At 69.5% G+C, this 115,343-nt stretch carries 103 protein-coding genes, 1 pseudogene and 1 riboswitch (1 of these 105 running past the window's edge); of the genes and pseudogenes, 62 read left to right on the top strand and 42 right to left on the bottom strand.

Translation table 11 applies throughout. The features are described 5' to 3' along the window. Nucleotides 1–952: the beginning of a Stk1 family PASTA domain-containing Ser/Thr kinase gene (gene pknB / locus ACFYTS_RS25395; RefSeq protein ID WP_387307612.1), read on the bottom strand. It extends 1,076 nt beyond the left edge of the window; only the first 952 of its 2,028 coding nucleotides appear in the window; its start codon is at nt 950–952; the stop codon falls past the left edge of the window. 108 nt (nt 953–1,060) lie between these two features. On the opposite strand from pknB, the gene ACFYTS_RS25390 reads away from it, so the two are divergent. Beyond that, the gene (locus ACFYTS_RS25390; RefSeq protein WP_357286669.1) at nt 1,061–1,429 is read left to right on the top strand and encodes an Rv2175c family DNA-binding protein; all 369 of its coding nucleotides are present in this window, start codon (nt 1,061–1,063) and stop codon (nt 1,427–1,429) included. 137 nt (nt 1,430–1,566) lie between these two features. Here the strand turns inward: ACFYTS_RS25390 and ACFYTS_RS25385 are convergent, their stop codons facing one another. The 4 genes from ACFYTS_RS25385 to ACFYTS_RS25370 all read right to left on the bottom strand — a co-directional run bounded on the left by ACFYTS_RS25385 (nt 1,567) and on the right by ACFYTS_RS25370 (nt 7,057). After that, nucleotides 1,567–2,508, bottom strand: coding sequence for a phytoene/squalene synthase family protein (locus tag ACFYTS_RS25385; protein WP_357286672.1), 942 nt, complete (start codon nt 2,506–2,508; stop codon nt 1,567–1,569). After that, nucleotides 2,508–4,070 carry an alpha-(1->6)-mannopyranosyltransferase A gene (locus tag ACFYTS_RS25380; RefSeq protein WP_357286721.1) on the bottom strand — a complete coding sequence of 521 codons (1,563 nt, stop codon included), beginning with the start codon at nt 4,068–4,070 and terminating at the stop codon, nt 2,508–2,510. Before ACFYTS_RS25380 ends, ACFYTS_RS25385 begins: the two co-directional genes overlap by 1 nt. A gap of 183 nt (nt 4,071–4,253) precedes the next feature. Then, nucleotides 4,254–5,867, bottom strand: a complete 1,614-nt coding sequence (gene crtI / locus ACFYTS_RS25375; protein ID WP_387307609.1) for a phytoene desaturase family protein — start codon at nt 5,865–5,867, stop codon at nt 4,254–4,256. A gap of 38 nt (nt 5,868–5,905) precedes the next feature. Continuing rightward, entirely contained in the window at nt 5,906–7,057 is a 1,152-nt protein-coding gene (locus tag ACFYTS_RS25370; protein WP_387307789.1) for a polyprenyl synthetase family protein, read from the bottom strand. Between the two features lie 217 nt (nt 7,058–7,274). On the opposite strand from ACFYTS_RS25370, the gene ACFYTS_RS25365 reads away from it, so the two are divergent. Continuing rightward, nucleotides 7,275–8,273, top strand: coding sequence for a methylenetetrahydrofolate reductase (locus ACFYTS_RS25365; protein WP_387307607.1), 999 nt, complete (start codon nt 7,275–7,277; stop codon nt 8,271–8,273). A 113-nt stretch (nt 8,274–8,386) separates the two neighbouring features. After that, nucleotides 8,387–9,220, top strand: coding sequence for a hypothetical protein (locus ACFYTS_RS25360; protein ID WP_387307605.1), 834 nt, complete (start codon nt 8,387–8,389; stop codon nt 9,218–9,220). A gap of 7 nt (nt 9,221–9,227) precedes the next feature. Here the strand turns inward: ACFYTS_RS25360 and ACFYTS_RS25355 are convergent, their stop codons facing one another. The 5 genes from ACFYTS_RS25355 to ACFYTS_RS25335 all read right to left on the bottom strand — a co-directional run bounded on the left by ACFYTS_RS25355 (nt 9,228) and on the right by ACFYTS_RS25335 (nt 14,528). Next, nucleotides 9,228–10,370: a glycosyltransferase gene (locus ACFYTS_RS25355; RefSeq protein ID WP_387307604.1), complete on the bottom strand. Its 1,143-nt coding sequence runs from the start codon at nt 10,368–10,370 to the stop codon at nt 9,228–9,230. 10 nt (nt 10,371–10,380) lie between these two features. Further along, nucleotides 10,381–11,130, bottom strand: coding sequence for an LppM family (lipo)protein (locus ACFYTS_RS25350; RefSeq protein WP_357286687.1), 750 nt, complete (start codon nt 11,128–11,130; stop codon nt 10,381–10,383). A gap of 21 nt (nt 11,131–11,151) precedes the next feature. After that, nucleotides 11,152–11,976, bottom strand: a complete 825-nt coding sequence (locus ACFYTS_RS25345) for a carotenoid biosynthesis protein (RefSeq protein WP_357286690.1) — start codon at nt 11,974–11,976, stop codon at nt 11,152–11,154. A 327-nt stretch (nt 11,977–12,303) separates the two neighbouring features. Further along, nucleotides 12,304–13,920 carry a phytoene desaturase family protein gene (locus ACFYTS_RS25340; RefSeq protein WP_387307601.1) on the bottom strand — a complete coding sequence of 539 codons (1,617 nt, stop codon included), beginning with the start codon at nt 13,918–13,920 and terminating at the stop codon, nt 12,304–12,306. Beyond that, nucleotides 13,917–14,528 carry a GNAT family N-acetyltransferase gene (locus tag ACFYTS_RS25335; protein WP_357286695.1) on the bottom strand — a complete coding sequence of 204 codons (612 nt, stop codon included), beginning with the start codon at nt 14,526–14,528 and terminating at the stop codon, nt 13,917–13,919. Before ACFYTS_RS25335 ends, ACFYTS_RS25340 begins: the two co-directional genes overlap by 4 nt. A gap of 208 nt (nt 14,529–14,736) precedes the next feature. Here ACFYTS_RS25335 and ACFYTS_RS25330 point away from each other — a divergent pair, with 208 nt between their 5' ends. From ACFYTS_RS25330 to ileS, 21 genes are all read left to right on the top strand, one after another. After that, nucleotides 14,737–15,177, top strand: a complete 441-nt coding sequence (locus ACFYTS_RS25330; RefSeq protein WP_379106485.1) for an SAV_6107 family HEPN domain-containing protein — start codon at nt 14,737–14,739, stop codon at nt 15,175–15,177. A 125-nt stretch (nt 15,178–15,302) separates the two neighbouring features. Continuing rightward, nucleotides 15,303–15,728, top strand: coding sequence for a DUF3040 domain-containing protein (locus ACFYTS_RS25325; RefSeq protein ID WP_357286701.1), 426 nt, complete (start codon nt 15,303–15,305; stop codon nt 15,726–15,728). A gap of 458 nt (nt 15,729–16,186) precedes the next feature. Beyond that, complete coding sequence (gene mraZ / locus ACFYTS_RS25320; RefSeq protein WP_213560465.1) at nt 16,187–16,618, top strand: division/cell wall cluster transcriptional repressor MraZ; 432 nt, start codon at nt 16,187–16,189, stop codon at nt 16,616–16,618. A 200-nt stretch (nt 16,619–16,818) separates the two neighbouring features. Continuing rightward, a complete protein-coding gene (rsmH, locus tag ACFYTS_RS25315) occupies nt 16,819–17,799 on the top strand; it encodes a 16S rRNA (cytosine(1402)-N(4))-methyltransferase RsmH (RefSeq protein ID WP_387307599.1) in 981 nt (326 codons plus the stop codon). 154 nt (nt 17,800–17,953) lie between these two features. Further along, nucleotides 17,954–18,646, top strand: a complete 693-nt coding sequence (locus tag ACFYTS_RS25310; RefSeq protein ID WP_387307597.1) for a hypothetical protein — start codon at nt 17,954–17,956, stop codon at nt 18,644–18,646. A 151-nt stretch (nt 18,647–18,797) separates the two neighbouring features. Then, nucleotides 18,798–20,753 carry a peptidoglycan D,D-transpeptidase FtsI family protein gene (locus ACFYTS_RS25305; RefSeq protein WP_387307787.1) on the top strand — a complete coding sequence of 652 codons (1,956 nt, stop codon included), beginning with the start codon at nt 18,798–18,800 and terminating at the stop codon, nt 20,751–20,753. 140 nt (nt 20,754–20,893) lie between these two features. After that, nucleotides 20,894–22,579, top strand: coding sequence for a UDP-N-acetylmuramoyl-L-alanyl-D-glutamate--2,6-diaminopimelate ligase (locus tag ACFYTS_RS25300; protein WP_387307595.1), 1,686 nt, complete (start codon nt 20,894–20,896; stop codon nt 22,577–22,579). Further along, nucleotides 22,576–24,060, top strand: coding sequence for a UDP-N-acetylmuramoyl-tripeptide--D-alanyl-D-alanine ligase (gene murF, locus ACFYTS_RS25295; RefSeq protein ID WP_387307593.1), 1,485 nt, complete (start codon nt 22,576–22,578; stop codon nt 24,058–24,060). The genes ACFYTS_RS25300 and murF overlap by 4 nt, the downstream gene beginning before the upstream one ends. Beyond that, a complete protein-coding gene (gene mraY / locus ACFYTS_RS25290) occupies nt 24,057–25,133 on the top strand; it encodes a phospho-N-acetylmuramoyl-pentapeptide-transferase (protein ID WP_357287437.1) in 1,077 nt (358 codons plus the stop codon). The genes murF and mraY overlap by 4 nt, the downstream gene beginning before the upstream one ends. Before the next feature lie 49 nt (nt 25,134–25,182). Continuing rightward, on the top strand, nt 25,183–26,625 hold the full coding sequence (gene murD / locus ACFYTS_RS25285; RefSeq protein ID WP_357287470.1) for a UDP-N-acetylmuramoyl-L-alanine--D-glutamate ligase: 1,443 nt from the start codon (nt 25,183–25,185) through the stop codon (nt 26,623–26,625). Then, nucleotides 26,622–28,193, top strand: coding sequence for a putative lipid II flippase FtsW (ftsW, locus tag ACFYTS_RS25280; protein WP_387307590.1), 1,572 nt, complete (start codon nt 26,622–26,624; stop codon nt 28,191–28,193). Before murD ends, ftsW begins: the two co-directional genes overlap by 4 nt. 77 nt (nt 28,194–28,270) lie before the next feature. Further along, nucleotides 28,271–29,716, top strand: a complete 1,446-nt coding sequence (gene murC, locus ACFYTS_RS25275) for a UDP-N-acetylmuramate--L-alanine ligase (RefSeq protein WP_357287464.1) — start codon at nt 28,271–28,273, stop codon at nt 29,714–29,716. 6 nt (nt 29,717–29,722) lie between these two features. Next, nucleotides 29,723–30,595 carry a cell division protein FtsQ/DivIB gene (locus ACFYTS_RS25270; protein WP_387307588.1) on the top strand — a complete coding sequence of 291 codons (873 nt, stop codon included), beginning with the start codon at nt 29,723–29,725 and terminating at the stop codon, nt 30,593–30,595. Nucleotides 30,596–30,917: 322 nt separating this feature from the next. Then, nucleotides 30,918–32,177, top strand: coding sequence for a cell division protein FtsZ (ftsZ, locus tag ACFYTS_RS25265; RefSeq protein WP_357287431.1), 1,260 nt, complete (start codon nt 30,918–30,920; stop codon nt 32,175–32,177). Between the two features lie 125 nt (nt 32,178–32,302). After that, the gene (gene pgeF, locus ACFYTS_RS25260) at nt 32,303–33,043 is read left to right on the top strand and encodes a peptidoglycan editing factor PgeF (protein ID WP_357287428.1); all 741 of its coding nucleotides are present in this window, start codon (nt 32,303–32,305) and stop codon (nt 33,041–33,043) included. Further along, a complete protein-coding gene (locus ACFYTS_RS25255) occupies nt 33,040–33,813 on the top strand; it encodes a YggS family pyridoxal phosphate-dependent enzyme (RefSeq protein WP_387307785.1) in 774 nt (257 codons plus the stop codon). Before pgeF ends, ACFYTS_RS25255 begins: the two co-directional genes overlap by 4 nt. Nucleotides 33,814–33,917: 104 nt before the next feature. Further along, the gene (locus ACFYTS_RS25250; RefSeq protein WP_357287422.1) at nt 33,918–34,712 is read left to right on the top strand and encodes a cell division protein SepF; all 795 of its coding nucleotides are present in this window, start codon (nt 33,918–33,920) and stop codon (nt 34,710–34,712) included. Between the two features lie 227 nt (nt 34,713–34,939). Continuing rightward, the gene (locus ACFYTS_RS25245) at nt 34,940–35,242 is read left to right on the top strand and encodes a YggT family protein (RefSeq protein ID WP_213560475.1); all 303 of its coding nucleotides are present in this window, start codon (nt 34,940–34,942) and stop codon (nt 35,240–35,242) included. Nucleotides 35,243–35,314: 72 nt separating this feature from the next. Further along, nucleotides 35,315–36,145 (top strand): DivIVA domain-containing protein, encoded by an 831-nt coding sequence (locus ACFYTS_RS25240; protein ID WP_357287420.1) that lies wholly within the window; start codon nt 35,315–35,317, stop codon nt 36,143–36,145. A 126-nt stretch (nt 36,146–36,271) separates the two neighbouring features. Next, the gene (locus ACFYTS_RS25235; RefSeq protein ID WP_357287461.1) at nt 36,272–36,478 is read left to right on the top strand and encodes a hypothetical protein; all 207 of its coding nucleotides are present in this window, start codon (nt 36,272–36,274) and stop codon (nt 36,476–36,478) included. Nucleotides 36,479–36,800: 322 nt separating this feature from the next. Continuing rightward, complete coding sequence (gene ileS / locus ACFYTS_RS25230) at nt 36,801–39,956, top strand: isoleucine--tRNA ligase (RefSeq protein ID WP_387307585.1); 3,156 nt, start codon at nt 36,801–36,803, stop codon at nt 39,954–39,956. A 294-nt stretch (nt 39,957–40,250) separates the two neighbouring features. On the opposite strand, the gene ACFYTS_RS25225 is transcribed toward ileS, so the two are convergent. Then, nucleotides 40,251–40,847 (bottom strand): TetR/AcrR family transcriptional regulator, encoded by a 597-nt coding sequence (locus tag ACFYTS_RS25225; RefSeq protein WP_387307583.1) that lies wholly within the window; start codon nt 40,845–40,847, stop codon nt 40,251–40,253. Nucleotides 40,848–40,961: 114 nt separating this feature from the next. Between ACFYTS_RS25225 and ACFYTS_RS25220 the strand changes: the two genes are divergently transcribed. Further along, on the top strand, nt 40,962–41,225 hold the full coding sequence (locus ACFYTS_RS25220) for a hypothetical protein (RefSeq protein ID WP_357287411.1): 264 nt from the start codon (nt 40,962–40,964) through the stop codon (nt 41,223–41,225). Nucleotides 41,226–41,470: 245 nt separating this feature from the next. Further along, a complete protein-coding gene (locus tag ACFYTS_RS25215) occupies nt 41,471–42,022 on the top strand; it encodes an NlpC/P60 family protein (RefSeq protein ID WP_379106447.1) in 552 nt (183 codons plus the stop codon). 6 nt (nt 42,023–42,028) lie between these two features. Here ACFYTS_RS25215 and ACFYTS_RS25210 read toward each other — a convergent pair whose 3' ends face one another. Further along, nucleotides 42,029–42,442: an organic hydroperoxide resistance protein gene (locus ACFYTS_RS25210; RefSeq protein ID WP_387307581.1), complete on the bottom strand. Its 414-nt coding sequence runs from the start codon at nt 42,440–42,442 to the stop codon at nt 42,029–42,031. 112 nt (nt 42,443–42,554) lie between these two features. On the opposite strand from ACFYTS_RS25210, the gene ACFYTS_RS25205 reads away from it, so the two are divergent. Next, complete coding sequence (locus tag ACFYTS_RS25205; protein ID WP_357287405.1) at nt 42,555–43,094, top strand: TetR/AcrR family transcriptional regulator; 540 nt, start codon at nt 42,555–42,557, stop codon at nt 43,092–43,094. Here the strand turns inward: ACFYTS_RS25205 and ACFYTS_RS25200 are convergent. Next, nucleotides 43,091–44,125 carry a hypothetical protein gene (locus ACFYTS_RS25200; RefSeq protein WP_387307579.1) on the bottom strand — a complete coding sequence of 345 codons (1,035 nt, stop codon included), beginning with the start codon at nt 44,123–44,125 and terminating at the stop codon, nt 43,091–43,093. The two genes, ACFYTS_RS25205 and ACFYTS_RS25200, sit on opposite strands and share 4 nt — an antisense overlap. A gap of 55 nt (nt 44,126–44,180) precedes the next feature. Between ACFYTS_RS25200 and ACFYTS_RS25195 the strand changes: the two genes are divergently transcribed. Further along, the gene (locus ACFYTS_RS25195) at nt 44,181–44,627 is read left to right on the top strand and encodes a MarR family winged helix-turn-helix transcriptional regulator (protein ID WP_387307577.1); all 447 of its coding nucleotides are present in this window, start codon (nt 44,181–44,183) and stop codon (nt 44,625–44,627) included. Between the two features lie 18 nt (nt 44,628–44,645). Here ACFYTS_RS25195 and ACFYTS_RS25190 read toward each other — a convergent pair whose 3' ends face one another. After that, on the bottom strand, nt 44,646–45,761 hold the full coding sequence (locus tag ACFYTS_RS25190) for an alpha/beta hydrolase (RefSeq protein WP_387307575.1): 1,116 nt from the start codon (nt 45,759–45,761) through the stop codon (nt 44,646–44,648). 166 nt (nt 45,762–45,927) lie between these two features. Then, nucleotides 45,928–46,806, bottom strand: coding sequence for a UTP--glucose-1-phosphate uridylyltransferase (locus tag ACFYTS_RS25185; protein WP_357287395.1), 879 nt, complete (start codon nt 46,804–46,806; stop codon nt 45,928–45,930). Nucleotides 46,807–47,036: 230 nt separating this feature from the next. Here ACFYTS_RS25185 and ACFYTS_RS25180 point away from each other — a divergent pair, with 230 nt between their 5' ends. From ACFYTS_RS25180 to ACFYTS_RS25170, 3 genes are all read left to right on the top strand, one after another. Then, nucleotides 47,037–48,359, top strand: a complete 1,323-nt coding sequence (locus ACFYTS_RS25180) for a DNA polymerase IV (protein WP_387307783.1) — start codon at nt 47,037–47,039, stop codon at nt 48,357–48,359. Between the two features lie 175 nt (nt 48,360–48,534). Beyond that, nucleotides 48,535–49,035 (top strand): hypothetical protein, encoded by a 501-nt coding sequence (locus ACFYTS_RS25175; RefSeq protein WP_357287392.1) that lies wholly within the window; start codon nt 48,535–48,537, stop codon nt 49,033–49,035. Nucleotides 49,036–49,127: 92 nt separating this feature from the next. Continuing rightward, complete coding sequence (locus ACFYTS_RS25170) at nt 49,128–52,430, top strand: arabinosyltransferase domain-containing protein (RefSeq protein WP_387307573.1); 3,303 nt, start codon at nt 49,128–49,130, stop codon at nt 52,428–52,430. Nucleotides 52,431–52,526: 96 nt separating this feature from the next. On the opposite strand, the gene ACFYTS_RS25165 is transcribed toward ACFYTS_RS25170, so the two are convergent. The 3 genes and pseudogenes from ACFYTS_RS25165 to ACFYTS_RS25155 form a co-directional block, all read right to left on the bottom strand. Next, the gene (locus tag ACFYTS_RS25165) at nt 52,527–52,988 is read right to left on the bottom strand and encodes a VOC family protein (RefSeq protein WP_387307571.1); all 462 of its coding nucleotides are present in this window, start codon (nt 52,986–52,988) and stop codon (nt 52,527–52,529) included. A gap of 64 nt (nt 52,989–53,052) precedes the next feature. Then, entirely contained in the window at nt 53,053–53,766 is a 714-nt protein-coding gene (locus ACFYTS_RS25160) for a hypothetical protein (RefSeq protein ID WP_357287383.1), read from the bottom strand. 139 nt (nt 53,767–53,905) lie between these two features. Next, nucleotides 53,906–53,962: pseudogene (locus ACFYTS_RS25155) on the bottom strand (hypothetical protein); the annotation flags it as partial. Nucleotides 53,963–54,919: 957 nt separating this feature from the next. On the opposite strand from ACFYTS_RS25155, the gene lspA reads away from it, so the two are divergent. The 3 genes from lspA to ACFYTS_RS25140 are packed head-to-tail and all read left to right on the top strand — an operon-like array spanning nt 54,920 to nt 57,201. Beyond that, on the top strand, nt 54,920–55,579 hold the full coding sequence (gene lspA, locus ACFYTS_RS25150) for a signal peptidase II (protein ID WP_387307569.1): 660 nt from the start codon (nt 54,920–54,922) through the stop codon (nt 55,577–55,579). After that, nucleotides 55,576–56,502, top strand: coding sequence for an RluA family pseudouridine synthase (locus ACFYTS_RS25145; RefSeq protein ID WP_357095098.1), 927 nt, complete (start codon nt 55,576–55,578; stop codon nt 56,500–56,502). The genes lspA and ACFYTS_RS25145 overlap by 4 nt, the downstream gene beginning before the upstream one ends. Before the next feature lie 12 nt (nt 56,503–56,514). Further along, a complete protein-coding gene (locus tag ACFYTS_RS25140; protein WP_387307567.1) occupies nt 56,515–57,201 on the top strand; it encodes a hypothetical protein in 687 nt (228 codons plus the stop codon). 305 nt (nt 57,202–57,506) lie between these two features. On the opposite strand, the gene ACFYTS_RS25135 is transcribed toward ACFYTS_RS25140, so the two are convergent. From ACFYTS_RS25135 to ACFYTS_RS25125, 3 genes are read right to left on the bottom strand one after another with little or no spacing between them, the layout of a single operon-like run. Then, nucleotides 57,507–57,698 (bottom strand): hypothetical protein, encoded by a 192-nt coding sequence (locus ACFYTS_RS25135; protein WP_357287371.1) that lies wholly within the window; start codon nt 57,696–57,698, stop codon nt 57,507–57,509. Further along, nucleotides 57,679–58,272: a pyridoxamine 5'-phosphate oxidase family protein gene (locus ACFYTS_RS25130; protein ID WP_387307565.1), complete on the bottom strand. Its 594-nt coding sequence runs from the start codon at nt 58,270–58,272 to the stop codon at nt 57,679–57,681. Before ACFYTS_RS25130 ends, ACFYTS_RS25135 begins: the two co-directional genes overlap by 20 nt. Beyond that, complete coding sequence (locus tag ACFYTS_RS25125) at nt 58,272–59,066, bottom strand: acyl-ACP thioesterase domain-containing protein (RefSeq protein WP_357287366.1); 795 nt, start codon at nt 59,064–59,066, stop codon at nt 58,272–58,274. Before ACFYTS_RS25125 ends, ACFYTS_RS25130 begins: the two co-directional genes overlap by 1 nt. A 215-nt stretch (nt 59,067–59,281) precedes the next feature. Between ACFYTS_RS25125 and ACFYTS_RS25120 the strand changes: the two genes are divergently transcribed. Beyond that, nucleotides 59,282–60,193: an ADP-ribosylglycohydrolase family protein gene (locus ACFYTS_RS25120; RefSeq protein WP_357287363.1), complete on the top strand. Its 912-nt coding sequence runs from the start codon at nt 59,282–59,284 to the stop codon at nt 60,191–60,193. A 151-nt stretch (nt 60,194–60,344) separates the two neighbouring features. On the opposite strand, the gene ACFYTS_RS25115 is transcribed toward ACFYTS_RS25120, so the two are convergent. Further along, a complete protein-coding gene (locus ACFYTS_RS25115) occupies nt 60,345–61,172 on the bottom strand; it encodes a PhzF family phenazine biosynthesis protein (RefSeq protein ID WP_387307563.1) in 828 nt (275 codons plus the stop codon). 138 nt (nt 61,173–61,310) lie between these two features. Beyond that, nucleotides 61,311–63,782 (bottom strand): HAD-IC family P-type ATPase, encoded by a 2,472-nt coding sequence (locus ACFYTS_RS25110; RefSeq protein WP_387307561.1) that lies wholly within the window; start codon nt 63,780–63,782, stop codon nt 61,311–61,313. A gap of 330 nt (nt 63,783–64,112) precedes the next feature. Here ACFYTS_RS25110 and rarD point away from each other — a divergent pair, with 330 nt between their 5' ends. Next, nucleotides 64,113–65,039, top strand: coding sequence for an EamA family transporter RarD (gene rarD, locus ACFYTS_RS25105; RefSeq protein WP_357287453.1), 927 nt, complete (start codon nt 64,113–64,115; stop codon nt 65,037–65,039). A gap of 48 nt (nt 65,040–65,087) precedes the next feature. On the opposite strand, the gene ACFYTS_RS25100 is transcribed toward rarD, so the two are convergent. Genes ACFYTS_RS25100 through ACFYTS_RS25090 form a run of 3 tightly spaced genes read right to left on the bottom strand, consistent with a single transcriptional unit; the run spans nt 65,088 to nt 67,899 of the window. After that, entirely contained in the window at nt 65,088–66,140 is a 1,053-nt protein-coding gene (locus tag ACFYTS_RS25100) for an ABC transporter substrate-binding protein (protein ID WP_387307559.1), read from the bottom strand. Nucleotides 66,141–66,143: 3 nt separating this feature from the next. Next, complete coding sequence (locus ACFYTS_RS25095) at nt 66,144–67,031, bottom strand: ABC transporter permease (protein WP_357287352.1); 888 nt, start codon at nt 67,029–67,031, stop codon at nt 66,144–66,146. Beyond that, on the bottom strand, nt 67,021–67,899 hold the full coding sequence (locus ACFYTS_RS25090) for an ABC transporter ATP-binding protein (protein WP_387307556.1): 879 nt from the start codon (nt 67,897–67,899) through the stop codon (nt 67,021–67,023). Before ACFYTS_RS25090 ends, ACFYTS_RS25095 begins: the two co-directional genes overlap by 11 nt. Before the next feature lie 158 nt (nt 67,900–68,057). Here ACFYTS_RS25090 and ACFYTS_RS25085 point away from each other — a divergent pair, with 158 nt between their 5' ends. The 3 genes from ACFYTS_RS25085 (at nt 68,058) to ACFYTS_RS25075 (ending at nt 71,013) form a co-directional block, all read left to right on the top strand. Then, on the top strand, nt 68,058–69,791 hold the full coding sequence (locus ACFYTS_RS25085) for an ATP-binding protein (RefSeq protein ID WP_387307554.1): 1,734 nt from the start codon (nt 68,058–68,060) through the stop codon (nt 69,789–69,791). Beyond that, on the top strand, nt 69,773–70,456 hold the full coding sequence (locus tag ACFYTS_RS25080; RefSeq protein WP_387307552.1) for a response regulator: 684 nt from the start codon (nt 69,773–69,775) through the stop codon (nt 70,454–70,456). The genes ACFYTS_RS25085 and ACFYTS_RS25080 overlap by 19 nt, the downstream gene beginning before the upstream one ends. Before the next feature lie 152 nt (nt 70,457–70,608). Beyond that, nucleotides 70,609–71,013 carry a VOC family protein gene (locus ACFYTS_RS25075; RefSeq protein ID WP_357287451.1) on the top strand — a complete coding sequence of 135 codons (405 nt, stop codon included), beginning with the start codon at nt 70,609–70,611 and terminating at the stop codon, nt 71,011–71,013. 3 nt (nt 71,014–71,016) lie between these two features. On the opposite strand, the gene ACFYTS_RS25070 is transcribed toward ACFYTS_RS25075, so the two are convergent. Together ACFYTS_RS25070 and ACFYTS_RS25065 are read right to left on the bottom strand one after the other, a co-directional pair. Further along, nucleotides 71,017–71,631, bottom strand: a complete 615-nt coding sequence (locus ACFYTS_RS25070; RefSeq protein ID WP_357287340.1) for a class I SAM-dependent methyltransferase — start codon at nt 71,629–71,631, stop codon at nt 71,017–71,019. 71 nt (nt 71,632–71,702) lie between these two features. Further along, on the bottom strand, nt 71,703–73,097 hold the full coding sequence (locus tag ACFYTS_RS25065) for an alpha/beta hydrolase family protein (RefSeq protein WP_387307550.1): 1,395 nt from the start codon (nt 73,095–73,097) through the stop codon (nt 71,703–71,705). Nucleotides 73,098–73,266: 169 nt separating this feature from the next. Here ACFYTS_RS25065 and ACFYTS_RS25060 point away from each other — a divergent pair, with 169 nt between their 5' ends. Beyond that, nucleotides 73,267–74,511: a serine hydrolase domain-containing protein gene (locus ACFYTS_RS25060; RefSeq protein WP_357287335.1), complete on the top strand. Its 1,245-nt coding sequence runs from the start codon at nt 73,267–73,269 to the stop codon at nt 74,509–74,511. A 124-nt stretch (nt 74,512–74,635) separates the two neighbouring features. Further along, entirely contained in the window at nt 74,636–78,187 is a 3,552-nt protein-coding gene (gene dnaE / locus ACFYTS_RS25055; protein ID WP_387307547.1) for a DNA polymerase III subunit alpha, read from the top strand. A 72-nt stretch (nt 78,188–78,259) separates the two neighbouring features. Here dnaE and ACFYTS_RS25050 read toward each other — a convergent pair whose 3' ends face one another. Next, nucleotides 78,260–78,484 (bottom strand): MspA family porin, encoded by a 225-nt coding sequence (locus tag ACFYTS_RS25050; protein ID WP_387307545.1) that lies wholly within the window; start codon nt 78,482–78,484, stop codon nt 78,260–78,262. Nucleotides 78,485–78,645: 161 nt separating this feature from the next. Continuing rightward, the gene (locus ACFYTS_RS25045; protein ID WP_357287327.1) at nt 78,646–78,867 is read right to left on the bottom strand and encodes a hypothetical protein; all 222 of its coding nucleotides are present in this window, start codon (nt 78,865–78,867) and stop codon (nt 78,646–78,648) included. Nucleotides 78,868–78,954: 87 nt separating this feature from the next. Here ACFYTS_RS25045 and ACFYTS_RS25040 point away from each other — a divergent pair, with 87 nt between their 5' ends. Beyond that, nucleotides 78,955–79,392, top strand: a complete 438-nt coding sequence (locus ACFYTS_RS25040; protein WP_357287324.1) for a nitroreductase family deazaflavin-dependent oxidoreductase — start codon at nt 78,955–78,957, stop codon at nt 79,390–79,392. 110 nt (nt 79,393–79,502) lie between these two features. Further along, entirely contained in the window at nt 79,503–80,828 is a 1,326-nt protein-coding gene (ilvA, locus tag ACFYTS_RS25035; RefSeq protein WP_387307780.1) for a threonine ammonia-lyase IlvA, read from the top strand. 66 nt (nt 80,829–80,894) lie between these two features. On the opposite strand, the gene ACFYTS_RS25030 is transcribed toward ilvA, so the two are convergent. Further along, a complete protein-coding gene (locus ACFYTS_RS25030) occupies nt 80,895–81,200 on the bottom strand; it encodes a hypothetical protein (protein ID WP_387307543.1) in 306 nt (101 codons plus the stop codon). A 188-nt stretch (nt 81,201–81,388) separates the two neighbouring features. Between ACFYTS_RS25030 and ACFYTS_RS25025 the strand changes: the two genes are divergently transcribed. Then, the gene (locus ACFYTS_RS25025) at nt 81,389–82,573 is read left to right on the top strand and encodes a DUF2235 domain-containing protein (protein WP_387307541.1); all 1,185 of its coding nucleotides are present in this window, start codon (nt 81,389–81,391) and stop codon (nt 82,571–82,573) included. A gap of 102 nt (nt 82,574–82,675) precedes the next feature. Beyond that, nucleotides 82,676–83,059 carry a protein kinase gene (locus ACFYTS_RS25020; protein ID WP_387307778.1) on the top strand — a complete coding sequence of 128 codons (384 nt, stop codon included), beginning with the start codon at nt 82,676–82,678 and terminating at the stop codon, nt 83,057–83,059. 201 nt (nt 83,060–83,260) lie between these two features. Here ACFYTS_RS25020 and treY read toward each other — a convergent pair whose 3' ends face one another. Both treY and glgX read right to left on the bottom strand, forming a co-directional pair. Beyond that, nucleotides 83,261–85,624 (bottom strand): malto-oligosyltrehalose synthase, encoded by a 2,364-nt coding sequence (gene treY / locus ACFYTS_RS25015; protein WP_357287445.1) that lies wholly within the window; start codon nt 85,622–85,624, stop codon nt 83,261–83,263. 56 nt (nt 85,625–85,680) lie between these two features. Next, nucleotides 85,681–87,792: a glycogen debranching protein GlgX gene (gene glgX / locus ACFYTS_RS25010; protein WP_387307539.1), complete on the bottom strand. Its 2,112-nt coding sequence runs from the start codon at nt 87,790–87,792 to the stop codon at nt 85,681–85,683. A 97-nt stretch (nt 87,793–87,889) separates the two neighbouring features. On the opposite strand from glgX, the gene ACFYTS_RS25005 reads away from it, so the two are divergent. Then, nucleotides 87,890–89,182, top strand: coding sequence for an adenosylmethionine--8-amino-7-oxononanoate transaminase (locus tag ACFYTS_RS25005; RefSeq protein WP_387307776.1), 1,293 nt, complete (start codon nt 87,890–87,892; stop codon nt 89,180–89,182). Nucleotides 89,183–89,211: 29 nt separating this feature from the next. Here the strand turns inward: ACFYTS_RS25005 and ACFYTS_RS25000 are convergent, their stop codons facing one another. Continuing rightward, on the bottom strand, nt 89,212–89,505 hold the full coding sequence (locus ACFYTS_RS25000) for a hypothetical protein (RefSeq protein WP_357095160.1): 294 nt from the start codon (nt 89,503–89,505) through the stop codon (nt 89,212–89,214). Nucleotides 89,506–89,610: 105 nt separating this feature from the next. Here ACFYTS_RS25000 and ACFYTS_RS24995 point away from each other — a divergent pair, with 105 nt between their 5' ends. The 6 genes from ACFYTS_RS24995 to ACFYTS_RS24970 all read left to right on the top strand — a co-directional run bounded on the left by ACFYTS_RS24995 (nt 89,611) and on the right by ACFYTS_RS24970 (nt 95,651). Next, complete coding sequence (locus ACFYTS_RS24995; RefSeq protein ID WP_387307536.1) at nt 89,611–90,765, top strand: 8-amino-7-oxononanoate synthase; 1,155 nt, start codon at nt 89,611–89,613, stop codon at nt 90,763–90,765. Beyond that, nucleotides 90,762–91,451, top strand: a complete 690-nt coding sequence (bioD, locus tag ACFYTS_RS24990) for a dethiobiotin synthase (RefSeq protein WP_387307534.1) — start codon at nt 90,762–90,764, stop codon at nt 91,449–91,451. Before ACFYTS_RS24995 ends, bioD begins: the two co-directional genes overlap by 4 nt. Nucleotides 91,452–91,773: 322 nt before the next feature. Beyond that, the gene (locus ACFYTS_RS24985; protein WP_387307532.1) at nt 91,774–92,454 is read left to right on the top strand and encodes a response regulator transcription factor; all 681 of its coding nucleotides are present in this window, start codon (nt 91,774–91,776) and stop codon (nt 92,452–92,454) included. Continuing rightward, on the top strand, nt 92,451–93,905 hold the full coding sequence (locus tag ACFYTS_RS24980) for a sensor histidine kinase (protein WP_387307530.1): 1,455 nt from the start codon (nt 92,451–92,453) through the stop codon (nt 93,903–93,905). Before ACFYTS_RS24985 ends, ACFYTS_RS24980 begins: the two co-directional genes overlap by 4 nt. A gap of 31 nt (nt 93,906–93,936) precedes the next feature. Beyond that, the gene (locus ACFYTS_RS24975) at nt 93,937–94,404 is read left to right on the top strand and encodes an SRPBCC family protein (protein ID WP_357287296.1); all 468 of its coding nucleotides are present in this window, start codon (nt 93,937–93,939) and stop codon (nt 94,402–94,404) included. Between the two features lie 95 nt (nt 94,405–94,499). Beyond that, nucleotides 94,500–95,651 carry an alpha/beta fold hydrolase gene (locus ACFYTS_RS24970; protein ID WP_387307528.1) on the top strand — a complete coding sequence of 384 codons (1,152 nt, stop codon included), beginning with the start codon at nt 94,500–94,502 and terminating at the stop codon, nt 95,649–95,651. A gap of 77 nt (nt 95,652–95,728) precedes the next feature. Here ACFYTS_RS24970 and ACFYTS_RS24965 read toward each other — a convergent pair whose 3' ends face one another. The 4 genes from ACFYTS_RS24965 to ACFYTS_RS24950 all read right to left on the bottom strand — a co-directional run bounded on the left by ACFYTS_RS24965 (nt 95,729) and on the right by ACFYTS_RS24950 (nt 99,692). Beyond that, nucleotides 95,729–96,721 (bottom strand): ABC transporter substrate-binding protein, encoded by a 993-nt coding sequence (locus tag ACFYTS_RS24965; RefSeq protein ID WP_387307774.1) that lies wholly within the window; start codon nt 96,719–96,721, stop codon nt 95,729–95,731. Nucleotides 96,722–96,855: 134 nt separating this feature from the next. Then, the gene (locus tag ACFYTS_RS24960; protein WP_387307526.1) at nt 96,856–97,665 is read right to left on the bottom strand and encodes an ABC transporter ATP-binding protein; all 810 of its coding nucleotides are present in this window, start codon (nt 97,663–97,665) and stop codon (nt 96,856–96,858) included. Between the two features lie 161 nt (nt 97,666–97,826). Next, complete coding sequence (locus ACFYTS_RS24955) at nt 97,827–98,858, bottom strand: FecCD family ABC transporter permease (RefSeq protein ID WP_387307524.1); 1,032 nt, start codon at nt 98,856–98,858, stop codon at nt 97,827–97,829. 33 nt (nt 98,859–98,891) lie between these two features. After that, nucleotides 98,892–99,024: riboswitch (cobalamin riboswitch) on the bottom strand. An 83-nt stretch (nt 99,025–99,107) separates the two neighbouring features. Then, a complete protein-coding gene (locus tag ACFYTS_RS24950) occupies nt 99,108–99,692 on the bottom strand; it encodes a TetR/AcrR family transcriptional regulator C-terminal domain-containing protein (RefSeq protein ID WP_357095181.1) in 585 nt (194 codons plus the stop codon). A gap of 110 nt (nt 99,693–99,802) precedes the next feature. Between ACFYTS_RS24950 and bioB the strand changes: the two genes are divergently transcribed. The 3 genes from bioB to ACFYTS_RS24935 all read left to right on the top strand — a co-directional run bounded on the left by bioB (nt 99,803) and on the right by ACFYTS_RS24935 (nt 101,907). Beyond that, nucleotides 99,803–100,840, top strand: a complete 1,038-nt coding sequence (bioB, locus tag ACFYTS_RS24945) for a biotin synthase BioB (RefSeq protein WP_357095183.1) — start codon at nt 99,803–99,805, stop codon at nt 100,838–100,840. Nucleotides 100,841–100,981: 141 nt separating this feature from the next. Continuing rightward, complete coding sequence (locus tag ACFYTS_RS24940) at nt 100,982–101,197, top strand: hypothetical protein (protein WP_213561023.1); 216 nt, start codon at nt 100,982–100,984, stop codon at nt 101,195–101,197. After that, nucleotides 101,197–101,907 (top strand): DUF2567 domain-containing protein, encoded by a 711-nt coding sequence (locus tag ACFYTS_RS24935; RefSeq protein ID WP_357287279.1) that lies wholly within the window; start codon nt 101,197–101,199, stop codon nt 101,905–101,907. The genes ACFYTS_RS24940 and ACFYTS_RS24935 overlap by 1 nt, the downstream gene beginning before the upstream one ends. 21 nt (nt 101,908–101,928) lie before the next feature. Here ACFYTS_RS24935 and hypF read toward each other — a convergent pair whose 3' ends face one another. From hypF to ACFYTS_RS24915, 4 genes are read right to left on the bottom strand one after another with little or no spacing between them, the layout of a single operon-like run. After that, complete coding sequence (gene hypF / locus ACFYTS_RS24930) at nt 101,929–104,250, bottom strand: carbamoyltransferase HypF (RefSeq protein ID WP_387307521.1); 2,322 nt, start codon at nt 104,248–104,250, stop codon at nt 101,929–101,931. A gap of 6 nt (nt 104,251–104,256) precedes the next feature. Continuing rightward, nucleotides 104,257–105,273 carry a hydrogenase expression/formation protein HypE gene (gene hypE, locus ACFYTS_RS24925; protein WP_387307519.1) on the bottom strand — a complete coding sequence of 339 codons (1,017 nt, stop codon included), beginning with the start codon at nt 105,271–105,273 and terminating at the stop codon, nt 104,257–104,259. Beyond that, complete coding sequence (locus ACFYTS_RS24920; protein WP_387307517.1) at nt 105,270–105,929, bottom strand: cysteine hydrolase; 660 nt, start codon at nt 105,927–105,929, stop codon at nt 105,270–105,272. The genes hypE and ACFYTS_RS24920 overlap by 4 nt, the downstream gene beginning before the upstream one ends. Next, entirely contained in the window at nt 105,860–106,843 is a 984-nt protein-coding gene (locus tag ACFYTS_RS24915; RefSeq protein ID WP_357287267.1) for a ParB/RepB/Spo0J family partition protein, read from the bottom strand. The genes ACFYTS_RS24920 and ACFYTS_RS24915 overlap by 70 nt, the downstream gene beginning before the upstream one ends. 467 nt (nt 106,844–107,310) lie before the next feature. Between ACFYTS_RS24915 and ACFYTS_RS24910 the strand changes: the two genes are divergently transcribed. The 7 genes from ACFYTS_RS24910 to ACFYTS_RS24880 all read left to right on the top strand — a co-directional run. Next, a complete protein-coding gene (locus tag ACFYTS_RS24910) occupies nt 107,311–108,354 on the top strand; it encodes a hydroxymethylglutaryl-CoA reductase (protein ID WP_357287264.1) in 1,044 nt (347 codons plus the stop codon). Nucleotide 108,355: 1 nt separating this feature from the next. Continuing rightward, a complete protein-coding gene (locus tag ACFYTS_RS24905; protein ID WP_387307515.1) occupies nt 108,356–109,540 on the top strand; it encodes a hydroxymethylglutaryl-CoA synthase in 1,185 nt (394 codons plus the stop codon). 2 nt (nt 109,541–109,542) lie between these two features. Further along, nucleotides 109,543–110,469, top strand: a complete 927-nt coding sequence (gene mvk / locus ACFYTS_RS24900) for a mevalonate kinase (protein WP_387307513.1) — start codon at nt 109,543–109,545, stop codon at nt 110,467–110,469. Beyond that, the gene (mvaD, locus tag ACFYTS_RS24895) at nt 110,466–111,467 is read left to right on the top strand and encodes a diphosphomevalonate decarboxylase (protein WP_357287257.1); all 1,002 of its coding nucleotides are present in this window, start codon (nt 110,466–110,468) and stop codon (nt 111,465–111,467) included. The genes mvk and mvaD overlap by 4 nt, the downstream gene beginning before the upstream one ends. Continuing rightward, nucleotides 111,464–112,576: a phosphomevalonate kinase gene (locus ACFYTS_RS24890; RefSeq protein WP_387307511.1), complete on the top strand. Its 1,113-nt coding sequence runs from the start codon at nt 111,464–111,466 to the stop codon at nt 112,574–112,576. The genes mvaD and ACFYTS_RS24890 overlap by 4 nt, the downstream gene beginning before the upstream one ends. Then, entirely contained in the window at nt 112,573–113,661 is a 1,089-nt protein-coding gene (gene fni / locus ACFYTS_RS24885) for a type 2 isopentenyl-diphosphate Delta-isomerase (RefSeq protein WP_387307509.1), read from the top strand. Before ACFYTS_RS24890 ends, fni begins: the two co-directional genes overlap by 4 nt. Before the next feature lie 99 nt (nt 113,662–113,760). Further along, on the top strand, nt 113,761–115,343 hold a 1,583-nt coding region (locus ACFYTS_RS24880), incomplete at its 3' end, for a (Fe-S)-binding protein (protein WP_387307507.1).

Below are 115,343 nucleotides of genomic sequence, written 5' to 3'. Positions count from 1 at the left end.
CGGCCGCGCCCGGAATCGGCCGCGACGGGGGATGCGCGGGGCCGCGCGGGGCGGGCGTGGGCCCGACCCGGTACTTGGCGCTGAGGTGTTCGGCGGATTCGGTCGGCGCGGGCACCCGGTAGTCCGGCAGTTGCAGTTCGCGGGCGACGCGGCGCAGTTCGTCGGCCATCTCGGTGGCGTTGGAGAACCGGTGCATGGGTTCGCGGGCGGTGGCGTGCGCGACCAGCTCGTCGATCTCGGTGGGCACGCCGCCGATCAGGCGGCCGGGCGCGGGCACGTCCTTCTCGACCCGCTGCAGGGCGATCGAGAGCGAGTTGTCGCCGGTGAACGGGGTTCGGCCGGTGAGCATTTCGAAGATCAGGACGCCCGCGGAGTAGACGTCGCTGCGGGCGTCGGCGCTGCCGCTGGTGACTTGCTCGGGGGAGAGGTAGGCGGCGGTGCCGAGAATGACGCTGTCGGAGGTGATCTTGGCCTCGGCGACGGCGCGCACCAGACCGAAGTCGGCGATCTTCACCTCGCCGGAGTCGGAGATGAGCACGTTCTCCGGCTTGATGTCGCGGTGCACCAGTCCGGCCGCGTGGGCCACGCCGATGGCGTAGAGCACGGGTTCGGCGACGGCGCGCACCGCGTGCGGGGGCATGGGGCCGCGTTCGCGCAGCAGTTCGCGCAGGGTGCCGCCCTCGACCAGTTCCATGATGAGGAACGGGTGGTCACCGTCCACGCCCTGGTCGTAGACCGCCACCAGGGAGGGGTGTTTGAGTTTGGCCACCGCTCTCGCCTCGAGTTCGAAGCGAGTGAGGAATTGCGGGTCGGAGGCGAACTTCGGGTCCATCACCTTGATGGCGACCGGTCGGTCCAACCGGGTGTCCACCCCTCGGAACACCATGGACATACCGCCACGCGCGATCGGCGCGTCGATGCGGTAGCGCCCTTCCAGCATCTGGCCGATCAACTGCGACCCTTCCGATTTTCGTCGATGCCGCCCAGCGCGGCTCACCCGATGGTAGCCGCGTCGGGGTGTGATGCGACTGTGGCGACGCGAGAGACTACCGTGGTCGGCGTGAGTGCCTTTCCTTGCAGCGAAGACGTCCTGCCGGATTCGGTGACCCTGATCCCGCTGCCCGACGTGGCCGAGCAGCTGGGCATGGTGGTGACCCGGGTCCATCAGATGCTGCGTGACCATCAGATCATCGCGGTCCGCCGCGACGGTATCGCCGGAGTCCCGAAGGAGTTCTTCGACTCCACCGGCGCCGTCGCCAAGCACCTGACCGGTCTGATCACGGTCATGCGTGACGGCAAGTACACCGACGAGGAAATCCTCGAGTGGATCTACACCGAGGACGAGACCCTGCCCGGCCGTCCCATCGACGCCATCCACGGGCCGCTGGCCCGCGAAGTGATCCGCCGCGCCGCCGCGGATCCCTTCTGACATAGCGCCACTCCGCGCGCGGTGCTCGAGGCACCGCGCGCGGTCCGATGCCCACGGCGCCAACTGATTCAGCGCCGGATGGATAACTCCTCGGGAACGTCCGAAAGCCGACCATCATCTACCGCCGGTCCGGCCGGTTACCGGTGGGGCTCGCCCAAGGTCGGCAAGAGCCGCGAAGAGGCGGACAAGCATTCGCGTGCCGCGACCCGGAGCCGGCGGTGCTGGGGGACGACCGCGCGGCTCGTGAAGACCGCGTAGTCGGCGCGCTCGATCTCGTCGAGGATGCCGCCGTAGAGCGTGGCCGCCGTCCGGATGGCCGGGCGCACGCGCGGGGCCAGCAGCTCGATACCCGGGGTGGCGCGACGGTAGACACCCCTGTTGATCGCGATCAGATGCGCGAGCGCACGCCGCACCCGCGGCTCGGTCCGGCCCGATTCGCGGCAGTGGAACAGCAATTCGTCGTCCACGCCGAAGGCCGCCAGTTCGTCGGCGGGCAGATACACCCGGCCGCGGCCCAGGTCCTCGCCGACGTCGCGCAGGAAGTTGGTGAGCTGGAAGGCTTCCCCGAGCGCGGCCGCGGCCGGTTCGGCCTCGGCGACCGGGACGACGGTGCCCAGCACCGGCAGCAGTTGCAGCCCGATGGCGGCCGCCGAGCCGCGCATGTAGTCCTCGAGTTCGCCCATGGTGGGGTAGCGGTCTCGGTATTGGGGCGCGCCCGGAATGTCCATGCGCATGGAGTCGAGGAACACCCAGAAGTGTTCGGCGGCAATCGAATACCGGCGGATGGTATCGGAGACCGCGAGCAGCACCCGCTGTTCGCGGCTGTCACCCGGTTCGGTGGGCGCGTCGGCCAGGCGGGCCCGCAGTTCGTGTTCGATCCGGTCGAGCCGGGCCGCGGATTCGGCGGCGCGGCTGGGCGCGTCGCTCGCGTCGACGATGTCGTCGACCAGGCGGGCGAAGGCGTACAGCGCGTGCACGGCCGGTCTTCGCTCGGGTTCCAGCAGCCGGGTCGCGAGGAAGTAGGTGCGTCCGTGGGCGGCGGCGATGCGGCGGCAGTCGCGGTAGGCGCGGTCCAGCATCACGCGGGGCTGGGCGCGGGCGCGCCGCCGAACTGATCGGAATGCGGGCGTCCGGCACGCAGTTTCAGCGGATCCACCTTGCACAGCGAGACCGCCGCCACCACGGCGGCGACGATCGCGAGGGTGCCGTGCACGTAGTCGGACACGGGTGCGCCGTCGGGTTGGAAGATCAGCATGAGCCAGGTACACAGCCCGACCAGGACCTGCAATGTCCGGGTGGAGAGCGCGAAGCCCGCGGCCAGGGCCAACGGCCACGAGTAGTACCAGGGCAGCGCGGCGGGGGACAGGATCACGATGGCCACGAACGCGACCAGAATGCCGAGCACGGCCTCCTTCTCGCTGTTCTTGAACCGCCACCACGCCCACACCAGGATGGCGACCATGGCGATCGCGCACAGCATGCGCGTCCACGGCAGCACCTTGTCCATCGGCAGCGGCGTCACCCAGGTGACGACGTGGGCCATGATGGTCGGCAGCGAGAGCCAGTTGATGATCTTCTTGGAGCCCGACAGCGCGGTGAGCCAGCCGATCTGGTGATCGCGCAGCCCGGTCGCGAAGGTGGCGACGGCGAACACGGCCGCGAACACCGCCACGCCCAGCGCGCCGATCTTGGCGAAGGTGCGCAGTGGATGCGGCAGTTCGCCCTCGTGCTGGGCGGCGCGGCGTTCGCGTTCGTGAATCATCCAGATCCACACCAGGAATGGCAGCGCCACGCCCGCGGTCGCCTTCACGGCGACGCCGATGGCGACCACCACGATGCCCGCGGCGTGATGGTGTTCGAGCACCAGCGCGATGCCGGCGGCCATCAGGCCGACCATGAGCATCTCGTTGTGCACGCCGCCGATGAGGTGGATCAGCACCAGCGGGTTGAGCACGGCCAGCCACAGCGCGGTGGTGGGCTTGCCGCCCAGATGCTTGGTCAGGTGCGGGACCGCCCACACCATGAGCGCCAGCCCGGGCAGCATGACCAGCCGCAGCGCGATGGTTCCGGCCACCACGTTGTCACCGGTGATGGTGGTGATGGCGCGCCCGATGAGCAGGAAGACCGGCCCGTAGGGCGCGGTGGTGGTGGTCCAGACGGGGCTGACATTGTCGAGCAGGACCGCGGCGTTGGCCTTCAACTCCACGGGCCCGTACAGGTACGGGTTGATGTTGTCGCGCAGCATCGCGCCCTGCGCCAGATACGAGTAGGCGTCGCGGCTGAACATGGGGACCGCGAACAGCAGCGGGAAGGTCCAGACGCCGACGATGCCGCGCAATTCGTTGAGCGTGACCGAGGCGCCGGGCTGGCCGCCGATCACGATGCGCCCCAGCCGGACCCACGCGGTGATCATGGCGATCACGCCGAGCCATACGAACATCGACGACAGCACCAGGCCGTGCCCGAACCGCAGCCACGAGAGGTGCATGGCCTCGAGCAATGGATCGCTGCGCCGCACGCCGCCCGCGCCGAAGCCGCCGAAGGTGATCAGCAGGGCGCCGAAGAAGCCGAGCGTGGCCGCGTGTCCCTCGGGGGTGCGGGCGAAGTCGGCCGCGTGGCGCACCCGGTTTTGCCAGCTCATCCGGGCGCTCGGAGACGGAACGTCCGGATCTGCGGCATCGGCGGTGCTCGGGGCGCCGGCGGGACGCGTGGCGACAGCGCCGGTGTCGGGGGTGGCTGCGTCCACATCGGGGGTCGGCATAGGCGGTCGTTCCCCCCGGAAAGGTCAGCGGCGGCAGCCGCGTTGGTTCAGGACGCGGTCAGTCTAGTGCGTGTGCGCGGACGCCACCGCCCCGGTGTCGGCGGATCCGATACCGGCATGTCGTACGTCACCCGTGATGCGTGCCGCCGCCAGTCTGCCCGAAAGCAGCACGGTCGGCACGCCGACGCCGGGTACGGTGCCCGAGCCCGCGAGAACGACATTCGCGCGACCGGCCACCAGGTTCCGGGTCCGGAACGGCCCGGTCTGCCGGAACAGGTGCGCGGCCGAGAACGGGGTGCCCGCGAGCATGCCCTTGGCCCGCCAGGTGCGCGGGGTGTCGAGGTGGTCGACCCGGAAGTACCGCGAAATGCCTTGGTAGCCGCGCGCTTCCAGGATCTGGAGCAGTTCGCGCAGGTAGTGCGGGCCGAGTTCGTCCCAGGCCAGCGGCGCGGCATCCAGGTTCGGGCAGGGAGCGAGCAGCGAGAGCGGTTCGTAGCGGACCGTGTCGCGCAGGTGGCCGGCAGCGTCGATGTGCTGTTCGGGGCGGTCGATGTAGAGCGTCGGATCGGTGAGGGCGGGGCGGGTGAGCAGCAGCGACGGGTCGCTCATCAGCGCGCCGCGGCCGCGCCGGGCGGCGATCTCGGCGAAGGTCCGGTCCCATTCCGCGCCGAAGTCGATGGTGTGATGCGCCTGCACCGGCCAGGCGGCCGCCACCTCCGCGGGAATGGTGCCGTGCGCGACCACCGCGGACGGGGAGGCCCGCAGTCCGCGGCGGTGCCGCAGCCCGAACCTGGTCAGCGACCCGATGTCGGCGGTCACCACCAGGGCGTCGCAGTCGAAGACGCGGCCGTCGGCGGTGTGCGCGGCGGTGGCGCGGCGGCCCGTGTAGTCGACGCCGATCACCTCGGCGTTCAGTTCCAAGGTCCCGCCGGCGGCGGTGAACGCGCGGCTCAGCGCCGCGGCGATGGCCCGCATGCCGCCCTCGGGGTAGGTGACGCCCAGGCAGGTGTCCATGTACGGGATCGCGCCGTAGACGCCGAGCGCCTTGTTCGGAGCCATGCCCGCGAAGAGGGCTTGGAAGCTGAACAGCCGGGCGATGTCCGGGTCCCGGATCACGCGACCGACCTTGGGGCCGAGTCGCCCGAAGGCGCCGAGCCGCACGAGCCGCGCCAGCGCGGTCCGCTTCTCCGGAATCCGCACCATGTCCAGGGGCGACTCGAAGTTGGTGTCCATGAACTGCCGGAACTCGGCCTCGTACACGCCTCGCAGCCAGCCGCGCAGCCGCCGGTAGCGGCGGGCGGTGGCGGGTCCGCGCACTCGCGCGACTTCTTCGGCCATGCGCTCCTCGTCGGAGTAGACGCCGATCCGGGTGCCGTCGGCGAATCGCGCCCGATAGGCCGGGGCCATGTCGAGGATCGTCAGGTCGACCGATTCCCGGGTGTGCCCGACCACGCCGAGCGCCTCGTCGATGAGTTCGGGCAGCGTGAGAATCGTTGCCCCGGAGTCGATCTCGTAGTCCGGCCCGCGGTAGGACCCGACCCGGCCGCCGGGGCGGTCATCGCGTTCCAGCACGGTCACCTGTCGCCCGGCCGCCAGCAGGTGCAGCGCCGCGGCCAGCCCGGACAGTCCCGCGCCGATCACGACCACCCGATCGGTCGGTCCCGCAACCGTTTTCATGCCACCCTCCTGCGGCGTGCTGTCTGTCGGATCCGGCGTCAGTAGTGCCGCGCGGTGGCCGAGAGAGCCATGCCCCGCAGCTGCCGGGCCGCCTCCGGTGTCACGGTGCTGGCGTCCAGCGCGGTCAGGGCCTGCTCGGTGAGCGAGGCGATGCGCTGCTCGACGGCGTCGACAGCGCCGAGTTCGGTGAGGGCCGTGCGCAATTGGGCGACCTGCTCGGCGCTGAGGTCGGTGCCGAGGCTGGTGCGGATGAGCGCGGCGGTGGCGGGCGCGGTGGCGTCGGCGCGTCGCAGGGCCTCGGCGATGAGCACGGTGTGCTTGCCCTCGCGCAGGTCGTCGCCGGACGGCTTACCGGTGACGGCCGGATCGCCGAACACCCCGAGCAGGTCGTCGCGCAGCTGGAAGGCGATGCCGATATCGGTGCCGAATTCGCGGTAGGCGGCGATCACGTCGGGGGAGGCCCCGGCCAGCGCCGCGCCCATGTGCAGCGGGCGTTCGATGGTGTAGGCGGCGGTCTTGAACCGGTTGATCCGCAGCGCGGCCTCCACCGACTCGTCGCCGGCGGACTCGCCGTGGATGTCGAGCAGCTGGCCGCCCAGCACTTCGGTGCGCATGGCCGCCCAGACCGGAGCGAAGCGGGCGGCGGCGTCGGCGGGCAGCCCGGCGTCACGGGTCATGTCGTCGGCCCAGGCCAGGGCCAGGTCACCGATGAGGACGGCGACGCTGACGCCGTAGTGGTCGGCGTCACCGGTCCAGTGCTGGTCGCGGTGCCGCTGTTCGTAATCCACGTGCACGGTCGGGAAGCCGCGCCGGGTGCGCGAGGAGTCGATGATGTCGTCGTGGATGAGCGCGCACGCCTGCACCAGTTCCAGCGCCGAGCAGGCGGTGAGCACCGCGTCGGCGTCCGGGTCCTCGGGGCTGCGGCCCGCGCCCAGCCAGCCGGTCCAGGCGAAGGCGGGGCGGGTGCGCTTGCCGCCGCGAATGACGAAGTCCTCCAGGGCCGCGGCCGCGTCCACGAAGACGGGGCCGAGGGGTTCGACGATCGGTTCCCGGGTGCGGAAGAAGGCGGTGAGACGGTCCTCCACGGCGGCGACGAGTGATCCCGCGCCGACCGGGTGGCGGGTCGGGGTACCGGGTCCGGCGGACAGGGGAGCCTCCTTGGTGAGTGCGCGGCGCGGCGCGAGCGCGATTCCCCGGTGATCGGTCCCGGTGTGCGTGCGACGATGGCGAACGCCCCTATTGACCGGCCCGATCGCGCGGGCGTCAGGTCCGCGCGCGGGGTTCGCCCCCGACTCTACCGACCACCGGGTCGCGGCCGGGAATCGGTCGGGCCCGGTCCGGTCCCACCTGCTGGGATAGGCACAGGTCGGGGTCCGGGGCTCGGGTGCGGGCCCGTAAAATACTGGCGTGAGTTTCGACAATGTACGGGGATATTCGACCCCTGGCCGAGTTTCCCGCACACCTCATGTGTCCGGAACTCGCTCCGTGGTGCAGCAGCTGGGCCCACGTCCCGATGGGTCGGTTCCGTTCTCGGTCGAGTTCAATCCGCCGCGTGACGCAGCCGGCGAGGCGCGCCTGTGGCGGGCCGCCCGCGAGTTCGAGCGGCTGCATCCGGCGTTCGTGTCCATGACCTACGGCGCGGGCGGCTCCACCCGCGACCGCACCATCCGGGTCACCGGCGAGCTGGCGCGCGAGACCACGCTGCTGACCGTCGCCCACCTGACCGCGGTGGACCACTCGGTCGCCGAACTGCGCTCCATCGTCGGCGCCTACGCCGACTCGGGCATCCGCAATCTGCTGGTGCTGCGCGGCGATCCGCCGGGCGACGTGCTGGGCGAGTGGCTCAAGCACCCCGAGGGCGTCGAGTACGCCGAAGAGCTGGTGCGCATCGTGCGCGACCTGGGCGACTTCCACGTGGGCGTCGCCTCGTTCCCGCAGGGCCACCCGCGCTCCACCGACCTCGAGGACGACACCCGCTTCCTGGTGTCGAAGCTGCGCGCGGGCGCGGAGTATTCGATCACTCAGATGTTCTTCGACGTGGATCACTATCTGCGCCTGCGGGATCGGGCCATCGCGGCCGATCCGATCGAGGGCGCCAAGCCGATCATTCCCGAGCTCATGCCGGTCACCTCCCTGCGCACGGTCGAGCGCGCGGAGGAGCTGTCGGGGCGTCCGCTCCCGGCGAAGGTGATCGAGCGGCTGCGCAAGGCCGCGGGCACCGGGCCGGAGGAGGATCGCGCGGCGGTCCGGGCCGAGGGCATCCAGATCGCCACGGAGATGGCGCAACGCCTGATCTCCGAGGGCGCGCCCTGCCTGCATTTCATCACCCTGAATTTCGCCAAGGCCACCAGCGAAGTGCTGGCGAACCTGGGCTATTCGGTCTCGGCCGCTCCGGCCAACGCCTGAACCGACCGGTTCGCCTCGCGAATCTGGTCCGGCATGCCGGAGCAAATGACCGGAATGCGCTGGTCAGCGGAGTACCTTCCCCTCACGACTCGTGACCTCGAGGGGAGCCCTTCATGTCCGTGTTCCACCACATCGTCCGGGCGGCCGGCGCTGTCAGCGCCTGCGCCGTGCTCGCCGCCGCCGGACCGGCAACCCTGGCGGGACCTGCCGCCGCGGCCCCGGCGCAGGCCGATACCGGCGCCGCCACCGTCGCCGCGGTGAGCCCCGAGGCCGCCGCCGCGCTGGCCGCCATCACCGCGGTGAAGGAGACCACCGGCCGCGCCGACGCCACCGCCCGCCCCGACACCACCGGCCGGTCCGATACCGCCGGGCCGGCGGCCGCTCCGACGGACTGGCTGTCGGCCTACGGTCAGGCCGTCGAAGGACTCCAGACCTTGGGCATCAAGCCCTTCCTGTACCCGACCGCCGCGCCGTTCTGCCTCGGCGGCACCACGCTGGGCCTGGCTCCCGCCATGGCGGGCAGCATCCCGGGCCCGTGGCCGCACTACGCGATCTCCATTCCCGGCCTGGATCTTTCGGCCGTCAAGGCGGGCCAGGCCATGTTCGCGTTCGTGCCCTACGGCATCGCCCCCGACGGCGCGGACACCTCCGGCATGCAGGTCGCCTGGTTCAACACCACCACCGGCCGCGGCGGCCTGGTGCCGATGGGCCCGCTGAACCAGGTGCTCAATGCCATGATCCCGCCGCAGGTCCCGGCCGAGCTGCGGCCCATGGTCGAACAGGCCGTGCACGACTACTTCACCGCGGCCCTGCCGGTCGGCGGCGTCCGCGCGGTTCCGGTGAACACCGGGTCGGGCACGGTGCTGGCGGCCATGTTCGGCACGGTCCGCAATGGCGACGCCACCTGCTTCTTCCTGCCGACCATCGGGATGACGCCGGTTCCCTGATCGGGACTCAGCCGACGGTCCGGCCCTTCCAGCGCAGCGCGCGGGTGCGATGTGCGCGGTGGGACCGGGCCGACAGGGCCAGGTAGGCGGCGACCGAGAACGGGTGTGCCAGTGCCGCAAGGGCATCCGTGGCGTCGACCGGGCCGCCGTTCTCGGTGGAGCGGGCCAGCAGGCGGGCGGCGACCGCGGCGGTATAGCCGAGCAGTCCGATCCGGCGCACGCGTCCGCGCCCGCACACCGCCGCGATGGGTGGAACCCAGAAGGCCAGCGCCGCAATCGAACCGACCGCGAGACTGCCCGCGGGCCCGCCGTAGGCCGACCACAGCCAGCGGGTGTAGCCCTCGCTCACCTCGGCGGCGTCGCGGTACATGCGGGTCTCGGCGAGGGGCCCGGCCGCGACCAGTGCGGTGGGCCGGCCCGCGCGCCGCAGCTCGCGGGTGATGGCCAGATCCTCGGTGACGCTGTCCGCGACCGCGGCGTGCCCGCCGACGGCCCGGTAGGCGGCGGCGTCGAAGACCAGGAACTGCCCGCACGCCACGGCCATCGACGGCCGCCGGGTCCGATTCGCCGGCGCGACCGGCAGCGTCGAGGCCCACGACCAGCACAGCAGCGGCTGGACGAGGCGTTCGGCGGGGGAGACCGCGAGCTGACGGGGCCACGGGCAGAGCAGATCGGTTCGGGCCGACCGCAGTTCGCGGACCGCGGCCGACAGCGCGCCGGGCGCGAGCCGCACGTCGGCGTCGAGGAAGATCAGCACGCCGTCGGCGGTGTCGGCGAGTTCGGCCAGCCGGGCGCAGGCCGCGGTCTTGCCGGTCCAGCCGGGCGCCGGCTCGGTGTCGTTGCGGGAGAGCAGGAATCGGTGGTCGCCGCGGATGGCCGCGCGCGCCGCCTCGAGGGTGTCGTCGGTGGAGCCGTCGTCGAGCACGAGGACCCGCAGGCGCGGCAGATCGGGCTGGGCGCGCAGATCCGCGATGAGCTCGGGCAGCCGGTCGGCCTCGTCGCGGGCCGGGACGCAGACGGTGACCGGTTCGATGACGGTGGGCCCGCCGCGCCGCAGCCGGGGGAGGGTGAGGAGATTGGCGAGGGCCACCGATGCGCCGAAGGCGGCGACGGCGCTCGCGGCCGTCACCGCCTTCGGGGCAAGAGTCATGGGGTGAGTGCTATCGCGTGTTGGTGCGGTCCGGGCGCAGCCAGCGCGCGGCACGCACGTAGGCCGGCGGATCGGGGTTGCGGGTCATGTACGCCAGCACCGCGACCACCGCCGCCACCGCGAGGGTGATGCCGCCGACGATGCCCGCCCAGCCGGCGAAGGACCGCGTATTCGGGTCCGCGTAGCCGACTTCGGCGCGCAGCGTGCTGACATCGCCGGGCGGCAGCTTCCAGGTGACCACCGAGTCGCCCTCGCGGGTGCCGTTGGTGGTGGCGACGCGCGCCGGGAAGGCGACGGTCAGCTGCACATCGGAACCCTGCGGCGGCAGCGACTTCAGGTCCACCCGGCCGGTCAGGGTGACCAGGTCGCCGGTGCGGGCGAAGACCAGGTTGAACATGCCGGAGGTCTGGTCGGACAGGCCGCCGAGCTGCTGCACCTCACCGAAGGTGAGATCGTCGAAGTACACCTGGCTGCCGACGTAGCCGTCCTGCGCGTAGGAGTCCACCCGCACCTTGCCGGACAGGCCGTCGGGGGCCTTGAGCTGCGGGCCCTTGTCCTTCTCGTGCTGCGGCACGGCCGCGGCGACGATGCGCCCGGACACCCGGTCGTTGGAGGACACGCCCATCGATACCTGTACCCGCAGGCATCCGGTCAGCAGGACCGCCAACCCCGCGAACAGGACGACGGCCACGGTCCGTACCCATCGCCGCGATCGCCGCCGGGGTGGGGCGGATTCGAGTGTTCCCTCGGCTGTCGACATGTTCGGACTCGGCTGCACGGCTCACATCGTGCCATGCGTCCCGGGCCACAGGGTGATTCGACGGGCCCTCAGCCCCCGAACCAGCGGAATCCCCAGCACCCCGAGCCCGCAGCACCCGTACACCGCCGACACCGGCAGCCCCAGGAACACCGCGTGCGCCAGCGTCGACCCCAGCCACGTCCACCCGAACACCGCCACCGGAACCACCCGAGCCGCACCCGAACCCGGCGCGGTCCGATCCCATCCCGCCAGCAGCCCGGCCATCACCGCCGCCACCGCGAACCAGCCGAGATAGTTGCTGAGCGGAATCTCCGCCAGCCCCGGCAGCCCGGGAATCGGCGAACGCCACGTCCACTGCCCATCGGCCACCATCTGCGGATCCAGGAATAGATCCCACCCCACCGCTCCCGCCGCGGTCAGCGAAATCCGCCCGGCCGCGTTTCTTGCCAGCATCCCGGCGACTACCCACACCGGATACAGCCCGCCGGTCCACGCCAGCGGCACCACCACAGGCACCCCGAGTACCTCGGGCCCCAGCCGCCCGCTCGCATAGTCGTAACCGCCGAACGGAATCCCGGTGGCCGTCCCCACCACCTCGGCAACCAGCCCGATCCCGGACACGATGACCAGCAACCCGGACGCCCACCGCACACCCCGGGTCACCGCCGCATGCGTCAAAGCCGCACCGGCCGAGAGCAATACGACGGCCACCGTCACCCGATCCCGCCCGACACCGTGCGTCAGCGGATACGAGATCTGCACCAGCACCAGCAAGACCGCGGGCACCGCCGAGATCGCCACGGCCCGCCGCTCGGCCGAGACCGCTGACAACCTCGTCACGGTCATCGGGCGGCTCGCAGTCCGTGTCTGGCCGCGGGCCCGCCGCCCGCCGCGCCCAGACCCGGTGGAGTTCCCATCACCGGCGACAGCCCAACTTCGGGCTGCTCTCTGCGGCGGAGCGCGGTCGCGGACCGTCCCGGCGCGTCGGTCTCGGCGGCGCGGCGACGGGTTGCGTCGTGTGGCCCGGCCGAGCGGGGACGCGCATCGCGGATCGGGCGGAGGGTGCGGTCACACCGAGGGTCACCGGGGAGCACGATGGCGGTCCGTCCCGGCGGGCAGTCTCGGCTGACTCGCAAGGGGTTTCGTCGTGGCGGCCCGATAGGGCGGGGTCGGTCATCGGCGGCGCGGGAAGCGGAGGCGGGGGCGGAGGTCGCGCTCGACGAGGCGGGCCGCGCTGCGGCCGCTGGCGCCGGAGACGCCGCCGCCCGGGTGCGTGGAGGCGCCGGTGAGGTAGAGGCCGGGGGCGCCGGGAACGCGCTGTTCGGCGAGCTCGGGCAGGGGGCGCCACATGAACATCTGGTCGATGGACATCTCGACGTGCATGACGTTGCCGCCGAGCAGGCCCATCTCGCGTTCCAGGTCGGCGGGGGTCTGGATGTAGCGCCGGGTGATGGAGCCGGCGAATCCCGGTGCGAGGGCGTCGACTTCGGCGATGATGCGGTCGGCCTCGGTCTCGGCGTGCGCGGACCAGTCGCTGCCGTCGGCGAGATCGTAGGGATGCCACTGCGACCACAGGGTGACCTGGTGTTCGCCCGCGGGGGCGATGCTCGGGTCCAGGGCGCTGAAGGTCATGGCCAGGACGACCGGGCGCGGCGGCAGGTCGCCCGCCAGGGCCGCGCCGTGGGCGCGCCGCAGTTCGCGGCGGTCGGTGACGAGGAGTTGCAACCCGTGCGCCGATTCGCCGGGCTCGGCCCCGGGATAGTGGGGAAGTTCGCTGATCGCGGCGCGCACCACCATGCCGATGCCCGGGCCCACGCGGATGCGGCGTCGCCAGTCGGCGATCGTCGCGGCGTCGAATCCGCCCTGTTCCAGCAGGTTCAGGGTGGTGAGGATGTGGCTGCCCGCGATCACGGTGTCCGCGGACAGGTTCCGCCCGCTCGCGGTGCGCACCTCCCACCGGTCGCCGCGGCGGGTCAGGGCGGTCACCGCGTCGCCGGGGGAGACGACGCCGCCGTCGGATTCCAGCCGCGCGACCAGTGCCGCGCTCAGCGCGCCGCTGCCGCCGATCGCGCGCCCGGGCGGCACGGTGTGCATGAGCGCCGCGAACCCCACCATGGGCGCCGAGCCGGGCTCGGACATGGGCGGCCCGGACTGCGCGCCGAACCAGGCCAGCGCCGCCTTCAGCCGTTCGCTGTCGAACAGGCTGTCCAGCAGCGCGTCTCCGGTCTGCATCATTTCCCGGGACAGGGCCCCGCCGCTGGCGCGCCCGGTGGCCCCGGCCGCCTCGCGGGGATCCATGCCCCAGAACGACTTCAGCAGATGCCCGCCGGTCGGGGTGCCGGAGAAGGCCCGCATCACCCGTGCGCTGCGCGGACCCCACACGGTCGCGAACCGCCGGTACGCGTCGGCGTCGCGGCGCCCGCACGCGGCGGCGATGGACGCGCAGGTCAGGTCCAGATCACGGTGGAACACGATGGGCGCCAGCCCGCTCCCGGCGGGCGCGGGCGCGAAAGCCCAGGGGTCGCAGTCGATATAGCGCAGCCCGAACCGGGCCAGCTCCAGCTCCTCGATGATCCCGGTGTGCCGGATCATGATGTGCGCCGAGGACCCCCGATCGACCAGATGCCCGGGGAACCGTTCGACAGTGGAGACGGCCCCGCCGAGCACGGTGTCGCGTTCGAGCACCTCGACCCGATGCCCGGCCTTGGCCAGGTAGCAGGCCGCGACCAGCGCGTTGTGCCCCGATCCGACGACTACGACTGTGCGGGAACCGTTGTCGCGCCCGCTCACAGGGGCAGCCGCCGCCCGAGCACCGCGAACCGCCGGGTGTCGCCGGAGAAGATGAAGTGCCGCACCACATCCCCGAACCCCTGCCGCCGGTACAGCCGCCAGGCCCGGTTGGACTCGCGGTCCACCTCGGGGGTGGACAGCAGCACGGTGCGCTCGGGCCGGTTCTGCAGCAGCCGGGTGAGCAGGATCTCGCCGAGTCCGCGGCCCTGCGCGGCGGGGTGCACGTGGAGTTCGGTGAGCTCGAAGTAGTCCGAAAGCAGTTCCCGCGCGCCGGATTCGGGCCAGCCGGTGCGCCGCATGCCGCTGTACACCTGCTGATGCCACCACTGGTGCGGCGCGCCGTGATAGCCGTAGGCGATGGCCACGATGGGCGCGGTGCGCAGGTCCAGGCGCCCGTCGTCGTCGGGCAGCACCGCGGCCACGGCCTGCCATCCGGGGCGGGTGGTGTGCTCGGTCCACATGGGTGCGCGCTGGTGTTCGGTGCCGCGCGGATAGTCCATCGCCGCGACGTAGACCGCCAGGGCGTCGTGCAGCCGGTGCCGCAGGGTCGCGGCCGACAGGTCGACCACGACGGGTGCCGGCGTCGGTTTGGGGGTGACTGCGGTCATCGGCTGGACGCAACTCTCGTTGGCGCGGACGGATGGATCGACAGTAGCGCCACGGCGGGCGTCTCAACTTGTCGGTGGGTCTCTCTATATTCAAACCCAACAGAAACCTTCGAATGCCTGTTCGATCATCGAGTTGGGTGAAATGCCTGATCGGGACTCGTTGTCCTCATAGATGTGATTCGGGTGTGCGAGTGGGGAGGTACGCGAAATGACCGGGAAAACTGAACGTCCGGGCCACCCGGGCCGCGCCGGCGACCTGCTGCGCAAGGCCGACGGGCTGCTGTCGGAGGCACGGGGAGAACGCGATCCGGCGGAGCGTTTCCGCATCGCCTACCTGGCCGCGCTACGCGGGGCGGGCGCGGTGCTGGCGCTGACGGGGGCCGACCGGGCGCCCCGGGCCCGCTCGCGCAACGCCTGGGTCCTGATGCAGCGCGCGGCACCGGAATTCGTCATGTGGACGGACTATTTCACCGGCCAGTCCGAGACCCGCGCGGCGCTCGAGGCGGGCCTGTCCCGGCCCATCGACGACCATCGCGCCGACGAGTTCGCTTCGCGGGTAGGCGCATTCCTGCACGACGTGGCGGATCTGCTGGCCGCCGCGTCGCGACTTCGGCCCAGTTCAGGGTGGGTGAACGGAATGCTGGCGTGAGTATCGGCGAGTAGGTGGTCCGGTTCTGATCGAACTCGTATTATTGGTGGCAGATAGCCGCCAAGGTCGGCTACCCGTCGTCTACCCGGAGGCGACAGCCACCATCTAGTGCCGGGGGAGGTACCGTGCCACTCTCCGAGCACGAGCAGCGCATGCTCGAACAGATCGAGAGCGCGCTCTATGCTGAGGATCCGAAGTTCGCCTCGACTGTTCGGGGCGGACGGTTACGTTCTGCCACCGGTCGGCGCAGACTCCAGGCGGCGGCCTTGTTCGTCCTCGGCCTGTTTCTATTGGTGGCCGGCATCGCCGCTCCGTTCAAGCCCGGCGGCTTCCCGATCATCAGTCTCGTCGGCTTCATCGTCATGTTCGGCGCGGGTGTGCTGTTGCTGATCGGTGGCCCCCGCATGGGCGGTTCGGCCGGTCGGGCCTCGGACGCTCATCCCAGCCAGGGCGGCGCTCCCGGCGCCGGCCGCGGCAAGCCCCGCAAGCAGGGCGGGTTCTCCGCGCGGATGGAGGACCGGTTCCGCAAGAGGTTCGAACAGGACAGTTGACCGGGCTGCCGTGCGGCCGAGGGCTTTCGGACCCGCACGGTAGCGGACCGCGATCGACCAACTGAAGATTCACGACACGCCGTGACGCGACACCGATTTGAGGTGTGGCGTCACGGCGTTTCTGGTTGGTCGGGTATCGGCGTGTCGGGTGTCGGCCACGATTCCCCACACCTCCCCACGGGGGTGCCCCACCCCGCCCCGCAAGTGCCGGATATGCACGCTATCTGCGGGTTTGCTGGCGGTTGTCGGGTACCCGCCGGCGCGCGTCGCGCGTGTCGGGGGAACTGCGCGAAATCTTCCCCACCATCGTGATAGCTGGTGTGACCTGCGAAGTTCGCCAAGCGGGGACCGAGATCACCGGCGCTTTCGATTGAAAGTGGGGGAAAGTGGGGTAATGTGGAGCCCGCACTACAGGAGGCCGACAGTCGAGAGGGTGATCCGGCAGGAGGTGTCGAGACGTGTTTCTCGGTACCTATACCCCTCGATTGGACGACAAAGGGCGACTGACGTTGCCTGCGAAGTTCCGGGACGAGCTGGCGGGAGGGTTGATGGTCACGAAGGGACAGGACCACAGCCTTGCCGTTTATCCCAAGGACGAGTTCACCGCGCTCGCGCGGAGAGCTGCGGCCGCGTCCCGATCGAACCCGCAGGCCCGAGCATTCGTCCGGGCCTTGGCGGCTTCCAGCGATGAGCAACGTCCGGACGCACAGGGCCGGATCATGCTGTCGGCAGAGCATCGCCGCTACGCGAATCTCTCCAAGGATTGCGTGGTGATCGGCTCGGTCGACTTCCTCGAGATATGGGACAAGACGGCGTGGGATTCCTACCTCGCCGAGCATGAGGAGGACTACTCGCAGGCCAGAGACGAGTCGCTGGGCGAGATCTTCTAGCCCGAGCGTGGCGAGTGCCCTGCGGCCTCTGCCCGACACCGACCCTGACGTACTTCCCCAACGCCAGGTGCGGTGCTTCGGTCAGAGACCACGGGGCATTCGCCCTAATTCGAAGGTCGTTGTGAAGAGGCCCGCCGTCGCTCGCTATCCGATGTGGCCGTGCGAATGAACGTGAGGCAGTGAATTCCGGGAGGTCCTAGGTGAACCAGAGCAATGACGGCCCCCGCCATGTTCCGGTTCTCCTGCATCGTGCCGACGAAATCCTCGGTCCCGCACTGCATTCCGAGGGCGCCGTCTACCTGGACTGCACGCTCGGTCTCGGCGGTCACGCCGAGCACTTCCTGCGCACCTACCCGAACATCAGACTCGTCGGCCTGGATCGAGACACCGCCGCGCTACGGCTGGCGGGGGAGCGACTGGCGCCGTTCCGGGACCGGATCACCCTGGTGCACACCAGATATGACGGGATCCCCGCCGCGCTCGAACAGGCCGGTCTGCCCGAAAAGGGTTCGGTCAGCGCCATTCTCATGGATCTGGGCGTGTCCTCCATGCAGCTGGACGAGGCCGATCGCGGTTTCGCCTACTCGGTGGACGCGCCGCTGGACATGCGGATGGACTCCAGCACCGGCCCCACCGCGGCCGACGTGCTCAATACCTACAGTCACGGCGAACTGGCCCGGGTGCTGAAAACCTATGGCGAGGAACGGTTCGCGGGCAAGATCGCCTCGGAGATCCTGCGGCGGCGCCAGCGCACCCCGTTCACCACGAGCGCCCAGCTGGTGGAGCTGCTCTACGACACCATCCCGGCCGCGGCCCGGCGCACCGGCGGGCATCCCGCCAAGCGCACCTTCCAGGCCTTGCGGGTGGAGGTGAACCGCGAGCTGGAGTCGCTCGAGGCGGCGCTGCCCGCCGCGCTGGACGCGCTGGCCCCGGGCGGCCGCATCGTGGTGATGAGCTATCAGTCCCTCGAGGACCGGGTGGTGAAGGTGGAGCTGGCCAAGCGGTCGGCCTCGCGCACCCCCCTGGACCTGCCGGTCGAATTGCCCGGCATGGGACCGGAATTCAAGATCCTGACCCGCGGTGCGGAGAAGGCGACCGAGCAGGAGATCGAGGAGAACCCGCGAGCCGCTCCGGTGCGCATGCGGGCGGCGGAACGTATCGCAGGGGAGAACAGGGCATGAGTGGTCAGGCGCGGAGGCGGCAGCGGAGCGTAACCATGGAGCGCTCCGCTCATGCCCCGGAATGGCAGAGCATGAACCGAGCACCTGACGGGGCGCGGCAGCGCCGGGGCGGCGGGCGGTTCCGGGCCGCGACCCGAGAGATCGGAGCCGCGCTATGACGATCAAGACGCAGGTGAGCCGGGGGGCCCGTCGGGTGCAGGCCGCCGAGCGGGTCAAATCGGGTGCGGCGCAACGGGCCTACGCCCGGCGCCGCAATCGCGAGGGCGGTGTGGAGCTGCCCGGGATGCGCCGCGGCCGGCGTAGTGAATCCATCTCGCGCGGGCGGATGTCCTTCGTGGCCACCATCATCGCGCTGCTGGGCTGTGGTCTGGCCTTGACGCTGTTGCTCACCACCCGCGCCACCGAGGACAGCTACCAGCTCGGCGATCAGCGCCGCGCCAATCAGAAGCTGTCCGACGAGCGGGACGCGCTGCAGCGCGAGGTGGCCGCGGCCGATTCGGCGCCCGAATTGGCCCAGCGCGCCGCCGAACTCGGCATGATCCCGGCCAGGGATCCCGCCCGCCTCATCATCGGCCCCGACGGTCAGGTGACGGTGGTCGGCAATCCGCAGCCCGCGCAGGGGGCTCCGGCGCCGCCGCTGAACACCACCCCGCGCGCGGCCGCGCCGCCGAACGCGGCCCAGGGGCAGGGCGAGCGCGTGGTTCCGGCGACCACCCCCCCGGCGCAGCCCCCGAGGCCGTCCGCCACCCCGGCTCCGCCGACCACCACCGCCGCGAATCCGGTTCCGGCGGCGCCACTTACAACACCGCCGAACCCGGCAGTCCAGGCCAACGGGGCACCCCGGTGACGGGTGCGTGCCGCCCGGCCGCGGAACGACTCCGGTCGAGTCGGTCCGCGGCGCGGCCGTGTCCGAGTCCGGCCCCGACGGGTACCGGGCCGGTGTGGCCCTGCCCGGAGGCCGCTGGGAGTCGGGTGACGCGAACGATCGGGGCTGGTCGATGAGCCCTACCCGCGCGGGGCGCGGGCGTGATTCCGGCCGGGGGCGTTCCGATTCCGGCCGGGGGCGCGCCGCCGTCGCACGGGCGAAGTCCGGGTCGGGCCGCGCGGGCTCGGGGCCGGGCCGGCAGTTCAGACCGCGGCCGGCTCCGGGACTGGATTCGAGTACGCGGTTCCGGTTCGGAGTGGGCCGGCTGGTTATGCTGGTGGCGATCGTCGTGGCCGCCATCCAATTGCTGTGGGTACAGAGCATTTCCGCGCCGAAGCTCTCCGCGGAGGCGGCCAGTCAGCGGACCGTGAAGCTGGCCGATCCCGCCACCCGGGGGCCGATCACCGACCGCTACGGGAAGTCGCTGGCGTTCACCATCGCCGCCAAGGCGTTGACCTTCCAGCCGGTGCGGGTCCGCAAGGATCTGGCCGACGAGCGCGAGAAGCAGCCGAAGACCGCTCCGGATCCGGACGACCGGCTCGCCGCCATCGCCAAATACCTGCACGAGAAGCTGGGTAAGGAAGCTCCCCAGAAGGACATCCTGGCCAAGCTGAAGAGCGACGAGCCATTCGTCTATCTGGTGCGCAATGTGGATCCGCGGATCGCCGCCGACATCACGCTGAAGTTCCCGGAGGTCGGGCTCGAACGCCAGGACATGCGTGAGTACCCGGGTGGCGCGCTGGCTGCCAATGTGATCGGCGCGACCGGCTGGGACGGGCACGGGCAGATCGGTTTGGAGTCCTCGATGGACGCCCTGCTGGCCGGTTCGGACGGCTCGATGACCTACGACCGCGGCTCCGACGGCGCGGTGATCCCTGGGTCCTGGCGTGACCGCCAGCCCGCGGTGAACGGTTTCGGCGTGGAGTTGACCCTGGACTCGGATCTGCAGTACTACGTGCAGCAGCAGGTGCAGCAGGCCAAGGAGTTGTCGGGCGCGGGCGCGGCCTCGGCGGTGGTGCTGGACGTGCACACCGGCCAGGTGCTGGCCATGGCCAATGACAACACCTTCAATCCCGCGATGGGACCGCGCTTCTGGTCCACCACCGATCTGGGCAATCCGTCGGTGCAGGAGGTGTTCGAGCCCGGCTCGGTGAACAAGATCGTCACCGCGGCCTCGGCCATCGAGTACGGCCTCACCAACCCCGATGAGGTGCTCCAGGTTCCGGGCAGCATCTTCATGGGCGGGGTCACCGTGCACGACGCCTGGGAGCACGGCGTCGCCCCCTATACGACCACCGGCGTCTTCGGGAAGTCCTCGAACGTGGGCACGCTGATGCTGGCGCAGCGGGTCGGTGAGGACCGCTACTTCGACATGCTCAAGAAGTTCGGCCTGGGTCAGCGCACCGGCGTCGGTCTGCCCGGCGAGAGCAGCGGCGTGGTGCCCGCGCGCGACCAGTGGTCGGGCTCCACCTTCGCCAACCTGCCCATCGGCCAGGGTCTTTCGATGACGACCCTGCAGATGACCGGCATGTACCAGGCCATCGCCAACAACGGCGTGCGGATTCCGCCGCGCATCGTGAAGGCCAAGATCGCCCCGGACGGCGCGCGCACCGAGGAGGAGCCGCCGGAGGGCGTGAAGGTGGTGAGCCCGCAGACCGCCAAGACCCTGCAGCAGATGTTCCAGGCCGTGGTGCAGAAGGATCCGCGCGGCATCCAGTCCGGCACCGGCGGCCCGGCCTCGATCGAGGGCTATCAGATCGCCGGCAAGACCGGCACCGCGCAGCAGATCGATCCCAAGTGCCGCTGCTACTCCAGCGACCGCTACTGGATCACCTTCGCGGGCATGGCCCCCGCCGACAATCCCCGCTACGTGATCGGCATGATGCTCGACGCGCCCATGCGCAGCTCGGACGGCAGCGGCGGCGGGTCGGCCGCGCCCCTGTTCCACAGCATCGCGTCGTGGCTGCTGCAGCGGGACCGGATCCCGCCGTCACCGCCCGCCAAACAGCTGATTCTGCAGGCGAGTTAGAGCAGGGAACGGATGGTCCTGACGCACGCCGCCGCCGATACCACTACCGGCGGGTGACCGAACTGCGCCGTGCCGATCGCACGGCAATCGAACACAGGTAACCTGACACGTCGATCCGGTCGTCCGGATCTTTTCTACATATGAAACCCGCCCGTGAGAGGAGCTTCGTGCCCGCGCAGTCCAGCCCGCAGGTGTTCCGGCCCGCCGCACCGGCGGCGACCAGCTTGCGCACGGTCTCGGAGCTGACGGGCGCGACGCCCGCCGGGTCCGCGGCAGGCTTGCAGGACATCCAGGTCACGGGTATCGAGCAGCGGTCGAACGCGGTGCTGCCGGGAGATCTGTTCGCCGGTCTGGCCGGTGGGCATTCCCATGGCGCGCGCTACGCCGCCGACGCGGTGGCGCGCGGCGCGGTCGCGGTCCTCACCGATCCGGCGGGCGCGGAGCTGGTCGGCGAGATCGCCGTCCCCGTGCTGGTGCACGACGCGCCGCGCACGACTCTCGGCGAGTTGTCCTCGGCCCTTTACGGTGATCCGTCTCGCAAACTGCGCATCATCGGTATCACCGGCACCTCCGGCAAGACCACCACCTCCTATCTGGTGGAGGCCGGGCTCGCCGCGTCGGGGCTGCGCACCGCGCTGATCGGCACCATCGAGACCCGCATCGGCGGGGTCCGGGTGCCCTCGGCGCTCACCACCCCCGAGGCCCCGCAGCTGCACGCCATGTTCGCGGTCATGGTCGAGCAGGGCGTGGACGCCGTGGTGATGGAGGTGTCGAGCCACGCGCTGGCGCTGGGCCGGGTGGACGGGGTGAGCTTCGCGGTCGGCGCGTTCACCAACCTGTCCCAGGACCATCTCGACTTCCACGCCGACTTCGAGGACTACTTCGCGGCCAAGCGCCGCCTGTTCCTTCCCGACGGCCCGGACACCGCCGCCGCGTCGCGCCCCTCGGTGGCCGCGCGCACCGCGGTGATCTGCGTGGACGACGAGTGGGGGCAGCGCCTGGCGGGCGACGTATCGGACTGCCTGGCAGCCGAATCCGGTGATACCACCGGCCGCTTGCGCACGGTGGCGACCCGCGCGGGCGCGCCCGCCGACTGGACCGCGGGCGCGGCGACCGCCGGGACCGGCGGCACCCAGGAATTCACCGCGTCGGGGCCGGGCGTCGATGTGGATGTGCGGCTGCGGCTTCCGGGCGCGTACAACATCGCCAACGGGCTGCTGGCGGTCGCGGTCTGCGCGGCGGCGGGCGCCGATATCGAGACTTCCGCAGCGGCGCTCGGCGAGGTCGACGTGCCGGGCCGCATGCAGCGGGTGGATAGGGGTCAGGAGTTTCTGGCCGTGGTGGACTACGCGCACAAGCCCGCCGCGATCGAATCGGTCGTGGCCACCCTGCGCACGTGGTTGGCCGACCGCCCCCGCCTCCCCGGGGCTGGGACGGGACGTCTGGCCGTAGTGGTGGGCGCGGGCGGTGATCGCGATGCCGGCAAGCGGCCCCTCATGGGCGCGGCGGCGGCGCGCGGCAGCGACCTGGCCATCATTACCGACGACAATCCGCGCAGCGAGGACCCGGCCGCCATCCGCGCCGCGGTGCTCGCCGGGGCCGAACAGGTGCCGGACGCGGAACGCGGTGAGGTCCGGGAGGTCGGGGACCGGGCGGCCGCGATCCAAGCCGCCGTGAACTGGGCGCGGCCCGGGGACGCGGTGCTGGTCGCGGGCAAGGGACATGAGACAGGGCAGGAGATTGCAGGCGTGAAGCAGCCGTTCGACGACCGTGAGGTACTCGCGGCCGCCCTGTCGGAAAAGACGAGGGACCTGACGCATTCATGATCGAGATGACTTTGCGGGAGATCGCGGAGGTCGTGGGCGGCACGCTGCACGACGTCGCGGATCCCGAGGCGAAGGTCACCGGATCGGCCGAATTCGACTCGCGCCGAATCGGTTCCGGTGACCTGTTCCTGGCGCTGCCGGGTGAGCGCGCCGACGGCCACGACTTCGCGGCGCGGGCCGTCGCGCAGGGCGCGGTCGCGGTGCTGGCCGCCCGGCCGGTCGGGGTGCCCGCCATCGTGGTGGAGCCCCGCCCCGGGAACACCCGCGCCATCGCACTGGCCCACGACACCGACGGCTCCGGCGCGGCGGTGCTGGACGCGCTGGCCGCGCTGGCCCGCGCCAGCGTGGACCGGCTGGTGCAGGCCGGGAGCCTGACCGTGGTCGGGGTGACCGGCTCGTCCGGCAAGACCTCCACCAAGGATCTGATCGCGGCCGTGCTCGCGCCGCTGGGATCCGTTGTGGCCCCGCCCGGTTCGTTCAACAACGAGCTCGGCCACCCGTGGACGGCGCTGCGCGCCGACGCGCGGACCCGGTTCCTGGTGCTGGAGCTGTCGGCTCGCGGCCCGGGACACATCAAGGCGCTCACCGAGATCGCTCCGCCCGGTGTCGGCGTGGTGCTGAATGTCGGCACCGCGCACCTGGGTGAGTTCGGCAGCCGAGAGATGATCGCGCAGACCAAGGGCGAACTGGTCGAGGCGCTTCCGGCCTCCGGGCTGGCGGTGCTGAACGCCGACGACCACCTGGTCGCGAAGATGGCCGGCCGCACCGCCGCCCGGGTGGTGACCGTGGGCCTGGCGTCCTCGGCCGACGTGCGCGCCGCCGACGTCGTGCTCGACGAGCAGGCGCGCGCCCGATTCACGCTGCACGCCAACGGCGAATCGGTCGATGTTCAGCTGGCCGTGTCCGGCGAGCACCAGGTCGGCAACGCCCTGTCCGCCGCCGCGGTCGCCCTCGACCAGGGCGCGGATCTCGCGACCGTCGCGGCGGCGCTGGCCGGCGCGGCCGCCGTCTCGGCCCGCCGCATGGACGTGCGCACCCGCGCCGACGGCGTCACCGTCGTCAACGACTCCTACAACGCCAACCCGGATTCGGTCCGTGCCGCGCTCAAGGCGCTGGTCACCATGTCCCGTGCCGGGGCCGAGCCGCGGCCCAGCTGGGCGGTGCTCGGCGAAATGGGTGAACTGGGCGAGGAATCCGTTCTCGAACACGACAAGATCGGCCGCCTGGTGGTGCGCCTGGACGTGGACCGGCTGATCGTGGTCGGTCAGGGTCGTCCGGTGCGCGCCATGTTCCAGGGCGCCGTGCAGGAGGGCTCGTGGGGTGAGGAAGCCATCCACGTGCCCGATATCGACTCGGCCATCGCGCTGCTCGACGAAGAACTCGAGCCGGGCGCGGTGGTGCTGGTGAAGGCATCCAAGTCCGTCGGTCTGTGGACCGTCGCCGAACACCTGATCGGTGCGGAGCAGGAGGCCGCTCGATGACCCAGATTCTCTTGTCGGCCGCGATCGCGCTGGCCGTTTCGATTCTGCTCACCCCCGTGGTGATCCGCTATTTCGCCAAACAGGGCTTCGGCCAGGAGATCCGGGTCGACGGCCCGGAGAGCCACAAGGCCAAGCGCGGCACCCCGACCATGGGTGGCGTCGCCATCATCATCGGCATGTGGGCCGGTTACCTGGGCTCGCACCTGATCTCCATGACCTACGGCGAGCCGGGCCCTTCGGCCTCGGGCCTGCTGGTCATGGGCCTGGCCACCGCGCTGGGTTTCGTCGGCTTCACCGACGACCTGATCAAGCTGCGCAAGCAGCGCAACCTGGGTCTGACCGCCGCCGGGAAGTACATCGGCCAGCTCACCTCGGCGGTGGTGTTCGGTGTCCTGGCCTTGCAGTTCAAGAACATTCACGGCCTGACCCCCGGTGACAAGCGGCTGTCCTACACCCGCGACATCAACACGCTGTCGATGAGCGTGGTGGTGTTCCTGGCGTTCGTCTGCCTCATCGTGGTGGCCTGGTCCAACGCGGTGAACCTGACCGACGGCCTGGACGGTCTGGCCGCGGGCTCGATGAGCCTGGTGCTGGGCGCGTACATGATCATCACCTTCTGGCAGTGGCGTAACTCCTGCTCCGCGCACGCGGTGGCGGGCTGCTACCAGGTGCGTGATCCGCTCGACCTGGCGCTGGTGTGCGCGGCGGGCGGTGCGGCGTGTATCGGCTTCCTGTGGTGGAACGCCGCGCCCGCCAAGATCTTCATGGGCGACACCGGTTCGCTGATGCTGGGCGGCCTGCTCGCGGGCCTGTCCATCACCACCCGCACCGAGCTGCTGATGGTCGTCATCGGCGCGCTGTTCGTGGCCGAGACCACCTCGGTGGTGCTGCAGGTGGCGGTGTTCCGCGCGACCCGCAATCGCCTGTTCAAGATGGCACCGTTCCATCACCATTTCGAGCTGAGCGGGTGGGCCGAGACCTCGGTGATCATCCGGTTCTGGTTGCTGGCCGGTATGGCCTCGGCGATCGGACTGGGCCTGTTCTACAGCGAATACCTCTCTGCGGCAGGGTGAGACAGCAATGGCCGAACATTCTCCGAGGGTCCTGCGGTCGCCGGGGCCCATGCTCGAATTCCTGCGTGGCCGTGAGGTTCTGGTCGCCGGGTGGGGTGTCTCCGGGCGGTCGCTGATCGAACCGCTGCGCGATATCGGTGCGCGGCCCGTGGTCACCGACAGCGGCGCCAAGGCGCTGGCCGAGGCCGCCGAACTGGGTCTGGGCACCGCCACCAGCGCGGATCTGCTGGAACCGGATGCGCTGCGCCGCTTCGCGCTGGTCATCACCAGCCCGGGCTGGCGGCCGGATTCGCCGGTGCTGGCGTCCGCGGTGACCGAGGGCATCCCGGTGTGGGGTGACGTCGAGTTCGCCTGGTGGGTGGATCAGGCCCGGATCTACGGTCCGGTCCGCAAATGGCTGGTGATCACCGGCACCAACGGCAAGACCACCACCACCCAGATGACGCACTCGATCCTGCGCGCCGCCGGCATCCCGTCGGTGGCCTGCGGCAATATCGGGCTGCCCATCCTGGACGCGCTGCGCCGCAATCCCGGCCCGCAGATCCTGGCCGTGGAACTGTCCTCGTTCCAGCTGCACTGGGCTCCGTCGGTCCGCCCCGAGGCCGGGGTGGTGCTGAATGTGGCCGAGGATCACCTGGATTGGCACGGCGGCCTGGACGCCTACGCCGCCGCCAAGGCGCGCGCGCTGACCGGCCGGGTCGGCGTGGTCGGCCTCGACGATCAGGTGGCCGCGGCGCTGGCCCGGAAGTCCAAGGCGCGCCGCACCGTCGGCTTCCGCATCGGCGTGCCCGCCGACGGCGAGCTGGGCGTGGTGGACGGCAAACTGCTCGACCGCGCCTTCACCAAGGCCGCCATCCTGGCCGAGACCGGCGACATCAGCCCGCAGGGTCCGGCGGGCGTGGCCGACGCGCTGGCCGCGGCCGCGCTCACCCGGTCCATCGACGTGGCCCCGCAGTTCGTCAAGGAGGGCCTGCAGGAGCATCGGGTCGGCCCGCACCGGGCGGCCTTCGTGCGCGAGTTGTCGGGCGTGGAGTTCGTCGACGACTCCAAGGCCACCAACCCGCATGCCGCGCGTTCGTCGATCCTGGCCCACCCCAACGTGATCTGGGTGGCCGGCGGTCAGCTGAAGGGCGCGGGCGTGGAGGACCTCATCGAGGAGTGCCGCGAACACCTGGTCGCGGCCGTGCTGTTCGGGCAGGACGCGGCCGTGATCGCGGCCGCACTCGCGCGACACGCCCCCGATGTCCCGGTGGTGGAGCTGAATTCGGGGGACGATGCTCGAATGGGTGACCCCTTCACCGAGATCGAGCCCGAAGCGGTGATGGCGCGCGCGGTCCGTGTGGCGGCCGGTTTCGCCCATCGCGGCGATACCGTGCTGCTGGCTCCGGCCGCGGCATCCCTGGACATGTTCGCCGACTATACGCACCGCGGTCGCAGTTTCGCGGCCGCCGTGCAGGCCCTGGACGAGAAGGACATCGGGAGAACAGAGTGACAGCGGCGACACCGCGGCGGGCCGCGCCAGGAGGTGAGCGGCGGGTCGGGAACAAGGGCCCACAGCGTCTGCGAACCGGATGGTTCGTTGCGTGGCTGGCCCGCCCGCTGGCGTCGTTCCACCTGGTGGTGGCGATCGCGGTACTGCTCACCGTGCTCGGCCTGGTCATGGTGCTCTCGGCTTCCAGCGTGGAGTCCTACGCCGGTGGCGGCTCGGCCTATTCGCTGTTCTTCACCCAGGCGGTGCTGGCCGCGGTCGGCGCGGTGCTGTTCTATATCGCGCTGCGCATCCCCATGCGGGTGATGCGGCAGCTGTCGTTCCCGGTGTTCGCGCTGTCGGTGGTGATGCTGGTGCTGGTGCTGATTCCCGGCGTCGGAACCAAGGTGCAGGGCTCGCAGCGCTGGTTCGACCTGGGCGTGGTGTCGGTGCAGCCCTCGGAGATCGCGAAAGTGACGCTGGTGGTGTGGGGTTCGCACCTGCTGGCGTCGCGGCAGTCCGAGAAGGCCGGGTACAAGGACATTCTCATGCCGCTGGTGCCGGCCGGACTGCTGGTCTGTCTGCTGGTGGTGCTCGAACCGAACCTGTCCACCACCATCGCGCTCGGCATCGTGCTGACCTCGCTGCTGTGGTTCGGCGGGCTGCCGCTGCGCATGTTCGTCACCATCGCGGTGTCGGGTGTGGTGGCGGCCTCCATCCTCGCGCTGTCGGCCGGGTATCGCTCGGACCGCATGCGCGCCTTCTTCAATCCGGGCGACGATCCGCAGGGCATCGGCTACCAGGCCCGCCAGGCCATGTATTCCCTTGCCGATGGCGGCATCTGGGGTCGCGGCCTGGGCCAGTCGCGCGCCAAGTGGAGCTATCTGCCCAACGCGCACAACGACTTCATCTTCGCCATCATCGGCGAGGAACTCGGCTTCCTCGGCTGCGCGCTGGTGCTCGGGCTGTTCGCGCTGTTCGTGTACACGGGCCTGCGGATCGCCTCGCGGTCGGTGGATCCGTTCATCCGGCTGCTGACCGCCTCGGCCACCACCTGGATCACCGGGCAGGCGCTGATCAATGTCGGCTACGTGGTGGGTTTGCTGCCGGTGACCGGTCTGCAGCTGCCGCTGGTCTCCGCGGGCGGCTCCTCGCTGGCGATCACCCTGTTCATGTTCGGCATCATCGCCAATGCCGCCCGGCACGAGCCGGAGGCGGTGGCGGCGCTGCACGCCGGGCAGGACGGCCGGTTCAGCCGTCTGCTGCGGCTGCCCAAACCCGATATCTACTCGCCCGCCCGGGCCGCGCGCGCCCGCGCCAAGTCCAAGGCGACCGGTAAATCCAAGGCGACCGGTAAGCCCAAAGCGACCGGTAAGCCCAAAGCGAACGCGAAGGTGAAGTCCGCGCCGCAGAAACGCGCGCTACCCTCGGGGCGGGGCCGGGGCGGCTCGGCGGAATCATCCTCGCGGCGGTCGGTAGATTCGGATTCGGCCCGGCGCACCAGCCGCTCCACGGAATCGTGGCGCAGCACCCGGGCCTGGGAGCCCAACTATCCGATGAAACACGCCAGGGAACGGGGTAATTCGAGGTGACAGTGGAGCGGCCGGACAGTGATGTGGGTACCGCGGAAGCTCACACCGATCTACCCGAGCATCTGCGGCGCGTGCACATGATCGGCATCGGTGGTGCCGGTATGTCCGGTATCGCCCGAATTCTCCTGTCGCGCGGCGGCATGGTGTCCGGTTCCGACGCCAAGGAGAGCCGCGGCGTGCTGGCCCTGCGGGCGCGCGGCGCGCAGGTGCGCATCGGCCACGACGCCTCGGCGCTGGACCTGCTCCCCGGCGGGCCCACCGCGGTGGTGACCACCTACGCCGCCATCCCCAAGACCAATCCCGAGCTGGTGGAAGCCCATAAGCGCGGGGTGCCGGTGCTGCTGCGCCCGGCGGTGCTGGCCTCGCTCATGCAGGGGCACAAGACGCTGCTGGTGTCGGGCACCCACGGCAAGACCTCCACCACCTCCATGCTGGTGGTGGCATTGCAGCACTGCGGACTCGACCCGTCCTTCGCGGTCGGCGGCGAGCTCAACGAGGCGGGCACCAACGCCCACCACGGCACCGGCGGCATCTTCGTGGCCGAGGCCGACGAGAGCGACGGCTCGCTGCTGCAGTACGCCCCCGACGTCGCGGTGGTCACCAATATCGAATCCGACCACCTGGACTACTTCGGCACCGACGAGGCCTACGTGCAGGTCTTCGACGACTTCGTGGACCGGCTCGAACCGGGCGGCCGCCTGGTGGTGTGCCTGGACGATCCGGGTTCGCTGGGCTTGGCGCAGCGCTCGGCGGCCCGGCTGGCCGAGGACCCGCGCGGGATTCAGGTGATCGGTTACGGCTCCGGCGATTTCGCCGAGCTCGGGCTGACGGTCGGCGCGCGGTTGCTCTCGTGGGAGCCGCGCGACGTCGGCGGCGTCGTGGTGTTCCAGCTCTCCGACGAGTCCGCGCCGCGCACCCTGCGGCTGTCGGTGCCGGGCCGGCACATGGCGCTCAACGCGCTCGGCGCGCTGCTGGCCGCCCGTGCCACCGGCGCCGATCTGGGCGAAATCATCCAGGGGCTGGAGGGTTTCGGCGGTGTGCACCGCCGCTTCCAGCTCACCGGGCGCGAGAACGGCGTGCGCGTCTTCGACGACTACGCCCACCACCCGACCGAGGTGCGCGCGGTGCTCTCCGCGGCGGCCGAACTGGTCGCGCAGGAGGCGCGCGACGGCGCGCGGTCGCGGCCGGGGAGGGTGATCGTGGTGTTCCAGCCCCACTTGTACAGCCGCACCGCCACTTTCGCGACCGAGTTCGGGGCGGCGCTGTCGCTGGCCGACGAGGTCGTGGTGCTCGACGTGTACGGCGCGCGGGAGGAGCCGCTGCCGGGTGTGAACGGCGCGCTGGTCGCGAGCGCGGTCACCAAACCCGTGCACTATCAGCCGGATATGTCGCGGGTCGGCAAGCAGGTGGGCGCGCTGGCGCGGCCCGGCGACGTGGTGATCACCATGGGCGCGGGTGATGTGACCATGCTGGGCAGCCAGATTCTGGACGGGCTGCGCGCACGACCCTCGCACGGGCGGTGAGCGCCGATGGGCTCGGGTGGGGGAGAGCTGGAGCGGCCGGTTCCGGCCGTGGACGACGCCTACGACACGGCCGCGGCCGATAGCGGCACGCGCGGTACCGATTCCGCCGAACCGGCCACCGACGACCCCGGGTCCGCCGAACGCGCGGCGGCCCGCCGGGCCCGGCTCAGACGCGGCCGGGAGCCGCGGGAGTCGCGGATCGCCATCGCCTGGCGGTCGCGTGGGGTACGGATCGGGTTGCTCGCGGGTGTGGTGGCCCTGATCGCGCTCGGACTGGTCGCCTGGTTCACTCCCATGCTGTCGGTGCGCACGGTCGAGGTCGACGGACTGGCCGCGGTGCCGGAAGAGCAGGTGCGGCAAGCCTTGCAGGTGCCCGACGGCCTGTCCATCCTGCGGCTCGACACCGACACCCTGGCCGAACAGGTGTCCCGGCTGCCCAAGGTCCGCTCGGTCCGGGTGCAGCGGGTATTCCCGTCCACGGTCCGGGTGACGGTCACCGAGCGAACCCCGGTGTTGTATTTCGACAGTCCCGACGGCGCCCATCTGCTCGATTGCGACAGCGTGGAATTCGCCATCGAGCCGCCGGGCCTCGGGGTGCCCAAACTGGTGACCGAGCATCCGGGCGGAACGGACCCGGTGACCAAGGCGGCGGTGGCCGTGATGGCCGCCATTCCGATTCCGCTGCGCGATCAGGTCGGCGTGGGAGCGGTTGTGGCCCGCTCGGTTTCGGATATTGCCCTGGAGTTGCGTGACGGTCGCACGGTGCTGTGGGGCGGAACCGTGGATTCCTCGCGCAAGGCCGCGGTGGTCGGACCCCTGCTTTCCCAGCCGGGCAAGGTATTCGATGTTTCGAGTCCGAATCTGGTCACGGTAAAGTGAGCGATACCCATTGGGCCGCCGAAATTTTCGGTGGTTTGCCGGAAGGGCACCGTCGGTTCCGATCCAGGACCGAAGGGCAACCGTCCACGATACGATGCTCGGGTGGGTCGGACGAGGCGAATCACACAAGATTCTGACTCTCGTTTCGGCGCGCCTGCGCCCGTAACGCGGTGGCTGCGAATACCGTTCGGCACCAGTCGGATACTTGACATAACGCTGAAGCTATGGTTGAGGGTTTATCGGACCGAGACCATTGCGTCGTTATATGTCGAGTAACCGAAGACGACACAAGCTGTTTCAGATCGAAGGAAGGCGAGAGCCCATGACGCCCCCGCACAACTACCTTGCTGTGATCAAGGTCGTCGGTATCGGCGGCGGCGGCGTGAACGCCGTCAACCGGATGATCGAGCAGGGACTCAAGGGAGTCGAGTTCATCGCGGTCAACACCGACGCGCAGGCGTTGTTGATGTCGGACGCCGATGTGAAACTCGATGTCGGCCGTGAACTCACCCGCGGTCTCGGCGCCGGCGCCGATCCGGAGGTCGGCCGCAAGGCCGCCGAGGACCACAAGGACGAGATCGAGGAAGTCCTCAAGGGCGCCGACATGGTCTTCGTGACCGCCGGCGAGGGCGGCGGCACGGGCACCGGCGGCGCGCCCGTGGTGGCCTCCATCGCCCGCAAGCTCGGCGCGCTCACCATCGGTGTCGTCACCCGGCCGTTCTCGTTCGAGGGCAAGCGCCGCAGCAACCAGGCCGAGGCGGGCATCCAGGCCCTGCGCGAGTCCTGCGACACCCTCATCGTCATCCCCAACGACCGCCTGCTGCAGCTCGGCGACGCCGCGGTGAGCCTGATGGACGCGTTCCGCTCCGCGGACGAGGTGCTGCTCAACGGTGTTCAGGGCATCACCGACCTGATCACCACCCCGGGTCTGATCAATGTCGACTTCGCCGACGTCAAGTCGGTCATGTCCGGCGCGGGCTCGGCGCTCATGGGCATCGGCTCCGCGCGCGGCGAGGGCCGCTCGGTGAAGGCGGCCGAGGCGGCGATCAACTCGCCGCTGCTGGAAGCCAGCATGGACGGCGCGCACGGCGTGCTGCTCTCCATCGCGGGCGGTTCGGATCTGGGCCTGTTCGAGATCAACGAGGCGGCCTCGCTGGTACAGGAGGCCGCGCACATCGAGGCCAACATCATCTTCGGAACGGTGATCGACGACTCGCTCGGCGACGAGGTCCGGGTTACGGTGATCGCCGCGGGCTTCGACGGCAGCGGGCCCGCGCGCCGCATCGAACCCGCGGTCAGCCGGTTCCCCGGCACCCAGTCGAGCACCGCGAGCGCGAGCGCCGGAAGCGTGAGCCGCAGTTCCGAATACACCCCGGCCCGCGCGGTCGAGCCCGCCCCGGCCGCGCGCCCGGAGCCCGCGCCCGTCGCGCAGCCGATCGCCGAACGCGGTCCGGCCCCGTCCTACAGCGCGCCCCGGCCCGTGGTGGACCCGACGGTGGCGAGCAACAACCGCGGCCACATCCAGCCGCCGGACACCGACGAGTACGAGGTCGACGTGCCGGACTTCATGCGCCGCGGCTGACCCCGGCCGCTGTCACGGAACGCGATTCGAACGCGCCCGCCCGAGAGGGTGGGCGCGTTCGTGTTTCCGGCCGCGATAGCTGTCTGATTCCGGGTTGCCCCGCAGTGGCTACTACCCTCGGTGGCATGACTTCAGCGGCACCTGTTTTCCGGACCAGACGGGTTGTGACGACGCGGGCGGGCGGATTCTCGCAAGCGCCCTACGACTCGTTCAATCTGGGCGACCACGTCGGTGATGATCCGGAGGCGGTGCGGCGCAATCGGGTTCGGCTCGCGGAGAGCATCGGGCTGACGCCGGACCGGCTGGTGTGGATGGAGCAGATCCACGGCCGCACTGTCGAGATCGTGGACGGTCCGCGCACCGAGCCGGTGCCCGCCACGGACGCTCTGGTCACCACCCAGCGAAACCTGGCGCTGGTGGTGCTCACCGCCGACTGCGTGCCGATCCTGTTGTCCGACGACGAGGCCGGGGTGATCGCGGCCGTGCACGCGGGCCGGATCGGCGCACGCATCGGGATCGTGCCGCGGGTGCTCGAGGCCATGGTGTCGGTCGGCGCGAAGCCGGAGCGGATCGGGGCCTTCCTCGGCCCGGCCGCCAGCGGCCGCCAGTACGAGGTGCCCGCGGCCATGCGCGCCGATGTCGAGGCGCATCTGCCGGGCAGCGCGACCACCACCGTCAAGGGCACGCCCGGCCTGGACCTGCGCGCCGGCATCCGGCGGCAGCTCGAGGCCGCCGGCGTCGGCGCCGTCGCGATGGACCCGCGGTGCACCATCGAGGACAAGACCTTGTTCTCCCACCGCCGCGGCGCGCCGACGGGCCGACTCGCCGGTGTGATTTGGATGTCACCCGAGGGGGTTTCAGAATGACCGAAAGTTTCACCGCCGCAGCGGGATCCGATGCGGCGCACGTCACGTCCGGCGGAGGTCGCGTCGCCGAGCTCGAAACGGCTCTGTCGGCACTCATCGAGCGAATCGACGCAGCGTGCGCGGCCGCGGGCCGCGAACCCGGGTCGGTGCGGCTGCTACCGGTGACCAAGTTCTTCCCCGCCTCGGATATCGAGATCCTCTATGACCTGGGCCGCCGGGAGTTCGGGGAATCCCGCGAACAGGAGGCCGCGGGCAAGGTGGCGCGGCTCGGACACCTGTCGCAGATACGTTGGGAGTTCATCGGACGGCTCCAGCGCAACAAGGCGAAAGCCGTTGCACGCTGGGCGGATACGGTCTACTCGGTGGACAGCGAGCGGCTCGCGAGCGCACTCGGGGCCGGTGCGCGGGCCGCGCTGGACGAGGGCGCGCGTTCGGCCCCCTTGCGCGTGCTGTTGCAGGTGTCCCTGGACGCCGATCCGGCCCGCGGCGGCGTTCGCGACGACACGCTGCGCGCGCTCGCCGATCAGGTCGCGGCGTCGGAATCGCTGCAGCTCGCGGGCCTGATGGCGATCCCGCCGCTGGATGTGGAGCCCGACGCGGCCTTCGAGCAACTGGCCCGCATCCACTCTGTACTAACGATTGTTCATCCCGATGCGACAGAACTGTCGGCGGGCATGTCCGGCGACTTGGAGTCGGCCATCCGCCATGGCAGTACGTGCGTGCGTGTCGGTACTGCGCTTATGGGCGCGCGACCGATAACCTCGGCGTAGCAAAGAAACCTCACCAGTCACATTTGAAACATATGCTTGGTGACAGACGAGGACTGAGCAGGACAACACCCCAGGCCAACCGGGGCCGAAGGAAGGTCGACCAGATGAGCACGCTGCACAAGTTCAAGGCGTACTTCGGGATGGTTCCGCTCGAGGATTACGAAGACGATTACGTCGACGACCGCGGAGCCGCCCGGAGCGCCGATGAGCGTGGCCAGCGTCGTCCCCGGCCCTACGCCGAACGCGAGCGTGACTACGACCGATACGGCGAGGACCGTTACGACGACGAGCCGGCTTACGAGCCGTCGTACAAGGCCCCCTACAAGCCGGCCTACAGCACCTCCCGTCGCGACGACTACGCCGACGAGCTGCGTGAGCGCGAGCGCGATCACCGCGAGCGGGACCGCTACGACGCCGACGCCCGCTACGACGCCCCGCGTCGCCCCACCCGCATCGACACCGCGCCGTCCAGCCGCACCCGGTCCATGGGCGGCGGTGCGAGCACCCGCGGCGCGCTGGCGATGGACACCGACGCCGAGCGGCGCATCGAGGAGCTGCGGGAGCAGGAGCGCCGCATCGAGGCGGCCCGCCGTCCCCAGATCTTCGAGGACGGAGGCACCTTGTCCAAGATCACCACGCTGCGCCCGCGCACCTACGCCGAGGCCGCCATCATCGGTGAGCGCTTCCGGGACGGCACCCCGGTGATCATGGACCTGGTCGAGATGAGCAACTCCGATGCCCGCCGCCTGGTGGACTTCGCCGCCGGTCTGGCCTTCGCCCTGCGTGGCTCGTTCGACAAGGTGGCCACCAAGGTGTTCCTGCTCTCGCCCGCCGACGTCGACGTCTCCGCCGAGGAACGCCGCCGCATCGCCGAGAACGGCTTCTACAACCAGAAGTAGCCAGCTGCCGCTGCCGTGGGGAACGGCGGCGTCAGCAGGTGCCGGCGCACACCGCGCCGAACACGCACGGCGGCAGCGCAACGCGCCGCGTCCAGGGGGATGCGACCTAGGGTCGCGGGGGAATCATGGGGGAGAGTCTTGCGGCCATGCCGTGTCAGCGCCGGATGTGACCGGCACGATCCGTGTTTCTGTTTTGCCGATGACGGTTTGTCGGGCAGAGTGGTGCGGTGGCCTTGTTCCAGGTGTTGAACCTCCTGCTGTTCCTCTTCTGGCTGCTGCTGATCAGCCGAGTCATCGTCGAGTTCATCCGCAGCTTCGCGCGCGACTGGCGGCCGACCGGCTTCGTCGTGGTCATCCTCGAGGTGATCTTCACGATCACCGACCCCCCGGTGAAACTTCTGAGGCGTTTGATACCCCCAGTGAATCTTGGGGGAATTCGGCTCGATCTGTCGATTATGGTCTTGCTGTTTATCGTGTTCATCCTCATGTCGATCACGGGCCAGATAGGGCAGTCGGTAGCTCAGGTGTGACAGAATGAGCCGAAAGAATGCTTGCCCAGATCTACCGCTAGATCTCCATACGAAGCGTGAAGGGATCGTTCCATGCCGCTGACCCCCGCCGATGTTCATAACGTCGCGTTCAGCAAACCGCCGATCGGGAAGCGCGGCTACAACGAGGATGAAGTCGACGCCTTCCTCGACCTGGTCGAGCAGGAGCTCTCACGCCTCATCGAGGAGAACGCGGATCTTCGCCAGCGCGTTGCCGAGCTGGACGCGGAACTGTCCGACGCCAAGAAGAACCGCGGCCCCGCGGTCCAGCCGGTGAAGGCCCCGGTCGCGCCGGAGCCCATCAAGGCCGCCCCGCCGGTGCCCCCGGCCCCGATGCCGGCCCCGGTCCCGGTCGCCGCCGTCAAGGCCGAGGCTCCCTCCGCGGACGCGAATCTGCAGGCCGCCAAGGTGCTTTCGCTGGCCCAGGAGATGGCCGACCGCCTCACCTCGGACGCCAAGACCGAGGCCGAGTCGCTGCTGGCCAACGCCCGGGGTAACTCCGAGCGCCTGGTCAGCGACGCTCGCACCCGCTCGGAGGCGATGATCGCCGACGCGCGCCAGAAGGCCGAGGCCATGCTGTCCGACGCGCAGACCCGCTCGGATTCCCAGCTGCGCCAGGCCAAGGAGAAGGCCGACGCCCTGCAGGCCGACGCCGAGCGCAAGCACACCGAGATCATGGCCACCATCACCCAGCAGCGCAGCGTGCTGGAGAGCCGCATCGAGCAGCTCAAGACCTTCGAGCGCGAGTACCGCGTGCGCCTGAAGTCCTACCTGGAATCGCAGCTGGAGGAGCTGGAGAACCGTGGTTCGGCGGTCCCGGTCGACGGTGGCGAATTCGGTCAGGATGCCTCCGGCAACGGCGCACTCCTCAAGGGCAGCAAGTAAAGTCGTAACTACGGCCAGCGTGGCCGGGCCGCTCCGGGTGACCGTCCGGGCGATCCGGCCCCGCCGCCAACCTTTCGAGTCCTCCGATGGCCATCGCCATCGAAGCCCAACGAGGGGGTGGTGCACTTGCTCGCAGTGACGCTCGGGCTAGCCGCTGTCGGTTTCGGCCTGCTGGTGACCGCACTGACCACCGGTTCGGTGATCTGGGCATGGGGCTGCATCATCGTGTGCGTGATCGGCGCGGTGCTGCTGCTCGTCAGTGCGTTGTCCCTGCGGTCCGATGACGAGGACGCGTCCTCGCCGCCACCGGGCGGACGGCACGCCAGGCATTAGCGGCTCACACGAATCGTTTCGGGGCGGGTCCGGGGAATAACCCCTGGACCCGCCCCGCTAGTATGTAGACAGCAGTACGGCGTCGATCCGGCCATCACCGGGGAGCCTTCGGAAGAACGGCGGGACCTGCTCCGAGAGCGGGTATCGCTCACTAGAACCGAACGGGTGAGCCCGTCACAGCTCGCAACGAGAGGCTCGGTCTCGCAAGGGTTTTCGCAGACCCGCGGTCCGGGCAAGCGGGGTGGTACCGCGGTTACGGCGCGCCGAGCGCCGGGATCGTCCCCGTGCCCACGACGCAGGCACGAGGAGACGAGAGGCCGCCATGGCGGACGACAGCAGCACCCGAAGCGCATACCCCCGCGCGGACCTGAGCCGAACCACCGGGCAGGTCTCCTTCCCCGAGCTGGAGCAGCGGGTCCTGGACTACTGGGCCGCCGACGACACCTTCCGTGCCAGCATCGAGAACCGTTCCGAGGCAGAGGAATTCGTCTTCTACGACGGGCCACCCTTCGCCAATGGGTTGCCGCACTACGGTCATCTGCTGACCGGATACGTGAAGGATTTGATCCCGCGTTTCCAAACCATGCGCGGTAAGAAGGTCGAACGGCGTTTCGGCTGGGATACTCACGGCCTGCCCGCGGAAATCGAAGCGGAGAAGCAGCTCGGTATCACGGACAAATCACAGATCGATGCCATGGGCCTCGCGGAATTCAATGCCGCGTGTAAATCCTCGGTCTTGCGCTACACGAACGAATGGCGTAACTACGTGACCCGCCAGGCGCGCTGGGTCGACTTCGACAACGACTACAAAACCCTCGACCTCGACTTCATGGAGTCGGTCATGTGGGCGTTCAAGTCGCTGTACGACAAGGGCCTGGTCTATCAGGGCTTCCGGGTGCTGCCCTACAGCTGGTACGAGCAGACCCCGCTGTCCAACCAGGAGGCGCGCCTCGACGACTCCTACCGGATGCGCCAGGACCCGGCGGTCACCGTCGACATGGTGCTGCGGGTTCCGGCCGACCATCCGCTGCACGGCCTGGACGGCGCCAACGCGCTGATCTGGACCACCACGCCGTGGACGCTGCCGTCCAACCTCGCCATCGCCGTGCATCCGGACGTCACCTACGCGCACGTGCAGGGCAAGGACGGCAAGCGGTATGTGGTTGCCGCCGAGCGGGTGTCGCACTACACCCGTGAGTTCGGTGAGGAGCCGCAGGTGCTGTCCGAGCACTCGGGCGCCGCGCTCGAGGGCCTGAACTACCTGCCGCCCTTCGACTTCTTCCTCGGCCACCCGCGCGCGCACCGCGTGCTCAACGCCGACTACGTCACCACCGACTCCGGCACCGGCATCGTGCACCTGGCTCCCGCCTTCGGTGAGGAGGACATGGATGTCGCCTCCGCCAACGGGATCGACATCGTGCAGCCGCTCGACGCGGGCGGCAAGTTCACCTCCATGGTGCCGCCGTACGAGGGCCTGATGGTCTTCGACGCCAACCCGGTCATCATCAAGGACCTCAAGGCTGCCGGAAAGCTGTTGCGGCACGAGACCATCGAGCACTCCTACCCGCACAGCTGGCGCTCGGGCCAGCCGCTGATCTACATGGCGGTGCCGTCCTGGTTCGTGGCGGTCACCAAGTTCCGCGACCGCATGGTGGAGCTCAACAAGGAGATCACCTGGGTCCCGGAGCACATCCGCGACGGCCAGTTCGGCAAGTGGCTGGAGAACGCGCGCGACTGGAACATCAGCCGTAACCGCTACTGGGGCGCGCCGATCCCGGTGTGGATCTCCGACGACCCGGCGTACCCGCGCGTGGACGTGTACGGCTCGCTCGACGCGCTCGAGCGGGACTTCGGCGTGCGCCCGGACGACCTGCACCGGCCCATGATCGACGAGTTGGTGCGGCCGAATCCCGATGACCCGACCGGGAAGTCGATGATGCGGCGCACCCCCGAGGTCCTCGACTGCTGGTTCGAGTCCGGGTCCATGCCCTACGCCCAGGTGCACTACCCGTTCGAGAACAAGGAGTGGTTCGAGGGCACCTCCGAGGCCTCCCCGCACAGCCCCGGCGACTTCATCGTCGAGTACAACGGCCAGACCCGCGGCTGGTTCTACAACCTGCACGTGCTCTCGACCGCGCTGTTCGACCGCCCCGCGTTCAAGTCGGTTGTGGCGCACGGCATCGTGCTCGGCGACGACGGCCTCAAGATGTCGAAGTCCAAGGGCAACTACCCCGACGTCAACGAGGTCTTCGACCGCGACGGCTCCGACGCCATGCGCTGGTTCCTCATGGCGTCCCCGGTGCTGCGCGGCGGCAACCTGATCGTCACCGAGCGCGGCATCCGCGAGGGCGTCAGCCAGGCGCTGCGCCCGCTGTGGAACGCGTGGACCTTCCTGCAGCTGTACGCCTCGCAGCCCGGCACCTGGCGCACCGACTCGGAGAACGTGCTCGACCGGTACATCCTGGCCAAGCTGGCGGCGACCCGCGACGTCATGACCGACGCGCTCGAGGTCTACGACATCGCCACCGCCTGCGACGAGCTGCGCACCTTCGCCGACGCGCTCACCAATTGGTATGTGCGCCGGTCGCGTTCGCGCTTCTGGGAGGAGGACCGCGACGCCATCGACACCCTGCACACCGTGCTCGAGGTGACGACCCGGCTCGGGGCCCCGCTGCTGCCGCTCATCTCCGAGGTGATCTACCGCGGTCTCACCGGGGAGCGTTCGGTGCACCTGGCCGACTGGCCCGCGGCCGACGTCCTGCCGCACGACGCCGAACTGGTGTCGGCCATGGACGAGGTCCGCACCGCCTGCTCCACGGTGCTGAGCCTGCGCAAGGCCCAGAACCTGCGGGTGCGCCTGCCGCTCTCGGAGGTCACCGTGGCCGCCGCCGACGCGGAACGCCTGCGCCCCTTCGTGGATCTGATCGCCGACGAGGTCAATGTCAAGAAGGTCGACCTCACCGCCGACGTGGCCGCCCACGGCCGCTTCGAACTGGTCGTCAACGCCCGCGCCGCCGGTCCGCGCATCGGCAAGGACGTCCAGACGGTGATCAAGGCCGTCAAGGCGGGGGAGTGGACCGAGGCCGCCGACGGCACCGTGACCGCCGCCGGAATCGCCCTGCTCCCCGAGGAATACACCCAGCGCCTGGTCGCCGCCGAGCCCGAATCCACCGCCGCCCTGCCCGGCAATGCCGGTCTGGTGGTGCTGAATTCGGTGGTCACCGAGGAGCTCGAGGCCGAGGGCTGGGCCCGCGACCTCATCCGCGACCTCCAGGAAACCCGCAAGTCCCTCGGCTTGGACGTCTCCGACCGCATCACCGTGGTCCTCGACGTCCCGGCGGACCGCCTCGCCTGGGCCGAAACCCACCGCGACCTGATCGCGGGCGAGATCCTCGCCACCACACTGACTTTCGGCGCGGCCCCCGCGGACGCGTCCGAGATCGTCGGCGGCGTCAAGGTCTCGATCACCAAGGCCTGACCGAGTTCACCCGATCGCGGCGCGGACCTTCGGGTCCGCGCCGCTGTCGTATCGGTGCGCTGTCGTGTCGCGCCGATCCGCGTCCCGGCGGCGCCCGAATGACCAAACATGGAGGGCGCGAACAGATACCGTCTCGACGATCCGCGGAACCGGCTCGAGGTGATCGTGCGCGCTGTGGCAGCCTCCGGTGAAGAAGCGGTCATCACTGACGGCGGCAGCGCGACGTCGGTCATCATCACGGTCGCCGATGACGGGCGACCGCACGAGCATGCCGACAGGGTTGATGCCCTGCGCCTAATCTCGGGGACGCAGGCCCTCGAGGACGGGCTCGACCAGGGTCGGGACGTCGAGTAGCTCGCCCGCGCCGAGGAGGAAGCGCAGATACACCGGGCCGTAGAGCATGTTGGTCATGGTCAGCAGCGGGAGATCGTCGCGAATCTGCCCGGCGCGCATGGCGGTTTCGAGTCGGCGGCCGGCCATGCGGGCGCGGGGCTCGATGAAGGTCTCACGGACCATCTGGAGGAGCTTCGGGTCGTTCTGGGCCTCGGCGATGACACCGCGGTAGACGCAGCCGGCGTCGCCGGCGAGCATGCGTGACAGGGCGGTGATCTGGGTGGTCAGGTCGGCGGCGATGTCGCCGGTGTCGGGAAAGTCGGTGGCGGAACCGACCTGGTCGTTGATGGCCTCGAGAGCGATCGCGCCCTTGGAGGGCCACCAGCGGTAGATGGTCTGTTTGCCGACGCCCGCGTGGGAGGCGATGGCCTCGATGGTGAGCTTGCCGTAGCCGTTGCGCACGGCGAGTTCGAAGGTGGCGTCGAGGATCGCCTGATGGGACTTGGCACTGCGCAGTTCGGGGTTGGGCGGCGGGGGCATGGGTCCAGCATACGCCACGAACGAGACGGTACGTCTCGTCTTGACAGGGTCCGGGCGGCGGATTACCTTGCTGAATGAGACGAGACGGACCGTCTCGCCTGAGAATGGGAACACGGTCGTTAGGAGCGAACAATGACCACCATCACCACCCCCGCCGCTGTCACCGCCACCCCCGCCGCCATGCCGTCGGTGCACCGGCGCGCGCTGATCACCTGGCTGGCCGTGTACCCGACCATCACCCTCGCGCTGGCCCTGCTCGGCCCCGAGATGGGCGGGCTGCCGGTCTTCGTGAAGACGCTGATCCTGACCGTGATCGTGGTTCCGGTCTCGGCGTACCTGCTGGTTCCGCTGCTGATGAAGGCCAACCAGCGGCTGACGGTGTGGGCGCGGCGCTGACTCGGCCGTGTCGCGGGACTTCAGCAAACATGGAGCGCCTCCCCGATCGGGGAGGCGCTCTTTTGTTATGTGGGGTCTGAATCGGTTGACCAGGAGTTTCTTCGGGAAGAGTGCCTACGGCTCGAGACACGCCAGCCGTGGTTCCCTTGTGGCTGCTGTGGCGGGTGCGATAGAACGGCTATCAGCTAGCTAACCGATCGTCTTCACAGCTGTTCCCGCGGAACCACCGATGAAGGGGCGCCCCTATGGCTCGCAAGCGGCTCGGCAGGCTCAGAACCTTGGCCACGACGGTGGCCGCGATGGCGATGACAGGGGCGATGTGGGCGGGCGCCGCGCACGCCGACACCGGGTCGGGGGGCTCGGGCTCCGCGTCCGGATCCTCCTCCGGCAGCGGGACCGGATCGTTCTCCGGAAGTGCCAGCGGCTCGGCGCAATTGCCGATCGCGAGTCCGCGGGCCATGGCCGCGCTCGCGCTGGCCGGCACCCAGACCGGCAAGCCCTACGAGTGGGGCGGTACCGGTCCGGACGCCTGGGACTGCTCGGGATTGGTGCAGTGGGCCTTCCGCAGCGTCGGCATCAATCTGCCGCGCACCACCTGGCAGCAGGCCGAGGTCGGCCTCGAGGTGCCGTTCGGGGCGCTGCAGCCCGGGGATGTGCTGATTCTCAACGATGACGCCTCCCACGAAGGGATCTACGCGGGCGGCGGCAACGTCTTGAACGCGTACAACTGGGGTGTGCCCGTCGGATTGACGCCCTTGAGCGAGTTCGACATCTACACCATTCGCCGATTCTTCTGAATCGCCTTACTCGACAACCAGTTCCACGGGGATGTTGCCCCGGGTGGCCTTGGAGTACGGGCACACCTGGTGAGCGGCCTCGACCAGTGCGTGGCCCTGCTCGTTCTGGAGGTCCTCGGGCAGTTCCACGTGCAGCACCACGGAGATGCCGAAGCCGGTCTCGTCGTCCTTGTTCAGGGTGACGTCGGCGGTCACCGAGGTGTCGCCGAGCTTCACGCCCTGGGTCCGGGCCACCGCCTGCAGCGCGCCGGCGAAGCAGGCCGAGTAGCCCATGGCGAAGAGCTGCTCGGGGTTGGTGCCGTCACCGCTGCCGCCCGCCTCCTTGGGCTGGGCGAGCTTGAGGTCGAGGTAGCCGTCGGAGCTGACCGAGCGGCCCTCGCGGCCGACGGAGGTGGCGGATGAGGTGAAGAGTGCGGGCATTGATATCTCCTAGACAGACTTGTCTGTTCACGTCCGGGTCCCAGGGTAGACAGATCTGTCTGCTATCGTCAATACATAGCCCCGATCAGGGAGAAGGAGAGCAGGTCAAGCCATGAGCGAAGCCCGCGAGCGCCTGCTGGACACCGCGACCCGGCTGTTCTACGCCGAGGGGATCCACACGGTCGGCATCGACCGGATCATCGCCGAGGCCGGGATCGCGAAGGCCACCTTCTACCGGCACTTCAAGACCAAGGAAGATCTGGTCGTCGCCTATCTGGTCCGCGAATACGGCCGCCAGCGCGAGACCTTGGAGGCCATCCCCGGTTCGGGCGCGGAGTCCATCGTCGGGATCTTCGAGCGGCTCGGCGAGCTCAGCCGCGGCCCGGGGTTCCGGGGCTGCCCGTTTCTCAACGCCGCCGTGGAGTTCCCGAACTCCGACCACGCCGTGCGCAAGATCGTCGACGAATACCGTGCCTGGTTCCGCGACCTGATGGCCCAGCGCCTGCGCGCCGCCGGTCACCCGCAGGTCGAGGACGCCGCCCGCGCCCTGCTGCTGACCCGCGACGGAGTGACCATCAGCGGGGGAGTGGGCGACGCGGAGACGGTCCGGGTGGGCATCCGGACCGCCTTGTCGCAGTGGGGTATTCGCTAGACCCCGACCGCCTCCTCCATCTCCTCCTCGGCGGCTTCCGCCACGGCGGTCTCGGGCGCGGCGTGCTTCGGCGCGGCCTGCCGCTTCTCGGCGAGGCCCGCGACCGCCATGAGCGCCACGCCCGCGGCCAGCCACAGCGCCAGGCTCGCCATCCGGCTGCCCAGTCCGATGCCGTCGAAGTAGAGCAGACTGCGCGCGCCCTCCACGAATCCCGCGCCGTTCCAGAACCGGTGCAGCGTGCCGAAGAAGTCGTTCTGCAGCCACGGGCTGTAGACGCCGCCGGAGCTGGTGAAGTTCAGCATCACGAACAGCACCATCATGGCCAGGGTGGTCCAGCGCCTCAGGAAGGTGTGCAGACCGATGCCGATGCTCAGGATGCCCGCCGCGTACAGCCACGACATGCCCCAGATCGCGCCCAGGTCATGGTCGACGATGTGGAAGACCGGGCCCGCGAGCGCCAGGCCGATCAGGCTCACCAGCAGCGAGGTGATCAGGCCGATGATCCCGCGCTGCCACAGCGGCAGGCCCGCGCCCGCGGCGCTGATGGCGGCCACGCTGCCGTAGGAGCCGATGCTCAGCGCGACCAGCAGGAAGAAGATGCCCTGCGCGGTGGGGTCGCCGGAGCTGGGGGTGGTGACGTCGGTGACCGTGAGCGGCGTGTTCTGCAGGCCGGCGACCTGCCCGAACACGGCCTCGGCGGCCATGGCGGTGGTGTCGGATCCGGCCTTGGCGACGAGCAGTTCGGGCTTCTCCCGGTCGGGCACGTACGCCCCGGCCAGATCGCGGTGGCGCAACTTGTCGATGGCGTCGTCGCGGGTGGGCACGGTGATCACGTCGAGGGCGTTGCCGCCCTTGTCCTTCAGTGATTGGGCCAGCACCTTGACCTGCGCGTTGTCGCCGACCACGGCCACCGCGAGGTGGTTGGGCTCGGGCTGGTGGAACGCGCCCAGGTAGGCCAGGCCCATGCCGAGGCACATGAGCAGCGGGGTGAGCAGGTGGACGGCGACGTGCCGGATCTGTCGGGTGGCCATGAAATCTTCTCCAATAGTTGGTAAATACAACCAATCGAGGTTGTAGTCTACAACTATGAAGAGCGAATCCGCATTCCCCGGCCGCGCCGATGCGATCGAGGTCATACAGCGCGAGCTCACCGCCTTCGCCCGCCGCGCCCGCGGCCGGGCCGGTGAACTGCACCCGGAGCTGTCGCTGGTGGCCTCGAGCATCCTGGACCTGGTGATCGAGCGGAGCGGCTGCCTGGCCGCCGATCTCGCCGGTCACTTCCACCTCGACAAATCCACGGTCAGCCGCCAGGTGGCCGCCCTCGAACGCGACGGCTACCTGGAACGCGAAGTGGATCCGACGAACCGCCGCAACCTGGTCCTGCACGCCACCGCCGAGGGCCGCCGGGCGGCGGGCGCGGCGGCCCGCAGTCGCGCCGCCGCCTTCACCGAACGCTTCCAGGACTGGGACGACGCCGATGTGGAGCGGCTGGCGGAATACCTGGTGCGCTACAACGCCGCCGACGCGGGCTAGGCCCGGATCCGGCCCGGCTCAGTTGGTTCCGTCGGAGCGCTCGGTCTCGGGCGCCCATTCCTCGTCAGGCAGGTCCATGCCCTTGGCGAGCACCGGCCACGAGGAGCGCAGCGCGTCCTGCCAATAACCCCAGGAGTGCGTGCCCGCCTGGGTGATGTCGAAGGTCGCGGGAATGCTCATGTCCCGCAGCCGCGCCCGCAGGTTTCGCGCGCACCAGTCGCTGGCCGCCTCCAGGATGCCGCCCACCAGGATCTGCTGCGGCAGACCGCCGTCGGCCGGGCCCAGGCTGCGCACATCGGCCACATTGTCGTGCTTGCCGGGCAGGCCGCTGCCGTTGGAGACGTAGATCTCCATGCCGCGCAGGGCCTCCGCGTGCACATACGGGTCGTTGGCGGCCCACTCCGGATCGTCCATCGGTCCGTACATGTTCACCGGATTGCCGCCGCCGATGCTGATCACCAGGTTCGCGAACTTCTGCCCGACCGGATCGGAGATCTGCGCGCACCCGCTGTAGGCGGCGACCGCGCGGTACAGGCCCGGCGCGGCGATGGCCAGCTGCAGCACCGAGGTGCCCGACATGGACATGCCCGCGATGGCGTGGGTGCCGTCGGTGTCGAGCGCCGCGTCCACCAGCGGCGGCAGTTCCTCGGTGAGGAAGGTCTTCCACATGGGCTGTCCCAGTTTGGGATCAGCGTTGCGCCAGTCCGTGTAGTAGGTGAACGCGCCGCCGATGGGCATCACCACGTTCACGTTCTTGTCCATGAAGAACTGGGTGGCGTCGGTATTGCGCTTCCAGGTCGCGGTGTCCTGGCCGCCGCCCGCGCCGTTGAGCATGTACAGCACCGGCCGCGGCCGCGAGGGATCGGCGGGCCGCTGCACCTCCACGGTGATGTCGGCGTCCATGGCGGCCGAATGCACCAGCAGGGTGAGGTTGCGCGCGTCGTGGATCTCGAAGCTCTCGATCGTCGATCCGTCCTCGGACACCGTTGTCGCCGCGAGTGCGGCGCCGCTGGTTATCGGGTCGGGAGGGGCGGCGAAGGCCGGGCCCGTGGGCACGACCGTGGTGAACGTAGTGACAAGGGAACAACTTGCCGCCGCGAGCAGTGCTGCCCGAGTGCCCAATCCGCCTAGCAAAACCGACCTTCGATCCACAGGGTGTCCCGACCCATGCGCATGATCGCCGACTCGTGCCCCAATGTTTCAGGTTTCGACAATATCGGGGTCGGCGTGCTTGTGGCACACGGCACTTGTGCGCCGGGCTATGCGGATCCGCTGTGGTTCAGCGCGTGTCGCGGTTCTCCTACTCGGCGACCAGGCCGCGCAGCAGTGGACCGTACTCCGGGTGCGCCAGCGCGGAGGCGAATTGTGCTGTCAGGTAGTCGGCCGGGTTGCCGGTGTCGTACCAGCGACCCCGGATCACCTGGCCGTACACCGGGTTCTCGGCGGCGAAGATATTGATGGCGTCGGTCAGGTACACCTCGCCGGTGCGGTGGGTGTACCAGTGGTCGACCTGGCGGCGCAGCTCGGCGATGATGCCGGGCGTGACCACGTAGCCGCCGATCGCGGCGAACTCGGACGGTGCGTCGGCCGGCTTGGGCTTCTCCTTGAGGCCGCTGATCCGCATCAGGCCGTTGCCCTCGGTCTCCTCGACCACCGGCACGCCGTAGCGCGAGGATTCGGCCGGGTCCATCGGCATCAGGGCCAGCACCGGCGCGTCGGTCTTGGCGTAGGCGTCGACGAGCTGCTGGGCGCGTGGCACCTCGGCGACGAAGACGTCGTCGGGCCACAACACCAGCATGGGCTCGTCGCCCAGGTGGCGGGCGGCGTTCAGCACCGGCGTGCCGTTGCCGTACGGGCCGTGCTGGTCCAGGTAGGTGATGTGGCCGGCCCGGGCCAGCTCGCCGACCTCCTCGACCGCGTCGGCGTAGGCGGTCTTGCCGTCGGCGCGCAGCTGAGCGACCAGCGCCGGATTGGGGCGGAAGTGGTCCTGGATCAACGACTTTCCACCGCTGACCACGATGGTGATGTCGGTGACACCGGAGGCCACGAGTTCGCGGACGGTGTGCTCGATGACCGGCTTGTCGCCCACCGGGAGCATTTCCTTCGGGATCGCCTTGGTCAACGGCAGCAGGCGCGAGCCGATGCCCGCAGCGGGAATCACGGCCTTGCGAATCGTCATGGACGAATTCTCACACAGGTTCCTGCTCGTACCTGTCGGTAGCCGCTTGTAGATTTCCCTCTGTGACCACCTCCGCCGGCCCCGCGAACCCGGGCATCGTGCCTGGTGAGGCCGGTTGTGCTGGGGCGGCTGCGCCGGGCGGCGGGCCGGGGCGGGCCGTGGCGGATTCACGGCAACCCCTCAGCCCCGCCGGAGGCCGGGGCCAGCGGCGCTGGGTGCTGCACATCGATATGGACGCCTTCTTCGCCTCGGTCGAACAGCTCACCCGGCCGACCCTGCGCGGGCGTCCGGTGCTGGTCGGCGGCATGGGCGGGCGCGGCGTGGTGGCCGGGGCCAGTTACGAGGCGCGGGTGTTCGGCGCGCGGTCGGCCATGCCCATGCATCAGGCGCGTCGGCTGGTCGGTGCGTCGGCGGTGGTGATACCACCGCGCGGGGCGGTGTACGGGGAACTCAGCGGGCAGGTGTTCGAGGCATTGCGGTCGCGGATCCCGGTGCTGGAGACGCTGTCGTTCGACGAGGCGTTCGGGGAACCGGCGGAGCTGACGGGGGCGACGCCGGAGCGGGTGCTCGAATTCTGTGAGGAGCTGCGGACGGCGGTACGCGAGCGCACCGGACTGGTGGCCTCGGTCGGGGCGGGCAGCGGCAAGCAGCTCGCCAAGATCGCCTCCGGCCTGGCCAAACCCGATGGGGTGCGGGTGATTCCGGCGGTCGAGCAGGACGGCTTCCTGTCCGCGCTGCCGGTGCGCAAACTGTGGGGGATCGGACCGGTGGCCGAGAGTCGTTTGCGCTCCTTGGGAATCGAGACGGTGGGGGCGCTGGCGGCGCTGCCGGAATCGGAGGCGGCCTCGATCCTGGGCGGCAGCATCGGGGTGGCGCTGCACCGGCTGGCACGCGGGATCGACGACCGTCCGGTGGCCGAGCGGGCCGAGGCGAAGCAGATCAGCGCCGAAACCACCTACGAGACCGACATTCTCACCCTCGCCCAGCTGCGCCCGGCCATCGACGCCATGGCGGCCTCGGCGCACCGGCGGCTGAGCGTGGACGGGCGCGCGGCGCGCACGGTGGTGCTCAAACTGAAGAAGACCGATATGAGCATCGTGACCCGATCCTCCACGCTGCCCTACGCCACCGAGGACCTGGTCACGCTGACCGCGGCCGCGCAGCGCTCGGCCCTGGACCCGGCCGAGATCGGTCCGATTCGTTTGGTGGGCGTGGGTTTCGCCGGGCTGTCGGAGATCCGGCAGGAATCGCTGTTCCCGGAACTGGATCAGACGGTGGACGCTGACGTGGTCGCCGAGGAGCCCACACTGGCCGTGCCCGGCGGCCCGGATCCGCTGGTACCAACCGCAACTCGCTCCTTCGCGATCGGAACCTGGTATCCGGGACTGGATGTCGAGCACCCGGAATTCGGCCACGGCTGGGTGCAGGGCGCGGGGCACGGGGTGGTGACGGTCCGCTTCGAGACCCGTTCCACCGGCCCGGGTCCCACCCGCACCTTTCCCGCCGCGGATCCGGCTCTGACCAGGGCAGATCCGTTGGCCAGCCTGCGCTGACGGCGTTAAGACCCGAATGCGCGAATTATGAGGATTCGGCCTGAAAATGCCGCGCCACCGCCCTCGGAGGCGGTTTCCGCGACCCGGCGTTGGTAGTGTCGCCACTCGGGCAGCGCCGCCGCGGGTGTAGCTGTCACAAGTCGAACGGACCTACTCGAACGCAAAGGACGAGCAGTTGAAGCTTCAGAAGACTGGACGCATCGCGGTCGCCACGCTGGCTGTCGTGACCGTACTCGGGCTGTCGGCGTGTGGCAGCGGTGACAAGAAGGAGACCAAGCCCACCAAGGCCACCACCTCCAAGGTCACCGGCGCGCAGAACAACTACCCGCCGGCCCCGTCCGCGGCGGACCTGAATGCCGAGCTGCAGAAGGCGCTGGATCCGAACATTCCGGATTCGCAGAAGCTGGACATGATGCAGGGCGCGCAGGCCGACCCGGCCCTGCCCGGCCGCCTCACCGAGGCCTACCGGCAGAACAACGCCACCATCACCGTCACCAACGTGACCGACCTCGGCAACGGCACCCTCACCGCCGACGCCCAGTTCGCTGTCAACGGTGGTACGCCGCAGCAGGCGGTCGTGCCGTTCGTGGCCGAGGACGGCAAGTGGAAGGTGCAGAAGGACTGGGTCTGCAACGCCCTCTCGCTGGTCAACCAGACCTCCCCGGCCTGCGGCTAGTCCTCGACGACCGACCCGGCATCCCCTAGTGGACTGCCGGGTTCGTCCTCTTCTTGGCGGTCGATGATGAGGACCGCTTAGGATCTGCGGTCGTGACGGACGTGTTGGAGAAGGCGGGGCCGGATGCCGCCGGGAGTGCTGGTGCCGAACCCGAGAGACGGACTCGAGGAGGCTGGGCGCGCCCTGTCGCCCTGATCGCCGGCCTGATCGCGGTGCTCGCGGCGCTGGCGGTGCCGTTCCTGCCGGTGCGCGTGGACCACACCACCCTGACCTGGCCGCAGGGCAATTCGACGCAGAGCATCGAAGCCCCGCTGATCACCTACGCGCCGCAGAGGTTCGACGCCACCATTCCCTGCGCCGCCGTGGCCCAGCTGGGCGCGAAGGGCGGCACCCTGGCCGCCACCGGGCCCAATGGTGCGCCGGACCTCGAGAAGTACGGATTCGTGGCCCGCGTCACCGCGTCGACCACCACCGCCGACGGTGTCACCACGCCCGGCAAGCTGGAAGCGATCCTGCACCACAAGACGCTGCTCAGCGTCCCCGTCGACCAGCTCGGCGCGGGCTGTGCGCTCACCGTGCACGCCGACTTCACCTCCGCCGGCGCCACCCTGACCGGATCCTCGGTCGAGCCGGTCACCCTCGAGGGCGACTACCGGCCGCAGATGGTCGGGATCTTCAGCGACCTGACCGTCTCCGACGGCGCGAAGGTCACCGCGGAGGTGGACAGCCGCTTCACCTCCACCCCGGGCCCGCTCAAGCGGATCGCCATCTGGACCGCCATAGCCGGCACCCTCGTCGCGCTGGGCGCCCTGTTCGCGCTGGACCGCCTCGACGGCCGCCGCAGCCGCCGCTTCCTGCCCAGGCACTGGTGGACCTTCCAGCCGGTCGACGCCGTGGTGCTGGGCACGCTGGTGCTGTGGCACTTCATCGGCGCCACCACCTCCGACGACGGCTACCAGTTCGGCATGGGTCGCGCGTCCCTGCACGCCGGGTACATGGCCAACTACTTCGGCTACTTCGGCGTTCCCGAAACCCCGGTCGGCACACCGTATTACGACCTGATCGGCCATATGGCGCAGGTCAGTCCGGCGAGCGTGTGGATGCGCCTGCCCGCGCTGGTGGCGGGCGTGCTGATCTGGCTGGTGCTCAGCCGCGAGGTGATCCCGCGCCTGGGCGCGCGGGTGCGCCGCGACCGGATCGCGGTGTGGACCGGGGCGCTGGGCTTCCTGGCCGTGTGGCTGGCCTACAACAACGGCCTGCGGCCGGAACCGCTGGTGGCTCTCGGTGTGCTGCTCACCTGGGTATCGGTGGAGCGGGCCATCGCGACCGGGCGGTTGCTGCCCTACGGCATCGCCGTCACCATCGGCGCGTTCACCTGTACCGTCGGCCCGTCCGGCATCATCTGTTTCGCTCCGCTGCTGGCGGGCATCCGGCCGATCTGGCGGATCCTCAACCGGCGCGCGACGGAATTGGGTAAGCCGACCCCGCCCGACGCGAGTGCGCTCACCATTCTGAAGGCCCGCTTCGGCGCGTACCTGTCACTGGCCGCTCCGGTGGCCGCGGCCGGTGCCGTGGTGCTGGCGGTCATGTTCTGCGATCAGCCGCTGGCCTCGATGTTCGAGATGAGCCGGGTGCACACCGCGGTCGGCCCGGATGTGCACTGGGACGGCGAATACATTCGCTACCAGTACCTTTTCATGCCCACCATCGACGGTTCGCTGGCCCGGCGCTTCGGCATGTTCGTGTTCTGGATCGGCCTGGCGGTGTGCGCGGCGGTGCTGCTGCGCAAGGGCGGCCGGATCCCGTTCACCGCCTCGGGCCCCGCGCGGCGCGTGCTGGGCACGGGTGTCGGCGTCATCCTGCTGATGATGCTGACCCCGACCAAGTGGACCCATCACAACGGCATCTACGCCGGACTGGCCGGGGTCGTCGCGGTGCTCACCGCGGTCGCGGTCGGCCCCAAGGTGATGCGCTCGCCGCGCAACCGGGCGCTGTTCGCCGCGGTAGTGGCGTTCGCGCTGGCCGCGGCGTTCGCCAGCATCAACGGCTGGTGGTACGTGTCGAACTGGTCGATCTCCTGGAACGACAAGCCGGTGGTGCTGGCCGGGTTCCTGGTCTCCAAGATCTTCCTGGGCATCGCGCTGGCGCTGCTCGCGCTCGCCGGCTGGTTCCACGTGCGCGCGCCCGAAAAGCCGGGCCCGCACCGGATCTCGAAGCTGGGCTGGCGTTTCGTCGCCATCCCGCCGCTCACCGTGGCGGCCGCGTTCATGGTCGTGTTCGAGGTGGCCATGCTCGCCAAGGGCGCGGTCGTGCAGTACCCGGCGTACTCGCTGGCCCGCTCGAATATCGATGCGGTGCTGGGCAAGCCGTGCGGCCTGGCTCGCGACGTGCGGGTGGAGGAGCAGCCCAACGCGGGCATGCTGCCGCCGCTGACCGGCGACGCGCACAGCGCCTTCGGCGCCGAGGCCACCGGCTTCTCGCCCCGGGGCGTCGCCACCGATCTGCGCCCCGACGACGACCTCGACACCGGCGGCAGCGTCGCCAGCGCGGTCAGCGGGCGCAGTAGCGGCACGGCCGACGGAACCACCACCGCGCCACTGCCTTTCGGCCTGGACGCGAGCACCCCGGTGCTGGGCAGCTACAACAGCTCCGAGGCGATCTCCACCCTGACCACCGGCTGGTACACGCTGCCCGCGGCCGGGGACCGCTCCGGCATCATCGCGATCGCCGCCGCGGGCCGCATCCGCTCGGTCGACCAGGACGGCATCGTGACCCCCGGCCAGTCGGTCGAGGTCGAATACGGTGTGCCCGGCGCCGACGGCGTGCCCGTCGCGCAGGGCCGGGTGACGCCGATCGATATCGGTCCCGCCCCGACCTGGCGCAACCTGCGGACGCCGCTGAGCGACATCCCGGCCGCCGCCACCGCGATTCGCGTGGTCGCCACCGATCGCGACAGCGACCCCAAGCAGTGGGTGGCGCTCACCCCGCCGCGCATCCCGCACACGGTGACGCTGCAGGAGTACGTCGGCAGCAGCAAGCCGGTACTGCTGGATTGGGAAGTGGGCCTGCAGTTCCCGTGCCAGCGGCCCTTCGATCACCTCGACGGCATCGCCGAGGTGCCCGAGTACCGCATCCTGCCCGACCGCGGCGGCGCGGCCATGACCACGCTGTGGCAGAGCCATGACGGTGGCGGCGCGCTGGGCTGGAGCTCGATGCTGTTGCGCCCGGTCACCCTGGCCACCTTCCTGGACAACGACCCGCGCCGGGACTGGGGCGAGCTGCAGCGGTTCGAGCGCATCGACAGTTCCGCGCAGACCGCCAAGCCGTCGGTGACCGTCGAGAGTCACACGGGAATGTGGAATCCCGGGCCGATCAATGTGACCGGCTGGCAGTAGTTCCGGCCCGCACGTGATGACCGCGAACCGCACCCGCTTCCCGACGGAAGCGGGTGCGGTGTCGTTTTCGGGGCTCGGCCCTGGTGTCGGCGGGGCTCAGCCCTGCATGGCCGCCATGCGCTTGGCCATCTCCTCCGGATCCACATCCTCGACGTGCAGGGCGAGGGTCCAGCGGTGCCCCCAAGGATCCTCGATGCCGGAGGTGCGGTCGCCGTAGAACTGGTTCTCCGGGGCCTGTAGCTCCCGCGCGCCCGCGGACAGGGCGGCGGCATGGGCGGCGTCCACGTCGTCGACGTAGACATAGAGGTTGACCGGCGTGCCGCCGACCGTGCGGGGATCCAGGAACCCCATGGCCGGGGCCGGGTCGCCGAGCATGATCACCGAAGTGCCGAACTGCATTTCGCAGTGCGCGATGGTGCCGTCCGGGCCGGGCATGCGGAAGCGCTCGTCGGCGCCGAACACGTGCTTGTAGAAATCGATCGCCCGGGCGGCGCCATTGCAGGCGAGCGAGGGACACACGGTGGGATAACCGTCGGGAATGGGTGTGACATCGGACATCGGAAACCTCCTGTCGAGGTTGTTGCCGGACGCGTCCAAGCCTATGCCCGGGGACCGGCGACACCTAGGGTCCCGCGGCTCCCCGCAGTTTCCGCACCTGGGCCGCCGTCATGGCGCTGAGCTGCTGTGGATCGGGTTCCTTGGCGTCGGAGTAGGCGATCTGCACGACTGTCGAGCCCACCAGCGTGATGCTCACGTCGGTGTAGAGGGTGAGTCCCTCGCTGGTGGTCCGGACCTGGAACGCGGTCGATCCGTCCCCGGCCTGCGGCTGACTCAGACCACCCAGCCGGAATTCGACCTTGGTGTTGTCGGCATCGGTGCCCGAGTACTTCGTGCATCCGGTCAGCAGCGACTGGGCGGCGGAAAAGGCCTGGGCCGCGCCGCCGTTCGCATAGGACGCCGCGTCGATGTCGACACTGGCGAAGTTCATCCCGCCGAACTGGGCCGCCGCGCGCGCCGCCGCGCCGGGCGCCTGCACGGCGATGGCTTCCAGCACCTTCGCGCACTGCGCGGGATCGGTCTTCGCGCCCGCGCCGCCCGACGCGCCGGGCGGCGGGTCGTCCAGGGCGGTGAACCCCGCGGGCATGGCCGTCAGATCCAGCAGATCCGAGCGCAGCGTGTACTCGTCGAGAACCGGTGCGCCGCCGGGCGACTGCGTCGGCTGCACGGCCGGGCCCAGGCTGGGCAGCGGGCCCCCGGAGTCCTTGCTGTTCCCGCACGCGGTGGCGGTCAGCGCCAGCGCGCCCGCCAGCAATGCCAGCCGTGTCAGGCTCCCCACTGCACCTCCGTGCGCAGCGTCTGGCGCAGGGTCACCGCGCTGCGCGGGTCGCGGTAGGTCTGGTTGCCGCCGACTTCCACCTGGCCGGAAACCGGGAGCGGCAGGCCCAGATCCACGGCGATGGTCCCGGTGCCGTGCATCAGGTAGTCGACGATCTCGAGCTGGCCGGCCTCGTTGGGCAGATGCCACACCGCGGACTTCGGGCTCTGCACCACGTTCAGTTCGATGGTGAGTTCGTTGCCCTCGCGGGCGGTGAGGGTGCAGGTGGTCACCTGCTCGAGCGGGACGCTCCCGGAAACCTGTTGCCGCACGGTCCATACCGCGCCCACGCCGACGGCCTCGGTCGGGAAGGCGATGGACTGGTACACGGCCTGATAGAACGACTGCTCCAGCGCGGCGCGCGCGGCGTCGGAGGTGGCCGGTTTGGGGGCCAGCTTGAGTGCGGTGATCGCGCCCAGCTCGCTCACGTCGAAACCGACGTGGGATCCGTCGGCGTGCGTCAGCGCCTGGGCCAGGGTCGGGTCGGGGGAGGTGACATTGCCGACGGTCAGTTCGACCCCGTCGGCCCCGGCCTGCGCGGTCAGCGGGATGGTGACCGCGGGCGGGGAGATGTCGCGCTGCGCCTGCTGATTGATCTGCTGCTCGATGTGGTGCTCGGTGCTCAGCGTCACCTGCTGGCTGGTGCCCGGTTCGAGGGTGCGGCGCAGCGGCGAGCGGGGTTCGGCGCCCGGGTTGACGACGGTGGTGGTCACGGCCTCGATGGGCATGGTGACCTCTTTGTTGATGCCCACCGGCTCGGTGCCGTCGCCTTCGGCCGTGGTCTCCGACGGGTCGCTGCAGCCGACGCCGAAGGCGGTCAGGGTGACCGCGAGGACCAGCAGTAGCACCCCGGAACGGTGGCCGCGGGCGCTCCCGCGGCGAGGCGGTCGCGGGGGTCCGGAACAGGGTGCGGTGGCGTTCGCCGAGCTGGGGGAGGAAGACAACACCGTCACGTCGAACAGGTTACGACGGGTTCCTGAAAAACAGCTGGGATCCTGTGCGACCGCCGTTTCGGTTTGCCGGGACGGGCCCCGGGTCGGCCCGCGCGGCGGTTCGGAGCCGCCGGGCCCGGACCGTTCGGAGTCCCCGGGCGCGGATAAGGAATGATGTCAGGGTGAGTACCGACCGGCCGCGCGAAACGGGCGCTGAGGAACCAGACAAGTCGCCAGGGGAGACCGTTCCCGCGATCGATGCCGAGGCTTCCCCCGCCGGCGAAGCCGCCGAGTCGGACAGCGCCACCTCCGAGACCGCGTCGCAGCCGCTGCGCCTGCGCAATCTGCTGGTGCTCGCCGCGGTGGTGCTCGGTCTGGATCTGCTGACCAAGACGATCGTGGTCTCCACCATGACCCCCGGCAAGCCGATCTATCTGATCGGCGACTGGGCGCGGCTGTCCCTGGTCCGCAACCCGGGCGCGGCGTTCTCCATGGCCACCGGCATGACCTGGCTGCTGACCCTGATCGCCGCCGCCGTGGTGATCGGCGTGATCCGGATCGGCCGCACCCTGCGTTCGCTGCCGTGGGCCATCGGACTGGGCCTGGTGCTGGGCGGCGCGCTCGGCAATCTCATCGATCGTCTGTTCCGCGCGCCCGGCCCGCTGCAGGGTCACGTGGTGGATTTCGTGGCGGTCGGCTGGTGGCCGGTGTTCAATGTGGCCGATTCGGCGATCGTGTGCGGCGCGATCCTGCTGGTGGCGTTGACGGTGTTCGGTTTCGAACCCGACGGCACCCGCATGCACCGCGCGCCCGCGACGACCGCGGAGGGGAAGGCGGCATGAGGGAGACCCGCAGCATGCCCGTGCCCGACGGCCTGGACGGCATGCGTGTCGACGCCGGGCTGTCGCGGCTGCTGGGCCTGTCCCGCACCGCGGTGGCGGCCATGACCGAGGACGGTTCGGTGCAGCTCGACGGCGTCGCGGCCGGAAAGTCGGATCGGCTCACGGCCGGCGCCTGGCTGGAGGTCGAATTCCCCGAGCCCAAGCGCGAACTCACCGTCGAGGCGACCCCGGTCGAGGGCATGAAGATCCTCTACGCCGACGACGACATCGTGGCCGTGGACAAGCCGGTCGGCGTGGCCGCGCACACCGGTGTCGGCTGGACCGGCCCCACCGTGGTCGGTGGTCTGGCCGCGATGGGCTATCGCATCTCCACCTCGGGCGCCCACGAGCGTCAGGGCATCGTGCACCGCCTCGACGTCGGCACCTCCGGCGTGATGGTGGTCGCGCAGTCCGAGCACGCCTACACCCAGCTCAAGCGCGCCTTCAAGTACCGCACCGTCGAGAAGCGCTATCACGCTCTGGTGCAAGGCCATCCGGATCCGTCGAGCGGCACCATCGACGCCCCCATCGGCCGCGCCCGCGGCAACGACTGGAAGTTCGCGGTCACCGCCGACGGCCGTCCGTCGGTCACCCACTACGACACGGTCGAGGCCTTCCAGGCCGCCAGCCTGCTCGACATCCATCTGGAAACCGGTCGCACCCACCAGATCCGCGTGCACTTCTCGGCCGTGCGTCACCCCTGCTGTGGTGACCTCACCTACGGCGCGGACCCGCGCCTGGCCGAACGCCTGGGCCTGGAGCGGCAGTGGCTGCACGCCCGCCAGCTGGGCTTCAACCATCCCGCCGACGGCCGCTGGGTCGAGATCACCAGCGAATACCCCGCCGACCTGGAACACGCGCTCGACGTCCTGCGTCAGCACTGATCGGAGCTCCGAGTGGATGCACCGCGGCCGCGCGGCGCGGCAGGACCGACCCTGCGTCGCGCCGGGATCGCCACGGCGGCGGTGCTTCTCGTCGTCCTGATCCTCGTGCTGGGCTGGGCGAACCCGCCTCGGCCGGGGATCATCGCGACCGACCGGCTGGGACCGGAAAGCGGTGAGCCGGTGGCCGATTACCTGACGCGCGCCCGGAAATCCTTGGAGGGCAGCGACTCCGGAGACCACTGGGCCCTGTTGTCCTTCGCCGACGGCGTCACCGCCGACCGGATCCCGGAATTCAGTGCGGGCCTGCGTATCTCGGAGGTCGACTATCACGTGTGGGTGGACCGGGTCGCCACACCCATCATCGCGATCGGCGTGCCATCGGGTGAGGCCGTCGCGGTCGCCTCGGTGAAATCGGCCGCCGCCCAGATGGAATCGACCCCCACCTTCGATTCCCGCTCCACGCAGGTCAGGGACCTCGTCTCCGCCCGGCTTCGCGCCGGCTGCGCGTGTGTCGTGGGCGTGGTCGTCCACGGCTCCCTCGACCGGCTGCGAACCGTGGCGGCCCGTCCCGGAATCCGCGCCGTCGAGGCGCTACCGGCCGACGCCTCCGCCGCCGTCTTCGCCGTCTCGCCATTGCTGCCCGAGCAACGTGAGGCCGCGGTCCCGGGCCCCGATGACGGCCCAGTCCCCGCCGGCTGACCGGTTCCCGGACGCTCGACTTTGCAGAATCTTCATCAACTAAATCTGCCCGCTCCGTCCAAATCGCTTGGTAGCCAGGAGTATGCTCTTACCCGGCGTCGTTCCACTTGACGTCCTGTTCGGTCAGGTCGATGCAGTAGCTCTCGGCCGGCCCCACTGCGTGTTCCGATCGGGACGCGGCATGTGCTTCACAAGGATTACTACTGAACCGAGGAGCCAATCGGGTGTCGCAGAGCCGATTCGGCCTGCGACGCGATCGCGGTCAAGTCCGCTAGCTCGGCAGCGCAGCCTGGTAGACGCGGACATCACAAAAGCTCGTGGTAAGGAAGCAAAATGTCTAGAAAGATCATGAAAACCGTAGCGGCGACTGTATTTGCGGCGCCCTTGCTGGTCTTGGCTGCACCCGCGGCCGGTGCCGACACCGCCGCTGCGGCGCCGCCGGCGACCTCCGCCACTCCGATCGACGGATCGTTCGGATCAGCTGCGTGGTGTTTCAACCTCGGTAGCGTCGTCTGGTGCATCTGAGTGCTCCTGTGACAACGCCATCCCTCGGTGCGCGAACTGCCAGCGGGTTGCCCCGTGTGGGTCGGTCAGCGCCACCCCGACGGCCGAGTGGATGGTGAAGCGGTACAGGTGCCATGGTGCGGGACCCGCGCTCTGGGCGCTGTAGGGGGCGGTGACCTCGTCCCCCGATCGTTCCGCGGGCCATCCGCCCGCGCGGTAGACAGCGGTGACGCGGTCTAGTTCGGCCGTGTCCGTGACTTGCCGAGCCTCCCCGGAGAGGACCAGGTCCACTCCGGGGAGGCGCAGCGAGAGCGTGCAGTCCGGGTTCGAGGCCAGGTTTCGGGACTTCCTGGTGGCCGGTCCGCTCGTGAAGTAGAGATGGCCGTCGGATTCGACGCAGCCGATTCCCGCGGAGCTGGGCTTGCCGGAAGGGCTTACCGTGCCGAGGAACTCGGCTGTCTCGGGGAGGCCGATGGCCATGTCGAGGGCTTTGCGGACTCGGTCCCAGGGCAGGTCGGCCTGGCCGTAGATGTTGAGGTCCTCGGCGGAGACAGGGGTGGGGAGCATCAGGCGTCCTCCAGGGGGTGGAGTTGGGCGATGGCTCGCGTGGCGTGGTCGACGGTGAACCAGAGCGTGAGGGCTTCGGGGGTGGGGGCGGCGTGGATGTCGAGGGGTTCGCCGAATCGGATGGGCTTGTTGTATTCGAGGATGTAGCGGTGCGGGCCCCGGGTGAGTTCGGGTGTGTCGGCGGCGAATTCGTGGACGGCGTGCCAGTAGGCGGTGTTGGTGATGTGCCGGAAGTGATCGGTGTCGGTGCGGCGCAGGAGGTATCGGGTGCCGTCGGCCGCGGGGGCGGGGGTGTCGAGCCATTGGCGCCAGCGCAGGCGGTGGTCCTCGGTGGTGGTGGCCATGAGGTCGAAGAACTCGTCGGCGACGCGGGACGGGCTCATGGTCCGTTTGTTCATGTGGATCCAGAAGCCCTCGGTGTCGACGAGGCCGCCGGTGTCGGAGTCGATGCGGACGCGCATGGTGCACCAGCGCGGGGAGATGCCGGAGCACCAGCGGCGCACGCGCAGCCGGGTGGGCCAGGTGATCGGGCGCAGCACGTCGATGACGGTGCGCCGCACGATCCAGTGCGGGTGGGATTCGAGGGCGCCGACCTGTATCAGATGGTCGACTCCGGCGTCCTGGAGGTGGCGGGCGATGCCGTCGATGCGCAGATTCTGGCTCTCGTCGATGTCGACGGTGCTCAGGCGACGATGGACGTCGAAGATGTGGCCGGAGCCCGGGACGGGGGCCAGCGGCGCGGACACGGGGTCGGCGGCGGTCTGTGCGGGATGATCGGCGAGTTGGTTCTTCATCGGCAGAACCTCCGGATCTTGCATCCGAGTGGGGAGGGAGTGCGCGGAACACTGCGGCGGCGACACTGCACCGGACTGTTTCCGAGGGTAGTCCAGAACCGTAAAGACCGCGGATGCCCGGGTCGTCGCGGCCTCGGGGTGGGTAACGTCGTGGTGGATCGGATACGCGTGACGGATCGATGCCGACGGCATCGGAGCGGAAGAGGCGAATGCGGATGGAATTGACGCCGGAGCAGGCTGATCGGGCCTTGGGCGTGCTGTTGGGAACCGCGGCGGGGGACGCGCTGGGTGCCGGCTACGAGTTCACCCATCCCGGTCCCGACGTGGAGATCCGGATGAAGGGCGGCGGCGCGTTCCGGTGGGCGCCGGGGGAGTGGACCGACGACACCGCCATGGCGGTCGCGGTGGCGCGTGCGGCGGCCGTGGCAGGGGACCTGTGCAGCCCCGAAGGGCTGGACGCGGTGGCCGCCGAATTCGTGGCGTGGTGGGACGCCGAGCCCGTCGACATCGGGAACCAGACGCGGCAGGTGCTCGAGCATCGCGATCGGACCGGCCGCGCGATGCAGCTGCGGGCGCACGATCTGCCGGGGCTCAAGGCGGGCAACGGGTCGCTCATGCGGACCGCGCCGGTCGCCCTCGCCTATCTCGACGATGCCGAGAAGTGCGGCAAGGCAGCCAAACTGGTGAGCTCGCTGACCCACTACGACATGCAGGCCATGCAGGCGTGCAAACTCTGGACCCTCGCCATCCGCCACGCCGTGCTGTTCGGCACCTACGACGGCCTGCGGGAAGCGCTGTCGCAGGTGGACACCGGCTTCTGGGAACCGTTGCTGGACAAGGCCGAAAGCGGCGTCCCGGCCGACTTCGCCAAGAACGGCTGGGTCGTGCACGCCCTGCAGACCGCGTGGTGGGCGATCACCCATGCCGAAACCCTTCCGGCCGCACTGGAACTGGCGGTCCGCGCGGGCGGCGACACCGACACCACCGCGGCCATCGCGGGCGGACTGCTCGGGGCTCGCTGGGGCGCGTCGGCCGTGCCCGCGGAGTGGCGGGAGATCGTCCACGGCTATCCGAGCTACCGTGCCGACGACCTGGACACGCTCACCCGGCAGATCCTCGCGCACTGACGCGGCCGCCGCGATGATCCGGCAGCCGCCGCCTGGAGGCGCCGGCGCGCCACCGGGGAGGCCCGCCGGAGGGTCGCAGCCGCCGATGGAACCGCTGACCGTGTGCTGAATCGGCCGTCCGCACGAGGGTATGGCCGGCCGTGCCGGGCTCTCAGTCGGGGATGCGCACGACGCCGTCCAGGTAGCGGCGGCAGCGGCCGGTGAGGCGGACACGGTCGCCGGTGAGGTGGCAGCGCAGGGAGCCGCCGCGGCGGGACAGCTGGCGGGCGGTGAGGCTGGTGCGGCCCAGTTCGCGGCTCCACAGCGGCGTGAGCTGGGCGTGCGCGGAACCGGTGACCGGGTCTTCGGGGATGCCCTGGCCGGGGGCGAAGACGCGGGAGACGAAGTCCACCTCGGTGCCTTCGGCGGTGAGGATGGCGGCGCGTTTCAGGTCGGGGAAGGCGGCGAAGTTCGGGCGGGATTCGCGCACTTCGTGTTCGGCGGTGACGACCAGCACCACGTCGGTGCCCTCGAACGCGCGCAGCGGCCGCACGCCGAGCGCCTCGGCGAGCCGGTGCGGAAGTTCCTCCTGCACATCGATTTCCACCGATGCCACCGACGGCAGGTCCAGCACCAGGTCGTCGCGGTCGCGGTCGACGCGCAGCCAGCCGCTGCGGGTGTAGAAATGCACCCGGTCCGCGCCGGGGTGCATGTCGTCGAGGATCTGGGCGGCGGTGGCCATGGTGGCGTGTCCGCACAGGTCGACCTCCACGGTGGGGGTGAACCAGCGCAGGTGGAAGGCGGGCGAGTTGTCCGGCGGCACACCCGCTCCCGCGGGTAGGGCGGAGGTGTAGAAGGCGGTCTCGGCGAGGTTGTTCTCCTCGGCCAGCCGCTGCAGCAGTTCGTCGGGCAGCCACGACAGCAGCGGCATGACCGCCGCGGGGTTGCCGGAGAACGGCGCGTCGGCGAATGCGTCGAGCTGATGTAGCAAGACCTCCATGGGGCACAAGGTACCTGCGATTTCGACCGCTGCCCAGGACGGCCGACCACCCGGCGAGCCAAACCATGCGACCAGTTTGGAAGCAGCGAAGCGGCGGCACACCCTGAGGTGCGCCGCCGCTCCGGAACATCGTGCGATTCAGTCGTTTTCGTCCAGGACCGCCGGTGCGTTGTGCGGTGTGTCGCCGAGATACTTGGCGCTGAGCCACCACGCCACCTCGACCAGCACCACGCCGATCGCGCCGCACACGACCGCCGAGGTGGTCAGCGCGACATTCGACGGATCCAGTTTGAAGAAGTGCCGGGTGAACGGCACCGCGAACAGGATCAGGTATCCCGCAACGGAACCCGCGACCAGCAGGATCTTCCACCAGTTCCACGGCCGGGCCACGATGGCCAGCACCCACACCGCGATGATCAGCAGCGTGATCAGCGCCGTCGTGCCGGCCTGCACCTTCGCGGTGTCCCCGGCGTCGGGTCCCCGGTAGGCGATCAGGTAGGAGATGAACGTCATCACGCCGATCACCACGCCGGACGGGATCGCCAAACGCATGACGCGGCCGACGAATCCGGTGCGGGCGCGCTCGTTGTTGGGCGCGAGCGACAGGATGAAGGCCGGGATGCCGATGGTGAACCAGGCGGCGATCGTCACGTGGCGGGGCAGGAACGGGTAGCCGATCGCCTTGTAGTGGAAGATCTGCGACCCGATGCCCGCGATGCCGACCAGGAAGGCCAGCACCACCGAGTAGACGGTCTTGGTGAGGAACAGGTTGGAGACCCGCTCGATATTGCCGATCACCCGGCGGCCCTCGGCCACCACGTACGGCAGGGTCGCGAACTTGTTGTCCAGCAGCACGATCTGCGCCACCGAGCGGGTGGCCGGGCTGCCCGAGCCCATGGCGACGCCGATGTCGGCGTCCTTGAGGGCGAGCACGTCGTTGACGCCGTCGCCGGTCATGGCGACGGTGTGCCCGCGCGATTGCAGGGCTCCGACCATGGCGCGCTTCTGATCCGGGCGGACCCGGCCGAAGACGGTCTTCTCGTCGAGCACGTCGGCGAGTTCGTTCTGGTCGGTCGGCAGCGTGCGCGCGTCGACCGGATCGTCGCCGCCGCTCAGCCCGAGCGAGGACGCGACCGCGCCGACCGACACCGCGTTGTCGCCGGAGATGACCTTGGTCGAAACATGCTGGGAGGCGAAGTATTCGAGGGTGCCCTTGGCGTCGGGCCGCACCTTCTGTTCCAGCACCACCAGCGCCGCCGGGGTGACCTGGCCGGGCGCGTCGGGCGCGTCGACCGGGCGGTCGCTGCGGGCCAGCAGCAGCACGCGCAGGCCCTGGGCCCCGATCTCCTGTGCGGTGGCGGCGATCTCGGTGTCGGGGTCCAGCAGCACGTCCGGCGCGCCCATCAGCCAGTTGCCGTGCTCGCCGTAGGACATGCCGCTCCACTTCTTGGCGGAGGAGAACGGCGCGAGACCGGTGGACTGCCAGCCGGGGGCGTCCGGCAGCGCTTCCTTGATGGCCAGCACGGACGCGTTGGGGCGCGGGTCGTCGGCGGCGAGGGCGGCCAGTACGCGGCGCAACTCCTCGGGGGCCTGGCCGTCGTTCGCCGGGTCCGCCGTGCGCCCGCCGTCGTCGACCGGCCGGATCTCGGCCAGCCGCATGCCGTTCTCGGTGAGGGTGCCGGTCTTGTCGGCGCACACCACGTCCACCCGGGCCAGGCCCTCGATGGCGGGCAGCTCCTGTACCAGGCACTTGCGCGCGCCGAGCCGGACCACGCCGACGGCGAAGGCGATGGAGGTCATCAGCACCAGGCCCTCGGGCACCATCGGCACCAGAGCGGCGACCATGCCGTTGACCGCGGGCCGCCAGGATTCCTTGGAGGAGAACAGCTGGTTGTAGATCGACAGCAGGCCCGCCGGAATCAGCAGGTAGGTAATGACTTTCAGGATGGTGTCGATACCGCTGCGCAGCTCGGACTTGACCAGGGTGAACTTGCTGGCCTCGTCGGCGAGTTTGGCGGCGTAGGCGTCCTTGCCGACCTTGGTGGCCCGGTAGGCGCCGCTGCCGGACACCACGAAGCTGCCCGACATGATCTGCGCGCCACGGGTTTTGTCGATCGGGTCGGCCTCACCGGTGAGCAGCGACTCGTCGACCTCGAGGAGTTCGGTCTCGATCACCTCGCCGTCGACGACGATCTGGTCGCCGGGGCCGAGCTCGATGATGTCGTCGAGCACGACCTCCTGCGGCGTGACCGCGGTGGCCTGTCCGTCGCGGCGCACCATCGGTTTGGCCTGACCGACGATGGCCAGCTTGTCGAGGGTGTTCTTGGCCCGGATCTCCTGGATGATGCCCACCGCGCTGTTGGCGATGATCAGCAGGCCGAACATGCCGTCGATGATCGATCCGGTGGCCAGCACCACGATGAACAGCACGCCGAGGATGGCGTTGATCCGGGTGAAGACGTTCGCCCGGACGATGTCCTTGACCGACCGGCTGGCCCGTTCCGGTACATCGTTGGTCAGCCCGTCCCGCCGCCGCTGCTCCACCTCGGCGGAGGTGAGCCCCAGCGCGGGTGGGCTCGGCGGACTCGCTGCCTGCGCGGTGATCGACATGCCGACCAGGCTAGCCCGTCCGAGCCGTTAACCCAGATGTAGCTGAATTCGACGGTGTCGAAAATGTGCGGCGTGCCAGGTCACAGGCAAACTCCGGCAAATCGGACACCGTGAAGAAGGGTGGGGGAGGACACAGGCCAGGACAGGGCGGCGCGTGACATCCGGCGGCGTCGAGCTGCGTGGCGGCGCTGCGGCCGTGCGCGGTGGTGGGCAAGGCGCGGCGGTATCGCGGCGAAACAGACTTGTTGCGCACGCTAACGTAATTGGGTGGCCGAAGGACATCAGCATCCGAAGTCCGCCGCCCCGCATCCGGCCGCGGGTGCCGTGACGGTGACGGCCGAGCGCGGGTGGCGTGGCCGATTCGCGCGGCACGACGGGGAGCGGGACACCGGGATCGCTTTCGGGATCAGCGCGTACTTCCTGTGGGGTCTGTTTCCCGCGTTCTTCGGTTTGCTGTCCTTCGCGAGCGCGGGCGAGGTGCTGGCCGAGCGGATCCTATGGACCCTGGTCGTCGCGTTGCTGGCGCTGCTGGTCGCCGGGCGGCTCGGGGAGCTGCGGCGGATCGACGCGCGGACCTGGCGGCTGGCGGCGGTGGCCTCGGCCGCCATCTCGCTGAACTGGGGCACCTACGTGTACGGGGTCATCTCGCATCACGTGGTGGAGTGCGCGCTCGGCTATTTCATCAATCCGCTGGTGACGGTGGCGTTCGGCGTCCTCATCTTCCGCGAGAAACTGCGCGCCCCGCAGTGGGTCGCGCTCGGGCTGGGCGCGACCGCGGTGATCGTGCTGACCGTCGACTACGGGCGCCCGCCGTGGATCGCCTTGATCCTGGCGTGCTCGTTCGCCACCTACGGTCTGGTGAAGAAAGTGATCCGGCTGGACGCGCTGCCCGGGCTGGCGGCGGAGGGGCTGGCGGCCGCGCCGTTCGCGTTGATCGCGGTCATCGTCATCGCGCTCACCGGCAACGCGACGTTCGGCTCCGCGGCCGGGCACACCGGACTGCTCATGCTGACCGGGCCGGTGACCCTGGTCCCGCTGGTGCTGTTCGCGCTGGCCGCACCGCGAGTCCCGTTGTCCACCATGGGAATCCTGCAGTATCTGACGCCCGCGCTCCAGCTGACCTGGGGTGTCGCGGTCGGCCACGAACCGATGCCCGCCTCCCGCTGGGCGGGCTTCGCGCTGATCTGGCTGGCGCTGGCCATCTTCACCGCCGACGCCCTGCGCCGCTCCCGCCGCGCCGCGAAGACCTCCGCCTAGCGCGGCACCGCACACCCCCTCATGTGGTGTGCGGTTCCGGGCGGCCGGTCAGGGTCGGCGTGCGCCCTGGGCCTTGCCGACGAACTCGTTGGTGTAGGTGGCGTCCAGGTCGATGCGGTCCCGGACGGGCGCCACATTGCGGGAGTACCGGCCGAGGATGCGCAGGACGTTCTCCGCGCCTTCGCGTTTCATCAGCCCGTCACCGTTGAACATGCTGATCGAGTCGGTGATGGACTTGACGTACAGCTTCGGATCGCCGCCCGCGTATTGGGCGGGCATCTTGGCGGCGATCTCCTCGGGGGAGTGGGATCTGATCCAGCGCAGTGTCTCCACGAACGCGTTCGCGAGCTTCTGCACGATGTCCGGATGCGCCTGCACGGTCTCGCAGCGCATGTACAGCGACGCGGCCGGATACAGCCCGCCCAGCGCCGCCCGGGTGCCCTGTTCGTTGCGCATGTCCACCAGTACCTCGGCGTCCCCGGAGGAGACCATCTTGGCGACGGTCGGATCGGTGGTCATGCCCGCGTCGATGCCGTTGTGGTTCATGCCCGCGATGAAGGTCTGTCCCGCACCGACCTTCACCCGCGTGTAGTCGGAGGTCCCGAGCCCGGCCTGCCCGGCCAGCGCCTGGGTGAGGAAGTCGGTGGACGAACCCAGCGACGTGACACCCAGATTCCGGCCCTTGAAGTCCGCGGGCGACTTGACGGCGGCGGCGTCCTGCTGTGATACCAGCTCGACCTCGCCGGGTACGTCCGCGAACTGCACCACGGTCTTCAGGCACTGGTCCTTGGCCTGCAGGTCGATGGTGTGGTCGTAGAAGCCGACCACGGCCTGCACGTCGCCGGTGAGCAGCGCGGTCTCGGCGTTCGCGCCGGACTGCTCACCCAGCAGGTGCACGTCGAGGTCGTTGGCCTGGAAGAAGCCGAGCCGCTCGGTCAGCATGGCGGGCAGATAGATGACCTTCTCCAGGCCGCCCACCATGATGGTGATCTGCGGCCGCCCGTTCGCGGTCGGAATGGTGCGGGAGTCGCGGCAACCGGTCGCCAGCAGCAGCGAGCCGACGGCGAGCAGGATCACGGCGATATGCTTGCGGTACTTCATGGCTCAGATCCCGTGTCCCGAACCGGCCTGCGACGGCCGCCATTTCAGCAGCCGATTCTCCGCGAGTCCGATCAGCCATTCGGCGACCAGCGCCACCACGGTGATGATGATCATGCCCGCGTAGATGCCCGCCGCGTCGAACGTGCCCTGCGCGTTGCTGATCAGCAGGCCCAAACCCTTGCCGGCGCCCGCGTACTCGCCGACCACCGCGCCGATCAGCGCGAAACCGAACGCGGTGTGCAGCGATGACAGGATCCAGGTGGTGGCGCTGGGCAGCACGATCGAGCCCAGCACCTGACGGCGGCTCGCGCCCAGGATGCGGGCATTGTCGATGACATTGCCGTCCACCTCACGCGCGCCGGTGAAGGCGTTGAAGAACACCGCGAAGAACACCAGCACGACCACCGTCGCCACCTTGGACTGCAAGCCCAGGCCGAACCAGATGATGAACAGCGAGGCCAGCACGATGCGCGGGACCGCGTTGAGCGCCTTGATGAACGGGGCCAGCACGTCGGCCCAGTAGCGGGAGCGGCCCAGCAGCACGCCCAGCACGATGCCCGCCACGGTGCCGATGGCGAAGCCCAGCACCGCTTCCTGCACGGTGGTGTACAGCTGCAGCCAGATCGAGCCGAACTGGGTTCCCTCGGTGAACCATTCGACCAGGCGGTCCCAGATCAGCGAGGGCTTGGAGTAGAAGAACGGGTCGATCCAATAGGTGGCGGTGAGCTGCCAGGAACCCAGCCACACGGCCACGATCAGGGCGCGCAGACCCCAGGTGCGGATCTTGTTCCTGCGCGCCTGCGAGCGGACCCGCGCGAGGATCTGCTCCTCGGTCTCCACCTCGAATTCCGGTGCGGTGGTGGCGGTCTTGTCCATAACGTCAAGCGACACGGGTCGCTCCCTTCGTGCGGGCCGCCTCGACCTGATCGCGCAGCGTTTCCCAGATCTCCTTGTAGAGGTCGCGGAACTCCTCGGTGAGCCGCACCTCCTCGACATCGCGCGGGCGGTCCAGGGTGACTCGGAAGTCGCCGCAGACTGTCGCGGGGCTCGCGGTCATGACGACCACCCGATCGGCGAGGGCGATGGCCTCCTCCAGGTCGTGGGTCACGAAAATGACCGCCGCCCGGCCCTTCTCCCGGCCCTCGGAGCCGTCCGAGCCCGACCACACCCGCAGCAGTTCGTCCTGCATGAGCTGGCGGGTCTGCACGTCCAGGGCGCTGAACGGCTCGTCCATGAGGATGATCTCGGGATCGTTGACCAGGGTCTGGGCCAGGGCCACCCGCTTGCGCATGCCGCCGGACAGCTGATGCGGGTAGTAGTTCTCGAACCCGCCGAGCCCGACCGTGCGCACCCAGCGGGCCGCCCGCTCCCGCGCCTCGGACTTGCCGACGCCCCGGAACTTGGGGCCCAGCGCCACGTTCTCGAGCACCGACTTCCACGGCAGCACCGCGTCCTGCTGGAACATGTACCCGACGCCGTCCGGGATGCCACGGACGTCCTTGCCGCGCACCAGGGTTCGGCCGGCCGAGGCCGGTTCCAGACCCGACACCAGCGACAGGGTGGTGGACTTGCCGCAGCCGGTGGGGCCGACGACGGCGACGAATTCGCCCGCGGCGACGGTGAAGTTCAGGTCGCGCACCGCGGTGTGGATGCCGCCGTTGTTGCCGGGGAACCGCTTGGTCGCGCCGCGCAATTCGATCAGGGGTGCCGGCTCGATCGGTGGCGTCGTGCCACCGCGCTCCGTGGTCGTTGTGCTCATTACCGCTCCGTTCCAGTGCCGCCGCTGCGGCGTCGAAGCGAAGTTACGTGTGCCGGGTCACACTCCACCCGGTTGTGCGCGCAAGTCACACAAGCAGCGATTCGACCGTTTTGCGCATTCTGCTCAGGCGTTTGCGGAGGGTTGTCTACACTGGCGTCGTGGTATCGCCAGGCCCGCGTTCCGTCCGGCTCCGGACGCAGATCCTGCTGTTGCAGATCGCGGTGGTGGGTCTGACCGTCGGCCTGGCCTTCGGCGTCTTCGCGTACGTCAGCGGCGACCGCCTCTCCGGTGAATACGGGCAGCGCGCCCTGGCCATCGCCCGCACCGTCGCTTCCGACCCGCAGGTCCGCGCCGCCGTCGCGCACTATGCGGACAGCCCGCTTCCCGCTGGTCCGGGACTGAGGTCGGAACTGGCCGACGGGGAACTCGAGCGGATCGCCGACAGCGCCCGGCTGCGCACGGGTGCGCTGTTCGTCGTGATCACCGACGACGCGGGCATCCGCCTGGCCCACCCCGACCGCGCCCGCCTCGGCGAGATGGTCAGCACCGACCCCTCCCGCGCCCTGGGCGGCGGCGAGGTCGTGATGCGGGAACACGGCACCCTCGGCGAATCGGTCCGGGCGAAAGTGCCCGTCCTGCAACCGGATCCGCAAGGAGGCCAGTCGGGTCGCGGCCGGGTCGTGGGCGAGGTGAGCGTCGGCATCTCGACCGCGGCCGTGCACGAACAACTGCTGCGGGATCTGCGCCGGGCCGGTCTGCTGGTCGGCGGCGCGCTGCTGGCGGGCATTGCCGGATCGGTGTTGCTGGCCCGTCGCTGGCACGGCCTGACCCTCGGTCTCGAACCCGCCGATCTGGCCGACCTCGTCCGTGAGCAGGACGCGGTCCTGCACGGCATCGGCGAGGGTGTGGTCGCGGCCGACGCGAAATCCCGGATCACCGTCGTCAACGACGAGGCCCGCCGCCTGCTCGGCATCGATCCCGCGCCCGGCAGCAGTATCGACTCCATCGGCCTGACTCCCCGTGTCCTGCAAGCCTTCCGCGCCGCCGACGGCAACCCGGTTCAGGCCGCCGTCGGCGATCGCATCGTGGTCGTCACCGCCCGCGCCGTCACCCGCGACACCCGCGCCCTCGGCGCGGTCCTGTCGGTCCGCGACCGCACCGACGTCGAATCCCTCACCCGCCAGCTCGACGCCGTCTCCAGCATGAGCACCGTCCTGCGCGCCCAGCGCCACGAGTTCGCCAACCGTCTCCACCTCCTCAACGGCCTCCTCCACACCGGCCGCCCCGACGAGGCCGCCCGCTACGTCGAGGAGTTGCTGGGATCCGGACCCCTCGGCACGACGCTGCCGGGCCTCGACGCCATCAGGGACCCGTACCTGCAAGCGTTCCTGGCCGCCAAGGCCGCGCACGCCCGCGAACAGGGCGTCCACCTCCGCCTCGGCCCCAACACCTGGGTCGACGCGAATCTCGCCGCGCCCGTGGACGTCACGACGGTGCTCGGCAATCTCGTCGACAACGCCATCGACGCGGCGAGCAGCGCCCCGGCCGCCGGCCGCGAACCCGTGGTGGAGGTCGAGTTGGTGCGCGACGGCGACACCGTGCACCTCGCGGTGGCCGACAGCGGGACAGGCGTACCGTCCGAGCTCGCGGATTCGATCTTCGCCGAAGGAGTCTCGACCAAAGCCGGCGGCGGACCCGGCGGACGCGGCCTGGGTCTGGCGCTCGCTCGCCAGGTGGCACGCGCCCGCGGTGGCGATGTACTGCTCGGCGACCCCGGTGGGGTACGCGACGATGCGGTGGACGGGGAGCCCCGGCTGCGGGGCGCGGAGTTCATCGCCCGAATGCCGGGCGTACTGACCGAGGAGGAGCCGGCGTGGGCCGAGGAGAACTGACCGTCCTGGTGGTCGACGACGACTTCCGCGTCGCGAACCTGCACGCCGGAATCGTCTCCGCACTACCGGGATTCACGGTCGGAGCGACCGTGAACTCGATCGCCGCCGCACGCACCGCACTGGCCGAGGGCGCGTTCGATCTGGCACTGGTCGACGTCTACCTGCCCGACGGCTCCGGCGTCGACCTCGTCCGCGAGCTCACCTGCGACGCCATGATGCTCACCGCCGCAACGGAATCGGCCACGGTCCGGGCGGCGCTGTCGGCCGGCGCCCTGGGCTATCTGGTGAAGCCGTTCGATCACGCGGTGCTCGCCACCCGGCTGGCCGGATACGCGCGCTACCGGCGACTGCTCGCGGGCTCGGAGGTCGCCGCCGCCGATGTCGATGCCGCACTGACGGCCCTGCGCCCCGCGGCGTCCCCGACCAGCGTGTCGACCGGCGCGGCCCCGGCCGCCTCGCCGACGAAAGATCTGGTGCTGCAAGCGGTCCGCGACGCCGACGTCGCGATGTCGGCGGCTCAGGTGGCGGCCGCCATCGGCATTTCCCGCGCCACCGCGCAACGCTATCTGGCGAACCTGGTCGGTGCCGGTGACCTGCGAATGCAGCTGCGCTACGGCAGCACCGGCCGCCCGGAACAGGAGTACTCCGCGCCCCGGCGCGCATGACCGCTCGATCGCGGACCTCTCCTGTGACGGTCGCCACACCGCCCTTGGCGAATTCTCGGGCACCTGGTTACCGTCGAATCAGTGGCGGTGCTCCTGTCGGCCGACTTGTACCGGTCCAGGGTCGGGATCGCCACGAACACAGGAGAATTCCTATCACCATCCAGTTCAACCACACCATTGTCGCGTGCACGGACAATCGGGTTTCCGCCGAATTCTGGGCGGATATCCTCGGGGTGGAGGTGGGCAAGCCGTACGGGCCGTTCATTCCGATTTCCGTCGGGAACGGAGTCACCTTCGACTTCGCCGATCTGCCACCGGGTTTCGAGGGCGAACCGCAGCCGCAGCATTACGCGTTCCTGGTTTCCGAGGACGAGTTCGATGCGGCGTACGCCAAGATCAAGCGGTACGGCATGACGTATTGGGCCGATCCGCGGCAGCAGGGCGTCAACGAGATCAACCACAATGACGGGGGCCGGGGGATCTATTTCCTCGATCCCGTCGGCCACTACCTGGAATTGATCACCGTGCCGTACGGCGGCTGGCCGCAGGCGGAATAGCCGTCACGGGGCGACCGCGGTGCCCAGTGAGAACGCCACCCAGGGCTTGGGGCCCTGCTGGTAGTACCGGTCGATATCGCGGATCTCGAAGCCCGCGGCTTCGACCAGACCGGGGATGTCGCGGTTGAGATGGCAGCCACCGGCGACCGCCTGTTCCAGGCGATCCAGCCGGTGCTGCCATTTCCGGACACCCGGATCCGGCGCCAGTCCGTGCTCGACGAAATGAAATGTGCCGCCGGGCACCAGTACCCGGCGCACCTCGGCGAGCGCGGCGTCGACATCGGGAATCGTGCACAGCGTCCACGTCGACAGCGCGGAATCGAAACTGTCGTCGGCGAACGGCAGCGCCTGCCCGTCCAGGCCGGCGCGTTCCACCGGAACCGTCGCCGCGGCCACCCGTCCGGCGGCCATCCGCCAGCCGAGATCGGCGGGCTCGACCGCGCTCACCGACTTCACCGTCTCCGGATAGAACGGCACATTGCGTCCTGATCCGAAGCCGATCTCGACGACCCGGCCGTGGAGGCCGGCGCAGACCCGCCTGCGTTCGCCGTTCATGTTCTTCGCACCGCAGCACAGGTCGACCAGCCGGGGCACGACTCGATCCTCGTAGAATCCCACGACACCACTCTCGCAATCGGTTGGCTCGTTTGCCACTCTTTCGGTCCATACGGGCGAATCGAGCGGGCGGTTCAGTGGCCGGGCGGGAAGCGCTGGGTCAGCCAGCCGGTCACGGTGGTCAGCACCTGCGGGTCGATGGTGGTCTCGATCCGGGCGTACTCGTCCGGCGTGCCCTTGTCGGCGGGCTGCATCAGGTGATTGAGACCGTCGAACACGGTCACGGTCGCGTCCGGATCCGCGGCCAGCAGCGTCCGCGCCGGACCCTCGTTCTGGGCCGCCGGCACCTGAAGATCCTTGCCGCCGTAGAACGCCAGCACCGGAACCCGCAGCGCCGACAGCGCCGGGGCCGGGTCGTAGCAGACCAGGGCCGCCATGTACGGCGAGACCAACTCGTCCATGGCCTCCTCGGAGAGCTGTTCGCCCGCGGGGAGGGTGTCATTGTGCTGGCGCACATAGTCCTTGGCGGCCACCAGATCGCCCTTGCACAGCACCGACGACAGCGTCGAGGTGAACCCGACCTGCTTGCCGACCTGCTCCGGCGTCGCGCCCTGCGCGGCCAGGATCAGCCGATTCTGTTCCAGCAGCACCTCGGAACCGGGCACAGCCGGGCCCGCCATCATGATCACGAAGGCGACCCCGCTGTCGGGCCGCCGCGCGTAGAGCGGCGCGAGGTACCCACCTTCGCTGTGCCCGAGCAGCCCGATCCGGGTGGCGTCGATATCGGAACGCCCGCGCAGGAAGGTCATTCCGGCGGCGATGTCGGCGGTGAGATCGCTGTAGGTCGCGCTGTTCAGACGCCCGCCGGTCTGCCCGACACCGCGTTTGTCGGTACGCAACACCGCGTACCCCGCGCGGGTGAGGGTGTCGGCGAGCAGCAGGAACGGCTTGTGGCCCAGCAGTTCCTCGTCACGGTCGTTGGCTCCGCTGCCGTTGATCAGCAGCACCGCCGGGAACGGTCCGCCCGTCTGCGGCTCGGTCAGCGTCCCCGCGATCGTGATGTCGCCGCTGCGATAACTGACGTCCTCGGATTTGTACGGGTAGGGCGGCTTCGGTTCCTGCGGCCGCGGCGGCCCCTCGACCTTGCCGTGGGTCAGGGTCAGCGGGAACGACTGCCCGGACTGGGTGAACTGTCCCTTGATGCTGTCGGAGCCTTTGTCGTAGACGCCCTGGAACGACGGCTTGCCCGGAATCTTGGTGATCGTCCAGGTCACGGCATCCGCACCGGTCCGCACCTCGCTCAACGGCCCGTCCACCACCCCCTGTGCCGGAATGTCGATGGTGGCCGTGCCGTCCGCGGCGAAGTCGACTCCCACCGCCAGCGGCTGATCGGGCACTTCGATAGCGCCGTGCCAGTCCCCGGTCAGCGTGACCGGAGGGGCGCTCTCCTGCTTCGACGACGAACATCCGGCGACCAGCGCGGCGATCACGACCAGCGCCGCCGCAACCAGCGACCACGGCTTCCGCATGCGCCTCAGCCTACCGATACACCGTCGTGACCCCGCTGATCTCGGTAAACCCTTATCGGTAACGCCGCGGTCACTACCCGGCCACCCCGGATAACCACTGGGCCAACGACAGTAACTCTCCCGGTGTCGTCATTGCCCTCGGTGACTGGTCACTCGTACCGTGGATGGCGTGAGCAATGACGCTACGGGGCTCGTCGACCTGCCCGCCACGGTGGGCGGTTACGCGGCCGCCGAATTCGGCCCGCTGGTACGCACTTTCGCCCGCATGGTCGGCGGTCACCCGGGTGCCGGCGGCGCGCTCACGGTGCACCTGCGCGGGGAGCCGCTGGTGCGGATCTGGACGGGGGACGCCGCGCCGGGCCGGGCCTGGGACGCCGATACCGGGGCCATCGTCTTCTCCGCCACCAAGGGCATCGCGGCCACCGTCATCCACCGGCTCGCCGACCGCGGCCTGCTCGACTACGACGCCCCCGTCGCCCACTACTGGCCGGAATTCGCGGCCAATGGCAAGGGCCGAATCACGGTGCGGCAGTTGCTGTCCCACCGCGCCGGACTCTACGGGCTGCCCGAGATCGCCCGCGGCCTCGACGATGTGCTCGACCACCGCATGATGGAAGACCACCTGGCCGCCGCGAAACCCGATCATCTGCTGGGCGTCCCGACCTATCACGCGCTCACCTTCGGCTGGCTGCTCGCCGGGCTGGCCCGCGCCGTCACCGGGCGCGGCATGGCCGAACTGATCCGCACCGAGGTCGCCGAACCGCTGGGCGCGGAAGGCATCCACCTGGGCCTGCCCCCGGCCGGATCGCCGACCAGCGCCGCGGTGCTCAGCGGCAACAAGCTGTCGGCCGTCGGCGCCAACTACGTCTCGCTGGCCCTGGGCCGCGCGTATTCGCTGCCCGGCGCGGTCGGCGCGGCGGCGCGGGCGCTGTTCCTGCCCGGCCTGGATCAACTCCTCGAAGGCGAGGACCCGCCGATCCTGCACACCGAATTGGGCGCGGGCAACGGCGTCTGCACCGCCACCGGACTGGCCACGGTGTACGGGGCGCTCGCCAACGGGGGCATGCACGAGGGCCGCCGGTTCCTGTCGCCGGAGACCATCGCGGCCATGCGGCGCGTGGAGAGCTATCACCTCGACCGCGCGCTGTTCTACATCCCGATGATGTGGCACATGGGCTATCACTCGCTGCCGGTCCCGGGGGCGCGCGCCGGCTTCGGGCACATCGGATTGGGCGGGTCCTTCGGCTGGGCGGAACCCCGGCTGGGCCTGTCGGTCGGATTCGTCCACAACCGGCTCGGCCTCGGGGCCATGGGCCTGGACCAGATCGCGTCGGCATGGGTGCTGCCGCTGGCGGTGCGGGGCGCCAACGCGGCGCGCCGCACCACGACCAACGCCCAGCCCGCCGCCGCCTGAACCCGATGCCCGCGAGCGCCTCCGGGTGACCTCTGCCACGACACGCAGGGCCCGCCACGCCGTTCATCACCGGCGCCCCCGCGTGGCTTCGGAACTCGTCGGTGGGGCCGCATAGTATGTCCGGGTGTCAGCCTCGTCGGGATCATTCGTCCATCTCCACAACCACACCGAGTACTCGATGCTCGACGGCGCGGCGAAGATCACGCCCTTGTTCAAAGAGGCGACACGGCTGGGAATGACCGCCGTCGGCATGTCCGACCACGGCAATATGTACGGCGCCTCGGAGTTCTACAACTCCGCCAAGAAGCAGGGCATCAAGCCGATCATCGGCATCGAGGCCTACATCGCGCCCGAGTCCCGGTTCAACACCAAGCGTGTGCTGTGGGGCGACCCGTCGCAGAAGGGCGACGACGTCTCCGGTTCGGGTTCCTACACCCACATGACCATGGTCGCGGAGAACGCGACCGGTCTGCGCAACCTGTTCAAACTGTCCAGCCTCGCCTCCATCGAGGGCCAGCTGGGCAAGTGGGCGCGCATGGACGCCGACATCATCGCCGAGCACGCCGAGGGCATCATCGCCACCACCGGCTGCCCGTCCGGCGAGGTGCAGACCCGCCTGCGCCTGGGTCACGAGCGCGAGGCCCTCGAGGCCGCCGCCAAGTGGCAGGAGATCTTCGGTCCCGAGAACTTCTTCCTCGAGATCATGGACCACGGCCTGTCCATCGAACGCCGGGTCCGCGAGGGTCTGCTCGATGTCGGCAAGAAGCTGGGCATCCCGCCGCTGGCCACCAACGACTGCCACTACGTGCACGAGCACGACTCGGGCAATCACGAAGCGCTGCTGTGCATTCAGACCGGCAAGACGCTCTCGGACCCGACCCGCTTCAAGTTCGACGGCTCCGGCTACTACCTCAAGTCCGCCGAGGAGATGCGCGCCATCTGGGACGCGGAAGTCCCCGGCGCGTGCGACAACACGGTCCTGATCGGCGAGCGCGTCCAGTCCTACGACGACGTCTGGGCGCACCGCGACCGCATGCCGATCTTCCCGGTGCCCGAGGGCTATACCCAGGCCACCTGGCTCGAGCACGAGGTGATGAAGGGCCTGGACCGCCGTTTCCCGAGCGGGCCGCCGCAGGAATACATCACCCGCGCCCAGTACGAGCTCGGCGTCATCAACGAAATGGGCTTCCCCGCCTACTTCCTCGTCGTCGGTGACCTCATCACCTACGCCCGCTCGGTCGGCATCAATGTCGGCCCGGGCCGTGGTTCGGCGGCCGGCTCGCTGGTCGCCTACGCCATGGGCATCACGAACATCGACCCGATTCCGCACGGTCTGCTGTTCGAGCGCTTCCTCAACCCCGAGCGCGTGTCCATGCCCGATATCGATATCGACTTCGACGATCGCCGCCGCGGTGAGATGGTCCGCTACGCCACCGACAAGTGGGGCAGCGACCGCGTCGCGCAGGTGATCACCTTCGGTACGATTAAAACCAAAGCGGCGCTGAAGGACTCGGCCCGCGTGCAGTTCGGCCAGCCCGGCTTCGCCATCGCCGACCAGATCTCCAAGGCGCTGCCGCCGCCGATCATGGCCAAGGACATTCCGCTCTCGGGCATCATGGACCCGGAGCACGAGCGGTACAAAGAGGCCGCCGAGGTCCGCGAGCTCATCAACACCAACCCGGACGTCAACAAGATCTACGAAACCGCCCGCGGTCTCGAAGGCCTGATCCGCAACGCCGGTGTGCACGCCTGTGCCGTCATCATGTCCAGCGAGCCGCTGACCGACGCGATCCCGGTGTGGAAGCGCGCGCAGGACGGCGCCATCATCACCGGCTGGGACTACCCGTCGTGTGAGGCCATCGGCCTGCTGAAGATGGACTTCCTGGGTCTGCGCAACCTGACGGTCATCGGTGACTGCCTGGTCAACATGAAGGCCAACCGCGGCATCGACCTGGACCTCGACACACTGCCGCTGGAAGACACCGCCACCTACGAATTGCTCGCGCGCGGTGACACTCTCGGCGTGTTCCAGCTCGATGGTGGCGCCATGCGAGATCTGCTGCGCCGTATGCAGCCCACCGGCTTCGAGGACATCGTCGCCGTGCTCGCGCTCTACCGCCCCGGCCCCATGGGCATGAACGCGCACAACGACTACGCCGACCGCAAGAACGGGCGGCAAGAGGTCAAGCCGATTCACCCCGAATTGGAAGAGCCGCTGAAGGACATCCTGCGTGATACCTACGGCCTGATCGTGTATCAGGAGCAGATCATGCAGATCGCGCAGAAGGTCGCCGGGTACTCTCTCGGCCGAGCCGACATTCTGCGCCGCGCGATGGGTAAGAAGAAGGCCGAAGTCCTCGAGGCCGAATTCGAGGGCTTCGAGAAGGGCATGCTGGAGAACGGTTTCACCAAGCCCGCCATCAAGGCGCTGTGGGACACGATTCTCCCGTTCGCCGGTTACGCGTTCAACAAGTCGCACGCCGCCGGATACGGGCTGGTGTCGTTCTGGACCGCGTACCTCAAGGCCAATTACCCCGCCGAGTACATGGCCGGTCTGCTCACCTCCGTCGGTGACGACAAGGACAAGGCCGCCGTCTATCTGGCCGACTGCCGCCGCCTGGGCATCCAGGTGCTGCCGCCCGACGTCAACGAGTCCGAACTCGAATTCGCCTCGGTGGGCAATGACATTCGCTTCGGCATGGGCGCGGTCCGCAATGTCGGCGCGAACGTGGTGGCCTCGATCATCGCGGCGCGCAAGGAGAAGTCGAAGTTCACCGACTTCTCCGACTATCTGAACAAGATCGACGCCATCGCCTGCACCAAGAAGGTCACCGAATCCCTCATCAAGGCAGGCGCTTTCGACTCGCTCGGGCATCCGCGCAAGGGCCTGCTGCTGGTGCACTCCGACGCCATCGACGCGTGCATGTCGACCAAGAAGGCGGAGGCCATCGGCCAGTTCGACCTCTTCGGCGGCCTGGACGAGGGCGACGACTCGATCGCGAGCGTCTTCAATGTGAAGGTCCCCGACGACGAATGGGAGACCAAGCACAAGCTCGCCCTGGAGCGGGAGATGCTGGGCCTCTACGTGTCCGGGCATCCGCTCAACGGCGTCGAGCACGTGCTGACGGCACAGTCGGACACCAATATCCCGGCCATCCTCGAAGGCGACGTCAAAGACGGTTCGCAGGTCACCATCGGCGGCATCTTCGCCAATGTCACCCGCCGCGTGAACAAGAACGGTCTGCCCTGGGCCTCCGCGCAGCTGGAGGATCTGACCGGTGGCATCGAGGTGCTGTTCTTCCCGCAGTCCTACTCGGTCTACGGCATGGACGTCACCGAGGACGCCATCGTGCTGGTGAAGGCCCGCGTCAACGCCCGCGACGACCGGGTCTCGCTGATCGCCAACGACCTTGTGGTGCCGGATCTTTCCGCGATCGGCGTCGACAAGCCGCTGCAGGTCGTGATCCCCACCCGCCTGTGCACCCCCGACAAGATCGGCGAACTCAAGCGCGTCCTGTCCCGCCACCCCGGCACCGCGGACGTGCACATCAAGCACGTCGGTTCCCGCGACCGCACCACCAAGCTGAAGGTCGCCGACAACCTGCGCGTCTCGCCGTCCTCGGCCCTCATGGGCGACCTCAAAGCCCTGCTCGGCCCGGGCTGCCTCGCCGGCTGACAGGCCACCGGTCGGCGACTGCCCACCCCTGCCCCGTGTGCCCCTCGCGTCAGCGCGGGGCACACGGGATTTTCAGAGCCAGGTCGGGTCGCCGAAAACCGCGCCGCTGTTATCGGTTTCGGGTGACTTGGCGTACATGTAGGTGTACTGCTGGATCGAGACCGGTCCGGCGCACTGGTTCACGGCGATGTGGAAGTCGCGGACGACGATCTGCACGGTCTTGCCCGGCAGCAGTTCCTTGTCGGCCACGGGGACGTCCTCGACCTCACCCGGGGCCAGATCGACGCTCAACGGCACTTCGATGTTGGGCCGATGATGATCAGTGAGGGATCGACCTGGCTCACGTTCATGGTGGGCACAAAGGCCTGGGGGATCACCCCGATGTTGCCGGGCAGGGTGAATGTGCCGACCAACACGGATGAACGTCCAGTTCGAAATCGGGGGATTCCGGATCGAGATCAGCGCCGAATGGAACCGGCGATCCACCGCAGGGCCGCGATCACGGCCGCGCCGAGCACCGCGGCCTGCGCGGACCCGGTGATCAGGGCGAGGGTCAGGGCGACCACCACACCGGCGAACAAGGCTTCCAGCTTGTAGACCGGCCACGCCGTCCCGGCGATGTCCACGGCCGCGATGCGCGCGACCGCGCGTTCGGTGTCCGTAGGGTGAACCACTGCCATATGGTCAGGGTAGACGTCGAACCAAAGTTCGGGCAACCGAAACTTTCTGTCGGGAACAACACATGAGCCCGGGCCGTTGCTGGTCGTATGCCACTTCACGGAGAGTATGAACCCAGCACGTCCGATTGGGCACGCGAGCAGGCCGAGAAGTACGAGAACTCCGGGGGAGCCACGGGCACCACCCTGCAGGGCGTGCCGGTCATCCTGCTGACCACCCGCGGCAACAAGTCCGGCAAGCTGCGCAAGACCCCGCTCATGCGCGTCGAGCACGACGGCGAGTACGCGGTGGTCGCCTCGCTGGGCGGCGCGCCCAAGCATCCGGTCTGGTACTGGAACATCAAGGCCGACCCGCACGTGGAACTGCGCGACCGCGACGTGGTCAAGGACTACGACGCGCGCGAGGTCACCGGCGACGAGAAGGCGGTGTGGTGGAAGCGGGCCGCCGAGGTGTGGCCCGATTACGACGCCTATCAGAAGAAGACGGCCCGAGAGATCCCGCTGTTCGTCCTCACCCCGCGCGCCTGACACGCCGTCCCGATCTCGGAGGCGGCACCGAAATGGGCGCTGCCTCCACCGGGGCGCGTGCACCCGGCTAGCATGTTCGGGTGTCTGATCCGCTTGCTGTAGCAGAGAAAGTGTCCGGTCCGCTGCCCGAATTGACGGCGGACGAGATCGACGCGGCTGCCAAGCGAATTTCGAACATTATCGAGCCGACGCCGCTGCAGCGGATTCCGCGGCTGTCGGCGCTGACCGGCGCGGAGGTCTACCTCAAGCGTGAGGACCTCACCGCGGTCCGGTCCTACAAGCTGCGCGGCGCCTACAACCTGATGGCGCAGCTCACCGACGACGAGAAGGCCGCCGGCGTGGTCACCGCCAGCGCCGGAAACCACGCCCAGGGCGTGGCTTTCGCGTGCAAGGCGATGGGCGTGCGCGGGCGCATCTACGTGCCGCGCACCACCCCGAAGCAGAAGCGCGACCGGATCCGCGTGCATGGCGCGGAATTCGTGGAACTCATCGCGGTCGGCGACACCTACGACGCGGCCGCCGCGGCCGCCGCCGACGATGTGGCCCGCACCGGGGCCACCATGGTCCCGCCCTTCGACGATCCGCGCACCGCGGCCGGGCAGGGCACCATCGCCGCCGAATTCCTCGAACAGCTCGGCCGCGCACCGGATCTGGTGATCGTGCCGGTGGGTGGCGGCGGCTGCCTGGCCGGGGTCGGCACCTATCTGCGCGAGCGATCGCCGCAGACCGCGATCCTGGGTGTCGAGCCCACCGGCGCGGCGTCGATGACCGCCGCGCTGGTGGCGGGCGGCCCGGTCACGCTTCCCGAGATCGATCCGTTCGTGGACGGCGCAGCCGTGCGCCGGATCGGGGCGGTGCCCTACACCGCGGTGTCGCGCTTCGGCGGCCTGGTTCGTTCGCACGCCTCGCTGCCTTTACTGACCAGCACCGAAACCGAGTCCGGCGCGGGCACTTTCCGCATGATGCATGTGGACGAGGGCGCGATCTGCACGGCCATGCTGGAGCTGTATCAGAACGAGGGCGTGGTGGCCGAGCCGGCGGGCGCGCTGTCGGTGGCGGCGCTGCGTGAGATCGAGATCGAGCCGGGCTCGACGGTGGTGTGCCTGCTGTCGGGCGGCAACAACGACATCTCCCGCTACGGCGAGGTGATCGAGCGCTCGCTGGTGCATCAGGGCGTGAAACACTATTTCCTGGTGGACTTCCCCCAGGAGCCCGGTGCGCTGCGCCGCTTCCTCGACGAGGTGCTCGGTCCCGACGACGACATCACCCTGTTCGAGTACGTCAAGCGCAACAACCGGGAGACCGGGGCGGCGCTGGTCGGCATCGAACTGGGCAGCCCGGACTGCCTGGAGCCGCTGATCGCGCGGCTGGAGGCCTCGCCGATCCAGGGCCAGCGGCTGGACCCGAACTCGCCCGCGTACCGGTACCTGACCTGATCCGGTGACCCGTGTGATCCGACCCCTCGTTCGGATCACACGGGACCGGTTGCCCCCGTGGGGTTCTCAGGCGTGCAGTGGGTATCCCGCCGCCGAGCCGTGGATGATGCGCGGATCGCCCAGTGTGCGGTTCAGCTTCGTGATCACCTCGCCCACGCCGGTCCCGGCGCCGGATTCGCCACAGGCGGTGGCGATGCCGGCCGGGCTGACCAGGGTGCCCGCACGCTCGGCGAGCAGTTCCAGCGCGCAGAACTCGCGCATCGTCCTGCTCGGCAATACGCCGTCGCGGCGGACGCGGCGCCGCAGACGATCGACCACCAGGTCGCCGATGGTGAGCGGGGGCGTCGGCTGGGACCGCCGCGGTGGGGACATGGGCTCACCGTGCCACGCCGATCGTGAACGAGTCATGACCGGTCGCGGGCCGAACCCGGCGTGTCGATGGCGCTGGTGCGGGGATTCCTGGGGCCCGCATGTGGTTAACGGCCGCGCGGCGGGGCCGCGATTATTCGAGTAGTTCGCTACGCAGGAAACCGGACGGTCAGGACGGGAGGCTGGCGTTCATGAAACGACTCGTGGTGTGTTGCGACGGCACCTGGCAGGCCGAATCGAGCTCGGCGGTGTCCAATATCGTGAAGATCGCCGAGACGGTCCGGCTGACCGGGACGGATCAGGACGGGAACCGCGTCGGCCAGCGCATCAACTATGTTCCCGGACCCGGCTCCCGCGGCTTCATGTCCGACAAGCTCCTGGGCGGCGCCTTCGGGCTGGGCCTGGAGGCCAACCTGTCGGCCGCCTACTGGCAGCTGGCCCTGAACTGGGAACCCGGCGACGAGATCTACATCTTCGGCTTCAGCCGCGGCGCGTACACCGCCCGCAGCCTGGCCGGGATGATCAACCGGCTCGGCATCCTGACCTACCAGGCCATGATCGGCGGCCAGTACCCCAAGGCCTTGAGGATCTACCGGACGCGCAAGAAGCACGCCGACGACCCGGACCCGCCCGAATGGGCCGAGTTCCGGGCCCGGAACTCCCACCCCCAGGCCCCGGCCATCAACTTCCTGGGCGTCTTCGACACGGTGGGCGCGATGGGCGTCCCCGGCATCACCGCGCGCCTGCACCGCTTCCACGATGTGCGGCTCTCGCGCATCGTGCGGTGCGCGCGGCAGGCGCTGGCCATCGACGAGCGGCGGCGCGCCTTCTCGCCCTGCCTGTGGGAGGTCCCCGACGAGCAGCGTGAGCTCTACGCCGACCGGCCCGACCGGGTGAAGCAGGTCTGGTTCGAGGGCGTGCACTGCGATATCGGCGGCGGCTACGCCGACTGCGGCCTGTCCGACATCACGTTGCGCTGGATGATCGCCGAAGCCGAGGCCGAGGGGCTGGCCTTCGACCACGATCGACTCGACGACCTGTTGCGCGGCTGCCCGTTCGACGCCCCGCACCTGCACGATTCGCTGAGCCCGGGCTTCCGCATCCTCAATGCCGCGCGCATGACCACCACCTGGCGCAGCCCGCGCTTCTACTGGGACTCGTGGCGCAAACTGCTGCAGCCCGGCGACCAGGACAGCTTCCTGGCCTCCACCGTCGGGGATCGAAAAGGCTACCGCCCGGCCAATATTCGGCGCTGGTGCGAGCGCCGCCCCGGTCCCGTCCCGTCGGAGTTGATCGAGTCGATCGACCTGGTTCCGCTGCCCCGGCATCCGGTCAGCATCGACGAGGGGAGCGGATCGGCGGAATCCGCCGCCTGATAATGGGCTGCCGGACCGGCGTGACGGCGCTATCCACCAGGTCGTCCACCGGGACGTCAAGCCCGCCAATATCTTCCGCACCACCGGCACCGCGGGCGCGGACTGGTCCTGATCGGCGACTTCGGCCTCGCCCGCAGCCTCGCCGCCGAGGAAACCCGGACCGCCACCGGCCGCTGGGCCTTCTCCCAGCCCTACGCCCCACCCGAACAGTGCGCGGGCCGCACCGTCGGCCCGCCCGCCGACGTCCACGCCCTGGCCGTCACCCTCCACCAGCTCACCACCGGCCACCTCCCGCGCGAGATCCCGATCCCCGCAACGGATCCGAGCCTCCCCGGTCTGCTCGGCGTGGTGCTCGCCAAGGCCACCGCCTGGCAACCGGCCGACCGCTACCCCGGCTGCGGCGCCCAAACCTCCGCCGCCATGACCTGGCCCACCACCGCCGGCGACGGCACCCCCCAACCCCCCTGCCGCGCAGTCGGTATCTGAGAACCAGAGCGGGCAAGCGCGCCTCCGCCCATGACGGAGTCGTCGGATCGCAGACCTCGGCCGCCTCGGTATGGCCAATCTCCGCAGGCCGCGACTGTGGTGTGCCAGAGCCGCTCGCCGCGGAGTCGGTTCTCGAGGCTGCGGACCGACGAGCCCGCCGCGGTTCTCGCGGCAGCTGTCTCCGGTTGGGTGGGCCGGGTGTCAGCGCACGAGCAGGGCGACCGGGAGGCGGGCGAAGAGCTTTTCGAGGCGGGCGCGGCCGGAGAAGGTGTGGCCGGTGAGGCGGTCGGTCCAGTGGCCTTGGGGGAGGTCGAGGACCGTGTCGCCCCAGCCGCCGGCCTCGTCGAGGCGAATGCTGTGGCGGGTGACGGCGACGATGATCTCGGGGGTTTCGCCGGTGCGGCCGCGGGCGTAGGAGAGCAGGTGGTGGTCGCGGTCGCCGGAGGCGAACAGGGGCGTGTAGGTGCCGCCGACGAAGCAGTCGGGGCGTTCGCGGCGCAGCCACAGCGCGTAGGCGGCGATCCACATCTTGACCGCGCCGGTGGGGTCGAGATCGGGGGTGCCAGTGAGGGATTGGAGCAGCAGGGAGCGGTGGGTGAAGTCGACCGGGCGGCGGTTGTCGGGGTCGACGAGCGAGTCCTCCCACAGTTCGCAGCCCTGGTAGATGTCGGGGATGCCGGGGCCGCACAGCTGCAGCAGCTTCTGGGCCAGGGAGTCGGTCCAGGCGTGGATGGCGAGATCATTGACGAATTCCCCGAGTTCCGAGCCGACCGGTCCGTCGAGGACGGCGTCGATCCAGCGGTGCACCGCCGTCTCGAACTCGATATCGGGTTCCTCCCACGAGGATTGGGTGCCCGCCTCGCGGACCGCCTTCTCCGCGAACCGGTGCAGCCGTTCCCTCAGCCCGGGCACGCTCGCGGCGGGCCGTCCGTCGGCGGGCCACACGCCGAACATGTTCTGCAGCAGGAACAGTGTGGTCGCGCCGTCGGGCCCGGGCGCGATCTCCTCCCAGGTGCTGACCGACCGCGCCCAGATGTCGGGCACCTGCGACAGCATGCCGATGCGGGCGCGCACGTCCTCGCCGCGCTTGGTGTCGTGGGTGGACAGGGCGGTCATGGTCGCCGGCCAGCGGGCGGCGCGCTCGGCGTTGGCGAGATGGAATTCGATGGGGGAGCACCCGAACCGGGCCGGGTCCGCGCCCATCTCCTGCAGCGACACCAGCCGGGCAGCACGGTAGAACATGGTGTCCTCCACCGCTTTCGCGCTCATCGCCCCGCCCACCTGGTGGAAGCGGGTGACGGCCTCGCCACCCACGGCGAGCGCGGTCACCAGCACCTGCAGCGGCGCGGTGAGTTCGGCATTGCGGCGCGCCACCTCCGCGACCACCGCGCCGACCATCCCGGCCAGCGGCGCGTAGTCGGTGCGGTACACCGGCATGAACGACAGCACCTCGATGACGGCGTTGGTGAGCGCCATGGTGTCGAACACGTCGGCGCGGGCGTCGCGTTTGACCGCCGCCACCAGCCGCCGCACCTCCGGCACCAGCATGGTCTCGGCGACCGCGCGGCGAATCCGATGCTCCTGCTCGGTGAACCAGGCCCGGTCGCTGCCGTGCCCGGTGAACTGCCGCGACAGATCGGTGAGCTGCTTCTCCCCGTCCGGGTCGATGAGCACCCCGCCGATGTCGGCGAGCGCGTCGTAGCCGGTGGTGCCGTCGATGGGCAGCGTGGCGTCGAGGGGCTCACGGTTGGAGAGCACCTTCTCCACCAGCAGCAGCCGCTGCGGCCCGATCAGCCGCCGCAGCCGCCGCAGGTATTGCGCGGGTTCGGCCAGCCCGTCGGGATGGTCCACGCGCACACCGTCGATGAGGTCGTGCTCGCACCAGGCGGCCAGTTCGCGGTGGGTGGCCTCGAAGACCGCCGGGTCCTCCTGGCGCAGCGCGGCCAGCCCGCCGACGGTGAAGTAGCGCCGGTACCCGCACAGCCCGGATTTCCAGTTGACCAGCCGATAGTGCTGTTTGTCGTGGATGCGCAGCGCGTTCTCGCCGTCGGTGCCCGGGGCGATGGGGAAGCGCATATCGTGCAGCGCCAGCATGGGTTCGGGCCCGGACCGGTCCACGGTCAGCGCGGCCGGATCGTTCTCCCCGGCCAGCACCGGCAGCGCGATCCGCCCGCCCGCGCCGTTGCCGGAGGTCCAGTCGATGTCGAACCAGGTGGCGTAGGGCGAGTCCTTGCCGTCCCGCAGCACCTCCCACCACCACTGGTTCTGCCGCGGATCGGCCACCGACACGTGGTTGGGCACCAGGTCGACGATGAGCCCCATACCGCGGCTGCGCACCTCGTCGGCGAGGGCCTTGAGCCCGGTCGGCCCGCCCAGCCCCGCCGACACCGTGGTCGGGTCGATGACGTCGTAGCCGTGGGTGGAGCCGCGGGCCGCACTCATGACGGGCGACAGGTACAGGTGCGAAATGCCCAGCTGTTGTAGGTATTCGGCGATACCGCGCGCGTCGGCGAAGGTGAGCGCGTCGGGCCGCAACTGCAGGCGGTAGGTGCTGCGCACGGGCATCTGGCGGGCGATGGGGCCGGTGGTGTGTTCGGGCGAGCTGGTCATGTCGCTACCGATCATGCCGTACGGCGCAGTACGACGAGACAGCGTGCGGGCACTTGCACCGTGGCCGACGCGCCGTGAGGGCCGCTGCCTGCCGGTTCGCCGGTCGGGGTGGAACAGTCCAGCGTCACGGTCCAGCCGTCGCCGTGCCGGGCGTCGGGCAGGGTGAAGTCGAGGGCCTCGTCGTGGGCGTTGAAGCACAGCAGGAACGAGTCGTCGGTGACGCGCTGCCCGCGCGGGCCCGGTTCGCCGATGCCGTCGCCGTTGAGGAACACCGCGAGTGAGCGCGCGAAACCGGTCTCCCAGTGGGCGTCGGTCATGGCCGCGCCGCCGGGGGTGAACCAGGCGATGTCACCGAGCCCGTCCGGCGCGGGCGCGGGATCGAAGAAGCGCCGCCGCCGGAACACCGGGTGCGCGGCGCGCAGGGCGACGGTGCGCCTGGTGAATTCGAGCAGCTCGGCCTCGGTGTCCATGCGGGTCCAGTCCATCCACGACAGCGGCGAATCCTGACAGTAGACATTGTTGTTGCCGTGCTGGGTGCGGCCGAACTCGTCGCCGTGCAACAACATCGGGGTGCCCTGCGATAGCATCAGGGTGGCGAGCAGGTTGCGGCGCTGCCGGGCCCGCAGGGCCAGGATCTCCGGGTCGTCGGTGGGGCCTTCGACGCCGCAGTTCCAGGAGCGATTGTAGGTTTCGCCGTCCTGGTTGCCCTCGCCGTTGGCGTCATTGTGTTTCTCGTTGTAGGACACCAGGTCCGCGAGGGTGAACCCGTCGTGCGCGGTGACGAAGTTGATGCTGGCGCTGGGCCGGCGGCCGGTCGCCTCGTACAGGTCCGAGGAGCCGGTGAGCCGGGACGCGAACTCGCCGAGGGTGGCCGGTTGCCCGCGCCAGTAATCCCGCACGGTGTCACGGTATTTGCCGTTCCATTCGGTCCAGGCGACCGGGAAGTTGCCGACCTGATAGCCGCCTTCCCCGACATCCCAGGGTTCGGCGATCAGCTTGACCTGACTCACCACCGGATCCTGATGCACCAGGTCGAAGAAGGTGGAAAGGCGGTCCACGTCGTGTAATTCGCGGGCCAGGGTGGCGGCCAGGTCGAAACGGAAGCCGTCCACGTGCATATCGAGCACCCAGTACCGCAGCGAATCCATGATCAGCTGCAAGGCGTGCGGATGCCGCATGTTGAAGCTGTTGCCGGTGCCGGTGTAGTCCATGTAGTGCTGTGGATCGTCGTCCACCAGTCGGTAGTACGCGGCATTGTCGAGGCCGCGGAAGCTGAGGGTCGGCCCGAACTCGTTGCCTTCGGCGGTGTGGTTGTAGACCACGTCGAGGATCACCTCGATGCCCGCGGTGTGGAAGGCGCGCACCATGGCCTTGAATTCGGTGACCGCGGCGGCGGGGGAGGCGCCGGCGGCGTAGCCCCGGTGCGGCGCGAAGTAGCCGAAACTGTTGTAGCCCCAGTAGTTCCGCAGTCCCCGGTCCAGCAGGATGCGGTCGTCGAGGAACTGGTGCACCGGCATGAGTTCCACCGCGGTGACGCCGAGCCCGCGCAGGTGGTCGATGATCGCGGGGTGCGCCATGCCCGCGAAGGTGCCGCGCAGCTCCGGCGGCACCTCGGGGTGGGTGAAGGTCATGCCCTTCACGTGCGCCTCGTAGATGACCGTCTCGTGGTACGGCCGTTTCGGCGCGCGGTCGTCGGCCCAGTCGAACCAGGGGTTGATGACCACCCCGGTCATGGTGTGCCCGAGCGAGTTCTGCCCGTAGTTGTAGGGCGCGATGGCGGTGCCGAAGTCGCCCTCGAACGCCTTGCCGTACGGGTCGAGCAGCAGTTTGCTCGGATCGCAGCGCAGGCCCTCGGCCGGCTCGAAGGGGCCGTGCACCCGGAATCCGTAGCGCTGCCCGGGGCCGATCCCGGGCAGGTAGGCGTGCCAGACGTACCCGTCGACCTCCTCGAGCTCGATCCGGGTCTCCCGATGCTCGGCGTCGATGAGACACAGCTCCACCCGCCGGGCCACCTCGGAGAAAACGGAGAAGTTCGTTCCGGCGCCGTCGTAGGTCGCGCCCAGGGGGTAGGCGGTCCCCGGCCAGACACCGAGCCCGGTGGTGCCGGGAGTCGCGGGAGCCATACCGGGAACCCTATCGGCCCGCGCTTGCCGGGTCGTACGGCGGTTCTGGTAACTTGAACGCCGTTCAAGCCCGCTCCTCGAAGGACCACCTGTGGCATTGACCGACCCCCTGACGGCATCGGCCGCGCTGTCGTCCGCCGAGATCACCGCCCTCGACGCCGCGCACGTGTGGCATCCCTACGGCGGCTTCCCGGCCGGCACCGAACCCCTGGTGGTGGCCTCGGCGTCGGGCACCCGGCTCACCCTGGCCGACGGCCGGGAACTGGTGGACGGCATGAGTTCCTGGTGGGCGGCCGTGCACGGGTATCAGCACCCGGTGCTGGACGCGGCGCTGCTGGCGCAGTCGCGCAAGATGAGTCACGTCATGTTCGGCGGGCTCACCCACGAACCCGCCGTGCGGCTCTCGCGACTGCTGGTCGAGCTCACCCCCGAGGGCCTGGACAAGGTGTTCCTCTGCGACTCCGGCTCGGTGTCGGTCGAGGTCGCGGTGAAGATGTGCCTGCAGTACCAGCGCGCGGTGGGCCGACCCGGGAAGCATCGGCTGATGACCTGGCGCGGCGGCTACCACGGCGACACGTTCACCCCCATGAGCGTGTGCGACCCGGAGGGCGGCATGCACTCGCTGTGGTCGGACGTGCTGGTCCCGCAGATCTTCGCGAGCGCGCCCCCCGCCGACTTCCGGCCGGAGTACGTCGCCGAACTGGAACGGACCATCGCCGAGCACGCCCACGAATTGGCCGCCGTCATCGTGGAACCCGTGGTGCAGGGCGCGGGCGGCATGCGTTTCCACGACCCGCGCTACCTGACCGAACTGCGCCGCCTCTGCGACGAACACGACGTCCTGCTGGTCTTCGACGAGATCGCCACCGGATTCGGCCGCACCGGAACACTTTTCGCCGCCGACCAGGCCGGCGTCCGCCCCGACGTGATGTGCGTCGGCAAGGCCATCACCGGCGGCTACCTGACCCTGGCCGCCGCCCTGACCACCACGGAGATCGCCCAGGCCATCAGCCGCTCACACGGCGGTCTCATGCACGGCCCGACCTTCATGGGCAACCCCCTCGCCTGCGCGGTGGCGGTCGCCTCGATCGAACTGCTGCTCTCGCGCGACTGGCGGGGCGAGGTCACCCGGATCGAGGCCGAGCTGAACTCCGGTCTGGCCCCGGCGCGGGACCTGCCCGGCGTCGCCGACGTGCGGGTGCGCGGTGCCATCGGGGTGATCGAGCTCGATCACCCGGTGGACATGCGCGCGGCGACGCACGCCGCCGTCGACGCGGGAGCCTGGCTGCGGCCCTTCCGCAACCTGGTCTATGCCATGCCCCCGTTCATCAGCACCTCGGAGGACGTCCGCCGGATCACCGCCGCCATGCTCGCGGCTGCCGCGGCCTGATCCTGAACTACCGCCGGGATGCCGAATTCCTAGCGGTTGGCCCGTTTCTCGCGTGCTTTGTCTGCATTGTCGCTGTCTGACAGGACTTCCCAGACCTTGAACACGCAGTGATAGTCATCGGACCAGCCACGTGCGATCAGCATGAAGGTGTCGCCGTCGCGCAGAATCGTGCGGCGGCTGATCAACTTCGGATGATCGGGAATGAATTTCGAGACGAGGTCAGGGACCTTCGCGAGAGCTTGTTCGCGGGTTCCCACCACCTCGGTGAGGATCTTCGGACTCCAGGTCTTGGAGTCACCGAAGCCGGTCGTCTGCTCGACCACTATTGCCCATCGTGGCATCGCGCAGCCTCCTTACGATCCTCCAGCATAGCGCCGTCCACCGACACCCATGGCCTCCTGAACGGCGTTCAAGTATGCTTCCGAGCTGTGACTGCCGATCCCTTGAGCTGGCTCGACACCCGCGCCGCCGAACGCGTGGACGCGGGGCTGCGCCGTGAACTGCGACCCCGCACCTCCGACGCGGCGAGCATCGACCTGGCCTCCAACGACTACCTCGGGCTCGTCCGCCACCCCGAGGTCGTCGAGGGCTCGGTCGCCTCGGTGCGGTACTGGGGCACCGGCTCCACCGGTTCGCGACTGGTCACCGGGACCACCGTCGAACACGAGCAGCTCGAGCGCGAACTCGCCGAATTCGTGGGCGCGGAAGCCGGATTGGTGTTCGCCTCCGGCTACGCCGCCAACCTCGGCGTGGTCACCGCGCTGGCCGGACGTGGGGCGCTGGTGGTTTCGGACGAGGGCAGTCACGCCTCCCTGGTGGACGCCTGCCGGTTGTCGCGGGCGCGGGTGGAGATCGCGGCGCACAAGGATCCCGCAGCCGTGGATCGGCTGCTGTCGCGGCGCACCGAGGAACGCGCGCTGGTGCTCACCGATTCGGTGTTCAGTGCCGACGGCGACCTGGCGCCGCTGACCGAACTGCATCGCGTCACCCGGGCCAACGGCGCGGTCCTGATCGTGGACGAGGCGCACGGACTGGGTGTGCGCGGCGACGGCGGCCGCGGTCTGGTGCACGAGTGCGGGCTGGCCGGGGAACCGGACCTGATCATCACCGCGACCCTCTCCAAAGCCTTTGCCGCACAAGGCGGCGTGGTGCTGGCGAGCGAGCGAGTGCGCGCGCATCTGATCGACGCGGCCCGCACCTTCATCTTCGACACCGGCCTGGCTCCGGCCGCCGTCGGCGCGGCCCGCGCGGCGCTGGGGCTGCTGCGCCGCGAGCCCGAGATGGCCCAGCGGGTCCTCGACCGCGCCGCCGACCTGGCCCGCATCGCCGGTGTCGGGCACCCGGAGTCGGCGGTCGTCTCCGTCGTACTCGGCGAGGCGCAGATCGCCTACGACGCCGCCCAGGCCTGCCGGGCGCGCGGCCTCAGCGTCGGCTGCTTCCGCCCGCCGTCGGTGCCCGAGGGCACCTCGCGCCTGCGCCTGACCGCGCGCGCCGATCTCACCGCGGCCGAATTGGCCACCATCGCCACCGTTCTCGGCGAGGTACTGGCCGAAGCCCGTGGGCGGGAGGCCGTTTCGGTATGACCGCGACACTGCTGTTCGTCACCGGCACCTCGACCGATGTCGGCAAGACCATCGTGACCGCCGCGCTGGCGGCGACCGCCCGCGCCGCCGGGACCGAGGTCGCGGTGGTCAAGCCCGCGCAGACCGGCATGGCCCCCGGCGAACCCGGCGACCTGGCCGACATCACCCGGCTCAGCGGCGTGACCCGCACCCTCGAATTCGCGCGCTACCCCGACCCGCTGGCCCCCGACACCGCCGCGCGCCGCTGCGGTCAGCCGCTGCTCACCCTGGCCGAGACGGTCGCCGGGATCGAGTCCTGCGCCGACGCCGACCTGATCCTGGTCGAGGGCGCCGGCGGGCTGTTGGTGCGTATGGGCGAGTTCACCCTGCTGGACCTGGCCCAGAAGATGAGCGCCCCCGTCCTGCTGGTGGCCGCCGCCGGGCTGGGCACCCTCAACCACAGCGAGCTGACCACCCGCACGCTGGCCGCGGCGGGCGTCGACTGCGCGGGCCTGGTCATCGGATCCTGGCCCGCCGCACCCGATCTCGCCGCCGAATGCAATCGCACCGATCTGCCCGCCGTCACGGGCGTCGACCTGGTCGGTTCGCTGCCCGCCGGAAGCGGGGCCTGGGACCGACGCGAGTTCACCGCGGCCGCGCCCGGCTGGTTCGACGCGGACTGGACCGATCGGTATCTGCGCCCCTGACCGGTAGCCGCGGCCCACGAATTCCTCACAGACATCCTGCGACAGTGGCGGCATGAGGAGAGCCGATGGTGGCGAGCATGCCACCACGCACCGCCTGCGGGCCGATGGCCGGGCGGCCGGGATCGGGGCCCTCGCGAAGGTCGCGGGGATGTCCGGGGGACAAGGCCGCGGGGCGTCCGGTAGGGGTCGGTCGCTGACCGGGGCGCACCGCCGCAGGCGTGGACGGCGGCCTTGGGTGGTGGTTGGCCGGCCCGCATGTGGCGAGCAGGTGCTGCCCCGTACTTCCGTTGCCGAGGCTGTCGGTCATGGCCGGATGACCGGTATGGATGCTGTAATTACGCAGGTGCGGGTACTCGTGGTCGAGGACGACGGCAACCTGGGCGACGAGGTCGCCGGGGGCCTGCGGGCGGCGGGATTCGCGGTGGATCTGGCCCGCGACTACGCCGACGCCGACCTGAAGATCGAGGTCAACAGCTACGACTGCCTGGTCATCGACCGGGGACTGCCCGACGGGGACGGGCTAGACCTGGTGCGCGCGCAACGCGAGGCCGGGCGGCGCACCCCGGTCGTCATGCTCACCGCCCGCGACGCGCTCGCCGACCGGCTCGACGGGTTCGCCCACGGCGCGGACGACTACGTCGTGAAGCCTTTCGCCATGGACGAGCTCGCCGCCCGCGTGGGCGCGCTGTGCCGCCGCCGCGAACTGCCCGCGTCGACCCGCACCGTCGTCGGCACCCTGATCGTGGATCGCCCGCGCCGCCGCGTCCACCGCGCGGGCACGCTGCTCACCTTGACGCCCAAGGAATTCGGTGTGCTCGAACTGCTCGCCGCCCGCGCCGGATCGGTGGTCACCCGCACCGAACTCATCGAATGCTGCTGGGACGAAATGGCCGAGCCGGCCTCCAACGTCGTCGATGTCGTGATCGCCCAGCTGCGCCGCAAACTCGGCGCACCACCGCTCATCGAAACCGTGCGCGGCGCCGGTTTCACGATCGCGCCGTGACCATCCGGCGGCGACTCGCGTCCTGGCGTGAGCGGCGCATGATCGCCGAATTCGCCGCGCTCCACCAGGATTCCGGTCCAGGGGGCGCGACGCCGCCGAGCGCGCGCGGGCGGATGGGGCACGGCCCGGGGACGGCGGAAAGCTCCGGGCGGTCGCTGGGGCTGCTCGGGCGGTTTCGGCGCGGGCCGGGAACACCGACCTCGCCGGGCCGGTTGCGGCGGACCCGCTGGCTGCTGACCGGGCTGTTCACCGCATTGACCGCGCTGTGCCTGGTCGTACTCGCGTCGATCGCGGCCTCCATCGACGCGCACTCCCGCGAACACGACCTCGACGCCGGGGTCGATCGGGTCGTGACCGGTGTGGTGCGGGAGGTGTACTGGAACGAGGACGGCAGCGTCGATCTGGAGACGGTGCGCGGGGACGAGGATCTGGTAGGGGGCGTCAATGCCGTCACGATCCTGGTCCGGCAGCCCGACGACAGCTGGCGGGAACTGTTCGTGCACAAGCGATCCGGGTTGCCCGGGGAGCTGACCGGATTGGCGCGGCGGGCCGCCGACGCCGAGGCGACGCAGTGGCACACCACCACCGATCGCGACGGACAGCCGGTGCGGCTGGCGGTGGCTCCAGCCTGGGACACCGACGCCACCGTCGGGGCCATCGTCGTCGCGGGCGGTGATCCGGAGCCCGGCTCCCGCGATCACCGCAGGCTGGTGGTGGCGTTGTGGAGCGGCGGACTCGCCCTGGTGGCGCTCGCGGCGCTGGCCGGGCACCTGCTGTCGGGGGTGAGCATGCGCCCGGCGGTGCGGATGCTCGACGAGCAGGAACGGTTCCTGTCGGAGGCGTCGCACGAATTGCGCACGCCCCTCGCAACCCTGCGTCTCTATCTCGACGCCGCGCTGCGGGATCCGGCCGACGCCCGCCGCGCCGTCACCGACGCGCGCTCGCTCACCGATCGCATGGGCCGCATGGTCGCCGGGCTGCTGGCCCGCACCCGCGCGGAAACCGGTGCGGGCGAAATGGATCGGCAGCGGCTGTTCCTGGATCAGCTGGTGGAGGGCGTGGTCGCCGACTGCGGCGGCGAGATCGAGCTGAGCACCGAACCCACCGCGGTGTGGGCGGACCCGGAGTTGCTGGCTCTGGCCGTGCGCAATCTCGTCGACAACGCGCTGGTGCACGGCGGCCCGCCGGTGCGGGTCCGGGTCGCTGCGGGGCAGGTGACCGTGCGCGATCACGGGCGCGGGCTGGATCCGGCGCTCACCGACCCGTTCCGGCGCGGCGCGGTCGGCGCGGGCGGGCGGCACGGCATCGGACTGTCACTGGTGCAGTGGGTGGCCGCGGTCCATTCCGGTTCGGTGACACTGGTTCCCGCGCCCGGCGGCGGCACCCTGGCCGCCCTCACCCTGCCGGTCGCGCCGGACGACGCGGGCACCGATGCGCCGGGGCTGTCGTGATCTTGGTCACATCGGGCGTAGGGTGGCGCCCGTGCCTTCCACTCGAGTCGAGAAGTTCGTCGGTGCTCCGCGTCCCAGCGTTTTCCGCGCCCTCCTGGACGCGCATTCGGTGCGGACCTGGATGGTGCCCGACGGAATGACCAGCCGCGTCCACGAATTCGATGCCCGCGTCGGCGGGCGGTTCCGCATCTCGCTGACCTACGACCTGCCCACCGAGGCCGGCAAGACGAGCCCGCACACCGACACCTTCCACGGGGTCTTCGCCCGCGTCGTCCCCGACCGCGAGGTGGTGCAGACCATCGAGTTCGAGACCGACAACCCGGAACTGACCGGCGAGATGACGGTCACCTACACCCTCGACGACGCGCCCGGCGGCACCCGCGTCACCGCCCGGCACGACAATCTGCCGCCGGGGCTGTCCCCGGAGGACAACGAGGTCGGCTTCCGCACGGCGCTGCACAATCTCGCCGCCCTCGCCGAACGCGCCGAGGGACACTGATCCACGCCGCGGCACGCGCAGGTGAAGCCTGCGGTTCAGCAGATGACACCCAGCACAAGCCTGGATGACGAGCCGGAAATTCGTACAGTGGATTGATGGCCCTGCCGGGGTTCCCGCATCCGTCCGGCGCCGCCGACTACGACGATCGGCGACGGCGCGCCCGGCTGCGATCCACCCGGCTCGGCGCGCGCTGGGGACGCTTCCGCCGGGCCCGGCTGCTGGCCCTGCGGCTGGGCCTGGTTCCGCTGGTCGCGCTGGGCGCGTTCGTCGAGTACATCGGCCTGGACGTGCTGCCCGAACAGGATCGGCTGGCCCGCACCGAACCGTCGGTGCTGCCCATCGCCGCGCCCGCGGAACTACAGGCCACCGACACCGCCGTCTTCGATCTGGTCGGGCTGGGCGTGCTCGACGCCGGGGACACCGCGCGGGCGCTGCCGTCACTGTCGAGGCTGGGATCGGTGTGGGCGGTCCGCTACGACAACACCGGTATCGACACCAAGGTGATCGCGGATCTCATCGTGAAGGTCACCGACGCCGCCAAGGTGCCGAACGTGGTGCTGGCCGGTCACAGCATGGGCGGGGTCATCGCGCTCGAGATCGCCAAGCACCTGCACGAGGACAGCGGAGGCGCCCGGGTGCGGGCGGTGATCCTGGACTGCACGCCGGTGGATCTGAACGCGGTGCGGCCCGAGAGCCGCGACCAGGGCGAGGAGATGCTGCGCTGGATGGGCTGGGTGCCCGGGGCGCGGGAGAGACGGATGCTGCGGCTGGTCGTGGAAGTGTATGCGCGCCATGACCGTTTCGTCGGCGGGCGCTACGTGATCCGCGGCGGCGAGTTCCGGCGCGCGGTCGACGACGTGCTGCGGTCCAAGATCCTCAATACCGACGCCGCCAGCAACGGGCTGATCGAGGCGCAGTTCAAGGCCATCGTGGCGGGCGGTGCGGTCGACGACCTGCGGGCGCTGGCCAAACCCGCGGCGGGCAAACCTCGCCCGGCCATCGTGTTCATCCGGCCGCACGACCCGTACGACGATCCGGTGGTGGACGTCGAGTACTCGCACCAGGTGCTCATCGACCGGGTCGGCGGGGTGCGCGGGACCTTGCTGGTGGTGACCACTCGAACCACCGGGCACGCCAACCCGATCGAGCGGCCACAGGAATACAACACCGTCATCGAACAGCAGGTGGTGCCGTTCATGCGGCAGTTGTGGCGGGACCAGTCCGGAGCCGCCGCGGTCGGCCACTGAACGGGGGTCCGGGCCGGTGGCTCGGCGCGGACCGCTCAGCGCTCGGTGTGGCCCGCTCGGCGCTCGGTGCGGCCCGCCTAGCGCACCGCGTCGTCGGCGGCCGGACGAATCCCCGAAGCGGGCACCAGGTTCCAGCGTTCCAGCTGCGCCCGCACCTGCTCGGCGGCGTCGATGTTCAACGGCCCGCTGGTCCACAGCGCGTACGGCAGGTTCAGGAACCGGCCCTGTGTGACCGCCCGCAGATTCTGGATGCCCGGCTTGCCGCGCAGCAGATCCACCTTCTGCTGGAAGGTCTGCGGCGGATAGTCGACGAACACGATGGCGTCCGGGTCGGCCGCCGCCAGCCGCTCCCACGACACCGCCGTCCAGGTGTCGGCCACATCCGCGAGAGCGTTGCGCGCGCCCGCCGCCTCCAGGATCGCCTGCGGCGCACCGTATTGCCCGCTGGAGAAGACGGTGTCGGAGGCGCTGTCGAACAGGAACACCGTCGGCCGCCGCTCCGGCTGCGGCGCGGCCAGCAGCGACGACAGTCGGCGATCCAGATCCCCGGTGACCCGCGCCGCCTGGTCCGCGCGCCCGGTGATCGCGCCCAGCGCGGTCAGATCCGTGCGCAGCGCGGTCCAGGCGTCCACCACGCCCCGCTCGCCACCGGGCCGGCGGCAGCTCTCGGTGAGCACGTACGGCGCGACCCCGGCCGCCCGCAACGATTCCGGCGTCAGATTCGCCGACTCCGAGTACCCGTAGTTCCAGCCCGCCACCATCATGTCCGGTCGCTGCGCGAGCACCGTCTCCCGCGAGGGATAGTCCGGCGCAACCGAATTCAGCCGGTCCACTCCGTCCCCGTAATGCTTGCGCAGCGTGTCGGCGTCCCGCTTCAGGCTCGACACCGCGACCGTCTGCTCCGCCGCCCCCAGCGCCAGAACCATCGAGATCAGATTCCCGTCATTGACGAACATCCGCTGCGCGGGCGACGGAAACTTCTGGTCCACGCCGCAATTGCGCACTGTCAGATTGCCGGTCGCGGCCTGCGGTGACCCGCACGCGCCGAGCACCCCGGTGACTGCCGCCACCGCGAGCGCTCGCCGGGCGCCGCGGGCGACGGCGGCCGCGGAGGTCCCGCGCCGGCCGCCGCCCGCCCCGTCGTGACGAACCCGTCCCGCCGCGCGTGCCGCGTCGGTCCGGATGGTGCGTGCCGGGATCTTGTTCACGAGTTCGCCTTTCGTCCGGTGATCACGAGGTGCGTGCCGCCCGAGTCCGGGTCGGGCACCCGGCGCGCCAGGACGCCGAACACCTCGGCGAGTACTTCGGGGCGCAGCGCCGCGCCGGGAGGTTCCAGGGGGCGCGCCCGGCCCGCGTCCAGCACCAGCACCCGATCGCAGAACCGGTCCGCGAGGGTGAGATCGTGCAGGCTCATCACCACGGTCCGCGCCAATTCCCTGGTCAGCGCCAGCAATTCGAGCTGATGGGTGATGTCCAGATGATTGGTCGGCTCGTCCAGCAGCAGCACCGGCGTGTCCTGGGCCAGCGCCCGCGCCAGCAGCACCCGCTGCCGTTCCCCGCCCGACAACCGCCGCACCGCGCGGCCCTCGAACCCGGCCAGATCCACCTGGCGCAATGCCCGTTCGACGGCTGCCCGTTCGCCTGGGCCGCCCGCCCCCCACGGCGGCAGATACGGCGTCCGGCCCAGTGCCACCAGCTCACCGACCAGCAGATCGGTGGGCGGCGCTTCGTCCTGCCCGACCAGACCCACCAGCCGCGCCCGCTCCCGCGCCGAAACCTGGTGCACCGGACGGCCATTCACCGTGACCTCGCCCGCGGCGGGCGTGATCAAACCCGCCAGCGTTCGCAACAGGGTGGTCTTTCCCGCACCGTTCGGTCCGACGATTCCCACCGTTTCGCCCGGTGACACCGTGAAGTCGACGTCCGTGACAACCGTGCGGCGCCCCGCCCCGCAGGCCAGCGCTGCCACCTGGAGCGCGCCGGGGCTCTCCGCGGCCCTGTGGTGTCGCCGCATCGCGCTGTTCCGCCACCCGCGCCGGCGCCGTCGTGGCGCCAGGCCATTCGGGGCCGGGAGGTCGCGGCTGCTCGGCCCGCTCGTCGTGAGCGCGTCGCGGTGGTCCGCTGCGGCGATGGCCTCGGAGGTCTCCGGAGCGGCGTCGTGCGGGTGGCCGGGCCTCATGCGGTGCCGAATCGGTAGGTGCGGCGGCCCATGAGGAGCAGGAAGGCGGGGGCTCCGATGAGTCCGGTGAGGACGCCGACCGGGATCTCGGTGGGGCGGACCAGGACTCGGGTGGCGGCGTCGGCGACGACCAGGAAGGTGGCGCCGCACAGGGCGCTCGCGGGCAGCAGGACGCGGTGGCGCGGCCCGACCAGCAGGCGGGCGGCGTGCGGGACCACCAGGCCGACGAAGCCGATGCCGCCGGAGACCGCCACCAGGACTCCGACCAGGACCGCGAGCAGGACGAAGAGGGCGATCCGCAACTCGCGCACCGGAACTCCGATGGACGCGGCCGTGTCCGGGCCCAGGTTCAGCGCGTCGAGCCAGTTGGCGGCGAGCAGCAGGGCCGTCAGGCAGGCCGCGACCACGCAGCCGGGCAACAGGATTCGGGTCCAGTCCGCGCCGGAGAGACTGCCCAGCAGCCAGAACAGCACCGACTGGGCGGCGGACGGGTCACTGCTGCGGAAGATCAGATAGCTGCTGAAGGCGGCGAAGGCCGAGCCCAGCACCGTGCCGGTGAGCACGAGCCGCAGTGGCGTGAGGCCGCCTTGGGCCAGGGCGATGAGAAAGACCGCGGCCGCGGCGGCGAAGGCCCCGGCGAGCGCGCCCGCCGAGAGCGCCCAGAGTCCGGCTCCGGCGAACACCCCGGAGGTGATGACCGCCGCCGCGCCGACGCCCGCGCCGGAGGAGACGCCCAGCAGGTAGGGGTCGGCGAGGGGGTTGCGGACCAGGGTCTGCATGGCCGCCCCGGCGACCGCCAGGCCCGCGCCGACGATGGCGGCGAGAACGGTTCGCGGCACCCGCAATTGCCACACGATGGTGTCGAGCCCCAGATCGGCGTGCGCGGTGCCGGTCAGCCGGTCGCGCAGGACCGCGAGCACCTCGCGCACCGGGATCGTCTCCGCGCCGAAGCCCGTCGCGACGATCATGGCCACGACCAGCAGCGCCCCCATGACGGGCAGGGCAAGCGAGGTCCGCGCGCGGCTCATCGCGGTAGCTCCTCGGGCATGACGCGGCCTCTCCAGAGTGTTGCGCGGCGGGGGAGGTCTGACTCGCACCGGGATCCGGTGCTCACAGTGGCGCGACCGCTCCGGATTCCCACCGGATTCCCGCACCCGCCTATCGACGAGGGGAACCCTACCGTCCGGAATCTTCGCAGGTTCCGACTGGTCGGTAGATCCCGATGTCCGGCCCCGATCAGCCCGTGCCGGAGCTCGATTCGCGGTCGTTCGCGCGGATCAGCGGATTCGCGAACCGAGCAGATGTCGCACACCGCTCACGAACAGCTGCAACCCGAAGTCGAATCGCGCGGTGGCGTCGGGCATGTCGTACAGCGGCGAGTTCTCCTCGGTGAGCGCGCCCGCGGAATCCATCTGGATGCGCGACTGCTCGTCCACCGTCTGCCCGAGCACGTAGTACAGCAGCGTGTAGGCGGCCAGTTCGGCCTCCTCGCGCGTCATGCCCGCGCGAATCGCGGCGCTGGCCAGTCGTTCCCGGCCCTTGCTGGTGGTGAGGCGGGACGCGTAGGTGGCCGAGACCAGTTCGGCCCCGTCGCGGTAGGCGAGCAGGCTCTCGCGCAGCCGGTGCGCGAGTTCGGTCATCTGCTTGGACCATTCCTCGGCCCGGACCGGTTCGTCCATGGGCGCGAGAATGCGGTCGGCGACCGCGCCGAGCAGCGCCTGTTTGTTGGGGAAGTGCCAGTACAGCGCACCGGGTTGGACGTGCAGCGAGGTGGCCAGGCGGCGCATGGTGAGATCCGCCAGCCCGTACTGGTCGAGGATGGCGATGGCCCCGTCGACCACGTCCGTGCGATGGAGTTGCACTGAAGATTCCGACCCTCTCGTGTTCCGGCTCACGTTCCGGGCTGCTAGCCTACCCTGAACACCGTTCAAGTTGCTCGGCCACGCGGCCGGACGAAGGGATTCCCGCGGACATGACCCAGGTAGCCGTCACCACCGAAGCCGGTACCAACGCAGGCGATGACATCCTCGCCATCGCTCGCGAGCAGGTGCTCGAGCGCGGCGTCGGCCTGACCCAGGAGCAGACCCTCGCGGTCCTGCGGCTCGGCGACGAGCGGCTCGAGGAGCTGCTCGGCCTGGCGCACGACGTCCGCATGAAGTGGTGCGGCCCCGAGGTCGAGGTCGAGGGCATCATCTCGCTCAAGACCGGTGGTTGCCCCGAGGACTGCCACTTCTGTTCGCAGTCCGGCCTTTTCCAGTCGCCCGTGCGCGCCGCCTGGCTCGACATCCCCTCGCTGGTGGAGGCGGCCAAGCAGACCGCCAAGACCGGCGCCACCGAGTTCTGCATCGTGGCCGCGGTGCGCGGTCCGGACGAGCGCCTGATGGCGCAGGTCGCCGCCGGCGTCGAGGCCATCCGCAACGAGGTCGACATCCAGGTCGCCTGCTCGCTGGGCATGCTGAACCAGGAGCAGGTGGACCAGCTGGCCGCCATGGGCGTGCACCGCTACAACCACAACCTGGAGACCGCGCGCTCGCACTTCCCGAACGTGGTCACCACCCACACCTACGACGAGCGCTGGGAGACCCTGCGCATGGTGCGCGAGGCCGGTATGGAGGTCTGCTGCGGCGGCATCCTCGGCATGGGCGAATCCCTGGAGCAGCGTGCGGAATTCGCGGCCGACCTGGCCTCGCTGGAGCCCGACGAGGTGCCGCTGAACTTCCTCAACCCGCGCCCGGGCACCCCCTTCGGTGACCTCGAGGTGCTCCCGGCCGCCGACGCGCTGCGCGCCGTCGCCGCCTTCCGCCTCGCCATGCCGCGCACCATCCTGCGTTTCGCCGGCGGCCGCGAGATCACCCTCGGCGACCTGGGCGCCAAGCAGGGCATCCTGGGCGGCATCAACGCCGTCATCGTCGGCAACTACCTGACCACCCTGGGTCGCCCGGCCGAGTCCGACATCGATCTGCTCGGCGAGCTGAAGATGCCGATCAAGGCGCTCAACGAAACCCTCTGAGCGAAAACCACTGAGATAAAAAAGGGGGTTCGGGGCATAGGCCCCGAACCCGTCTCGTACGGTAGGGGTACGGGGGCCGACTGTCCCCTGGACCTGATCTACCCGCCGAGTTCGATACGCGAAGGATCCATCGAGGTGGTCGTGGACATCGAGGAGCGCTACAACCCTTTCACGGGCAAGCGAGTCGTGCCGGGGCTGGACGATCCGGTACCCCCCGCTGCGGCCCTGGGCCTGGAGCCGCCGCGCTTCTGTGAACAATGCGGTCGCCGCATGATCGTGCAGGTCAGCCCCGACGGCTGGTGGGCCAAGTGCTCGCGCCACGGGGTGCTCGACTCCACGAGCCTGGAACACCGCTAGTGGCAGCCACATTCGCCGCCGAGCCGGGCGGACTACGCGTCGAGGTATTGATGCGGGAAGTGCGTGCGGCGGCGGCGGTGTGTGCCGCGCTCGCCGCGGTGAGCGCCCTGGCCGGGGTGGCCTGGGCGTATCTCGCTCCGGCGGAACAACTGCTGGTGGTCGAACCCGACCGCGGCACCGCCCTGACCGGTGAGAGCCTGCACCGGTTCGACGCGCTCGCCATCTACGTGCTGATCGGCATCGTGCTCGGCGTGCTCGGCACGGTCGCGGCCTGGCGCTGGCGGCGGGTGCGGGGCCCGGTCCTGTTGACCGGCATCATCCTCGGTTCCGCGGTCGGCGCGTTCCTCACCAAGGTGGTCGGCGAGGCGGTGGCCGAACAGCGTCACGTCCGCCCGACCCACCCGCCCATTCACACCATCGTGGAATTCGCTCCCTCCGTGGAGGGTTGGGCAGCCCTCATCGCCCAGCCGCTCGCCGCCGCCGTCGTGATCCTCCTGCTGGCCGCCTTGAGCACCTCCGACGATCTGGGCACCGGCGAATATCTACCCTTCGGCGGCCCGCGTCCCGAGCCGGCCGTCATCGCCCCGCCCCCATACGGTTCCGCCATCCTCTACGGCCCGTACCCCGGCAATTCCGCTGCGCCCCAGCCCCTCGCGCCCCGCGGCCCGGTCGTCCCCTTCGAAGCCCCCGAACCCGACGCCCCCCGCTGACCACGTACTGCGGTGCCTGAATTACCCCGGGCGGCCGTTTCCGGTGGTGTGCTGGTAGTCGGCGACCAGCAGTTGGCCCAGGGCCAGACCGCCGTCGTTCGGGGGGACCTGGCGGTGGGTGTGGACCTCGAAGTCGTCGAGGGTGAGCGTTGTCAGGCAGTTGATCTGGAGGAATTCGTTGAGGAAGACGCCGCCGGAGAGCACTACCCGGCGGATGCCGGTTCGGCGGGAGATGTCGTGGCACCGGCGGCGGACCATGGTGACGACACTCGAGTGGAATCGGCGGCTGATCTCGGGGAGGGGTAGGTCGGCGGCGAGGTCTTCGGCGATGGCGCGGATGACATGTCTGAAGTCGACTTCGGTTGCGGTGTAGTCGAATTCGTATCCATCGGCCATGTCGAGGTTACGCTCGAGCAGGCCCTCCAACTCGATCGGGCCCTGGGCTTCGTACTCGGCGTATGCGCAGATATCCAGCAGGGCGGCCACTCCGTCGAAGAGTCGGCCCATGCTCGACACTTCGGGGGAGTTGATGCCTCGCGCCCACATTGTCGAATACACCTGCCGACGCTCCTGCTCGAGCCCGCCGAGCGCCGGGAAGGCCTTGACGGCGGTATCGATATCGCCGAACGTGTCCAAGGCGACCGATACCGCGGTCCGGATCGGTTCGTGGACCGCGCGGTCGCCGCCGATCAGTGCCAGACGCCGCAGATGGGTTGCCCGCTCGACCTTGTCGAAACCGCCCACCAGGAATTCCCCGCCCCAGATGGCGCCGTCGGTGCCGTAGCCGGCCCCGTCGAACACCACACCGATGGCCTGCCCGGTGAGCCGATTCTCCGCCATACACGCGGCCATATGGGCATGATGGTGCTGGACGAACACGGGATCGCCCGGCTCACCGATGCCTTCGTGGGAACTGCTGGTGCGGAACTGCGGGTGCATGTCGTAAACGCCTGCGGCGGGCCGCAGATCGTAGAGCGATGCCAGGTGCGCCGCCGTCTTGCGGTGCGAGGCAAAGGTTTCGTCGTTCTTCAGGTCGCCGATGTGCTGGCTGAGGAAGACCCGGGAACCGGCGGACAGGGCCACCGTCGTCTTGAGTTCGGCGCCGTAGGCGACCAGTGGCGTCAGCGGCCGCCCGACCTCCACCGGGTACGGCGCGTAACCGCGCGCCCTGCGCAGGAACGTCAGCAGGGGGCCGTCCAACTCGGGATGCGCGGACAACCGGACCACGGAATCGTCGACCCTGATCTCGATTTCACGGTCGTGGTAGAGGATCACATCGGCGATCTCGAAGAGCTGTCCGAGGGCGTCCTGGTTGCGATACGCGATCGGATAGCCGGAGAGGTTCCCGCTCGTCATGACCACCGTGTCCAGGCCTGATTCGTCCAGGAGCAGGTGATGATGCGGCGCCGAGGGCAGCATCAGACCCAGATTCGGGTTCCTCGGGGCGACGTTCTCGGGCACCGCGCCGGAACGCTTGCGCGCGAGCAGAATCGGCCGTGCGGGCGAGCTCAGCACCGCTTCCTCGGCCGCGGACAACTCCACGATCCGATGAGCGGTGGCCAGATCCCGGACCATGACGGCGAAGGGTTTCGAATCCCTGCGCTTACGCTCGCGCAGCAAGGCCACCGACTCGGCGTTGCGCGCATCCACGGCGAGGTGGAAACCGCCGACGCTCTTGATCGCCGCGACCCGTCCCGCCGTCAATTCCCTTGCGCATCCGCGCAATGCATCCTCGCCCTCGATGACCGTCCCATGCCGGTCGGCGAGGAACAGGCGAGGTCCGCACTCCGCGCAGGCATTGGGCTGAGCGTGGAAGCGCCGGCTCATGGGATCCCGATACTCGCGGTCGCATCGCTCGCACATGACGAAGGAGTGCATCGTGGTCTGCGACCGGTCGTAGGGCAGTGCGCGAATGATCGAATACCGGGGACCGCAGTTCGTGCAGTTGATGAACGGGTAGCGATAGCGGTGGTCGGCCGGATCGCGCAGCTCGGCCAGGCAGTCGGCGCACACGTGCGTATCGGCCGGTACCAGAGCCGCTTTCGCCCCGGTGTGCTCGCTGTGCACGATGTCGAAGCCGGTGGCCTCCGACCGTCCGGCCGACCTGCCGAGGGTGACCACGCTGTCGACCCTCGCCAGTTCCGGAGCCTTGCTCGCCAATTCCTCGCTGAACACCCGCAGCACGGACTCGAATCCGCTCGCCTCTATGAGCACGCCCTCGGGATCATTGCGAACCCATCCGGCCAGTTGCCGTTCGCGGGCGAGCTTGTAGACGAACGGGCGATAGCCCACGCCCTGAACGACACCGGTGACCCTGATCTGCCAGGTTGCTTGTTCGGTCATGACGACTCAGCACAACCGGGGCAGCTCTGCGCCGAGCAGCGGTTGGAGCGCCGATTCGCGACCCGCGGCATCCCGCAGCAGCACCGAAGCGCCCTCTCGCGCAGTCACTTCACCGATCGCCACGGCGTGCCGTCCGTACTCGTGCCCGTGCAGTGCGGCCAGGACCGCATCGGTCGTCGCGGGATCGATGAAGATCGCCACGCAACCCTCGTTGGCGCAGTGCAGCGGATTGATCCCCAGCATGTCCGCCGCCATCGCGGTCTCGTGCTGGATGGGCAGGGCCGGAGCCTCGACCACGATGGCCTTGTCCAGCTTGCCCGCGTACTCGTGCAGCACCGCGGAGAGTCCGCCCCGGGTGACATCGCGCATCGAGTGAATCGACCCGGCGGGCACGGTGGCGAACAATCGGTCGATCATGGTGTTGAGCGGCGCGCAGTCGCTGAGGACCCGGCTTTCGAAGCCCAGACCTTCCCGAATCGACAGCAGATGGACGGTGTGATTACCGATCGGGCCGGACAGGATGACCGCGTCCCCGGGGCGCACGGAGTCCATCCGCAGGGGCTCGCGAGCGAAGAAGCCGACCCCGCTGGTGTTGAGGTACAGCTGATCCGCTTCCCCGGCGCGCACCACCTTGGTATCGCCGCACACGATCTGCACGCCGGCTTCGCGCGCGGTCTCCCGAATGGAGGTCAGCACGCGGAACAGGCGATCGAACGGCAGTCCCGTCTCGAGGATCAATCCGAGCGTGAGATAGCGCGCGGTGGCCCCCGAGACCGCGAGATCGTTGACGGTCCCGCAGACCGCGATCTTCCCGATATCGCCATTGCCGAAGAACGGCGGATCGACCACGAAACTGTCCGTGGTCATCGCGATCCGGCTGCCCTCGACGGGGAGGACGGCGCTGTCCTCCATCTCGCCGATGTAGACGTCGCCCAACGTTTCCGCGATGAATGCCACGAGTTCGCCCGACAAGGTCGCACCCGTGCCGTGGTCGAGTTGAATCTGCTGGGTCGCGAGAGTCACGGTGTCTTGGTTTCCTTCCGGGGCAGTCCGCCGTTCTCATCCAGCGTCCGAATGATCTCCTCGGAATCGGCAACGGTGGCGCAGTACCCCTCGAGCCATTCGAGCGCCCGCAGCCGGTCGGCTTCGACGGCGGAGAAAACGCAGTCGCTCGGCACCCCGACGATGTATCCGCGAAAGAACGCGTCGGCCGCCGTCGTCTGAATACAGATCTGGGTTTGCAGGCCGATGAGAATCAGGGTCTCGACCCCGATCGCCTGGAGTCGCTCGTGCAGATCGGTCTCGTAGAAACCGCTGTCCTTGCTCCGCTCCTGAATGATGTCGTCGGAGTCGAGGAACTCGCGAATCACATCGGCGCCCTCCGTGCCTCGAAGCGCGGGGATGCGCCCGTCGTACCGCTCGGCGAGGGGATCGTCGGGCTCGTTGAGAAGCTGCAGGTGGAAGACGGGGTAACCGCGTTTCCGCATGGCGGACAAGAATCCCGTCACATGGGGAGTCGCCGCGGCTATGGCAGCCTGACGCTCCGGATTCTTTCCGACGATGTCGTACTGCATGCCGCTCGTGAGAATGGCGATCTTTGACATTTCGATTACTCCAGTGATTCGTTGTTCTGCGCTGCGTCCGAGCGACCTTGCAGATCCCGTGCGATATTCGACCAATTGACCGCGCATTGGTACGCGAATTCGATGATGTGGTCCCGTGTATGGGGGAGAATGGCGTCGGCGATCTGCTCGAGATCGCTGCTCTTCACCGCGCGCTGATGCATCCACCGCAGGAGGTCGCGGCCGCTGGCACTCATACGTAGTGCGGGGTCCCTTGACAACACGCCCAGCAGGGCGCCGAGATCGGCGGGCCTCTCGGGATTGAGCGGGGAGTTGAGCCGATCGAGAGTGTCCGAGAGTTTGCTCTCCGGCTCGGATGGTGCAGTGAGACTACGGTTGTCATTCGTGTGGAGGAGGGGGTCCTCCCCGCGTTTGAGTCGGGTGCGCACATCTCGAACGGTCGAGGGGGACAACCCGACCTCTTGGGCGATGCTGCGCAGGGAGGCGTCGGGCCGGGCCATGATCAGCTCGGCGGCGGTCCGCCGCGCCGACTTGGTGTCGACCGGTCGCAGGCGGCCGTCGCTGCCCAGGCGATGGCTGGACCGTGAATCGTCGTGGATGCGGCCCCGGATCGATGCGACGGTCTTCGCCGACAGTCCCGCGGTGGTCGCGATCGAACGATCCGACCAATGCGGATGCGTCCGCATGATCCGTTCCGCGGCGGTCCGCCGATCGGTGAGTGACAGTGGCAGGCCGTGGGTTGTGTTCTCGCGGACCCCGACTATGAATGCGAGTTCCTCGGAACCGTCCACCAGATATGCATCAATATGTGTGAATCCCTTCAGTCGCGCGGCGGAGGTGCGGTGAAATCCGTCGATAACCCGCATTGTGGGCCGATGAACGAGAATTGGCGGCAACGGCCATTCGGCCTCGACCAACCGTTCGATGTGGGAATGATCCTCACCCTCGGATCTGGGGGATCCTGCGGTGACCAGCGATACAATCTCTAGGGATGTCTTGACGCGATTCACGTTCTAGAAATGCTCCAAATGCGTTGTGCCCCTGGGCCTGATCGAAAATTACCGCAGGTGCATCATTCCGGCAAGGGTGCTCGGGATTGCGAACACAGCCGTTGTGATCGTCCCCCCGCCCTCTACCATGCCAGGCGGTGCCGATTCGCGCCCGGCGGCGCCCGTCCCGGGGCTGTGCAACTGTGTGAAAGCCGCAGTTGCACACCGTGATTCGATGCATTGCCGCAGGTGACCGCCCGGCACGGGGTGAGCGTTCACGCAATTGTGACGGCTCACACCCACGGCGTCTCTCCCGGTGAGATCGGCAACTCGCGTTCGGCCCTTGTCGTGACGATCGACATGTGCGGTAATACCGTGGCCGACTTCGGTTGCGGTACATGTAAATCGCAATCACAGAGATTTGCTCGTCGGCTGACAGCTCACCCGATCGTCTTGTTCGGGACCTTCTATTTTCGACAGTGGGTGAAATGGACGCGGCAATCGTCCCGCTCCGATGGGTGGGGCCGGTCAAGATCACCGGTAATGTGGTGGACGAGCCGGTCGAAATCCCGTTGGCCACATACGAATCGCCACTGTGGCCATCGGTGGCGCGCGGCGCCAAGATCACCAGGCGCTGCGCGCGCGGCATCGTGGCCACGCTCGTCGACGAGCGGATGACCCGGTCGGTGCTGCTCGAGGCCGACGACGCCGGCACCGCGCTGGCGGCGGCGCGCAGTCTCGCGGACTCGATGGGTGAGCTGCGCCGGATCGTGTCCGAATGCAGCCGCTACGCCGAACTGCTGGAGGTCCGCCACCAGATCGCCGGCAATCTGCTGTTCCTGCGATTCGAGTTCTCCACCGGCGACGCGTCCGGCCACAATATGGCGACCCTGGCCGCCGATGCCCTCCTCGCGTACGTCGTGCGAATGTTCCCGGGCCTGCGCTACGAATCCGTGTCGGGGAACTTCTGCACCGACAAGAAGGCGTCCGCGGTCAACGGCATCCTGGGCCGCGGGAAGAACGTGGTGACCGAGTTGCTGATCCCTCGTGCCGTGGTGGAGAACGATCTGCATACGACCGCGCGGCGGGTGGCGGCGCTCAATGTCCGGAAGAACCTGATCGGAACGAACCTGGCGGGCGGAATCCGTTCCGCGAACGCGCATTACGCGAACATGTTGCTGGCCGTCTACCTGGCCACCGGCCAGGACGCGGCGAATATCGTCGAAGGCTCGCAGGGCATCACGCACGCCGAGAACCGTGACGGTGATCTCTATTTCTCGTGCACGCTGCCGAACCTCATCGTCGGAACCGTCGGCAACGGAAAGGGTCTCGATTTCGCCGCCGCGAATCTGGCCAGGCTGGGATGCCGTGACGACCGTCCGACGGGGGAGAACTCCCGGCGTCTCGCCGTGGTGACCGCGGCGGCGGTCCTGTGCGGCGAACTGTCGCTGATGGCGGCCCAGACGAACTCGGGGGAATTGATGCGGACACATCTGAATTTCGAACGCTCACCATCGGATGGAGGGAATTGACGTGGCGTTGACCGTCGGAATTCACGATATCGCCTTGGCGACCGGGCATTACGCGCTGGGCCTCGAGGACCTGGCGGAGCAACACGGCGTCGATCCCGGCAAGTACACCGTCGGCCTGGGGCAGACCACGCAGACCGTACCGGCGACGGACGAGGACATCGTCACCATGGCCGCCGCGGCGGCGAAGCAGATCATCGCCGAGCACGACGCGGGGGACATTCGCACCGTCCTGCTCGCCACCGAAACCGGGATCGACCAGTCCAAAGCGGCCGCGGTCTACGTGCAGGATCTGCTGGGATTGTCGTCCTCGACCCGGGCGGTGGAATTGAAGCAGGCGTGTTACGGCGGCACCTCGGCGCTGCAGTTCGCGGCCGGGCTCGTACATCGCGACCCCGAGCACCGGGTATTGGTGCTCGCCAGCGATATCGCGAAATACGATGTCGATTCCGCGGGCGAGGCCACGCAGGGTGCGGCCGCCGTCGCCATGCTGGTGTCGGCGGATCCGGCCGTCGCCGTCCTGGAACCCACCTCGGGCCTGTACACCGCCAATGTGCAGGATTTCTGGCGGCCGAATTACCGTTCGACACCGATGGTCGACGGCAAGCTGTCGGTCTCGTTGTATCTCGAAGCGGCGGAACAGGCGTGGAAGGACTACGAGGCCCGTGGCGGTCGTGCGATCGAGGATTTCGCGGCCTTCTGCTATCACCAGCCCTTCACGAAAATGGCCTACAAGGCCCACGCGCGGCTGCTCGAGATCCACGGTATCGACGCCCATATGGCTCGGCTGGACGCGGATCTCGCACACACCACCAGCTACAACCGCCTGATCGGCAACAGCTATACGGCCTCGCTGTATGTGGCCCTGTTGTCGTTGCTCGACCACGCCGAGGATTTGAGTGGCCGCTCGGTCGGGATGCTGAGTTACGGATCGGGATGTGTCGCGGAGTTCTTCGGATTGTCTATGGTGCCGGGATACCGGCAGCGGCTGCGGACCTCGTCCAATCAGGACGCCATCGCGCGACGGGAGTCGATCTCCTACGAAAGGTATCGTGCGATAAGGGATTTCGAATTGCCCGAAGACGGTTCGTCGACGGTGCTGGAGGTGGACGGCGCGGGAGGGTTCCGTTTGCGAGCCGTCACCGAGCATTCGCGAATGTACGAGGCATGTCACCCGATTCAGGCATGAGGATGGATGCGAAACCCTCGGATTGCGGCACGCTCGGCAAGGGCCGGGCGGCCGCCAAACTGATTCTGCTCGGTGAACACGTGGTGCTGTACGGCCGTCCGGCGATCTCGCTGCCGGTGCCGCAGATCGGGGTCAGGGCCACGGCCTATCGCTCCAGGGGAACGGCCGCGCGGCTGGGCGACACGGCGGTGTCGCGGCAGGCGATGGCGGCGGTCTGCGCGCATCTCGGGGTTCCGGAGGACGGACTGGCCGTCGCCGTGGACAGCGATATCCCCAGCGAGCGCGGATTGGGTTCCAGCGCGGCCGTCGCCGCGGCCGTCATCGCGGCGGTGGCCGATCTGTGGGATCGGAAGCTCTCCGGCGAAACCCTTTTCGCGCTGATTCAGGAGTCGGAGACGTTGGCGCACGGAAACGCCAGCGGTGTCGACGCGCGCACGGTGATCGGCGCGGGCGGGCCGCTGTGGTTCCAGGACGGGGTGGCGAGGTCACTTCCGGTGGCGGACAGCGCCGATCGCGCGGTCCTGGTGGTGGCCGATACCGGGATAGCCGGGAGTACTCGGCAGGCGGTGGCGACCGTGCGCGGGCGACTCCGCGAGCTCGGCGCGGTGGGTGCGGAGTTGCTCGAGCAGGCCGGGAACCTCACCCTCGGTGCTGCCGAGGATCTGCGACTCGGGCGCTTGGCCGAGCTGGGCCGTGCCATGACCGCGACACAACGGATTCTGGTGCGGTTGGGCGTCAGCTGTCCGGCCGTGGACGACCTGGTGGCCGCCGCACCGGCCGGGGGCGCGCTGGGCGCGAAACTCTCGGGCGGCGGACTCGGCGGCTGCGTCATCGCACTGACCACCGATGCTCCGGCTACCCGCGCGGCACTGCTCGCCGCGGGCGCGCATCGGTGTTTCGAGGTTCCGCTGAGACCGGTGCGCGCATGAATTCTGTGGCAGCGGTCGCGCATCCGAACATCGCCTTGATCAAGTACTGGGGCAAGCGAGACGAGGTCCTGCACCTGCCCATGACCACCAGCGTGTCGCTGACCCTGCGGGAATTCCCCACCACGACCACGGTCACGGTGGGGCCGGACCTCGCCGCCGACCGGGTGACATTCGCCGGAGCGCCGGCGCCCGAGGCGTTCGCGCAGCGGGTCTCGCGGTTTCTGGATCTGGTGCGTGAGCTGTCGCGCGACCGTCGGCATACCGCGGTGGATACCGTGAACACGGTGCCGACCGGAGCCGGGTTGGCCTCCTCCGCGGCGGGTTTCGCCGCACTGGCGCTGGCCGCCGCGACCGCCTACGGGCTGGATCCCGATCCTTGCGCGCTGTCCCGGCTCGCGCGGCGCGGGTCCGGCAGTGCGTCGCGATCGATCTTCGGCGGCTTCGCGGTGTGGTGGCGCGGTGCGGGTGACGGCGAGTCCGGTGATCTGAGCAGTTTCGCCGAGCCGATCGACGCGCCGCTGCTGAACCCGGCGCTGGTGGTCGCGCTGGTCGACACCCGCGAAAAGGCGGTTCCCAGCAGGGAAGCCATGCGGCGGACCGTCGCCACCTCGCCGTTCTACCCGCCGTGGGTGGAGGAATCCGCCCGGGACCTGGATCGCATGCGGAGGGCGCTGAGCGAGGGCGACCTGGCGACCGTCGGGGAAATCGCCGAGGCGAACGCCCTCGGGATGCATGCGACCATGCTGGGCGCTCGGCCGGCCGTGCGGTATTTCGCCCCCGGCACATTCCGGGTGCTGGACCGGGTGCTGGAGTTGCGTGCCGCGGGGATCGGCGCGTGGGCCACGATGGACGCGGGTCCGAACGTGAAGGTGCTGTGCGATTCCCGCGACAGTGCCGCCGTGGCGGCCGCCGTCGCCGAGGTGGCCGGGGGAGCGGAGCGGGTCGTGGTCACCACCGCCGGGCCGGGCGCCGCCCTCTCCGGCAGCGGACATCGATGATCACGGTCGCCGTTCCCGGCAAGCTGTACATCGCGGGCGAATACGCGGTCCTGGAGCCGGGCAGCGCGGCGGTGCTGACCGCCGTCGATCGCTATGTGCGTGTGCGCCTGACTCCGACGCGGTCGATCGGCCCGGCGGTCCGGACGATCACCACCGATCATGCCCGGGGACGTTCCATCGAATTCGTCCACCGGGGAGCGGGTTTCGAGCCTGTCTCGGCGGCGGAAGCCGATGCGGCTGGGCTGTCCCATGTACTGGCAGCCTTGGCCATGGTCGATCGCTACGCCGCCGGGTCGGGGCAGGGGCCGGTCGCCTTCGCCCTGGAAATCGATTCCCAGCTGGACGATGCCGAGACCGGACGCAAATATGGGCTGGGCTCCTCCGGGGCGGTGACCGTCGCGGCCGTGCGGGCCGCCGCCCGGGCCTACGGGTTGCCGTTGGATGCCAGCACCGAACTGAAACTGGCTCTGCTGTCAGTCTTTTCGATAGATCCGCACTGCTCCGGAGGCGATGTCGCAGCCTCGGCGCGGGGCGGCTGGGTGTACTACCGGACCCCGGATCGCGCGGCACTGATCAGCGCACTGGCGCGGCGCGACCTCGACCTCGGGGCGCTGCTGCGGCAACCGTGGAAACACCTGGCAGCACGGTCATTGCCGTCGCCCCGGGAACTGTCGCTGCAGGTGGGCTGGGTCGGACGACCGGCGAGTTCGAGCGCCCTGGTCGCGGCGATGAAACAAGCCGCCCGACAGCATGGTTCGGTGTATCGGCAGTTCGTCGCCGCCAGCGATCGGTGTGTCGAACAACTCGCGACGGCGTGCCGAGCGGGAGACGATCGCGCGATCGAACTCGCGCTGAGCGCGGCGGGACGATTGCTCCGCGATCTGGCCGCCGCCTCCGGCGTGGCCATCGAAAGCCGCGAACTGTCTCGATTGCGGTGTCTGGCCGAGGAACTCGGCGCGGTGGCGAAGAGCTCCGGTGCGGGCGGCGGCGACTGCGGGATCGCCCTGATCGATCCCGCCCGAGCGCCGGCCCTGCGGCAACGGTGGCGAGCCGGCGGAATCGAACCGCTGAATCTCCGGGTACCCGAGAGGAAAGAGAGCATCAGATGAGCTATGCCACCCGCAAGGACGATCATGTCCGCCTGGCCGTCGCGCAGCATCGGGAGTCGTTGGCCGGGCAGCGCCCCTCCCCGTTCGAGGATGTCGCCTTCGTTCACCACGCCGTGCGGGGCACCGCGGAGCAGGCCGTCTCGCTGGCCACCGAGGTGGGCGGCGCGACGTGGCCGGTGCCGCTGTACATCAACGCCATGACTGGCGGCAGCGCCCGTACCGGCGAGGTGAATCGCGGGCTGGCGATCGCCGCGCGGGAGACCGGCCTGGCGATCGCGTCGGGCTCGATGAGCGCGTATCTGGCGGACAGCTCGGTGGCCGGGACCTATCGCGTGCTGCGCGAGCAGAATCCGGACGGCTACGTCATCGCCAATGTCAATGCCAATGCCACACCGGAGATGGCGGCACGCGCCGTGGAGCTGTTGCGGGCCGACGCACTCCAGGTGCACGTCAACGCGATCCAGGAGATCGTGATGCCCGAGGGGGATCGGGACTTCTCGGCCTGGCCGCGCAATATCGCCCGCCTCACCGAATCACTCGGCGTTCCGGTGATCGTGAAGGAGGTCGGATTCGGGATCAGCGCCGATACGGTCACGCAACTGGCAGACCTCGGCGTGCGGATCGTTGACGTATCAGGCAACGGCGGAACGAATTTCGCGCTCATCGAGAACGCCAGGAGGCGTCGAGCCGACTTCGGCCTGCTCGCCGACTGGGGCCTGTCCACCCCGGCGTGCCTGGTCGATGGGGCCGAAGTGGCCGCGCTGCGCGGGGTCACAGTGCTCGCCTCCGGCGGGGTGCGAACTCCGCTCGACGTCGTCCGCGCCCTGGCGCTCGGCGCGCGGGCGGTGGGGGTCTCGGGACACTTCCTGTCGATCCTCGAGGCGGCGGGCATCGACGCGCTGATCGAAGCCATCGACGCGTGGATCGCTCAGATCCGGCAGCTCATGGTGGTGCTAGGCGCGGAAACCGTGCGCGCACTGGCGAATGCGGACGTGCTGTTGACCGGTGGGCTCGCCGAGCTTTGCAGACTGCGCGGTATCGACCCGGCCGCCTACGCGCGGCGCAGTCGGCCTACTCGCGAGTAGCGGTAATCGCGTGTTGTTACCCGCGAGTAACTTAGAGCGTGTTATGGTGCGTCGACCGACGAACGACATTGCGTCCCTTCGTAAGTGAAAGGCCACTGCATGAGCCCCCTGCAAATAACGCTGGGCATCATCTCCGTACTGATCGGTGTCCCAGCGTGGGCTGGGTTTGTCTTGGCGATACGCAAGATGGTGCGCACCATCCGGCTGGGGCAGCCGGCCCCCGACCGGTTCGGGCCGTTCCTGCCGCGATTCGCCACCATGGTCAAGGAATTCGCCGCGCACACGCGCATGGTGAAGTTCCGGACCGTCGGGTGGGCGCACTGGCTCGTCATGGTCGGCTTCCTGATCGGGTTCGTCACGGTCTTCCAGGCGCAGGGGCAGATCTTCAGCCCCACGTTCACGTGGCCGTGGGTCGGTGACACCCTCGCCTACCACCTCCTCGACGAGCTGCTCGGCCTCGGGACCATCGTCGGCGGGCTGACGCTGGTGATCATTCGGCAGTTGAACCACCCGCGCCGGCCCGAGCGGCTGTCCCGGTTCTCCGGCTCGAACTTCCTGGCGGCGTATTTCGTCGAGTTCATCGTGGTCGCCGAGGGCATCAGCATGGTCGGCGTCAAGGCGTTCGTCATCAGCTACACCGGGGAATCGCACGCCGCCAGCGACTTCGTCAGCATGAATATCGCCAGGATGCTGCCGTCGAGCGCCGGGGCGGTCTCGGTCTTCGCGTTCTGCAAGCTGATGGCGGCGCTGGTGTGGGTGGTCGTGGTCAGCCGCAATATCGACTGGGGTGTGGCGTGGCATCGGTTCGCGGCGTTCTTCAATATCTATTTCAAGCGTGAGGCCGACGGCGACGTCGCCCTCGGTGCGGCCAAGCCCATGATGTCCAAGGGCAAGCCGATCGAGATGGAGACCGCCGATCCGGACAACGACACCTTCGGTGTCGGCAAGTTCGAGGACTTCTCCTGGAAGGACATCCTCGACGTCACCACCTGTACCGAGTGTGGCCGCTGCCAGTCGCAGTGCCCGGCCTGGAACACGGGCAAGCCGCTCTCGCCGAAGCTGTTGATCATGTCGCTGCGCGACCACGGTTATGCCAAGGCCCCGTACCTGCTGGCCGGTGACAAGGCCAAGGTTTCCGAGGCGGCGCGTGCGGAGGCGGAGCGTCCGCTGGTCGGTGGTGAGGACGTCAACGGCATCATCGATCCCGAGGTGTTGTGGTCGTGCACCACGTGTGGCGCGTGTGTGGAGCAGTGCCCGGTGGATATCGAGCATGTCGACCACATCATCGATATGCGCCGCTACCAGGTGCTGATCGAGTCGGAGTTCCCCTCCGAGCTGGCGGGTCTGTTCAAGAACCTGGAGAACAAGGGCAACCCGTGGGGTCAGAACGCCAAGGACCGCCTGAACTGGATCTCCGAGGTCGACTTCGAGGTTCCGGTCTTCGGTAAGGACGCCGACAGCTTCGACGGTTACGAGTACCTGTTCTGGGTGGGTTGCGCGGGCGCGTATGAGGACCGCGCGAAGAAGACCACCAAGGCTGTCGCGGAGTTGCTGGCGACCGCGGGCACCAAGTTCATGGTGCTCGGCCAGGAGGAGACCTGCACCGGTGACTCGGCTCGCCGTGCGGGCAACGAGTTCCTGTTCCAGCAGCTGGCGATGCAGAACATCGAGTTGCTGAACTC

Origin of the sequence: Nocardia sp. NPDC004151 (assembly GCF_042874235.1) — a bacterium.
In the GTDB taxonomy this organism is placed as follows: domain Bacteria; phylum Actinomycetota; class Actinomycetes; order Mycobacteriales; family Mycobacteriaceae; genus Nocardia.
This window is presented reverse-complemented; position numbering and strand designations above follow the sequence as displayed.

Bases quoted from the DNA above. Each gene is read 5' to 3' on its own strand.
- ACFYTS_RS25385 (WP_357286672.1), bottom strand. From the start codon at position 2,508: ATGCTGGACCGCGCCTACCGCGACTGCCGCCGCATCGCCGCCGCCCAC.
- ACFYTS_RS25380 (WP_357286721.1), bottom strand. From the start codon at position 4,070: ATGAGCTGGCAAAACCGGGTGCGCCACGCGGCCGACTTCGCCCGCACC.
- crtI (WP_387307609.1), bottom strand. From the start codon at position 5,867: ATGAAAACGGTTGCGGGACCGACCGATCGGGTGGTCGTGATCGGCGCG.
- ACFYTS_RS25360 (WP_387307605.1), top strand. From the start codon at position 8,387: ATGTCCGTGTTCCACCACATCGTCCGGGCGGCCGGCGCTGTCAGCGCC.
- ACFYTS_RS25355 (WP_387307604.1), bottom strand. From the start codon at position 10,370: ATGACTCTTGCCCCGAAGGCGGTGACGGCCGCGAGCGCCGTCGCCGCC.
- ACFYTS_RS25350 (WP_357286687.1), bottom strand. From the start codon at position 11,130: ATGTCGACAGCCGAGGGAACACTCGAATCCGCCCCACCCCGGCGGCGA.
- ACFYTS_RS25345 (WP_357286690.1), bottom strand. From the start codon at position 11,976: ATGACCGTGACGAGGTTGTCAGCGGTCTCGGCCGAGCGGCGGGCCGTG.
- ACFYTS_RS25335 (WP_357286695.1), bottom strand. From the start codon at position 14,528: ATGACCGCAGTCACCCCCAAACCGACGCCGGCACCCGTCGTGGTCGAC.
- ACFYTS_RS25330 (WP_379106485.1), top strand. From the start codon at position 14,737: ATGACCGGGAAAACTGAACGTCCGGGCCACCCGGGCCGCGCCGGCGAC.
- ACFYTS_RS25310 (WP_387307597.1), top strand. From the start codon at position 17,954: ATGACGATCAAGACGCAGGTGAGCCGGGGGGCCCGTCGGGTGCAGGCC.
- ACFYTS_RS25305 (WP_387307787.1), top strand. From the start codon at position 18,798: ATGAGCCCTACCCGCGCGGGGCGCGGGCGTGATTCCGGCCGGGGGCGT.
- ACFYTS_RS25300 (WP_387307595.1), top strand. From the start codon at position 20,894: ATGAAACCCGCCCGTGAGAGGAGCTTCGTGCCCGCGCAGTCCAGCCCG.
- murF (WP_387307593.1), top strand. From the start codon at position 22,576: ATGATCGAGATGACTTTGCGGGAGATCGCGGAGGTCGTGGGCGGCACG.
- mraY (WP_357287437.1), top strand. From the start codon at position 24,057: ATGACCCAGATTCTCTTGTCGGCCGCGATCGCGCTGGCCGTTTCGATT.
- murD (WP_357287470.1), top strand. From the start codon at position 25,183: ATGCTCGAATTCCTGCGTGGCCGTGAGGTTCTGGTCGCCGGGTGGGGT.
- murC (WP_357287464.1), top strand. From the start codon at position 28,271: ATGATCGGCATCGGTGGTGCCGGTATGTCCGGTATCGCCCGAATTCTC.
- ACFYTS_RS25270 (WP_387307588.1), top strand. From the start codon at position 29,723: ATGGGCTCGGGTGGGGGAGAGCTGGAGCGGCCGGTTCCGGCCGTGGAC.
- ftsZ (WP_357287431.1), top strand. From the start codon at position 30,918: ATGACGCCCCCGCACAACTACCTTGCTGTGATCAAGGTCGTCGGTATC.
- pgeF (WP_357287428.1), top strand. From the start codon at position 32,303: ATGACTTCAGCGGCACCTGTTTTCCGGACCAGACGGGTTGTGACGACG.
- ACFYTS_RS25255 (WP_387307785.1), top strand. From the start codon at position 33,040: ATGACCGAAAGTTTCACCGCCGCAGCGGGATCCGATGCGGCGCACGTC.
- ACFYTS_RS25250 (WP_357287422.1), top strand. From the start codon at position 33,918: ATGAGCACGCTGCACAAGTTCAAGGCGTACTTCGGGATGGTTCCGCTC.
- ACFYTS_RS25240 (WP_357287420.1), top strand. From the start codon at position 35,315: ATGCCGCTGACCCCCGCCGATGTTCATAACGTCGCGTTCAGCAAACCG.
- ileS (WP_387307585.1), top strand. From the start codon at position 36,801: ATGGCGGACGACAGCAGCACCCGAAGCGCATACCCCCGCGCGGACCTG.
- ACFYTS_RS25220 (WP_357287411.1), top strand. From the start codon at position 40,962: ATGACCACCATCACCACCCCCGCCGCTGTCACCGCCACCCCCGCCGCC.
- ACFYTS_RS25215 (WP_379106447.1), top strand. From the start codon at position 41,471: ATGGCTCGCAAGCGGCTCGGCAGGCTCAGAACCTTGGCCACGACGGTG.
- ACFYTS_RS25210 (WP_387307581.1), bottom strand. From the start codon at position 42,442: ATGCCCGCACTCTTCACCTCATCCGCCACCTCCGTCGGCCGCGAGGGC.
- ACFYTS_RS25205 (WP_357287405.1), top strand. From the start codon at position 42,555: ATGAGCGAAGCCCGCGAGCGCCTGCTGGACACCGCGACCCGGCTGTTC.
- ACFYTS_RS25200 (WP_387307579.1), bottom strand. From the start codon at position 44,125: ATGGCCACCCGACAGATCCGGCACGTCGCCGTCCACCTGCTCACCCCG.
- ACFYTS_RS25195 (WP_387307577.1), top strand. From the start codon at position 44,181: ATGAAGAGCGAATCCGCATTCCCCGGCCGCGCCGATGCGATCGAGGTC.
- ACFYTS_RS25185 (WP_357287395.1), bottom strand. From the start codon at position 46,806: ATGACGATTCGCAAGGCCGTGATTCCCGCTGCGGGCATCGGCTCGCGC.
- ACFYTS_RS25180 (WP_387307783.1), top strand. From the start codon at position 47,037: ATGGACGCCTTCTTCGCCTCGGTCGAACAGCTCACCCGGCCGACCCTG.
- ACFYTS_RS25165 (WP_387307571.1), bottom strand. From the start codon at position 52,988: ATGTCCGATGTCACACCCATTCCCGACGGTTATCCCACCGTGTGTCCC.
- ACFYTS_RS25145 (WP_357095098.1), top strand. From the start codon at position 55,576: ATGAGGGAGACCCGCAGCATGCCCGTGCCCGACGGCCTGGACGGCATG.
- ACFYTS_RS25130 (WP_387307565.1), bottom strand. From the start codon at position 58,272: ATGCTCCCCACCCCTGTCTCCGCCGAGGACCTCAACATCTACGGCCAG.
- ACFYTS_RS25125 (WP_357287366.1), bottom strand. From the start codon at position 59,066: ATGAAGAACCAACTCGCCGATCATCCCGCACAGACCGCCGCCGACCCC.
- ACFYTS_RS25120 (WP_357287363.1), top strand. From the start codon at position 59,282: ATGGAATTGACGCCGGAGCAGGCTGATCGGGCCTTGGGCGTGCTGTTG.
- ACFYTS_RS25115 (WP_387307563.1), bottom strand. From the start codon at position 61,172: ATGGAGGTCTTGCTACATCAGCTCGACGCATTCGCCGACGCGCCGTTC.
- ACFYTS_RS25110 (WP_387307561.1), bottom strand. From the start codon at position 63,782: ATGTCGATCACCGCGCAGGCAGCGAGTCCGCCGAGCCCACCCGCGCTG.
- ACFYTS_RS25100 (WP_387307559.1), bottom strand. From the start codon at position 66,140: ATGAAGTACCGCAAGCATATCGCCGTGATCCTGCTCGCCGTCGGCTCG.
- ACFYTS_RS25090 (WP_387307556.1), bottom strand. From the start codon at position 67,899: ATGAGCACAACGACCACGGAGCGCGGTGGCACGACGCCACCGATCGAG.
- ACFYTS_RS25065 (WP_387307550.1), bottom strand. From the start codon at position 73,097: ATGCGGAAGCCGTGGTCGCTGGTTGCGGCGGCGCTGGTCGTGATCGCC.
- ACFYTS_RS25045 (WP_357287327.1), bottom strand. From the start codon at position 78,867: ATGGCAGTGGTTCACCCTACGGACACCGAACGCGCGGTCGCGCGCATC.
- ACFYTS_RS25040 (WP_357287324.1), top strand. From the start codon at position 78,955: ATGCCACTTCACGGAGAGTATGAACCCAGCACGTCCGATTGGGCACGC.
- ACFYTS_RS25030 (WP_387307543.1), bottom strand. From the start codon at position 81,200: ATGTCCCCACCGCGGCGGTCCCAGCCGACGCCCCCGCTCACCATCGGC.
- ACFYTS_RS25025 (WP_387307541.1), top strand. From the start codon at position 81,389: ATGAAACGACTCGTGGTGTGTTGCGACGGCACCTGGCAGGCCGAATCG.
- treY (WP_357287445.1), bottom strand. From the start codon at position 85,624: ATGCCCGTGCGCAGCACCTACCGCCTGCAGTTGCGGCCCGACGCGCTC.
- glgX (WP_387307539.1), bottom strand. From the start codon at position 87,792: ATGGCTCCCGCGACTCCCGGCACCACCGGGCTCGGTGTCTGGCCGGGG.
- bioD (WP_387307534.1), top strand. From the start codon at position 90,762: ATGACCGCGACACTGCTGTTCGTCACCGGCACCTCGACCGATGTCGGC.
- ACFYTS_RS24985 (WP_387307532.1), top strand. From the start codon at position 91,774: ATGGATGCTGTAATTACGCAGGTGCGGGTACTCGTGGTCGAGGACGAC.
- ACFYTS_RS24970 (WP_387307528.1), top strand. From the start codon at position 94,500: ATGGCCCTGCCGGGGTTCCCGCATCCGTCCGGCGCCGCCGACTACGAC.
- ACFYTS_RS24960 (WP_387307526.1), bottom strand. From the start codon at position 97,665: ATGCGGCGACACCACAGGGCCGCGGAGAGCCCCGGCGCGCTCCAGGTG.
- ACFYTS_RS24955 (WP_387307524.1), bottom strand. From the start codon at position 98,858: ATGAGCCGCGCGCGGACCTCGCTTGCCCTGCCCGTCATGGGGGCGCTG.
- bioB (WP_357095183.1), top strand. From the start codon at position 99,803: ATGACCCAGGTAGCCGTCACCACCGAAGCCGGTACCAACGCAGGCGAT.
- hypF (WP_387307521.1), bottom strand. From the start codon at position 104,250: ATGACCGAACAAGCAACCTGGCAGATCAGGGTCACCGGTGTCGTTCAG.
- ACFYTS_RS24910 (WP_357287264.1), top strand. From the start codon at position 107,311: ATGGACGCGGCAATCGTCCCGCTCCGATGGGTGGGGCCGGTCAAGATC.
- mvk (WP_387307513.1), top strand. From the start codon at position 109,543: ATGGATGCGAAACCCTCGGATTGCGGCACGCTCGGCAAGGGCCGGGCG.
- mvaD (WP_357287257.1), top strand. From the start codon at position 110,466: ATGAATTCTGTGGCAGCGGTCGCGCATCCGAACATCGCCTTGATCAAG.
- ACFYTS_RS24890 (WP_387307511.1), top strand. From the start codon at position 111,464: ATGATCACGGTCGCCGTTCCCGGCAAGCTGTACATCGCGGGCGAATAC.
- fni (WP_387307509.1), top strand. From the start codon at position 112,573: ATGAGCTATGCCACCCGCAAGGACGATCATGTCCGCCTGGCCGTCGCG.